Origin of the sequence: Paraburkholderia sp. GAS348 (assembly GCF_050434205.1) — a bacterium.
GTDB lineage: Bacteria > Pseudomonadota > Gammaproteobacteria > Burkholderiales > Burkholderiaceae > Paraburkholderia.
Genome location: NZ_JBNPVT010000016.1, coordinates 57,672 through 141,091 on the forward strand (window position 1 = coordinate 57,672; position 83,420 = coordinate 141,091).

General features: G+C 62.8%; 71 protein-coding genes, 2 pseudogenes and 1 riboswitch. Of the genes and pseudogenes, 26 read left to right on the plus strand and 47 right to left on the minus strand.

What is annotated here, in order from left to right:
• Positions 1-127 precede the first annotated feature (127 nt).
• Complete coding sequence (locus P3T22_RS23495) at positions 128-448, plus strand: thioredoxin family protein (RefSeq protein WP_429326276.1); 321 nt, start codon at positions 128-130, stop codon at positions 446-448.
• 171 nt (positions 449-619) lie between these two features.
• Here the strand turns inward: P3T22_RS23495 and P3T22_RS23500 are convergent, their stop codons facing one another.
• The 4 genes from P3T22_RS23500 to tkt form a co-directional block, all read right to left on the minus strand.
• Positions 620-2,773: a hybrid sensor histidine kinase/response regulator gene (locus P3T22_RS23500; RefSeq protein WP_181448472.1), complete on the minus strand. Its 2,154-nt coding sequence runs from the start codon at positions 2,771-2,773 to the stop codon at positions 620-622.
• Positions 2,774-3,005: 232 nt separating this feature from the next.
• Positions 3,006-5,216, minus strand: coding sequence for a glycogen debranching protein GlgX (gene glgX / locus P3T22_RS23505; RefSeq protein ID WP_429326277.1), 2,211 nt, complete (start codon positions 5,214-5,216; stop codon positions 3,006-3,008).
• 163 nt (positions 5,217-5,379) lie between these two features.
• Positions 5,380-5,838, minus strand: a complete 459-nt coding sequence (locus P3T22_RS23510) for a response regulator (RefSeq protein ID WP_420488521.1) — start codon at positions 5,836-5,838, stop codon at positions 5,380-5,382.
• 571 nt (positions 5,839-6,409) lie between these two features.
• Positions 6,410-8,482: a transketolase gene (gene tkt / locus P3T22_RS23515; protein WP_429326278.1), complete on the minus strand. Its 2,073-nt coding sequence runs from the start codon at positions 8,480-8,482 to the stop codon at positions 6,410-6,412.
• 562 nt (positions 8,483-9,044) lie between these two features.
• Here tkt and P3T22_RS23520 point away from each other — a divergent pair.
• Positions 9,045-10,142 (plus strand): porin, encoded by a 1,098-nt coding sequence (locus P3T22_RS23520; RefSeq protein WP_429326279.1) that lies wholly within the window; start codon positions 9,045-9,047, stop codon positions 10,140-10,142.
• Positions 10,143-10,312: 170 nt separating this feature from the next.
• On the opposite strand, the gene P3T22_RS23525 is transcribed toward P3T22_RS23520, so the two are convergent.
• Entirely contained in the window at positions 10,313-11,398 is a 1,086-nt protein-coding gene (locus tag P3T22_RS23525) for a porin (RefSeq protein ID WP_063499206.1), read from the minus strand.
• Between the two features lie 236 nt (positions 11,399-11,634).
• On the opposite strand from P3T22_RS23525, the gene P3T22_RS23530 reads away from it, so the two are divergent.
• Together P3T22_RS23530 and P3T22_RS23535 are read left to right on the plus strand one after the other, a co-directional pair.
• Positions 11,635-12,861, plus strand: coding sequence for an AAA family ATPase (locus P3T22_RS23530; RefSeq protein WP_429326280.1), 1,227 nt, complete (start codon positions 11,635-11,637; stop codon positions 12,859-12,861).
• 80 nt (positions 12,862-12,941) lie between these two features.
• Positions 12,942-14,693, plus strand: a complete 1,752-nt coding sequence (locus P3T22_RS23535; protein ID WP_429326281.1) for a cobaltochelatase CobT-related protein — start codon at positions 12,942-12,944, stop codon at positions 14,691-14,693.
• A gap of 66 nt (positions 14,694-14,759) precedes the next feature.
• Here P3T22_RS23535 and P3T22_RS23540 read toward each other — a convergent pair.
• Together P3T22_RS23540 and P3T22_RS23545 are read right to left on the minus strand one after the other, a co-directional pair.
• A pseudogene (locus P3T22_RS23540) lies at positions 14,760-14,870 on the minus strand (class II glutamine amidotransferase); the annotation flags it as partial.
• Between the two features lie 30 nt (positions 14,871-14,900).
• Positions 14,901-15,578, minus strand: coding sequence for a MarC family protein (locus tag P3T22_RS23545; RefSeq protein ID WP_063500731.1), 678 nt, complete (start codon positions 15,576-15,578; stop codon positions 14,901-14,903).
• A 348-nt stretch (positions 15,579-15,926) separates the two neighbouring features.
• On the opposite strand from P3T22_RS23545, the gene P3T22_RS23550 reads away from it, so the two are divergent.
• Entirely contained in the window at positions 15,927-16,142 is a 216-nt protein-coding gene (locus P3T22_RS23550) for a DUF3311 domain-containing protein (protein WP_063499209.1), read from the plus strand.
• On the plus strand, positions 16,139-17,611 hold the full coding sequence (locus P3T22_RS23555) for a sodium:solute symporter family protein (protein WP_063499210.1): 1,473 nt from the start codon (positions 16,139-16,141) through the stop codon (positions 17,609-17,611). Before P3T22_RS23550 ends, P3T22_RS23555 begins: the two co-directional genes overlap by 4 nt.
• 98 nt (positions 17,612-17,709) lie before the next feature.
• Here P3T22_RS23555 and P3T22_RS23560 read toward each other — a convergent pair whose 3' ends face one another.
• The 5 genes from P3T22_RS23560 to P3T22_RS23580 form a co-directional block, all read right to left on the minus strand.
• On the minus strand, positions 17,710-18,549 hold the full coding sequence (locus P3T22_RS23560; RefSeq protein WP_429326282.1) for a phytochelatin synthase family protein: 840 nt from the start codon (positions 18,547-18,549) through the stop codon (positions 17,710-17,712).
• Positions 18,550-18,761: 212 nt separating this feature from the next.
• Positions 18,762-19,922: a diguanylate cyclase gene (locus P3T22_RS23565; RefSeq protein ID WP_429326283.1), complete on the minus strand. Its 1,161-nt coding sequence runs from the start codon at positions 19,920-19,922 to the stop codon at positions 18,762-18,764.
• A complete protein-coding gene (locus P3T22_RS23570; RefSeq protein ID WP_429326284.1) occupies positions 19,882-20,739 on the minus strand; it encodes a hypothetical protein in 858 nt (285 codons plus the stop codon). The genes P3T22_RS23565 and P3T22_RS23570 overlap by 41 nt, the downstream gene beginning before the upstream one ends.
• 390 nt (positions 20,740-21,129) lie before the next feature.
• Positions 21,130-21,474, minus strand: coding sequence for a cupredoxin domain-containing protein (locus P3T22_RS23575; protein ID WP_429326285.1), 345 nt, complete (start codon positions 21,472-21,474; stop codon positions 21,130-21,132).
• Between the two features lie 35 nt (positions 21,475-21,509).
• Complete coding sequence (locus P3T22_RS23580) at positions 21,510-22,478, minus strand: metallophosphoesterase family protein (RefSeq protein ID WP_429326286.1); 969 nt, start codon at positions 22,476-22,478, stop codon at positions 21,510-21,512.
• A 235-nt stretch (positions 22,479-22,713) separates the two neighbouring features.
• On the opposite strand from P3T22_RS23580, the gene P3T22_RS23585 reads away from it, so the two are divergent.
• On the plus strand, positions 22,714-22,869 hold the full coding sequence (locus P3T22_RS23585; protein ID WP_158515334.1) for a hypothetical protein: 156 nt from the start codon (positions 22,714-22,716) through the stop codon (positions 22,867-22,869).
• 52 nt (positions 22,870-22,921) lie between these two features.
• Here the strand turns inward: P3T22_RS23585 and P3T22_RS23590 are convergent, their stop codons facing one another.
• Both P3T22_RS23590 and P3T22_RS23595 read right to left on the minus strand, forming a co-directional pair.
• A complete protein-coding gene (locus P3T22_RS23590; RefSeq protein WP_063499215.1) occupies positions 22,922-23,344 on the minus strand; it encodes a c-type cytochrome in 423 nt (140 codons plus the stop codon).
• A 43-nt stretch (positions 23,345-23,387) separates the two neighbouring features.
• On the minus strand, positions 23,388-24,983 hold the full coding sequence (locus P3T22_RS23595; protein WP_063499216.1) for a flavin monoamine oxidase family protein: 1,596 nt from the start codon (positions 24,981-24,983) through the stop codon (positions 23,388-23,390).
• Between P3T22_RS23595 and P3T22_RS23600 the strand changes: the two genes are divergently transcribed.
• Entirely contained in the window at positions 24,958-25,320 is a 363-nt protein-coding gene (locus P3T22_RS23600) for a hypothetical protein (RefSeq protein WP_429326287.1), read from the plus strand. The two genes, P3T22_RS23595 and P3T22_RS23600, sit on opposite strands and share 26 nt — an antisense overlap.
• 40 nt (positions 25,321-25,360) lie before the next feature.
• Here the strand turns inward: P3T22_RS23600 and P3T22_RS23605 are convergent, their stop codons facing one another.
• Together P3T22_RS23605 and P3T22_RS23610 are read right to left on the minus strand one after the other, a co-directional pair.
• The gene (locus P3T22_RS23605) at positions 25,361-26,512 is read right to left on the minus strand and encodes a branched-chain amino acid ABC transporter substrate-binding protein (protein ID WP_063499217.1); all 1,152 of its coding nucleotides are present in this window, start codon (positions 26,510-26,512) and stop codon (positions 25,361-25,363) included.
• 131 nt (positions 26,513-26,643) lie between these two features.
• Positions 26,644-27,873 (minus strand): NAD(P)/FAD-dependent oxidoreductase, encoded by a 1,230-nt coding sequence (locus tag P3T22_RS23610; protein ID WP_429326288.1) that lies wholly within the window; start codon positions 27,871-27,873, stop codon positions 26,644-26,646.
• Between the two features lie 343 nt (positions 27,874-28,216).
• On the opposite strand from P3T22_RS23610, the gene P3T22_RS23615 reads away from it, so the two are divergent.
• Entirely contained in the window at positions 28,217-29,620 is a 1,404-nt protein-coding gene (locus tag P3T22_RS23615; RefSeq protein ID WP_063499219.1) for a PLP-dependent aminotransferase family protein, read from the plus strand.
• A 164-nt stretch (positions 29,621-29,784) separates the two neighbouring features.
• Here the strand turns inward: P3T22_RS23615 and P3T22_RS23620 are convergent, their stop codons facing one another.
• The 6 genes from P3T22_RS23620 to P3T22_RS23645 all read right to left on the minus strand — a co-directional run bounded on the left by P3T22_RS23620 (position 29,785) and on the right by P3T22_RS23645 (position 34,614).
• Complete coding sequence (locus P3T22_RS23620) at positions 29,785-30,900, minus strand: alkene reductase (RefSeq protein WP_429326289.1); 1,116 nt, start codon at positions 30,898-30,900, stop codon at positions 29,785-29,787.
• Positions 30,901-31,069: 169 nt separating this feature from the next.
• The gene (gene wrbA, locus P3T22_RS23625; protein ID WP_429326290.1) at positions 31,070-31,690 is read right to left on the minus strand and encodes an NAD(P)H:quinone oxidoreductase; all 621 of its coding nucleotides are present in this window, start codon (positions 31,688-31,690) and stop codon (positions 31,070-31,072) included.
• A gap of 283 nt (positions 31,691-31,973) precedes the next feature.
• Positions 31,974-32,609, minus strand: a complete 636-nt coding sequence (locus P3T22_RS23630; protein WP_063499221.1) for a carbonic anhydrase — start codon at positions 32,607-32,609, stop codon at positions 31,974-31,976.
• Positions 32,610-33,051: 442 nt separating this feature from the next.
• Positions 33,052-33,360: a DUF4148 domain-containing protein gene (locus tag P3T22_RS23635; RefSeq protein WP_063499222.1), complete on the minus strand. Its 309-nt coding sequence runs from the start codon at positions 33,358-33,360 to the stop codon at positions 33,052-33,054.
• 300 nt (positions 33,361-33,660) lie between these two features.
• Positions 33,661-34,164 carry a lipocalin-like domain-containing protein gene (locus P3T22_RS23640; protein ID WP_063499223.1) on the minus strand — a complete coding sequence of 168 codons (504 nt, stop codon included), beginning with the start codon at positions 34,162-34,164 and terminating at the stop codon, positions 33,661-33,663.
• A gap of 189 nt (positions 34,165-34,353) precedes the next feature.
• The gene (locus P3T22_RS23645) at positions 34,354-34,614 is read right to left on the minus strand and encodes a DUF1488 domain-containing protein (protein WP_063500734.1); all 261 of its coding nucleotides are present in this window, start codon (positions 34,612-34,614) and stop codon (positions 34,354-34,356) included.
• Between the two features lie 212 nt (positions 34,615-34,826).
• Between P3T22_RS23645 and P3T22_RS23650 the strand changes: the two genes are divergently transcribed.
• The gene (locus P3T22_RS23650) at positions 34,827-36,320 is read left to right on the plus strand and encodes an MDR family MFS transporter (RefSeq protein WP_429326291.1); all 1,494 of its coding nucleotides are present in this window, start codon (positions 34,827-34,829) and stop codon (positions 36,318-36,320) included.
• A 64-nt stretch (positions 36,321-36,384) separates the two neighbouring features.
• Here the strand turns inward: P3T22_RS23650 and cobM are convergent, their stop codons facing one another.
• Genes cobM through P3T22_RS23670 form a run of 4 tightly spaced genes read right to left on the minus strand, consistent with a single transcriptional unit; the run spans position 36,385 to position 40,300 of the window.
• Positions 36,385-37,113 (minus strand): precorrin-4 C(11)-methyltransferase, encoded by a 729-nt coding sequence (gene cobM / locus P3T22_RS23655; RefSeq protein WP_063499225.1) that lies wholly within the window; start codon positions 37,111-37,113, stop codon positions 36,385-36,387.
• A gap of 45 nt (positions 37,114-37,158) precedes the next feature.
• The gene (locus tag P3T22_RS23660; RefSeq protein ID WP_063499226.1) at positions 37,159-37,881 is read right to left on the minus strand and encodes a cobalt-precorrin-6A reductase; all 723 of its coding nucleotides are present in this window, start codon (positions 37,879-37,881) and stop codon (positions 37,159-37,161) included.
• Positions 37,878-38,966, minus strand: a complete 1,089-nt coding sequence (locus P3T22_RS23665) for a cobalt-precorrin-5B (C(1))-methyltransferase (protein ID WP_429326292.1) — start codon at positions 38,964-38,966, stop codon at positions 37,878-37,880. Before P3T22_RS23665 ends, P3T22_RS23660 begins: the two co-directional genes overlap by 4 nt.
• A complete protein-coding gene (locus P3T22_RS23670) occupies positions 38,966-40,300 on the minus strand; it encodes a bifunctional cobalt-precorrin-7 (C(5))-methyltransferase/cobalt-precorrin-6B (C(15))-methyltransferase (protein ID WP_063500735.1) in 1,335 nt (444 codons plus the stop codon). The genes P3T22_RS23665 and P3T22_RS23670 overlap by 1 nt, the downstream gene beginning before the upstream one ends.
• An 84-nt stretch (positions 40,301-40,384) precedes the next feature.
• Positions 40,385-40,563: riboswitch (cobalamin riboswitch) on the plus strand.
• 83 nt (positions 40,564-40,646) lie between these two features.
• Between P3T22_RS23670 and P3T22_RS23675 the strand changes: the two genes are divergently transcribed.
• The 4 genes from P3T22_RS23675 to cobJ are packed head-to-tail and all read left to right on the plus strand — an operon-like array spanning position 40,647 to position 45,299.
• The gene (locus P3T22_RS23675) at positions 40,647-42,158 is read left to right on the plus strand and encodes a precorrin-3B synthase (protein ID WP_429326309.1); all 1,512 of its coding nucleotides are present in this window, start codon (positions 40,647-40,649) and stop codon (positions 42,156-42,158) included.
• Positions 42,151-42,777, plus strand: a complete 627-nt coding sequence (locus P3T22_RS23680) for a precorrin-8X methylmutase (protein ID WP_429326293.1) — start codon at positions 42,151-42,153, stop codon at positions 42,775-42,777. The genes P3T22_RS23675 and P3T22_RS23680 overlap by 8 nt, the downstream gene beginning before the upstream one ends.
• Positions 42,778-43,509 carry a precorrin-2 C(20)-methyltransferase gene (locus P3T22_RS23685; protein WP_063499230.1) on the plus strand — a complete coding sequence of 244 codons (732 nt, stop codon included), beginning with the start codon at positions 42,778-42,780 and terminating at the stop codon, positions 43,507-43,509.
• On the plus strand, positions 43,497-45,299 hold the full coding sequence (gene cobJ, locus P3T22_RS23690) for a precorrin-3B C(17)-methyltransferase (RefSeq protein ID WP_429326294.1): 1,803 nt from the start codon (positions 43,497-43,499) through the stop codon (positions 45,297-45,299). Before P3T22_RS23685 ends, cobJ begins: the two co-directional genes overlap by 13 nt.
• A 123-nt stretch (positions 45,300-45,422) precedes the next feature.
• Here cobJ and P3T22_RS23695 read toward each other — a convergent pair whose 3' ends face one another.
• Together P3T22_RS23695 and P3T22_RS23700 are read right to left on the minus strand one after the other, a co-directional pair.
• On the minus strand, positions 45,423-48,047 hold the full coding sequence (locus P3T22_RS23695; RefSeq protein WP_429326295.1) for an AAA family ATPase: 2,625 nt from the start codon (positions 48,045-48,047) through the stop codon (positions 45,423-45,425).
• Positions 48,044-49,186, minus strand: coding sequence for a metallophosphoesterase family protein (locus P3T22_RS23700; RefSeq protein ID WP_429326296.1), 1,143 nt, complete (start codon positions 49,184-49,186; stop codon positions 48,044-48,046). Before P3T22_RS23700 ends, P3T22_RS23695 begins: the two co-directional genes overlap by 4 nt.
• 262 nt (positions 49,187-49,448) lie before the next feature.
• Here P3T22_RS23700 and P3T22_RS23705 point away from each other — a divergent pair, with 262 nt between their 5' ends.
• Both P3T22_RS23705 and P3T22_RS23710 read left to right on the plus strand, forming a co-directional pair.
• The gene (locus tag P3T22_RS23705; protein ID WP_429326297.1) at positions 49,449-50,729 is read left to right on the plus strand and encodes a DUF445 domain-containing protein; all 1,281 of its coding nucleotides are present in this window, start codon (positions 49,449-49,451) and stop codon (positions 50,727-50,729) included.
• Between the two features lie 134 nt (positions 50,730-50,863).
• Complete coding sequence (locus P3T22_RS23710) at positions 50,864-52,816, plus strand: AI-2E family transporter (protein WP_429326298.1); 1,953 nt, start codon at positions 50,864-50,866, stop codon at positions 52,814-52,816.
• A gap of 45 nt (positions 52,817-52,861) precedes the next feature.
• Here P3T22_RS23710 and P3T22_RS23715 read toward each other — a convergent pair whose 3' ends face one another.
• The 3 genes from P3T22_RS23715 to P3T22_RS23725 form a co-directional block, all read right to left on the minus strand.
• Positions 52,862-53,854, minus strand: coding sequence for a 2-dehydropantoate 2-reductase (locus P3T22_RS23715; protein ID WP_429326299.1), 993 nt, complete (start codon positions 53,852-53,854; stop codon positions 52,862-52,864).
• Positions 53,855-53,918: 64 nt separating this feature from the next.
• On the minus strand, positions 53,919-54,710 hold the full coding sequence (locus tag P3T22_RS23720) for a class II aldolase/adducin family protein (protein WP_063499237.1): 792 nt from the start codon (positions 54,708-54,710) through the stop codon (positions 53,919-53,921).
• An 86-nt stretch (positions 54,711-54,796) separates the two neighbouring features.
• Positions 54,797-55,996, minus strand: coding sequence for an amino acid aminotransferase (locus P3T22_RS23725; RefSeq protein WP_429326300.1), 1,200 nt, complete (start codon positions 55,994-55,996; stop codon positions 54,797-54,799).
• Between the two features lie 216 nt (positions 55,997-56,212).
• Here P3T22_RS23725 and P3T22_RS23730 point away from each other — a divergent pair, with 216 nt between their 5' ends.
• Together P3T22_RS23730 and P3T22_RS23735 are read left to right on the plus strand one after the other, a co-directional pair.
• Positions 56,213-56,332 carry a helix-turn-helix domain-containing protein gene (locus tag P3T22_RS23730; protein ID WP_162493831.1) on the plus strand — a complete coding sequence of 40 codons (120 nt, stop codon included), beginning with the start codon at positions 56,213-56,215 and terminating at the stop codon, positions 56,330-56,332.
• Positions 56,302-56,481 (plus strand): annotated as a pseudogene (locus P3T22_RS23735) (LysR family transcriptional regulator); the annotation flags it as partial. The gene P3T22_RS23730 and the pseudogene P3T22_RS23735, both read left to right, overlap by 31 nt.
• Positions 56,482-56,545: 64 nt before the next feature.
• Here P3T22_RS23735 and P3T22_RS23740 read toward each other — a convergent pair.
• From P3T22_RS23740 to P3T22_RS23755, 4 genes are all read right to left on the minus strand, one after another.
• A complete protein-coding gene (locus P3T22_RS23740) occupies positions 56,546-57,442 on the minus strand; it encodes a MipA/OmpV family protein (protein ID WP_063499240.1) in 897 nt (298 codons plus the stop codon).
• Between the two features lie 398 nt (positions 57,443-57,840).
• Complete coding sequence (msrA, locus tag P3T22_RS23745) at positions 57,841-58,584, minus strand: peptide-methionine (S)-S-oxide reductase MsrA (protein ID WP_429326301.1); 744 nt, start codon at positions 58,582-58,584, stop codon at positions 57,841-57,843.
• Positions 58,585-58,603: 19 nt separating this feature from the next.
• Positions 58,604-59,125 (minus strand): peptide-methionine (R)-S-oxide reductase MsrB, encoded by a 522-nt coding sequence (gene msrB / locus P3T22_RS23750; RefSeq protein ID WP_063499242.1) that lies wholly within the window; start codon positions 59,123-59,125, stop codon positions 58,604-58,606.
• Between the two features lie 220 nt (positions 59,126-59,345).
• Positions 59,346-60,224 (minus strand): LysR family transcriptional regulator, encoded by an 879-nt coding sequence (locus P3T22_RS23755; protein ID WP_429326302.1) that lies wholly within the window; start codon positions 60,222-60,224, stop codon positions 59,346-59,348.
• Between the two features lie 135 nt (positions 60,225-60,359).
• Here P3T22_RS23755 and P3T22_RS23760 point away from each other — a divergent pair, with 135 nt between their 5' ends.
• Both P3T22_RS23760 and P3T22_RS23765 read left to right on the plus strand, forming a co-directional pair.
• Positions 60,360-61,085 (plus strand): pirin family protein, encoded by a 726-nt coding sequence (locus P3T22_RS23760; protein WP_063499247.1) that lies wholly within the window; start codon positions 60,360-60,362, stop codon positions 61,083-61,085.
• A gap of 97 nt (positions 61,086-61,182) precedes the next feature.
• Entirely contained in the window at positions 61,183-61,596 is a 414-nt protein-coding gene (locus P3T22_RS23765) for a DoxX family protein (RefSeq protein WP_063499248.1), read from the plus strand.
• Positions 61,597-61,684: 88 nt separating this feature from the next.
• Here P3T22_RS23765 and P3T22_RS23770 read toward each other — a convergent pair whose 3' ends face one another.
• From P3T22_RS23770 to prpR, 4 genes are all read right to left on the minus strand, one after another.
• Complete coding sequence (locus tag P3T22_RS23770; RefSeq protein WP_429326303.1) at positions 61,685-62,839, minus strand: alkane 1-monooxygenase; 1,155 nt, start codon at positions 62,837-62,839, stop codon at positions 61,685-61,687.
• 362 nt (positions 62,840-63,201) lie between these two features.
• Positions 63,202-64,794: an alkyl hydroperoxide reductase subunit F gene (gene ahpF / locus P3T22_RS23775; protein WP_429326304.1), complete on the minus strand. Its 1,593-nt coding sequence runs from the start codon at positions 64,792-64,794 to the stop codon at positions 63,202-63,204.
• 152 nt (positions 64,795-64,946) lie between these two features.
• Entirely contained in the window at positions 64,947-65,510 is a 564-nt protein-coding gene (ahpC, locus tag P3T22_RS23780; protein ID WP_063499251.1) for an alkyl hydroperoxide reductase subunit C, read from the minus strand.
• A gap of 148 nt (positions 65,511-65,658) precedes the next feature.
• Positions 65,659-67,656 carry a propionate catabolism operon regulatory protein PrpR gene (prpR, locus tag P3T22_RS23785; RefSeq protein ID WP_429326305.1) on the minus strand — a complete coding sequence of 666 codons (1,998 nt, stop codon included), beginning with the start codon at positions 67,654-67,656 and terminating at the stop codon, positions 65,659-65,661.
• A 171-nt stretch (positions 67,657-67,827) separates the two neighbouring features.
• Here prpR and P3T22_RS23790 point away from each other — a divergent pair, with 171 nt between their 5' ends.
• The 3 genes from P3T22_RS23790 (at position 67,828) to P3T22_RS23800 (ending at position 71,092) form a co-directional block, all read left to right on the plus strand.
• Complete coding sequence (locus P3T22_RS23790; RefSeq protein WP_063499252.1) at positions 67,828-68,709, plus strand: isocitrate lyase/PEP mutase family protein; 882 nt, start codon at positions 67,828-67,830, stop codon at positions 68,707-68,709.
• A gap of 390 nt (positions 68,710-69,099) precedes the next feature.
• Positions 69,100-70,539, plus strand: a complete 1,440-nt coding sequence (locus P3T22_RS23795) for an MFS transporter (RefSeq protein ID WP_429326306.1) — start codon at positions 69,100-69,102, stop codon at positions 70,537-70,539.
• Positions 70,540-70,657: 118 nt separating this feature from the next.
• Positions 70,658-71,092 carry a GNAT family N-acetyltransferase gene (locus P3T22_RS23800; RefSeq protein ID WP_063499255.1) on the plus strand — a complete coding sequence of 145 codons (435 nt, stop codon included), beginning with the start codon at positions 70,658-70,660 and terminating at the stop codon, positions 71,090-71,092.
• Positions 71,093-71,111: 19 nt separating this feature from the next.
• Here P3T22_RS23800 and P3T22_RS23805 read toward each other — a convergent pair whose 3' ends face one another.
• Positions 71,112-71,993 carry a 2OG-Fe(II) oxygenase gene (locus tag P3T22_RS23805; RefSeq protein WP_429326307.1) on the minus strand — a complete coding sequence of 294 codons (882 nt, stop codon included), beginning with the start codon at positions 71,991-71,993 and terminating at the stop codon, positions 71,112-71,114.
• A gap of 308 nt (positions 71,994-72,301) precedes the next feature.
• Complete coding sequence (locus P3T22_RS23810) at positions 72,302-73,180, minus strand: 2OG-Fe(II) oxygenase (RefSeq protein ID WP_063499258.1); 879 nt, start codon at positions 73,178-73,180, stop codon at positions 72,302-72,304.
• Between the two features lie 541 nt (positions 73,181-73,721).
• Here P3T22_RS23810 and P3T22_RS23815 point away from each other — a divergent pair.
• A complete protein-coding gene (locus P3T22_RS23815) occupies positions 73,722-75,071 on the plus strand; it encodes a DUF2325 domain-containing protein (RefSeq protein ID WP_063499259.1) in 1,350 nt (449 codons plus the stop codon).
• 75 nt (positions 75,072-75,146) lie between these two features.
• On the opposite strand, the gene P3T22_RS23820 is transcribed toward P3T22_RS23815, so the two are convergent.
• Positions 75,147-75,470 (minus strand): winged helix-turn-helix domain-containing protein, encoded by a 324-nt coding sequence (locus P3T22_RS23820; protein WP_429326310.1) that lies wholly within the window; start codon positions 75,468-75,470, stop codon positions 75,147-75,149.
• 127 nt (positions 75,471-75,597) lie between these two features.
• Entirely contained in the window at positions 75,598-76,230 is a 633-nt protein-coding gene (locus P3T22_RS23825) for a nitrogen fixation protein NifQ (RefSeq protein ID WP_063499260.1), read from the minus strand.
• A gap of 197 nt (positions 76,231-76,427) precedes the next feature.
• On the opposite strand from P3T22_RS23825, the gene P3T22_RS23830 reads away from it, so the two are divergent.
• The gene (locus tag P3T22_RS23830; protein ID WP_063499261.1) at positions 76,428-77,303 is read left to right on the plus strand and encodes an extracellular solute-binding protein; all 876 of its coding nucleotides are present in this window, start codon (positions 76,428-76,430) and stop codon (positions 77,301-77,303) included.
• Positions 77,304-77,319: 16 nt separating this feature from the next.
• Positions 77,320-79,158 (plus strand): ATP-binding cassette domain-containing protein, encoded by a 1,839-nt coding sequence (locus P3T22_RS23835; RefSeq protein WP_063500738.1) that lies wholly within the window; start codon positions 77,320-77,322, stop codon positions 79,156-79,158.
• 69 nt (positions 79,159-79,227) lie between these two features.
• Here the strand turns inward: P3T22_RS23835 and P3T22_RS23840 are convergent, their stop codons facing one another.
• The 4 genes from P3T22_RS23840 to P3T22_RS23855 all read right to left on the minus strand — a co-directional run bounded on the left by P3T22_RS23840 (position 79,228) and on the right by P3T22_RS23855 (position 83,235).
• A complete protein-coding gene (locus P3T22_RS23840) occupies positions 79,228-80,670 on the minus strand; it encodes a nicotinate phosphoribosyltransferase (protein ID WP_063499262.1) in 1,443 nt (480 codons plus the stop codon).
• Between the two features lie 114 nt (positions 80,671-80,784).
• Positions 80,785-81,396: a methyltransferase family protein gene (locus P3T22_RS23845; protein WP_082855503.1), complete on the minus strand. Its 612-nt coding sequence runs from the start codon at positions 81,394-81,396 to the stop codon at positions 80,785-80,787.
• A 286-nt stretch (positions 81,397-81,682) separates the two neighbouring features.
• The gene (locus tag P3T22_RS23850; RefSeq protein WP_063499263.1) at positions 81,683-82,885 is read right to left on the minus strand and encodes an AAA family ATPase; all 1,203 of its coding nucleotides are present in this window, start codon (positions 82,883-82,885) and stop codon (positions 81,683-81,685) included.
• A gap of 62 nt (positions 82,886-82,947) precedes the next feature.
• The gene (locus tag P3T22_RS23855; protein WP_063500740.1) at positions 82,948-83,235 is read right to left on the minus strand and encodes a hypothetical protein; all 288 of its coding nucleotides are present in this window, start codon (positions 83,233-83,235) and stop codon (positions 82,948-82,950) included.
• Between the last annotated feature and the right edge of the window lie 185 nt (positions 83,236-83,420).

Here is an 83,420-nt window from a genome sequence, read left to right on the forward strand (position 1 = left end):
CACGCCCTGCTCCCCTCACGGACGATTCCGCCCATTGCTGCTACTCTTTATCCAATCCACGCCCAGCAGGCGCTCCCGCGCAAGCGGACACCGCTGTCCGCGAAGGTAAAAAAGCACCGGAACACCCATGACGACCCAGACACCCTATTCCTCCCACGCCCCCTCCCGAGCCGAAGTCGACACCCTGCCGGGCGCCACGGTCATAGAATTCGGCACCAACTGGTGCGGCTACTGCCAGGGCGCGCAAGCCTCGATTGCTAAAGCCCTCGAACCCCATGCCGGCATCCGGCATCTCAAGGTCGAAGACGGCCCAGGCCGCCCGCTCGGGCGCTCCTTCAAGGTCAAACTCTGGCCCACGCTGGTCCTCATGCGCGACGGCGCCGAAGTCGCACGCATCGTGCGTCCGACCGATGCCACGGACATAGTCAAGGCTTTTGCTTCGCTCTAGCGAGACTTCGTCCGCAAACCGGACCAACGGGAGCACACCTCATGGACACCCGTAGCGAGCGGCAACGACGGCCTCGCCAGGCGTTTCGTCCAACTACGGTGCAGCGCGGGAAAAAGGTCTAGTCCCCAGGGTGAGCAGCGCCTGCGGCGAATCCGGCTTGCCGAGGTGGCTTTACGGTTCGCATGCCACCAGGGCGTGCAGCTCGTCGATATTGAAGGGTTTGGCGAGTATCGCTACGCCGAGCCGGCGCGCCCGTTCGAGTTCGTCGGCGTAGCCGGTCATCAGCGCGATCTTCTGCGCAGGCCACGCGCTGCGTACTTTCTCCGCGAAGTCGATGCCGTTGAGCTTGCCCGGCATCTGAATGTCGGACAGCACGAGTTCGAACTTCGCGCCGCCGGCCAACACGTCGAACGCCTGGTCGGCGGTTGGCTCGTGCCGCACTTCGCAGCCGAAGGTTTCCAGCACGGCGGCAACGCCCGCCGCCACGTCTTCGTTGTCTTCCACCAGCAGAACGTTGCCCTTTGAAGCCGGCGCCGGCTGTTGCGCCGTGTCCACGTCCGGCGTCAACGCTTTCTGCCGCTCCCGATAACGCGGCAAATAAAGTCTGACCGTCGTGCCGCGGCCGAGCACGCTGTCGATTTTGGCCGTGCCGCCAGCCTGTTCGCACATGGCGAGGACCTGGGCGAGGCCGAGGCCGGTGCCCGAGCCGCGCAGCTTGGTGGTAAACAGCGGCTCGAACGCGCGACGGGTGACGGCTTCGGGCATGCCCTCGCCGTCGTCGGAGCAGGCAATCAGCACATATTCGCCGTCGGGCAGCAAGGTGTCGCTGCCCACCAGACGGTTATTCTGGCAACGGATCACGAAGCGGCCGCCGTGCGGCATCGCGTCGCGCGCGTTGACCGCCAGATTCATGATCGCGAATTCAAGGTCGGTCGGGTCGGCCAGCACCTGCCAGACGTTGTCGACCATGTTGAAGGCCATTTCGATGTTGTCGCCGAGCGCCGCGTCGATCAGCGGCGCCGCGCTCGGCAGCCAGGTGGCGAGGTTGAGCCGTTCCTGCTTGAGCGGCTGCTTCTTCGCCACGCTCAGGAGCTGCCGCGTCAGCGATTCCGCTGAGGCGGTGGCGCGCTCAATGGCTTGCACCTCTTTTTCCAGCTTGTTATAGCGCTTCAAACGCGCCAGTTCGGTGTTAGCCGACACCACCATCAGCAGATTGTTGAAGTCGTGCGCGACATTGGCGACGAGATTGCCGAGCGCGCCCATGCGCTGCAATTGCCGGCTCGACGCCTCCGCGGAAAGACGCATGGCCACTTCGCCTTGCCAGCGCTCCCACGCGCGGCGCTCGCCGGCGAGCCGGCGCAACGAGAAAAACACCAGCAGCCAGATCGCCACACAAGGCACCGCGGCGATCGCCGCGATCGCCATGAAGTGCTGGCGCCACGCGCCGCCGATCGAAGCAGTCTCATACGCGCTCACGACATAGAGCGGATAATCGCCGACCCGGCGAAACGCCAGTAGCCGTTCAACGCCGTCGACCGTGGAAGTCAGACGGATGTGACCGAATAGCTGCTGGTCGCGCAATGCCGCGACGAACGCGCTATGCCGGGTGGGCCTGGCGCCGGCCGGCCACGTCGGATAACGCACCAGCAGACTGCCGTCCTGGCGGTACAGCCCTAACGAAAGCGACGTATCGCCATTCGTCAGCTCACGGTAGAAGCGCAAAAAGTACTCGGTGCGCAGCGCCACGGACACCACGCCGAGAAACTGCCCGTTCTCGCCTGAGCGGCCGGTCGCGGTGTTGAACACATTGGTCTGCGACAGCGACCCGAACATGGGCTGGGAGAAATACGGCTGCGGCCGCATCGCTTTCGCGGCAATGAAGTCTTCGCGTTGACGCGTCGACATGACGGGCGCCGGATAAGTGCGGCTCGACGCCAGCAAATCGCCGTTCACGCCAAGCAGGTAGATCGACGCGACCTGCGGAAAGTCGCCGCCGATTTGCCGCAAACGGTCGTGCAATCCGGCTTCCTGCGCGCGGATCTGCGCGTCGTCGTCATTACCGAGCAGGTCGACAATGCGCGAGGCCATCTGCTGGTTGAGGTCCAGCACCTTGACAGCCTGTTCTTCGGTCACGCGCGCGAGCCGGTCGATCATGTCGTTCGCATCGGCAATCCGGCGCTGGTAATCAAAGTATCCATAACCCGCGAGGCAGGCCAGAGGAAACACAATCGAAACGGCGAGCACGATCAGAAGCACGCGTCGCGTTGCCGCGAAATTACGCGACGGCATGGGGAAATCGACTGCGACACGCTCCGCACGTTGCACGGTCACGATCTCCATGAAAGATGAGGACAGGTCGGGGCGGCGATGCACAACGCGCCCCACTTTGTTCGTGCGCTATTTCCTTTCCCGGAATTTACCGCACTTCTGCCGTTCTCCCTAGCGCGCCGGCGCATTGTCACTTCTTCGGTGCTTCGGCCACCGGCCTGCTTTCTATCGGCGGCGCTTCCTTCTCGATCTCATCGCGTGCCTGCTCCCAATACTCGTCAGGTCACGTTCACGCTGGGCGTTCGCTTTCATCAGTGGTCAGTTGTTCTTCCAGGCGATCAAACACGCGCCGCGTCGCATGGCTCGGCGCGTCAAGTGCGAACAGCAGCAATGAACGGCCGGTTACCTGATACGCGTCGCCGGCGCTGAATTGAGGCAGCCCGGCGCGCACCGGCATGTTCGTATCCAGCAGACAAGTCCACTGGTCGCCCTCGGGAATGTCGGGCAGCGTGAAATTGACCACGTCGTGATGGGCATTCAGCACCAGCAGCAACGTCGCATCGGAGGCGGGGCGTCGAATGCCGCTCGCCTGAGCGCGCCCGTCAATCACAAACCCGAAGCAGCGCATCGACGGATCGTCCCACTGTTCCTGCGAAAGATCGGTGCCGTCTGGCGAAAGCCAGCGCGCGTCGGTCACGTCGAGCGCCTCGTTGTATTCGCCAGTCAGAAAGCGTCCGCGGCGCAGTACCGGCAGACGATGGCGCAACGTGGTCAGATTCTTGACGAACTCGGTCAGCGCGCGTCCATCGTCGTCGATGCCGTCCCAATCGACCCAGCTGATCTCGTTGTCCTGGCAATATGCATTGTTATTGCCCTTCTGCGTGCGGCCGAATTCGTCGCCCGCGAGCATCATCGGCGTGCCTTGCGAGAGCAGCAGCGTGGCCAGCAGATTGCGTTTCTGGCGCTCGCGTTGCTCACGGATATCCGCATCGTCGCTTGGGCCTTCGACGCCCATGTTCCATGATTTGTTGTCCGAATGACCGTCCTTGTTGTCTTCGCCGTTGGCCTCGTTATGCTTGTCGTTGTACGACACCAGATCGTTGAGCGTGAAGCCGTCATGCGCGCAGATGAAATTGACGCTCGCCCACGGACGCCGCCCACGACGATTGAACCTGTCGCCCGAACCGGTCAAACGTGTCGCGAGATCGGCGACCTTGCCTTCGTCGCCCTTCCAGTATTCGCGCACCGTGTCGCGGAAGCGGTCGTTCCATTCCGCCCAGCCTGGCGGAAAGCCGCCCACCTGATAGCCGCCGGGTCCGCAGTCCCACGGCTCGGCAACCAGCCGCACGCTCGAAAGCACCGGATCCTGCCGGCAGCTGTCGAGGAACCCGCCGCCTTCGTCGAACCCGTGCGGCTCGCGGCCAAGAATCGTGGCGAGGTCGAAACGGAAACCGTCGACTTTCATTTCCGTTACCCAGTAGCGCAGGCTGTCGGTCACCATCTGCAGCACGCGTGGATGGGACAGATTGAGCGTGTTGCCGGTGCCGGTATCGTTGATGTAATAGCGTGGCTCATCGGGCATCAGCCGATAGTAGGATGCATTGTCGATGCCTTTGAAGGAAATCGTCGGACCGCGCTCGTTGCCTTCGGCGGTGTGGTTGTAGACCACGTCGAGAATGACTTCGAGGTTGGCGCTATGAAAGCGGTCCACCATGTCCTTGAATTCGCCAACCGGGTTGGTCGAAGACGCGAAGAAGCGCGGATCGGCCGCGAAGAACCCGATCGTGTTGTAGCCCCAGTAGTTGGTGAGACCTTTGTCGAGCAGATAGCTGTCGTTGACGAAGGTCTGAACCGGCAACAATTGGACTGATGTGACGCCGAGGCCTTTGATGTAGTCGACCACGACGGGCTGGCCGAGACCTGCGAAGGTGCCGCGCAAATTCTCCGGCACTTCAGGATGACGTTGGGTAAAACCGCGCACATGGGTCTCATAGAAGATCGCGCGCTCCCAGGGCAGCGCGTTGCGTTCCGGATGACGCCACGAAAAGTTGGCGTCGACCACCTCGCACTTCGGCACGAAGGGCGCGCTGTCGCGTTCGTCGAATGACAGGTCGCCGTCTTCCGAATCGAGCGTATACCCGAATATTTCCGGCGCCCACTTGAGCTCGCCGATATGCGCCTTGGCGTAGGGATCGAGCAGGAGTTTGTTCGGATTGAAGCGATGTCCTTGTTCCGGTTCATAGGGACCGTGAACCCGATAGCCGTACACCGCTCCCGGTTTCAGATTCGGCACGAACACGTGCCAGACCTCGTCGGTGTACTCCGGCAGTTCGATGCGTTCGATTTCCGTCGCGCCGGTGTCATCGAACAGACAGAGTTCGACCTTCGTTGCATGCGCTGAGAACAGCGCGAAATTGACACCGCTTCCGTTCCACGTCGCACCAAGCGGGAAAGGCGTGCCTTCCGCGATGCGCGTCGAGTAGCTGGACTGGGATGACATTGGGATTCCTGTGGAAGCCGAGGATGCCGGCACACGTGTTTGAAATGTGCAAGCTCGCCGGTTCAGCAAATTCCGGACCCAGGCGTTGCGCTCAGCACAAGGCCCCCTCAGGCAATCTCAACGCCTCAAGATTTTCAACCGATTTTCAACCGTTACGCCATTTTTACGGCGGTGCGATCGCATGCAGCGCGGCGGCCGACTCGAGCACGCGCAAGAGGCGCTCCGGCGTCAGGGGTTTGGCACAATGCGCGTCGAAACCCGCTGCCTTGGCACGCGCCCGGTCTTCGCGCGAAGCAAAAGCCGTACAGGCCACCAGCAGCATGTGCGAAGTCAATGGGTCGGCCCGCAGGCGACGAGCCAGTTCGAGGCCATCGAGGCCGGGCATCTTGATGTCGAGCAGAACGGCGAACGGCTGCCACTCGCAGGCCATGCCGCAAACGGCGAACGGGTCCAGCAACGCGCGGCACTCGAAACCGTCAGCATTCAGGAGCATCTGCAAAGCTTCGGCCGCTTCCTGGTAATCGTCGACCACGAGCACGCGCCGGTTTGATGCCATCGCATACTGAATAGGCCGCCAGACCACGACGTCGTCGTTCTCGTCCATTCTGTTGTCGAACGTCACCATTTTCTCCCTGGCTTCTTCCGGGTGCCGTTCTGGCGCACCGAGGCATCTGCGTGCAAGATTCGCTCCCACCGCGCGGCGAGCGCTTATCGCTCGCCAGGCATTCGCTTCGGTTTTCGCCACGCCGCGCACGATTCGCCGCCACACACGCGCTACCCCACCACCATAGCTCACTGAGCGTCGCGCCGCTTCCTGATTTATGCCGTCTTGACTCCTCCCGATACATCGTGTGCAAGCACGAGATATTGCGTCGAAATATGGATAAAACGCACTTCCACCGTGCATGCCGCCCCTGGCGCGTGCATTGCGCAGGACTTCGTGTTCACCCCGACATCATCAGCCGCTGTATACGGACGGATATAGTCACTGCGAGTTCGGGAAAACACGCAAACGTCAGTTGAATGCAAACGCGACATCTGTCGGAAAAAGGCGGCACCGCGTTAAGGATTCCTGCTTACGGGTTATCCCGCGAAATCGTTGATGAACTCGTTCAACATGGCCAGTCGATCCGCGAGAATTGCAGCGGGTATTGAGCCGGCAATCGCCGAAAACTTCAGGCCATGCTCGATGATCACGTGCCCTTCACCCGCGCAATCTGCTGCTTCGCCGCGTCATACACGTGCTCGACCGTGAAGCCGAACTTCTTCTTCAGGTCGGCGAAGGGCGCGGACGCGCCGAACGTATGCATCACCACCTGCGCGCCGAGCCGCCCGACATAGCGGTCCCAACCAAGCGACGCCGCCTGTTCGACCGCGACTCGCGCGTCCACTTCGGGTGGCAGCACGGCGTCCCGATATGCCTCGTCCTGGCGCTCGAAGATATCCCACGACGGCATCGACACCACCCGTGCCGCGATCCCTTCGCTCCTGAGCTTCTCGTAGGCCTCGACGCACAGCGACAGTTCGCTGCCCGTGGCGAGCAGGATCACCTCGGGCTTCTGCCCGTCAGGCGCATCGGCGAGCACATAAGCGCCCTTCTGCACGCCCTTGGCCGACGCATAGCGCGTGCGGTCCAGGGTCGGCAACGCCTGACGCGACACGACAATGCATGACGGCCGCCGCGCCTGCGACATCGCCACGCGCCAGGCCTCGGCGACTTCGTTGGCGTCGCCAGGACGCAGCACGGTCAGCCCCGGCACGCCGCGCAGCGAGGCCAGTTGCTCGATCGGCTGATGGGTCGGCCCATCCTCCCCGACGCCAATCGAATCGTGCGTGAACACGTAGATGGCCGGCACTTCCATGATCGCGGAAAGGCGAATCGGCGGCTTCATGTAGTCGCTGAAAATCAGGAAGGTCGAACCGAACGGCCGCAGATTCGACAACGCGAGGCCATTCACCGCCGCACCCATGCCGTGCTCGCGAATCCCGAAGTGAAGGTTGCAGCCGCCATAGTTGTCGTGTTCGAAGCTGCCCGCGCCTTCGAACTTCAGATTGGTCTTGGTGGACGGCGCGAGATCGGCCGCGCCGCCGATCATCCAGGGCACGCGCGCGGCAATCGCATTGAGCACCTTGCCCGACGAGTCGCGCGAGGCGATGCCCTTCGGGTCCGCATCGAACGTGGGGATGTCGCTGTCCCAGCCCGCGGGCAACGCATGCGCTTCCATCTGCGCGAATTCGCGCGACAGTTCCGGGTATTTCGCGATGTACGCGTCGTACTTCGCCTGCCATGCCTCGTGCGCCGTCTTGCCGCGCGCACCGATGCCCTGCGCGAAGCGTTCGTGCACGCCGTCCGGGACATAGAAGAACTTGTCCTCGGGCCAGCCATAGAACTTCTTGGTAAGCGCGACTTCCTCGACACCGAGCGCTTCGCCGTGCGCGGCAGAAGTATCCTGCTTGTGCGGCGCCCCCCAGCCGATAATGCTGTGGACCACGATCAGCGTCGGCCTGTCCGTGATGCTTTTCGCTTCGACCAACGCGGCTTCCAGCGCCGCGGCGTCGTTCGCGTCGCTCACATGCAAGGTGTGCCAGTTGTAACCGCGAAAGCGGCTTTCCACATCGTCGCTATACGCGAGATCGGTGTGCCCTTCAATCGTCACGCGGTTACTGTCGTAGATCCAGATCAGATTCGACAGCTTCAGATGCCCTGCGAGCGACGCCGCTTCGTGCGAGATGCCCTCCATCATGTCGCCGTCGCCGCATAGCGCGTAGACGCGGTAATCGAACAGCGGTGCGTCCGGCTTGTTGAAGTGGCTTTCGTACCAGCGCGACGCCATCGCCATGCCGACGCTATTGCCCAGCCCCTGGCCGAGCGGCCCGGTGGTCGTTTCCACGCCGGTGGTCAGACGGTATTCGGGGTGGCCCGGCGTGTTGCTGCCGAGCTGGCGGAAATGTTCGATATCGTCGAGCGAGACGGCGGGCGAACCGGTCGGCTTACCGTCGTCGTCCACGGCCTTTACATTCGCCAGATGCAGCAGCGAGTACAGCAGCATCGACGCATGCCCCACCGAGAGCACGAAGCGGTCGCGGTTCGACCACAGCGGCTCGTCCGGATCATAGCGAAGATGGTTTTGCCACAGATGATAGGCGACCGGCGCCAGTGCCATCGGCGTGCCGGGGTGACCGGAATTGGCCTTTTGCACAGCGTCCATCGATAGCGTGCGAATCGTGTTGATGCATAGCTGATCGAGGGCAGGATCGTTTTGCATGGGACACTCCTTGTTCGGCGGTTGGGAACTTCGCCGCGACGCGCTGTATCGGCGTGGCCGGCGAACCGTGTTCGCGTGGAAGAACGTGGAAAGAACGCATGAGGACCGCAAGGCTCATCGATAATGCGCCGATGCGCGCAAAACTGCACGGCGCTTTACGTCCGGCGCCATGGTGTTCCGTGGATCGGAGACCGCCCTTTCAAGCGGCTTGCAGTCTCGATGGCGATTCCGCGCCATTTGCCATGCATCGGTTTAACTGCTTCAGCGCATGGGCTCCCCCATCGGGGCAAGCACGCCAGACCGGTCCGCTCCAATCAGGGGAAATACCAAACGGCCATCGATTTCTGTTCGAAGCCTATGTGGTGTGACCCCAGCAGGTTCGCCCGCCGATACCGGCGCGCACCGAATGTTGCAAACCGGCGACAGACAAATTAAATCAATACATGAATTATTTTTGCGGAAATATCATCGCCCCCCGCAAGGACATAGCTCATGACCCGTGGCCACGGCCAACACGGGCGGCTTGCCTATCAAATATCAAATATACAAGGGGAAAACCTCGATGAAGAAAACCATCAGCGCCATCGGCGGAGCATTGATTGCTCTCGCGGCTCAATCCGCTTTCGCGCAAAACTCGGTCACGCTGTACGGCATTGTCGACACGAGCGTGCGCTACCTCACCAACGCGAACGCGAACAACGACAGTCAGGTGTCGATGGGCGTCGGCCCGATCACCGGCAGTCGCTGGGGCCTGAAAGGGAGCGAGGACCTGGGCGGCGGCCTGTCCGCGGTGTTCCGGCTTGAAAACGGCTTCAACCTCTGGAACGGCCAGCTCGCGAGCTCGGGCACCCTGTTCAATCGGATGGCCTATGTTGGGCTGTCGAGCAACCAGTACGGCACCGTCACCATGGGCCGCCAGAATACGCCGCTGTTCGACCAGCTCGGTAACGTCTACGACCCGCTGACCGTCGGCAACTACGATCAGGATGGCTGGCTGCCCGGCGCACTCGGCTACGGCTTGCGCCAGAATAACTCCGTCAAGTACAACGGCCAGTTCGGCGGCCTGAACGTCGAGGGCATGTACAGCTTTGGCGGCGTGGCCGGCAGCACCGGCGCGAACAATATGTACGGCTTGACCGCGTCCTATACGTACGGTGGCCTGTCGTTCGATGCCGGCTACCAGCAGAACAGCGATGCGCATAACAACAAGTTCAAGGTCGTCAACGTCGGCGCTGTCTATGCGTTCAGCACGATCAAGGCCTATGCAGGCTGGCTGCATGCGCAGGACAACACCGGTATCGTCGACCTCTACATGGCGGCCGCGAACTCGCCGGCGGCCAATTTTGCGGCGCCTGTTACGAATACCAACCGCATTGACGATGGCTTCTACGTCGGTACCACCTGGCAGGTGACGGCTCCGCTGTTGCTGACCGCAGCGGGCTACTACGATCATGCCCGCAATGCGCTGGACGCCAACGACACCACGCTCGGCCGCGGCGTCCGCTACTCGGCCGTGCTGCTCGCCGAGTACTCGCTGTCCAAGCGCACCGAAGTGTATGGCACGGTCGATTTCATCCGCGGAACCGGCGCGGCGACTGCGGACTTCCCTGGCCGCAACAACCAGACCGGCGTTGCAGTCGGCCTGCGCAACATCTTCTGATGCGTGCTGCCCGGTTTGCCGCCGGGCTTCGCACTGACCTGACGACGGTGCGCACTGCAAGGTGCGCACCGTTTTTTCGTGGCGCGCCCAGCATGGGCGCATTCGTGAACAGCCTGCTGTCTTGCCGAAGTTGCCGCCGGACGTGCCGTTAAAGCTGCGTTAAAGCTGCGTTAAAACTGATGCAGCATCCCGACATACGCGCCGGTTTGCGACTCGCCCGCGAGCGGACTCGTGTTATTGGCAGCATCGCGTGGCGACGCTTCAAGCGAGAAATTCGAGTTGCTGCCGTTGCGCACGTAGCCCACCGTGCTGTACACGAAGGTGCGCTTCGAGAGGTTATAGGTGGTGCCGAGCACGTACATCATCGCGTGGCCGGACGGGTCGTGCGCGGCATCGCCGCCGCCGTCGCCGACCTTGATGTAGAAGCCGCCCGCCGTCACGGCCCAGCGTGGCTGGACGTTGTACGTGGCGCCGAGCCAGTAGTGATCGGCACTGTCGGCCACGCCCGCCGGCGAATCCGGCGCCGCGTAATGCGTATACGCGCCCTGGATCTTCACCGCGTCGAAATGCACATTCGCACCGACGAAATATTCGCGCGAGCTCTGGAAGACATTGCTCAGGCGGCCGTTGCTGTCGCGCAGTTCATCGTAGATGCCACGCACGTCGAAGAGCGGCGAGTGGTACGTCAGCATGATGCCGTCGGAGCGGCCGAACTCGCCCGGCGCGCCGCTGTTGAACGCGCCTGCCTGATTGCCGAAGGCGTATTGCGCCTGCACGTCGAAGCCCCACAACACCGGGCTGTGATACTCGACGTTGTTGCTGGTCTGTTGCCAGTTGCGTCCGCGCACGAGCGATGCCGACGAAAATGCCTCCTGCACGAACGGGTCGAACTCCCACACCCCGTCGCTATCGATGAACAGATTGCGCCCGGCTTGCAGCGTGCCCCACTGGCCGCTCTTCAAACCGACGAACGCACGCCGTGACCACAACCGTCCGCCACCGGTGGTGCCGTTCATGACTTGCAGACCGGTTTCCAGATTGAAGATCGCATTCAGCCCGCCGCCCAGATCTTCATTGCCTTTCAGGCCCAGCATGCTGGTGCCCCAATCGCCGCCTTCAGCACTCCAACGGCTTGAACTGCCGCCTGCGCCATTGTCGATGTGATTCAGATATTCCACGCCGCCGTCGAGACGGCCATATAACGTCACGCTGGTTTGACCATATGCCAGAGGACTTGCCACCGCGAGAGCAGCCATTAATTTTGTATGTAGTCTCATTGTTTTTGCCGTCAGTTTCTTCTGTCGAGATAATGGGCAAAGCCGACTGCCTAAGACTCAAAACTACTCGCCGCGTCACACCGCGCCCCAAAAGAAACCCCTGTCGGGAAGATCGAAAGCTACTCACGATAAGATAGTCGGTCATTTGGCCTTAGCCAAATCGAAGCGCATTGTTCGTTATTTGACCATTCACGATTCACCATTTGCCACTTGCCATGAAAGCGCCTGAACTGAGCGAAGACGAAAACCTTGGCCTTTACCAGCGCGCGACCGAAACCGGCGCGGAATGGTGGCGCGTCAGTGTGGCGGACCGGCCGGAAAACTATCGGCTCGAGCATGGGGTCGATGAAGGCAACGGCACCGGATCGGTCGATATCGATCTGGTGGTCGACGCAGAAAACCTGCGTGCGAAGCTCAAGAAGTGGCGCCGCGAGGGCTTTGCGATCGATACGCCCGATGTCCCGGACGGAGCGGGCACCGTAGAACGGGTGGCCTTCATGCCGGAGTTGCAGCGCGTTGCGGCGCGGGCCTCGGCGGCGAAGCGCCATCCGCAGGTAGAGGGCTCGGGCGAAACCGTGCGCATCGGTCATGTCGACGTGCCTTGCGGCGTCGACAATCCGCTCGTGCCGCGCGTCAATCCGGCCTATGTGTTCTCCGAGCGCTTTAACGACATTGTCGAAGATATCGTGGAGAACCGGCGCGTCATGCTGATCGGTCACACCGGCGCGGGCAAGACCAGCCTGATCGAACAGGTCGCCGCGCGCTCGCATCACGGGGTGTTGCGCTCGAACATGAATGGGCAAACCACCGTCGGCGATTTTGTCGGCTTCTGGACGGTCAAGAGCGGCGAGACGATCTGGGTGGACGGCGTGCTGCCCACGGCGATGCGCGAAGGCTTCTGGCTGATCGTCGACGAAATCGATTTCGCCGAACCGTCAATCCTGGCCGCCCTCACTGCCGTGCTCGAACCGCACGGCCGCCTCGTGCTGAAAGAAAAAGGCAATGAGATCGTCGCGCCGCATCCCGCGTTCCGGCTGTTCGCTACCGCGAATGCGGTCGGTGCGATGAGCCAGTTCCGTCATCTGTATCAGGGCGCGAATCTGATGAACGAGGCGTTTCTCGATCGCTGGCGGGTCTACATGCTGGACTATCTGACGCCCGCCGAAGAAGCCGACGTGCTGATGCGCACCCTCGCCCCGCATATGACACGCGCGCTCGCCATCACGCTCGCCGCGATTGCCGCCGACTGCCGCGCGGCGTTCGCCCGCGAAGACCTGTCGAGCGCATTCTCCACGCGGCGCCTGCTCGACTGGGCCGAACTGATGCTGCGCACCGGCGACCCCGAACGCGCCGCCGGTCCTGCGATTTACGCGAAGGTCAGTCCGGAAGATGCGGCGTTGATTCGCGGCATCGTTCGCCATCACATTGCGCCGGCCGCCTGACGGTAAGTGAGCACAATGAGTGAGCGCAATGAGTGAGCGCAATGAGTGAGCACAATGAGTGAGCACATTAAACCAGCACCATGAGCGCCATGCACCCAACGCGCGACACGCGAGGCTTCGCGTTCGAATCGACGCTCGGCAAAGTGGCGCGCGTGCTGACCGGGCAGTACGGCGTGACGGTCGCCTTCAGTCCGGATGGGCCGCGCGTCGAACCCGGCCGCATCGTGATTCCCGACTATGAGTTGAGCGGCGGCGTCGAGCGCGACGTGCTGATCGGCTATCTGGATCTGCTGGTGGCGCGCGCCAAGCACTCGTCGCTCGCGCAAATGGACGCGCTGCCTGCCGGCGTGGCGGCGAATCTCGCGCAGGTGATCGAGGACCGCCGCGTCTGCGCACAACTACTCGACGAGTATCCGGGCGCGCGCTGGTTCATCGGCAAACTGCGTGTGCATGCCGCCGAACACGCGCGGCAGCGCTGGCCGAAGCTGCATTGGCGCGACCGGCTGGTCTGGCTGGCGGAGCGCGCGTTGTGGGACGAACAGCCGACCCGGACCGAAGCGAGCCATTCGCTGCTGGCCGCGTTGCACGCCGCGCAGGATCTGTTGGACGAAGCGCGGCGCAGCCGTTCGACCGCGCATAGCATTGCGGCAGCACAGGCCCTGGTGGCGCGCGTGCGGGCTTTGTCGGCGGGCGAAGTCAACAGCATGGTGTTCACCGCGGATCCGGTTGAAGACCTCGACACGGAAACCGCCGCGGCTTCGTCCGCGCCGTTCAATGATGACGACACGGCACGCCCCGACCAGGACAACGCGGCCTCACCGCCGTCCGACAAAAGCGCCGGCGCGCAAGCGGAGAATGCGGTGGGCATGGGGCAATCGCTAGCCGATGCGCAGGCGCCATCGGCACGTTCCGAAGGTGACGCCAATACGGCGTCAGACTCGACTCGCGCACGACTATCGATTCCGCTCGCCACCGAATTCGACGAAATCGCCGACCTCACCGGTCAGGGCGACAGCGCGACATGGCGCGAGCTTCGCGCGCAGGCCCGCGCGGATACCGCGCCGCTCAAGGAAAAACTCGAACGCGCGCTGAGCGCCGACGAACGCACCCGTTGGCGCCGCGAGCAGGAGCGCGGCGAAATCGACCGCACCGCGCTGGCGAAGCTCGCCACTTCGCCCGGTTACCGTACGCCGTTTCGCACGCAGCGGGCGGCCAAAGGGCGCGACGTCGCCGTAACCTTGCTGATCGATCGCAGCGGTTCGATGGCCGGACGCAAGATCGAACTCGCGCGCCTATGCGCGACCGCGCTGTGCGATGCGCTGACGCAGTTGTCGTTCGACTGCGAAGTGCTCGGCTATTGCTCACTCGAATCCGCGCCGATGAAGCAACTGTATGAACGGCAACTGGCGGCCGGGACGGATTTGCGGCGCTATAACCGCTTCATGGAGCGGCTCGATCTGAAAGTCTACAAACGCTTTGGTGCGACGGATCTGAGCGGCATCGCCAGGATCGATTGCGGTCACGAGAATCCGGACGGCGAGGCGTTGGCCTGGGCCGCGACGCGGCTCGCGGATCATCAGGCCGAACGGCGCATCCTGATCGTGTTCTCAGACGGCTATCCGTCAACCGGCGACGGCGACCCGCAGGTGCTGCGCCACGATCTGCGCGAACGCGTCGCGGCGATCCAGAAACGTGGCATCGAACTGGTAGGGATCGGCGTGCTGACCGATGCGGTGGAGGATTTCTATCCGCACAATGTGGTGGTGAGCCGTCTTGCGGAATTGCCGTCGACGGTGTTTTCGGTGTTGAGTTCGATGCTGCTGACGCGCTAGCACATCAACACGCATTCAACGGAATCATCAGATAGCGCACGCCATTCGCCTCGCTCTACACCAATTTGGGTTCGAACGGATACTGGTCACGTGCGCGACAAACAGCGGCGCGCGGATGGCGCGCGCGGCCTCGCGCAGATTGCGGTCGCTCCATGCGGGCTGGACGCTGCGGTAGCGACCTCGAATAGACCAGCGCGCCGCCGTTCGCTATTTGACCACGGGTTGCATCTGTGCGATCGGAATCAGGAACTCCGAAAAACCGGTCAGGATAATCTGCACGCCGATGCACAGCAGCAGGAACGACGAGACCCGCATCGCGACCTTGGTGCCGTCCACGCCGAGATACTTGGCGAAAACCACGGCCCGGCTGTAGATCAGATACACGGTGGCCGCCACCAGGATCGAGATCACTACCGACGCGATGCTCGACAGCACGAATGCCGAGAGCTTATGCGTGCGGTTCGCGGTCAACGCGATCGCAGTGGCGATCGAACCCGGCCCGGTGGTGAGTGGCATGGTGAGGGGGAAGAACGCCTTCGACATGGCGTTATCCGAATCCACACGCTTGACTGCCGGCTGCTCGGCCGGTTGCGTGTCGGGCGCATTGAGCATCTGCCAGCCGCCGACGGCGACCGCGAGGCCCCCGCCGATCCGCAACGCCTCGATGGAAATGCCGAAGAAATGAAGGATCGGGGTGCCGACAAAGAATGCGACGAGCATCACGCACATGACGTTGAAGGCGATTTTCTTGGCAAGCGCCGTACGGTCTTCCGTGGTGAGCGATGCAGTCCGGTCGAGAAAGACGAACGCCATGCCGATTGGGTTGATGATGCTGATCAGCCCGGTGAAGCCAAACAGGATATCCGAGATCAGACTTTCGACCATATGCGATCCGTTTCGGGCAGCGGCTCGGGCGGGCTGATTGACTGACTGGCCGCCGGAGCGCCGCGCTGAGTTGATGTGCTGGACGCCTTCGCCGCTGCCCAGATTGATGCTCGCGTTGCGTGGGTCAGATGATATCGCGGCGCGGCACGCAAATCGGTAAAAAAAGGGGGCGATGCAAGCCCGTCGCGGCGTTGCACCGCAGCAGAGGAGCGCCGAAAGATGCGCGCGCAACTTTCGGAAAGCCTACATTTTTTTGACTTCCTTTACGTACTCAAAGCATCGGGCATACAGTCTTCAGCGAAGCCGCACTTTCAACGAGACGTACTTACCGGTTCGAGGAGTTGCCCCATGTTGCTTCGTGTACTCGCCGCGCTGCCGTTCGTCGGCATTCTGCTCGGTGTCCCGTTAGTGAATCGTGTCGAGCCGCTGGTGCTCGGCATGCCGTTCGTGCTGGCCTGGATCGTCATGTGGGTGGTGCTGAGTTCGATCATCATGGCGATCGTCTATCGTCTGGACCCGAGCAACCGTCAGCTCGCCGTGGAAGGCGAGGAGGTCCGATCATGAGCGCACTCGTCATCATTGCGGCCATTACGCTGTTTGCGCTGTACCTGGGCGTGCGCGCGCGGCGCGGCCACGACATGAGTCTTGAACAGTGGACCGTGGGCGGCCGCAGTTTCGGCACCGCGTTCGTGTTTCTGCTCATGGCGGGCGAGATCTACACGACCTTCACCTTCCTCGGCGGCAGCGGCTTTGCGTACGGCAAGGGCGCGCCGGTCTACTACATTCTTGCCTACGGCACGCTCGCGTACATCCTCTCATACTGGATGCTGCCGCCCATCTGGCGTTATGCGAAAAATCACCACCTCGTCTCGCAGCCGCACTTCTTCGCACGCAAATACGACAGCCCGGCGCTCGGCACGCTCGTCGCGCTGGTCGGCGTGGCCGCGCTGATTCCGTACCTCGTGCTGCAGCTCAAGGGCCTTGGCATCATTGTGGCGACTGCCTCGTATGGCGTGATTTCCTCGACGGCCGCCATCTGGATCGGCGCCGCGGTGGTGACGTCTTACGTGACCATCTCCGGCGTGCGCGGCTCCGCGTGGAATTCGGTGGTGAAAGATACGCTGATTCTGGCGATCGTGCTGTTCCTCGGCATCTATTTGCCGTTGCACTACTACGGTGGCCTGGGCGCGATGTTCCACGCCATCGATGCCGCGCGCCCGGGTTTCCTGACCTTCCCGGCCAAGGGTTCGAGCGTGACCTGGTTCCAGTCGACTGTGCTCCTGACCGCGCTGGGCTTCTTCATGTGGCCGCACACATTCGGTTCGATTTTCACGGCGAAGGACGAGCGCATTTTCCGGCGTAACGCGATGGTGCTGCCGCTGTATCAGCTCATTCTGCTGTTCGTGTTCTTCGTGGGCTTTGCGGCGACGCTAAAGGTGCCGGGCCTGAAGGGTGGCGACATCGACCTGTCGCTGTTCCGCCTGTCGTTGCAGACTTTCGACCCGTGGTTCGTCGGCGTGATCGGCGCGGCGGGGATTCTGACGGCGCTGGTGCCGGGATCGATGATCCTGACGTCGGCGTCGACGCTGCTTGCCAACGACGTGTATCGCGGCATGGTGAGCCGCAAGGCGTCGGATGCGACGGTGGCCAACCTCGCGCGCTTCCTGGTGCCGGTGGTGGCGCTGGTGGCCGTCGGTTTTACGCTGCACGGCGGCGAGACGATCGTGGCGTTGCTGTTGATGGGCTACAGCTTTGTGACCCAGCTGTTTCCTGCGGTGATCTGCAGTTTGCTGCCGCATAGCCGGGCGACCAAGTACGGCGCGTTCTGCGGGATTCTGACCGGCGTTGCCGTGGTGACCCTGACGACCACCCTGCATCTGAGTGTTGGGCAGTTGATGCCGTTTTTGCCCGACGCGCTAAAGGACGTCAATATCGGCTTCCTGGCATTGGCCGTGAACATCATTGTTTTTGCTGCGGTGAGCGCTGCGACGCAGCCGCGGCCGGTCGAGCAGACGCACGCACCGGTGCATTGAGGTTTTCTTCGTATCGTTGTCACCGGCGTGGCGGAGCGTGGTTTGCAAATCACGCTCCGCCAGGTCATGCGCTGCGGCGCGCACATCAGGAAAGGCCATTAGTTCGCTCGCGTGCCGACGATCAACATGCCGCGTGAAAGTCCACTCACGTTATCGACCGCCAGGGCGCCTGCGTACAGTTGCGTGACCGGCACCCACACCGCTGGATACTTGTAGCGCGCCACATCGAGAAGCAGCGCGCTATCGCTTTCGGCGTCGTATGCGGCAAGTGGCGACCAATGGCCGCCACCTGCTTCGCCTATCTCCATCCGCCTGAAGTTCAATAGCGCAAAGCGGTCGCTGTGACCCGTCGTGTCACGAACCAGATCGCGAAACTGATCGAGCGTCAGATCGCTGGCATGGAATGTCCTCACCTCGACAGGAAATGCGCGCAGGGCCGCGCTGAGCTGGGCGAGCGTCATGCCTTCTTTGGACACCTGCGCGGCATTGGCCACTTGCGGATCGACGCTGCGAAAGAAATCCTCTTGCGAGAAATAGGGAAAGTCCGGGTACAGGGTCGACTCGGGACGGCGGATGCCCAGTGCATTGAGCGCCATTACCGAAGTCGCGACTGAACAGTAGGCCTGGTTGCGCTGCGTTTCGAAGTACTGCGAGAGCGGCCAGTACGACTGCTTACGAGTGGTGGCCATCAAGCGCTGCTGGCCTGCCGGTTGCGTCAATGCAATGAGGTTTGGAGGAACGGGCAGCGGCCCATCGGCTGGGCGCGCTGTGCCCAAAGCAGGAGCCTGCTGCGAACCCTGACGCGAGGTTTGATCCGCGGCTTGATTGGCAGCCGGTGCCAGCGGCGCACAGGCTGCCAGCGTCGCCATCAGTGCAGCAAGGATCCACTCAGGCCGGCTTACGCGCCCCACGGCGCGCATCAACGAATATCTGGTCATAAACCCTTCCGCTGCGGATGAATTCGGAACGACTTCGGTTGTGCCGACGTATCCCACTCCCAATCGGCAAACCTCGATTTTTTAACACGAAACACGTCGGCGCGTGAACGTGGCGGCCGGCCGCAGGCATCGCACCGCAAGGCGAAGGTGAAATCACAGACGCAAGAGAGCCAGGGGGCTAGGAGAGCCAGGAGAGCCAGGACAGCCAAACTTCATAAAGGCATCGGTCGGTTCGCCTCGTCGGCGAATGCGTAACTGTTCTTGCCGCTGCGCTTTACCCGGTACATCGCCTCGTCGGCCGCGGCCACGAGGCGCTGGTAATCGTCGACGGGGTCAGGAAAACTGGCGATGCCGATGCTGGCACGAACCTGTCCGACCCCCATCACCTTGTCCGTTTGAACCACGCAGGCGATGAGCCGCCGGGCGATTTCACCCAGCTCCGCATTCGTCGAAAATTCACTGACCAGGACGGCGAATTCGTCGCCGCCAATCCGGGCGACGACGTCGACTTTGCGCACCGACTCCCGAAAGCGTTTCGAAACCGCGATCAGAAATTCATCACCGACGCGGTGGCCGAGCGAGTCATTGACCTGCTTGAATCCATCCAGATCGACATACAGCACCGCAATTTTGCAAGGCGCCGCGAGCGCGGGCGATTTCGTCGCCGCTTCTTCGAGCGTGGCAAACAGCTTGCGCCGGTTCGGCAAGCCGGTCATCGCGTCGTGCAGCGCCGCCCATTCGAATTCATGCGACTGGCCTGCCAGCAGGCGATTCCGTTTGGCATACATTCCCAGCGCGGTGATCAGCATGCAGAACAGCAGCGCCGCCGACGCGATCAGCGTGCGCGCGACATGGGTAATCCGCACGCGCACATCGGCGCTGTCGGCATCGCGCTGCGCTCGCCACCAGGCCGACACGTTACTGAGCACGGCATCCGTGTCGCGCAGATCGGCGTCGGGCGTGAGCGAGGATGGCGGCAAACGCGGCGCTGCCGACGGACTCGCATTCACCAGCGCCGCAAGTGACGCAAGGCGATGGGCGAGTTCGGTTCGCGCCTGCCGATACCCGGCGGCTCGGGCTTGCGTGGTGTCGGGCAGCTGCTGCCAGATGCCGACCAGACTCCGGGCGCTTTCCACCCGTTCGACCGCTTCGAGAACGAGCCCCGCATATTCCTGCTTCAACTGATCGGAAAAGATCGTCCGGATCTGGAGTGCAAGATACAGAAGGCCAATCAGAAGACAAACCAGCGCGGCGGCAGCGATCGCTGCCGGGCCAAGCCCGAAGCGGATCGCGAGGGCGCGCGCACGAGCGTCGCGCTGGTTACGAGTCCGCTCAGGAATGGGAATAGATGTCTTGCTGGCTTCCGGTGCCATGCTGACGATAGCTTACGCGACGAAAGAACGAACTCATCCGGGCGAACAGACTGCCCTTGTGCCCGGCATTTGCCGCCGAAGAAGATCGACGGTCCTGCTGCGCGAGACGCGCATCTCTGCCGGAGCGGCCCGACGCCCGCTGCTGCGCAGCAGGATTGGACGGGGGCGCCGCGCGGTGAGCAGGAGGATCGGAAGACGCGGCCACGCCGGGGCTTGCGTCGGCCACGGTATTCTGGCTAGCCACAGACGCCGGGAGTCGCGTGACCGGGCCAGCCCAGGAGGTCAGTTTTCCGCCTTTTTCTTCTTCGCCCGATGCTGCCGCTGCGGCCTGCGTTTGTGCTGTTGCCGGTGTACCCGCTGTTGCCTGCGTTCCCGCTACCGCCGGTGTAACTGCGGCTGCTTGCACACCGCCCGCGGTTCGCTCCGCCGCTGCCGCTGTCGCTGTCGTCGCCGATCGTGGCGCTGCCGCTGTCGCTGCCGCTGCCGTCTCCGATCGTGGCGCTGCCACCAAAGTTGCGGGCCGTGGCGGTGCAATCGGATTCGCCAACGCCTCTCCTACCGCCGCTGACGCAGCCGTGCCAAGCGCCTGCCGCGCGCCCGCCATGGCCTCGGCATACGCTTGCTGGTCGTGGTTGAACCAGATGCCGTACACGACCGTACCCACCACGCCAAAAGCCAGCGCGCTTGCCGTCGCGACACAGAGTACAAGACGTCCAAATCGCACGGGCGGTGCCGCAGCCGACGGCTCAGCGTCAGCGTCGAACTCAGTATCCGGACTATCTTCAGAAGATTTTGGCAAGTCGGCATTGTTGAACATCGCAATACTCTCCGGAATCCTAACGTCTGACATGTCGACAGACTTTGTTCGTACAATTCAGCGGCGATCGATCTGGAGTCGTTGGAAGAATTTATCCCGCTCGCCGGGTAACGACAATACGGCAATGCTGCGCTTTAAACGCCAACTTTGCGAGTCCGCCGAGCATCTATAAAACAGGTAAAAGATTCAACGCCGCGCATCTTCCCGGGCTGCGCCGCGAACGCTGGCAGGCCGCTTCCACGCTGGATTGGAAGCGGCGATGTGGGCATGTGCCGCGGCTCTCTGTCACGCAAAAAACACGCCAATAGGGAACGTGCCAACTGGTGAGCACCGCTCAAAACGTCATGCATGCCCGGTGGGGCGCATCGCGCCCCACACCGGAACCGGCACCTATTGCACGGTGATCGTTTCTTTCATATTCGGATGGATGCCGCAAAACACCTTGTACACGCCCGGCTTGTCGAACTTGAACTGGTACGTGTCGTTCTGATCGAGCGCGGCGGAGCGAAACATGCCCGCGTCGTTCACGACTGTGTGCGGCTCGCCATCGAGATTTTTCCACGTCACTGTCGAACCGGCTTTGACTGTGAGCGCCATCGGAGAAAACATGAAGTTCTTGATGACCACGGCGTTGGGTGTCTCTGCTCGCGCAACGGAAAGTCCACCTGATGCCGCGATGAGCGCCGAACTCCCGAGCAGCACAAAGAACGCGCGGCAAAAAGAATTACTTTGCATAACTGATCTCCTGCAAACGAAAAATAGGCCTTAAATCAAACGAGTGTCGTATCGGCAAGTGTTGCCTTGAGCGGATGCCGCACGATCTTGATGCTGGTCACGCCGAGCATCTTCGGGAGCTGATCGCTCGCTACCGTGAGTGGGCCCGGGCCGGGACCATTGCCGGCGGTCGGTTGCGGATAGGCTGTGGAGCGGGCGGTATGGAACGTGATATTGCCTTCGACCTTCGACACGATCTGGTGAATATGGCCATTCAGCACGGTCACCGAGCCAAAGCGCTTCAGATAACTCATGGCCTGGCCGGCATCGCCCGTGCCCCACCCCCATGGCTCGTAGATCGTCCACATCGGCATGTGGGCAAAGACGACGATCGGCGTGCTGGACGAGCGGCCCTTCAGGTCATTCTCGAGCCAGGCGAGTTGATCGTCGCCGAGACCGCCCAGGCCGTTAGGCTTGAAATGCATCACGTTGACGAGCGCGACGAAGTGCACGCCGTTGTGGTCGAAGCTGTAATAGCCTTTATTGTCCGAAGCTTTGCCGAAGCGGCTGAAGTACTCGGTTCCCGGGCCGTCCGTCACGTCGTGCTCGCCCGGCACGGTGTGGAGCTCAGTGATATTCAGACCCGACATCAACTGCGCCGCGAGATCGAACTCCGCCGGCTTGGAAAGATGCGTGATATCGCCCGTGTGGATGGTCAGCGCGGGCTTGACCGGCATGGCATTGACGTAGTCGATCGTCTGCTTGAGCGTGCCCGCGACGTCCGGGTTGGCTTCTTTATTGAAGCCGATATGGGAATCGCTGATCTGCAGGAAAAGCGGCACGCCCGTGGACGTCGCGGATGATTTCGCGTCGGCCGCGAGGGCCAGTTCCACCGGCGTGAGAATGCCGCCGGCAAGAACGAACACCGTGCCTACGCCGCCGAAAGCGAGACATTTCAGCGCGCCGCGGCGTGACGGGCTAAATGTGGGGTTGAATGCTGGATCGGATGAATGATGTGACGACATGTTGACCTCACGATAAGGATTCGCAGGCAAACCGCGGGATCATCCGGCGGGCCACACGAGTCGGTTCATCGGGAAGACTGCCGCGCCGCCGGTTTTATTCCAGGAAAAAAGAAATTAGCGCTGGTCAGCGAGTTCAGCCGCTCGGGCTTATATGTTTCGCACCTGGGCAAATGCGGGAATAGCCGCACCACGGCGGCAGTCACGCAGGTGAGAGAACCTGAAAGGAGTGGCCAACATGGACATCATCGACATGGCCCGTGCCTCGGGCATGGCGGTCATCCTCGACGGCAGGATTGGCCGCGAGGAATACCAGCGCGTGTGCGGCACGCGGTTGCGACGCGCCTCGCGGCGTCGCTGTATGGGTTCGAGCCGAACTGCGAGCGGATCGTGATTTCGCTGATCGTCGGGCGCAGTGACTGCGTCGTATGACGCTGGGCCGTCACTCAGTCGAGCGTGAAATACTGATAATTGGGCTGCCGCAGTGCTTTCACGTCACCGGCAGTGACTTTCCCATCGTAATTATTTCCGAAGTGCGTCTGAACGTAATTGACCACCGCGGCGACCTGCGCATCGTCCAGAAAGCCACCAAATCCGGGCATGCCTTTTTGCCCATAAAGCACCATGGAAATCGGGTAAGGCGCGCTGGCCAGTCGTGGATTGTTTGCCAGCGGTGGGTAAGTGCCGGCACCCGTTGCGCCCTTCGCGTTCGACATGTGACAGCCCTGGCAGATCGACGTGTAGAGCTGCTGGCCATCGCGCTGAGGAAACGAATTGGCGCCGACCACGCCAGCCGAGTCAGCGAGTGCGGCATCGCTGGCGAGTAGCGTCAGCAGTACGGCCGCGAACGTTTGGTGGATTCGTCTCATGGCTCAAATCCCTCCTCAGATCATGAACGGGCGAATGTTCATCTCAGCGGCCGGCGACCACGCGTTGGTGCAGCCGTTCTATCGCGCTCAGCGACGACAGGATCGCGCCCTCCTGCCAGGCATTCACGTACGAACAGTGTTCGCCCGCCAGGACCGTGTGGCCGTCGATCGCACAAAGATCCTTGTAGTACTGCTGGCGCGTATCCTCTTTCCACATCCCATAGCAGCCAAGCGTCCATGGAACGCGGTGCCAGGCCACCGAAATGCCATTGTCGAATTCCCTGCTCATTTGCGGGTGCAACTGCGCGCCATATTCGAGCACGCGCTGCAGCCGCTCGGACGGTGAAAGCGAGGTGAACTCGACAGCACTGACGCCGAACATGTACGCGCCGAGTATCACGCCCTTGCCTGGCTTCTGATAGTCGGTACTCGGATATGAGATCTGGCCGATCGGCAAATCCGTGAAGCTGATACCTCCGTAGATTGCATCGTCTTCCTCCCAGAAGCGACGCTTGAACTGCAACCCTGCCTTGATTGCCGGCGCATACGGAACCGCGTTGATTGCAGCTTGCAGGGTGCTCGAAAAGTTGTTCCTGATCTGGCTCAGAATTGACAGCGGAACCGTACATACGCACCAGTCGGCTTTGGCCCGACGGGCCTCGCCGCCATGCCGTGCATCCACGTACGTGACAGTGACGCCCGAATCGCTCTGCGCAATTTCCGTGACCTTGGCATTGAACTGGATCAGTGACGCTACCTCGCGAGCGAAGCCTTGCGCAATCATGTCCATGCCCCCGACTGGCTGGAAGAGCGTCTGCGCATATTCGTAGGTCAACGGAAAGCTCAGGTGATGCCAGAGCCCGGAATTCAGGATGTCGGCCCGCGAGATGGGTGTGGACGGGGTCGGCGCGCCACCGGGGCCGCCGCCGGGGTCCTTGTCGTAGCCGCGCATCGCACTGGCGGTCGCGGGCGTATAGGCGTATTTGTCATCAAGCGCTCCCCAACTCCTCAACGCCTCAAGCAGGATATCCCGCTCGTCCTTTGCCACAGCCTGGTCGAGCTTGTTCTGGTCGGTCGCCTTCGCGAGCAGCTCGGAAACATAGCCATTGAAATCGGACATGACGTGGCGGAATCGCTGCGGCTTGCCGCCGAAGGCCTTGCTGTTGTGGAGATACGCGTTGGCATTCATTTCGACGAAAGCTTCAAGCTTGACGCCAAGCAGCTTGCAATAGTGAAGCAGCCCGCGGTGATGGTACGGAATTCGCCATGGCCCCGGGTTGATGTACAAGCCTTTTTCAAAGTCGCAATGCTGCGTAAAGCCACCAAGCTCCGTGTAGGTATCGCCGCCCCGCAACGACCACGAACGGCCACCGGCACGCTCCCGGTATTCGAGCACCTGGACCTTGTAACCGGCTTTGCGTAACTCAAGGGCCGCTGTCATGCCTGCCAGGCCCGCGCCAAGAATAAGGACCGAGGTACCCTTTGGCGCGCCTTCAAGGCTGACCGGGCCCTGGAAGTCGGACTCGGCGGCATAACCGAGACTGCTCATCGCCTGATACATGACAGCAGCACTGGTTGTCCTGCCGATCATCGCCAGTAGCTCGCGGCGACTGATGGAACTGGAACGGATGTCATCCATATTTGATTCCTCGCGGCTTACCGGCGTTTCAAGCGTGCGCCACCCCGCACATCAGTTGTGCCATCTTTTCGGACTTCTCCTTCCCTTCTTTGATTGCGCCGTGGAACCTGTCGTGAACGGGCGTAGTGCTATACAACATAGAACAATTTTTCCCCGTTGGGAAATATCTGGCGAGAAGACAGATGATGGCGTCGGTTTCCCAGATCCTGTTCTCGCCATCGGCAAGACACGGCGCGTTGCCATTCGGATTGATCGCCAGATAGTCCGGCTTATACCGTTCGCCTTTTTTCAGATCAACGAAGGCATATTGCGATCTGCAAGCCTAAATTTCCGCTGAAATCAATCCGTTCGTCCCACTGGCGCCTTCTCGCGCACGGTTAGACGCCGCTGCCGCCCACGGTCTTGATGCTCTTCCATTGTCCTTGCTGGACCTGAAACAGCGTGTACGGCGGCTTGATCAAATCGCCATACGGGTCAAAGGTGATATTGCCGGTCACGCCAGTGACCTTCACTTTCGACAACGCGTCGACAATTTTCGCGCGATCGAGCGAGTCGGCGCCGTGAATCGCCTTGATCATCGCGAGCGCGGCGTCGTATGCAAACGGCGCGTACAGCTCGACATCCTGATTGAAGCGCGCCTTATAGCGCTTGCCGAACGCCTGCGCGGCAGGCAGCTTGTCGAGCGCCGGACCGGGTTCGAGATCCTGGGTACCGTCACCCGCGGTGCCGGCGATCTGCAGGAAAGCATTGCTCTTCAGCGCGCCCGCGCCGAAAAGTTGCGCTTGCATGCCGAGCGAGCGCATCTGTTTGACCAGCATTGCGCCCTGTTCGTCCAGACCGCCGAAGAAAATCAGGTCGACGTTCTTGCTCTTGAGCGTCGTCAGGATGGCGCGAAAATCCACCGCTTTGTCATTCGTGAACTCGCGATCGACTATGTTGCCGTTTGCTTCCTTTGCGCCTTTTTCGAACGCGTCCGCAAGCCCTTGCCCGAATGCGGTACGGTCGTCGATGATGCCGATGCGCTTCGCCTTCATCTGCTCCACGACGAAATGCCCGGCTACGACACCGCCAATGCCGTCATGCCCCATGGTGCGGAACACGTTCTTGTAGCCTTGCTTGGTGAGTTGCGGATTGGTCGAGCCCGGCGTAATCATCGCAACGTTCGCCTGGTGATAGACCGTCGACGCCGGAATGCTGCACCCCGAGTTGTAGTGACCGATCACGCCGACTACGCCGTCGTCGACCAGTTTCTGCGCGACCTGAATCGCCACGCGGGGGTCCGCCTGATCGTCCTGCACGTCGAGCTCGAACTTGACCGGCTTTCCGCCGATCACCGGATGCCTCGCATTCTCTTCATCGAGCGCTAATTGCGCGCCGTACTGCAGGTCCTTGCCGACTCGGGCAACCGGGCCCGTCAACGGCCCGACAAAACCGATCTTGACGACTTCAGGATCGGCCGCCCACGAAGACGGTATATACGTGACGAGTGCGCAAACTGTGGCACTCAACAGCCAATAGCGGCGATTCATGATGCGCTCCTTGCGAGATGTAACGTCGCGCGATGTGTAGGTTGGCCGATCCGATGCGCGACGCGTCGAATCCGTCCTGCGGTACGTGTTGTGAAGCGAGCAAACCTGTGCGGTCAAAACCTCGACGAAAGTCAAAAGCGCGTTGCCGAGTAAGGCGCGAGATCGAGCGGCGGCGCACGCTGCGCGATCAGATCGGCAACGATGCGTCCGCTCACCCCGGCTAGCGTCAAGCCAAGATGCTGGTGGCCGAATGCGTAGATCACCCGCTCGCTCGCGCGCGAGCGTCCGAGTACCGGCACGCCGTCCGGCAACGTCGGACGAAACCCGAGCCAGCTGCTATCCGGCGTCTCGAGCGCGGGCAAGGCGCGTTTCGAAGAAAACGTCAGCAGATCGATCAGCGAGCGGTTGCGCGTGGCGCCGAAACCCGCCAGTTCGACCGTGCCCGCGACGCGCAGTCCATCGCTCATCGGCGTCATGTAGAAGCCGCGCTCGGCCCAGCCGACCGGCCGCGAAACCAGTTGCTGCGCGCCCGGGAAGCGGACGTGATAACCCCGCTCCGTATCGAGCGGGACCGGGTCGCCGCATTGTTTGGCGAACTGGGCGGAGTGCGCGCCGGTCGCGATCACCGCGTGACCGAAGCGGCGCGTCGCGCCGTCGACGCTCAAGGTCGCGCCATCCGCGGCCGGCTGCAGAGCGTCGACAGTCGAGCGCTCCAGTTGCAATCCTTGTGCGGCAAGCTGCTGATAAAGCGTCTGCAGAAGGCCTTGCGGATCGCTGAAGTGCCAGCTGTTGCTGAACAGCACGCCCCGCTCGAATATCGGCGCCAGCGACGGTTCGAGCGCACGGATATCGCCGCCGTTAAGCACATTGAAGGCGACGCCGAGCTTTTGACGCAGATCGAGTGCAGGACGCGCGGCATCGAACGAAGCAGTATTCGAATAGAGATAAAGACATTCACGCGGCCGGACGAAACGCGCCAACTCCGCATCTGCAAGCAGCGGCGCATAACCGTCACGCGCGCAATCGAGCAACGCGGCGAGTGCGCCGGCGCTCGCTTCGTAGCGCCGCGGCAGCGAGCTCATCATGAAACGCCCAAGCCATGGCGCGAGGTGCGGCAGGTACCCCCAACGCAACCTGAAAGGACTGTCGTTCGATAACAGAAAGCGCGGCAAATCGCGGAACACGGAGGGGTTGTTGACCGGAATGCAAGCATAGTGCGCAAAGGTCCCCGCGTTGCCGAAGGACGCGCCCTGCCCCACACCGGCCGGATCGAACAGCGTGACTCGATGGCCGTCGCGCATCAGCGCCGCAGCGCTCGCGAGGCCGATGAATCCCGCACCGATAATGGCAATCTCCGACATCACTTACGTCCTTCTATCGCGCCGCCGATGCCGTAGAACACGCTCATCGCGACATGCCGCTCTTTGGCGTGCGTGCCAGGCTTCGGCACGCACGCCACCAGACAAACCAACACAATCAGAATCACACAATATTTTTTTGTGTGCAATTAAAACTCTCATTGTGTGGCCCTGGCATTTTCCCTGGATGGTCTGTGGCGCAATCCTTGCGGACATTGGCACACCGGAAGCCGGCCGTTCTGGCGCATCGCTTTTAAGCGTCGCGCAGATGCTTGTCTGGTATAGAATCGGCAAAACTCCGCACAATCGCGGACAAAGTCGATTTTGTATGGAGACATCTGTTCTTATGGCTTCTGGCAAAGACACAGCGCGTGGGGCCAACGGGGCGCCGGCGCAGACGAAGCGCTCCACGTATGCCGAGGTGTCCAGCTCGATCGAGAACGAGATTCGCAGCGGCGTCTATCCGCCGGGCAGCCGCCTGCCACCGCAGCGGCAACTGGCCACGGAACTGGGCATCAATGTGTCGACGGTGTCCCGCGCATACAAGGAATTGCAGTTGCGCGGGCTGGTGATCGGCAGCAAACGGCGCGGGTCGCTCGTCACCGGCGGCGCCATGCCGAGCGTCGAACCGGCCCAGGCGGCCAGCAACGCGGCGATCGACCTGACCGTCAACCGGCCGGCCACCGGCGAATTCCTGAACTGCCTCGCACGCACGCTGGCGGAATTGCCGCGCGATCCGCGCTACCCGCAATTGCAGGAATACCAGCCGCCGCAAGGTCCCGCCTGGGCGCGCGCTGCCGGCGCCCGCTGGATGGCAGCGCCGGGCTTCACGCCGACGCCCGATCACGTGGTTGTCACAAGCGGTGCGCAGCACGGCTTGTATGCGGTGCTGAACAGTCTGATCGGCACGGACGGCGTGATCCTCGCCGATCAACTCACCTACTACGGACTGAAAGCACTGGCTCCGGTATTCCAGTTCGAGATCGTCGGCATTCCGAGCGATCGCGACGGCCTGCTGACCGACGAGGTGGAGCGTGCCTGCCGGCGCATGCCGGTGAAGGCCATCTTCACGGTACCGAATCTGCAGAACCCGACCGTGACGACGATGAGTCTCGAGCGCCGCATGGCGCTCGTCGACATTGCACGCCGGCATGGCGTGGCGATCATCGAAGACGACGTGTATGGGCCGCTCGTTTCGCAGCGGCTGCCGACCATTGCGAGCCTGTGCCCGGAACTGACGTTCCACCTCGCGGCGACCTCGAAGATTCTTGCGCCCGGCCTGCGGCTCGGCTACCTGCTGAGTCCGCCGGACAGTTCCGCGCTTTGTGCGGAGGCGGTGCGCACTACCGCATGGATGCCCGCGCCGATGTCGATGCTGATCGCTTCGATCTGGATCGAGGACGGCACCGCGCGCCACATCATGGACGCGCAGCTTGCCGAAATTCGCGCGCGACAGGACTTGGCTCGCGAGTTGTTGCCGCAGGAATTGCTGCAGACCGATCCGGCATGCATGTTCGTGTGGCTCAAGCTGCCGCCGCCGTGGCGTGCCGACGACTTTGCGGCAAATGCGAAAGCGCGTGGCGTGGTGGTGATGCCGTCGTCGGCATTTGCGGTAGATAGGTCGGAGATCGAGCATGGCGTGCGCATCAACCTAGCGTGCGCGACGAGCCGCGATCAACTCGTGAGTGCGTTACGGCTGTTGACGGGCACGCTGAAGGATCGTCCTCGGGCACTGTTCGGCACGATCTGATGGGCAACGCGGTCTTGCACCGCGGGACCTGCTCCGAGACGCATTGCGTTCAGAAACGGCTCGATCTGCATGTCAGTTCATCCGGCGCAATCGGAGGGTTCGCGTCAAATCAATCGATGCCGCCACAGCGACCGCGAGCGCTGGATGCCGAAGCCTGGCTCCACTCAGCGCTTCGCTTCGTCATCCATCGTTGGGTAATCGGTGTAGCCCTCCGCGCCGCCGCCATACATCGTGTTCTGATCCGGTTCGTTCAGCGGCGCGCCGACCCTGAGTCGCTCGACCAGATCGGGATTGGAAATGAACGGCCGGCCGAATGCGATCAGATCCGCCCGTTTCGCCTTGAGCGTCCTCTGCGCGAGTGCCATGTCGTAGCCATTGTTCGCCATGAACAATCCATCGAATGCCTGGCGCAACACCTGCAGATCGAAGCCGCCCGCGACTTCACGCGTGCCGCCCGTGTCGCCTTCGATCACGTGCAGGTAGACCAGCCTGAAGGCATTGAGCTGCTTCACCACATAGGTGAAAAGGGGTTCGGGATTGCTGTCGTCGATATCGCCGAAGCTGCTGAGCGGTGAAATACGCACGCCGACGCGCTCGCCGCCCCAGACGTTCGTCACGGCATCGGCCACTTCCAGCAACAGGCGCGCGCGATTTTCTATCGAGCCGCCATATTGATCGGTTCGTTGATTGGTCTTGTCGCGCAGGAACTGGTCGAGCAGGTAGCCGTTTGCCGCGTGGATTTCCACACCATCGAAACCGGCGGCCTTTGCGTTTTGCGCGGCCACACGATATTGCTCGACAATGCCCGCTATTTCCGAGGTTTCAAGTGCGCGCGGCGTGACGAGCGGCACGAAGCCGTCGTCGGTATAAGCCTGGCCTTCGGGTTTGATCGCCGAAGGCGCCACGGGCAACGCATTGCCCGGCTGCAACGACGGATGAGAAATGCGGCCCACATGCCACAACTGCAGGTAGATATGGCTGCCCTTCGCATGCACGGCATCGGTAATGCGTTTCCACGCCTCTACTTGAGCCGCGTCGTAAATACCGGGCGTGAACACATAGCCCTTGCCTTGCGGCGAAATCTGCGTCGCCTCGGCAATGATGAGACCGGCCGTCGCACGTTGCGCGTAATACTCGACGGCCAGTTCGCCCGGCACATCGGCCTCCTTCGCGCGACTGCGCGTGAGCGGCGCCATCACGATGCGATTGGGCAACTGCAGCGGCCCGAGCTTGACCGGCTCGAACAGGTAACTATCGACGTGCGCGGATTCGGTAGACATGGGGGTTCCCTCGAAAAAGATCCAACCCATTGAAAAGCGGCTGGATGCTCCTTAGCGCTGGCAGCAAGTGGCGCGAGCATTGAGCGGCCAAACCCGCGAATGGGACAAGGCGGCAAAGAAGCCGTTCCGGTCGGCCGCCGACCGGAACGGCGAGCTATGGCAAGCCGGATTATTTTGCCGCGAGTTTCGCGGCAATCTGAGCGACGTGCCGCCCCTGGAAACGTGCAATGGCCAGTTCGTTCTCGCTTGGCAGACGCGAGCCGTCGGCCTTGGTAAGGGTGGTCGCGCCATACGGCGTGCCGCCCGAGATTTCGTCCATGTTGAGCAAACGCGCCTCGGAATACGGCACACCGACGATCACCATGCCCTGATGCAGCAGCGTGGTATGAAAGCTCGTGATCGTGGTCTCCTGCCCGCCATGCTGGCTTGCGGTGCTGGAGAATACGCTGCCGACCTTGCCGATCAGGCCGCCGCTCATCCACAAACCGCCGGTCTGATCGAGGAAGTTACGCATCTGCGCGCACATGTTGCCAAAGCGTGTGGGTGTGCCGAAGATAATGGCGTCCGCGTTGACCAATTGCTCGACCGTTGCTACCGGCACGTGCGCGAACGTCGCACGCGGCGCTTTGGCGCCGCTCTTCTCCAGTACCTCGTCGGGCACCAGTTCCGCCACCTGATACACCGAGACGTCCGTATCGCCCACCTCGCGCGCGCCCTCCGCGACAGCCTCGGCCATTCGATAAATGTGACCGTACATGCTGTAGAACACCACCTGAATCCTGGTTGTCATTGCGGCTCTCCTGGTTCGTCACGTCACGCCCATGTCAGGCTCATCTCATCGCACCTTCACGCTCCATATTCATTTCACTGGTCTCTCAAGTCACGCCGAGTTTCGCGAGCAGCGCTCTGGCAGTATAGGCGGCTATCCGGAACGCAGAAGATGTTTTCCAGTCGTGCTACGCGCCTTTTGCGGCATGCAGCCAGGCTCCACTGCAACGCGTCGCTCGACTGGCAACGATGCGCGACCGGCACGACTCGACGAACGGCCGCGCCCGTCACATCAAAACGCCGCGTCAGACAACATAAATTTCGGGGTTGTCCACCAGGGGCAAAAATTGCTCCGTGCGCCCATCGAGTGCGAGCATCGCGCCACTTTCGATGTTGAAAATCCAGCCATGCAGTCGCAGCGTTTTGTTCGCCAGCCCCACGGCCACCGACGGATGAGTGCGAATATTCGCGAGTTGAGCCATCACGTTATCTTTGACGAGGGCGTCGAGACGCTCCGCATCCGATGCGTAAGTTCGTGACGCGTTGATCGCTTTTGCCGCGTCGGCGTGACGAAGCCAACTCGCCACTGCCGGCAGATGGTCGAGGTTCTTGCACGAGCAGATCGCCGTCATCGCTCCGCAATTGGAGTGGCCGCAAATCACGATATCGCGCACACCCAGTACGGCCACCGCGTATTCGACGGTGGCCGATACTCCGCCCGGCTCCGGGCCGTAAGACGGCACGATGTTGCCCGCATTGCGAATCACGAACAGCGAGCCGGGTTCCACCTGTGTCAGTAACTCGGGAACAACACGGCTGTCCGAGCAGGTCACGAACAGCGTGCTCGGGCTTTGCGCAATCGATAAACGCTTGAACAATGCGCTCTGCTGCGGGAAGACTTCGCGTTGAAAGCGGATGAATCCTTTTATGATTTCTTGCACGGCGTTCTCCGGATAGTCGAAGCCTCAGCCTGCCGAGCCTGTGGCAGAGGTCCAAGGCGTGTCTGCGATCGGTTCGCGCGACTATACCGCAGTCGCAGCGCCGTCTCATCCCTCGTCGGGCTCGAGGGTCCCCAAAGTCGATCCTGAAGCACAAACTGTACGCCGGCACGTACCCGCTCTGAATAAAAAAACCCCGGCTGTTACCAGCCGGGGCCAACTCTCTCGCTCGCACACCGGAAACCGTGCGTGCATCAATACTGTACCTGCTCAAACGAAGCGGATATACATGCGACTCTGGAAGAGTCCCTTCCACCTCTCGCCGGCTCCGCGGCTCACACCTGAACGCGTTGCGCTAATGCACGCCGTCACACCACTGCACGCACAAGCGCAACACGACCGGGTCGATCACCCCTCGCCGCGTCGTCGGCGAAGCTAACGTATATTAACGGCTATACATTGCGTTCCAGTCGGCTGAGGAGACCGCGGGACGGCCGCTTTGCGACGCCCCCGCAGCGCTGCCGCCGTAGCCGCTCGCGTTGCTGTTTTGTGTGGCGATGCGTGCTTCCGCTGCCTGAATCGCGTCAGGATAATGCGCCTCGTCGCCGTCACCGACGTGATAACCCGTTTGCTGGAGCTGAACCAGTTCGGCACGCACCTGCTCACGCGTGATACGGGAATTCGATTGCGCAAAAACGGTGGCAGAAGCAGCCAGCGAAGCAACGATAACGACGGCCTTGATCATGGACTTCATGGTAAAAACAACCTCCGATAATTGATGGTATGCGGTCCGTCGAATCCTGCTCTCCGTGACCGCAGGACCTAATATAGACGCCGATTCCGCTGAGAATAACGGGCGCTCATCGAAGGGATTGTTGTTGAATCTGGAGAAATTGCCCGGCCGCGCACTGCCACAGATCGACAGCGCGCGGCCAGACGAATGTCGCACAAGCTGCGCTTGCTGCGCGAATGGCTACATGGAATGGCTACATGAATTGCGACATCGCGATCAGAAACGCGCGCGAACAACAAACCGGCTGGCCGGCGAGGCGCGCTATTTCATGCGTTGCCACACGACTTTCGACGATCCATAGCCGAACGCGCCCGGCGTGATGTACGTCAGCCGGTCGCCGTCGAGCGTAAATGGGCGGCGCTGAACCTCTGCGTCCCAGTTTGGAAAAGTGCTCTTCTGAATGTGGAAAACGATAACCTGGGCCACCGGGTCCACGGCATACGTGCCGAAATGCGCGACGTTGCCGCGGGCGATCTTCGCGTTCTCTTCCGCCGTGCCTTGCTGCCGGTCCCCCGACGTGAATTTCGGCAGGTCCGAACTCAGCACGAGCAGCACGTAGCGGCCGTCATTGCCGAAGATGAGCTGCCCTTCAGGATGCGGACCGAGCAAATCGATTTCGCTGCCGCTCTTCGCCACCGTCAGCGAGACCAGCGACCACGATCCCACCACGCTGGTTGCTGCCTGAGCAAAAGCGCTTCGCACCGGCGCGCACAATGCTGCGAACGCGATCACGATGGCGGCAAGGACCTGGCGGTTTGGTTTCATGACGTTCTCCACGCGCGCGAGGACGTCAAATCAGACGAATCCGTCGCGCTTCGCTAACACTTGCGTAAAGATCGCGTGTGTTCGGGTGTTTTGAAGCGTAGGCGGTTTGCTGGCGAAAAGCTATCGGAGCGGGCCCGGCGCCCGTATGCCGGACCGCCCTCATAGGTCACGATTTGAGCCGCTCCGGCCTCAGTTGAAATCCCCGCTTTCGAGCTCGACGGACTTTCCCCCATTTTTTTCGAGGACCCGCCGCGTCGCATTTTCAATCCGCGCGCGATTTGCCTCGAAGGTCCCGACCAGATTGTGCGCCGATGGACCCTCGTTGCCGAAATGGTCGTTCAGCGCGTCCAGCGACACGCTGCACCAGACGTCAGCCCCATCGACATTGGCTTCGAAGGCGACGCGCGCCGCTGCCACCACTTCACGGCGTCCGGTGAATTCGATCCTCATAATGACCCTCCATTTGGCGAAAGCGACGCTGAACGCGCAAAGCTTGTGCCAAGCCGCTTCAGGCCGGCCATGGCTGCCCGCGTTCAGCGCACATTCTCCGCAAGGTGCATACTCGACGTCGGCCGCCCTGGAGCGGCCGCGCTTTTGCGTCGCGGCGCGCGTGTCATCTGCCACGCCGTCAGACGCTTCCAACATCCTAATACTACTGCCCCATGTCCCGCAGCCCGCAATCGTCGCGTCCTTTAGTCATTGCCGCAGTCATGGCTTCTATGGCGATGGTCGCCATAGAAGCCACCATCGTTTCCACCGCCATGCCGCAGATCGTCGCGCAACTCGGCGATCTGCATCTGTATAGCTGGGTCTTTTCGTCGTTCCTGCTGACGCAAACCGCGATGACCGTGGTGTTCGGCAAGCTCGCCGACCTCTATGGGCGCAAGCCGGTCGTACTCGCCGGCATCGCGGTCTTTCTGCTCGGCTCGGTGCTGGCCGGCTTCGCCTGGTCGATGCCCGCCATGATCGTGTTCCGCCTGATTCAGGGTGTCGGCGCGGGCGCGATCCAGCCGGTCACGCTGACCATCGTCGCCGATCTCTATCCGGCGCGCGAACGCGGCAAGGTGCAGGGTTATCTGGCCAGCGTGTGGGCCATTTCAGCGGTGGTCGGGCCGATGGTGGGTGGCTTCATCATTCACAACCTGTCGTGGGCGTGGATCTTCTGGATGAACGTGCCGATCGGCCTTGCCTCGGCCGCGGGCTTCATGGCGTTCCTGCGCGAATCGGAGCGACATGCGCGTCCGTCGATCGACTTCGCAGGCGCGGCCCTGTTCATGGCGGCGATCGCGGCACTGATGATGGCGCTGACCTATGCGGGCGACGACGAGATCGCCAAGGCATCGCTTGCGGGTGGCGCGTTCATGCTGTGCCTGCTGTTTTTCGTGTTCCAGGAGCGCCGCGCGGCTGAGCCGATGATCTCGTTCGCGCTCTGGAGCCGCCGGCCGATTGCCGCGTGCAATGCCGCAACCGTGCTGTCCGGCATGATCCTGATGGGCGCCACCACCTTCCTGCCGATGTATGTTCAGGGCGTGCTGCACCGCTCGCCGGTGGTCGCCGGTCTTGCACTCACGATGATGATGGTGGGCTGGCCGGCGGGCGCGACGCTCGCGGCAAAATCATTTCACCGCCTCGGCTTGCGGCGCATTCTGATCGGCGGCAGCGCGTTCATCCCGCTTGGCGCGGTGCTGCTGCTGTTCCTGCAGCCAGGCGGCTCGCCGCTCATCGCGGCGTTTGGCTCGCTCATCATCGGCTTCGGCATGGGCACGTCGAGCGTCAGTTCGCTGGTGCTGATCCAGGAGATCGTCAAGATGGACGAGCGCGGCAGCGCCACCGCATCGAATCTCTTTTCGCGCAATCTCGGCAGCACGCTCGGTGCGACGCTGTTCGGCGCGGTACTCAACTTCGGGCTCAGTCATTCGAAGGACGTCGCCGTGGTCACCTCGGACCAGCTAAAGGCGCTGTTGCAGAATCAGGTGGCGAGTCTCGCCGACAGCGACATGATCCGCGTGGTGTTGCATCAGTCGCTGCACCTGACCTTCATCTCGATCTTCGTGATTGCGATTTTTGTGGTCGCGCTGCTGAGCTTCGTGCCGGCGATCAACATCGGGATGGCGAAGAAGGCGCAGCTTGAAGCGTTGTCGCCGCTTGAGGATTGAACTTCGCTACTAGCGACCACCGCCTCTTCAAGCAAAGGCTCGCAGATCACTTCGGGTGTGCGGGTCAGCCGCCTTTCGCGTACAACGTCGACTCCGCAAAGCCAACGGCCGCGAGCACCTGTCCCACCAGGATCAGCGCAGTCCGCTCAATATGGGTGGACTGCACTTTGCCGACGATATCGTCGAGCGTCCCGGTGATTTTTTCTTCGTCCGGCCAGCTCGCGCGATAGATCACCGCGACGGGACAAGCGCCGCCGTAATGCGGCCGCAATTCATCGACGATGCGCGCGAGATGGCGTACGCCGAGGTGAATCGCCATCGTCGCGCGATGTCTCGCGAGGTCGGCGAGTTGTTCGCCTTCCGGCATGGTCGTTTTGCTGGCAAAGCGCGTGAGGATCAGCGTCTGCGAAATATTGGGCAGCGTGAGTTCGCAGCCGAGCGTCGCCGCGCATGCCGCGGTCGCCGTCACGCCGGGCACGATTTCGTAGGGAATGTCGAGTTCGCGCAGTCTGCGGATCTGCTCGCCGATCGCGCCATACAGGGACGGGTCGCCGGAATGCACGCGCGCCACATCCTGGCCTTTGTCGTGTGCGGCCTTGAGTAACGCGACGATCTGATCGAGGTCGAGCTCGGCGGTATTCACGACCTGCTCCGCGCTATGCCCCTCTAACACAGCGGCCGGCACCAGCGAGCCGGCATACAGGATCACCGGACAGCCGCGCACGAGCCGCTGCCCTTTCACTGTGATCAGTTCCGGATCGCCGGGACCCGCGCCGATAAAAAACACCGTCATTCAACACTCCATGATTCGTTCGGCCGCATGTCATACATACGACATTTAACCTAAGACTTGCAATGCTTCCAGCAAATCGGCCACGTTTGCAAACTCGCGATCGACCGCGGGCAATTCAGGGCGCCGCAGCATCACGACCGGCACGCCGCGTTCGCGCGCGACTTCAAGTTTCGCTTCAGTGGCGCTACCGCCGCTGTTTTTGCTGACGACGACATCGAATGCTTCCGCGCTGAACAGCGCTCGTTCGCCCTCGAGCGTAAACGGGCCGCGTGCCGCCAGAATCCGCGCACGTGGATTGGCTTCGTGTGCGTCGAGGCAGCGTATCGTCCAGAACTGCTGCGGCGGGATTTCGTCGAGATGCGCGAGCGGTTCGCGTCCAAGCGTGAACAGCGGCCGCCTGAACGAAGCGAGCGCGGCCGCGAGTTCGGCCCAATCGCCGATCATGCGCCAGTCGTCGCCGGCTTGCGGCTGCCAGCCCTCGCGGCGCAGCGCCCAGCACGGTACGCGCGCGGCGCTGCTCGCTTTCGCGGCATTGGCGCTGATCTGCGCGGCGTACGGATGCGTTGCGTCGATCACGAGGCCAATGCGTTCGTCTTCGATATAGCGCGCCATGCCTTCGCTGCCGCCAAAGCCGCCTACGCGTACCCCACACGAGAGATCGCCCGGCACCTTGCCGAGGCCCGCGAGACTGTACATGTGCTCCGGGCCAAGTTGCCTTGCGATCCGCAAAGCGTCGCCGGTGCCGCCGAGCAGCAGGACTCGCATCATTGCGCGGTTCCGATCAGATTGCCCTGGCGGTCGATCGCGAACATTTCGACCGCGACCTGCGGCGGCACGATATCGCGCGCGACAGCAAGGGCGTGACGGCAGACGATATCGCCAAGCGGCACGTGCTGCGCGTGCGCCAACGCGACGGCCTGCTGACTCGTATTGGCTGCGAGGATCGCCGCCTGCAACGCGTCGTCCGCGCCATGTTCGGCGGCCCAGCTTGCGAGCCGTTCCAGATCGATGCTCGAATTGCGGCTATGCAAATCGAGATGCCCTGCTGCCAGCTTGCTAAGTTTGCCGAAGCCGCCGCACACGCTCAGGCGCTCGACCGGGGCGCGCTTCATATGCTTGAGCACCGCGCCGACGAAGTCGCCCATTTCGATCAGCGCGATATCCGGCAGACCGTAGTGCGCGCGCATTGCGTCTTCGCTTGCGTTGCCGGTGCAGGCTGCGAGATGCATGTAACCGTTGGCACGCGCGACGTCGATGCCCTGATGAATCGAGGCGATGTAGGCCGAGCACGAGAACGGCCGCACGATGCCGGTGGTGCCGAGAATCGACAAGCCACCGAGAATGCCGAGGCGCGGGTTCATCGTTTTCAGCGCGAGTGCTTCGCCGCCTTCGACGCCGATCGTCACTTCGAAGCCGCCGGTGTATCCATGTTCGGCCGCGAGCTCGATCAGATGCTCGGTCATCATCTTGCGCGGTACCGGATTGATCGCCGGTTCGCCGACCGCCAGCGTGAGGCCGGCGCGCGTCACGGTGCCAACGCCGGGTCCCGCGCGGAATATCACCCCCGGTTCGGCACGCAGGCGCACGCGGGCGAATACGATCGCGCCGTGCGTCACGTCGGGGTCGTCGCCTGCGTCTTTCACCGTGCCCGCTTCGGCGCCGTCGGCGCACAGGCGGCAGAACACCAGCGGCAGCGGCACGTGCTGGCCCTTCGGCAATACGATCTCCGCGACCTCGCTGACGATACCCGCGAGCAGCAGACGCGCGGCCGCGAGCGACGTCGCGGTGGCGCAGCTGCCGGTCGTGTAGCCGCTACGCAGCGGCGCGGGTTGTTCGGGCGTTTCTTCGCGCATTAGGGTTGCGGTGAGGCGGCTGAGGTGCCATTAGCGGCATTGATGTCACTGGCGCCATTCGTGCCATTCGTGCTGCTTGTGGCGTGCGCGCCGTTCGTGTTGCTCGCACTGGACGTGCCGCTGGCGCCGTCAGCCGGCTTGGTGACATCCAGCAGTGTAATCGGCAGCGCCTGGCGCCAGGTATCGAAGCCGCCAAGCGGCTGGGCCTCGGCAAGCGCGATCCGGGTCAGCGTGCCGCCATGCTGCTCCCGCCACGCCGCGAGCGTCGCCTCGCCTTGCAAAGTGACCGCATTGGCGACCAGCCTCCCGCCGTCACGCAGACGCGCCCAGCAGGCATCGAGCACGCCCGGCGCCGTCACGCCGCCGCCGATGAACACCGCATCCGGCACAGCCAATCCTGCCAGCGCATCGGGCGCGCGGCCAGCCACCAACTGCAGACCCGGCACGCCCAATGCATCGCGATTGTGTTCGATGAAGCGCTGCCGCTCCGCGTGCCCTTCGATCGCGATCGCGCGGCAAGTCGGGTGCGCGCGCATCCATTCGATGCCGATCGATCCGCTGCCCGCGCCCACATCCCAGAGCAATTCGCCGGGCGTCGGCGCGAGCCGCGCCAGCGTGATCGCGCGGACGTCGCGTTTGGTCAACTGACCGTCGTGGCGAAAGGCGTCGTCGGGCAAGCCGGCGGTCAACGGCAAACGCGGGGCGCCCTCCGTTGCCCGGCATTCGAGCGCAATCAGGTTCAGCGCCGCCACGTCACCCGCGGACCACTGATCCGCGCGGCCATCCATACACCGCTCCCGAGCGCCGCCCAAGTGCTCCAGCACGGTCATCCGGGTCGCGCCGAAACCGCGCGCATGCAGCAGTTCGGCCAGCGCGGCGGGCGTGCGCCCGTCGGCGCTCAGCACGAAGACGCGCGCGCCGTCGTGCAGATGAGCGTTCAGCGTCGGCAACGGCCTTCCCACCAGCGAAACCGTGGCGACATCCTGCAGCGGCCAGCCAAGCCGCGCGGCCGCCAGCGACAACGACGACGGCGCAGGCAGCACCCGCAACTCACCTGCCGGCAACTGCCGCGCCAGCGTCGCGCCGACGCCGAACAGCATCGGGTCCCCGCTCGCCAGCACACACACGGACCCGGTACGCTCCGCCAGCAAAGGCGCGAGATCGAACGGCCTCGGCCATGCCGCCCGGCGCGCGGCGAGGCGCGCGGGCAGCATCGCCAGATGACGTTCGCCGCCATAAACCACCGACGCCTCCAGCAAAGCACGCCGCGCGGGCCTCCCCAAGCCGGCGAAGCCGTCATCGCCTATGCCCACCACGGTCAGCCACGCCGGCATGCATCCATCCTCGTTCTGTATCTTCAAATAATGCGCTGTGCCACGCCGATCAAAGCGTCCAGCCTCGTTGTGCTGTTCGAAAAAAGGCATAATACAGCCGCCGGTGCCCTTCGGGGCCGAAGAGGGAACACAGTGTCGCTGTGGCTGCCCCCGCAACTGTATGCAGCGAGTCCGCCTGCGCTCCGTGCCACTGGTTAGACCGGGAAGGCCGCGGCGGACCATGACCTGCCAGCCAGGAGACCTGCCGGCCAGACTGTTCGTGCCAGCCTACATCGGGCGGGGTGTACCGATGCCGCAGCAATGCCCGACCGGGCGGCGCTCGGGCCGTCGCGCGACGCTAAACCCGGTGTCCGTCTTGAATCAAGCTCCGCCCTCCTCCACTGCTTTGCCCGACGCGGCCCTCGCGCTGCGGCCCTCGGCGTGTCCAGGGCTGCTGCGCATCGTCGCCGCGCGCGATGGTGGAATCTGCCGGATCAAATTGCCCGGCGGGGAGCTGAGCGCCGGGCAGGCCTTGGCGATTGCCGAGGCGAGCACGCAGCATGCGGCCGGTGTCGTCGAGCTGACCAATCGCGCGAATCTGCAGGTGCGCGGCGTGCGCAGCGGTCATGAAGCGGCGTTGAGCGCGGCGCTGGTCGACGCGGGGCTAGGGCCGATTCGGGCGGCCGCTGCGGACGATGTGCGCAATGTGATGCTGAGCCCGACTGCTGGCCGCGATCCATTTGCGCTGTTCGATACGAGGCCGCTCTGCGTCGAACTGCTTGCATTGCTGCAAACCGAAGCGCGTTTCGCGGCGCTATCACCCAAATTCGCGCTTCTGCTCGATGGTGGCGAGCGCCTTGCGAGGCTCGATCATCCGCATGATATCTGGCTGGCAGCGACGCAAGTTGAAGACGGGGTGCGATTCGTGTTTGGTTTGACGGGTTGTCCGCCTGCTGTGGCGAACGCGGATGTTGACGCTGAAGCTGACGCTGAAGCTGACGCTGACGCTGATGCGGGTACCGATGCGTTCCAGCATGCCGAATACGCCGACTCGCGTGACGCCACAGAGCGCCCTCGCACGGATAGCGCGGGCGCCCTCGGCGCCGTGCTGCCCGCGCAAGTCGCGGGTCTTGTCCGCGCGCTGCTGAATACGTTCCTCGATCTGGCCACCACCGACGCCACGCGCATGCGTCATCTGCTTGCCGCGCATTCCGTCGACGCCGTATTGCAGCACGCTCAAAAGTACGTCGATTTCCCACTGTCACGCGACACGTCGCTCGCAAACTGGCGACGCGCCACGCCTGCCGATGCCGCGCTGCGGCTCGGTGCGCACGCTCAGCGAGTCGTGGGAATGCTGCACGTAGGCGGCCAACCGCCGCTCGGACGCCTCGACGCCGCCACCTTGCGCGGCCTTGCCACGCTCTCACAACAGCGCGGCAACGGCACGCTGCGCATGACGCCCTGGCAAAGCGTGTTACTGCCCGATATCGCTGCCAATGCCGCGCCCGCCGTGCTCGCTGAAATGAACGCGCTGGGCCTCGCCTGCGACCCCGCGCAGCCTATTGCGCACTTGATCGCCTGCGCCGGTTCCACAGGTTGCGCAAAAAGCCTCGCCGATACCAAAGCCGACGCGCTGCTTTTAGCGGATCGCTTGCCCAAAGGTGTCGACGTCCATCTGAGCGGCTGTCCGCGCTCATGCGCCGCCGCGCATCGCGCGCCGTACACACTGCTGGCCGCGGCGCCCGGCATCTACGACCTTTATCGACGCGACGGCCAGCCGGGTTTCGGCTCGTGCGTCGCGCACCAACTCACGATCGAACAGGCCGCCGACATGCTCGACCCATTGGCACACGCGGCCCGGAGCCCTATAGATGCTTGATTACATTCGCGACGGTCAGGAGATCTATCGCCAATCCTTCGCGACGATACGTGCGGAGGCCGATCTCTCGCGCGTTCCTGCCGACCTCGAGAAACTCGCAGTGCGCGTGATCCACGCCTGCGGCATGGTCGACGTCATTGACGATCTTCAGTTTTCCGAAGGCGCAGGTGCGGCGGGCCGTGTGGCGCTCGCGCAGGGCGCGCCGATTTTGTGCGACGCCGGCATGGTGGCGCAAGGCATCACGCGCGCACGGCTGCCAGCGAACAACGAAGTGATCTGCACGCTCGCGCATCAAAACGTGCCCGCGCTCGCGCGCGAACTCGACAATACGCGCTCGGCCGCCGCGCTCGAATTGTGGCGGCCGCATCTGGCCGGCAGCGTCGTCGTGATCGGCAACGCACCGACCGCCCTCTTTCATCTGCTCGACATGCTCGATGCCGGTGCGCCGAGGCCCGCGCTGATTCTCGGTTTTCCGGTCGGTTTCGTCGGCGCGGCCGAATCGAAAGCCATGCTTGCCGAAAACAGCCGCGGCGTGCCCTACGTCGTGGTTCACGGTCGACGCGGCGGCAGCGCGATGGCTGCCGCCGCTGTGAATGCGCTGGCGACGGAGGTGGAGTAAATGACCGCGCAAGGACGTTTATTCGGACTCGGCGTCGGCCCCGGCGACCCGGAACTCATCACGCTGAAAGCGCTGCGTTTGCTGAGAGCGGCACCGGTGGTCGCGTATTTCGTCGCAAAGGGGAAAAAGGGCAATGCCTTCAGCATCATCGAGGCGCATCTGCACGACGCTCAACAGCATCTGCCGCTCGTTTATCCCGTGACCACCGAAGCACTCGAACCGCCGCTTTCGTATGAAGCGATCATCGCCGACTTCTACGACACCGCTGCGGAAATCGTCGCCGACCATCTCGACGCGGGCCGCGACGTCGCGGTGATTTGTGAAGGCGATCCGTTTTTCTACGGCTCGTATATGTATTTGCACGACCGCCTCGCGGCGCGTTTCGAGGCCGAAGTCGTGCCCGGTGTGTGCTCGATGCTCGGCGGCACGGCGGTACTCGGTTCGCCGCTGGTGTATCGCAATCAGAGCTTGTCGGTGCTCTCCGGCGTCTTGCCCGAAGACGAATTGCGCCGGCGTCTCGCCGATGCGGACGCCGCAGTCATCATGAAACTCGGCCGCAATTTCGATAAGGTGCGGCGCGTGCTCGGCGAACTGGGGCTCGCGCATCGTGCGCTTTATGTCGAACGCGCGACCATGGGCAATCAGCGCATCGTGCCGCTTGACGAAGTCGATCCGATGGCCTCGCCGTATTTTTCGCTGCTCGTGGTGCCGGGGGAAAAATGGCAAGGTTGACGCCACCCGCGATTGTGATTCTCGGCGTGGGCGCGCTGGCGACGGCGCGGCGGATTCAGATGCTGTATGCAGGTTGCCAGGTGCATGCCTTGCAGGGGCGAGTCGAGGCTGATGTCTCGTACACGGAACTCGGCGCGCATCTTTGCGAGCTGTATGCACGCGGCACGCCGATCATTGCACTGTGTGCGGCCGGGATCGTGATTCGCTGCGTTGCGCCGTTGTTGTCGAACAAAGGCGTCGAGCCGCCGGTGCTGGCCGTTGCAGAAGATGGCAGTGCGGTCGTGCCGTTGCTCGGCGGTCTTGCCGGCGTCAACGTCATGGCACGCGAGATTGCTACTGAGTTGGCCGTGTCGCCTGCGATTACGACGAGTGGCGAACTGCGTTTCGGCACGTGTGTGCTCAATCCGCCTGAGGGCTATGCGCTCGCGGATATAGCGCAAGGCAAGCGCTTCGTGTCGGATCTGCTGGCGGGTGAAAGCACTCGCATCGAGGGTGAAGCGCCGTGGCTCGATGATGCGCAACTGCCGCGCGCAGAATCGGCACGTCTCGCGATTCGCGTGACGCCGCGTGTGTGGGATGGACGGGATGATGAGTTGGTGATTCATCCGCGGAGTGTGGTGGCGGCGGTGACGGGTACGGGTGCTGGCGCCGGTGCTGGTGCACGCTCTGTTACGAACGCCGACCTCGGCGCAAACTCCCGTTCAGATGCGTGGACGGATTCAGGCGCGCGAATCGCCGCGCTGGTGCGCGAGGCGTTGGACGCGCATGGTCTTGCGGCGCTCTCGCTCTCGGCCTTGCTGGCCTCTTCCGAACACATGGCGGACCCGGCGCTCGCCGATGCCGCGGCGAGCCTGAACGTGCCGCTGCGTTTTGCCCAGCCGCGCCCGGAAGACGGCGAGCCGCCGGGCAATTTGCTGCATGCCGCGCTGCGCGTCCCTTATCAAACGTTGCATGACGACGCAGACGCAGGGGTTGCGCTCGCGTTGGCAGCGTTGGCAATCGACCCGGACACGATTGGCCGCTCACGTGGCCGTTTGACGGTGATCGGCCTCGGCCCCGGCAGCGCCGATCTGATGGTGCCTGCCGCGCGAACAGCGCTGAACGAAGCCACCGATATTCTCGGCTACGACACCTACGTGAAAATGGCCGGCCCCTTGCGCGCCGATCAACGCGTACACGGCACGGACAATCGCGAGGAGATGCAGCGGGCGCGTCATGCGTTCGAACTCGCTAGCACAGGGCGGTCTGTGGTGATGGTGTCGTCAGGCGATCCTGGTGTGTTTGCAATGGCGGCTGCGGTGCTTGAGGCGCTCGAAGAAGGAGGCTCGACGACTGCCGACTGGCGCGCGGTCCAACTCGCCATCGTGCCGGGGGTGTCCGCTGCCATGGCGACCGCAGCGCAAGCCGGCGCGCCGTTAGGTCATGACTTCTGCATGCTGTCGTTATCCGACAATCTGAAACCGTGGACCATCATCGAGAAGCGCCTCAGGCATGCGGCCGAAGCGGATCTGGTGATGGCTTTCTACAACCCGATCTCTCGCGCACGGCCGTGGCAGTTAGATAAAGCGCTGGACATCGTGCGGGAATATCGCGCGGCGGCGACCAAAGTCGTGCTTGGCCGCGATATCGGCAGACCGGGCAGTACATTGCGCACGATCACGCTCGGCGAACTGCGCTCTTCCGATGTCGATATGCGCACGATGGTGATCGTGGGGTCGTCGACGACGCGGGCGTTCGCTAACGGCGTCGACGGTGGCGAGTGGGTTTATACGCCGCGGTGGTATGAGTGAACACAGTGCGTTAGTTTCGCCCCATCCCCCTCGCCACCGCCTCCATTTGCACCCCAGCGGCCCGCGCAAGATCCTCAAGAATCGTAAAGTGATTGCACCCGGCATCAAAGCGTCGCCAGCCACTTAAGCCGCGACCTTCAAATCCTCAATCGCCCGCTGCCTGACACCCAGATCGTCCCAAAGCTCCGGATGGCACGTGAACACCAGAATCTGGTGCCGCGTAGCCGCATCGATCAGCGCGCGCTTGATCGCATCGCGCCGCGCCGCGTCGGTATGCACCGCGGCGTCGTCGAGCATCAGCAAGGTCGGACGCCCCGATGCCTTCAAAAGATCCGCATACGCCAGCCGCGTCAGGATACCAAGTTGCTCCCGCGTGCCGAAGCTCAACGCATCGAGCGTATCCGCGCGACCATAACGATCCAGCGTTGCGGGACTCAGGTCGTCGCCGAGTGCAATCGTCGACTGCGGGAAAATCCGCTTGAGGTAGTGCCCGAGCCGTTCGGTCAACGGCGCACGCAGCTGCGCCACCGCCGCATCGCGTTCATCGACGAGCACCTCGTCGAGCAGACTCAACGCGCTCGCCCGCAAGCCGAGTTCGTCCTTGCGGCGCGTGGCTTGCTCCACTGAGGCATTCACTGCGGCGAGGCGCTCCCCGAGCCCAGACGCGCCCACCGTCTCCAGTTGACTGCGCAATTGCGCAATCCGCAGTTGCCGCTCGTGCTGCTCGTTGCGCGCAAGCTCCGCCGACGCACGATAGCGTTTCGCTTCAGCCGCCGGATCGTCGAGACGCGCCGCTTCCAGTTCGCGCTCCCTTCCTTCCAGCTGTTTTTTGAGCGCCTCAACCCGCACACGCTGTTCGACGATTTTCGTCTGCCATTGCGCACGGTTGCGGCAAAACGCTTCGTCGCTCAGTTGGGCTTCTTTTCGCTGCAACTGACCGGCGAGCGATTCAGTCGTAGCCGTCGCGGTGGATTTGCTTTCCGCCGCCTGCGCCAGCACTTTTCTGGCGGCTTCCAACGCATCACGCGCGATGTCGGCATTGCGGCGTGCTTCGTCGAGCGGTGGCGCAGCAGACACGTCGGGCAATAGAGCCAGCCGCTCATTCGAAGTCTGCAGCCGGGCGGCAGCCGAAGCCAACGCGGCACGCAGCGCGTCGATACCCTGCGGCGCATGCACCTCGAGAATCTTCGCCTGGCTTTTCTGCTGCGCGACCAGCGCCTTCCACTGCTCGTGCCTGGCCTCGGCCTCGGCCAGCGACGCCACGCCCAACGCCTGCAGCAACTGTGCATGTCGGGCTTCTAGCGACGCCAGTTCAGACAACTGCGCCGACAGATCGGAGACGCCCGGAATCACGCGCAGTTCGCCGAGCTCGCCGAGACCGATCAGCTTCTCCTCGTCGAGCCGCAGCACACCCTCGCCGCTTACCTTCGCATCGCCGACGGTGATCGTGCCATTCAACCGGTATTCGATGCGCGTCATCGCCGCTTCAGTACGCGCGCGCAACACGGTCAACTCCGCGTCGAGCGATTGGAGCCGTTTCAGTTGCGCCCCGTCGATTTCGTGCGCCGCCGCCGCACGCGTCGCCTCCAGCACGGCTTCGTTTGCGTCGCCAGCGGCCGCGATCGCCGCTTCCAGCCGCTCGCTCTCGGTGCGGTGCAGCGCTATCTGACTGCGCAAATCGCCCGCGGTCACTGCGGCGTTGGCCAGCTCGTGAGCGCGGCTGGCATCGGCGTGTGCCTGTTCGAATCGCGCCACGCTGGCCTGAGCCTGCGCGTGTTCGTTCTGAACCGCCGACACGTTGGAGCGCGCGGCATCAAGTTGCTGCCGCTCGCGTGCCACGGCCGCTTCCAGTTCCGTCGCAGCCTGTTCCTGTTGCAAGGAAAGCGCCAGTTCCGCCTCGCCCAATTGCAGCGACTGCGAGAGCGCCTGAAGACTGCGTTCGAGTTCCGCCGCGGCATCGGCGCGCTGTTGCGCCTGCACGGCTTTCTGCTCATGAAGCTCCCAGGGGCGCTTGCGTTGCGCATCGTCGAAGGCTTCCTGCTGCGCGGCAAGCCGCACGATGTTCTCGTCGAATTGCTGGCGCTGCTGCTCCAGCTCGTCGCGCTCGACAATCAGCGCCGCCAATACCTGTTCGGCCTCGGCCAGCGGCCCGGTGGACTTCTGCGTACGCGCCGTGAGCAGTTGCCGAAGCTCGCGCTGCACGGCGGCGATCAGCGCGTCCTCGCCTGCGGATTCGCTGCTGCCCGAGAGTTGCGAAAGCGCATCGCGCAGATATTGCGCCGCATGCCCCGTGGAATCCCGCACCTCCTGCGTGCCGCCTTGTTGCACCCACAACAAACCGGGAACGCCGGCGTTTTCCGCCTTGAGCGGCCCACGCGCGGCACGCGAAAAACCCAGCAACGCGGCGAGCTTGTCTTCGGCTTCATCTTCGCCGTACACCGCCTGGCCGATCTTCAGCTCGCAGCGCTGCCGGGTGACGAACTGCTTCGACAGCCTGCACGCCGTGCCGTCCATCGCAAAGGTCACTTCAACCGACGGCTGCCCGCTCGCCTTGCCCCACGGCAGCAGATCTTTCAGATGCGAAGCCTTATAGCGTTCGAGGAACACCGCTCGCACGGCTTCGGCGATGGTGCTCTTGCCGGCCTCGTTCGGGCCGGTGAACAGATTGAGACCGGGCTGCAGATCGTCGATAACGAGCCGGCCGGTGAACTGCTTGAACTCCTGAATCGCGATGCTTTCCAGCTTCATGCGGACCTCGCTTCGCGCGGCAGTTCACGCTGAAAACGCGCCAGAAGCAGTAACGCGTCCGCCGCTCGCTTGACCTGTTGCGGGTCGGACTGCGGATCCTCCTGCAAGCTTCGCAGACGCGCCACCACTTTCGCGAGGTAGCCGCTTTGCGCGCCGAGTTCGGCGAGGTCGTCGGCGGTGGGCAGCACCTGCAGGCCACTCAGATCGACGCGTAGCGCACGGACCCGCGCGCGGGTCTCTTCCACCGCGACGTGAATCGCTTCGGCCTCGGCCAGTGCGGTCGTGCCACCTACGGTCACCCGCAGCACGTCGTGACTGCCCAACGCACTCAGGCGCGTCTTGAGCGAATCCACATCGGTCGGCACCGAGATCGTCTCTTCCCAGCGATGCCATTGATATTTACCCACCCGCACCGCTTCAACTGCCGGCTCGGCGCCAGGCTCGGTCAGCGTGACGTCGAGCATGAAGCCCGGATCGTTGGCGCGGAACCGGTCCTGCTCGTGCGTGCCGGCATACCAGGTGCGCTCGTCGACGCGCAAATGGCCGTGCCAGTCGCCGAGCGCCAGATAGTCCAGACGCGCGCTCGCGGCACGCGTGGGGGCGATCGGGTTCGACGAATCGATACCCTCCTGCAGAATCCCGCTCACGCTGCCATGCGCGAGCCCGATGCGGTGATAGCCGTGCGGCGTTTCCGTTGTGTCGAAGAAGCCAGTCGTGTCGTCGTAGGTGATACGTTGCGTGAGCGGTGCGCAGAGCAACGCGCACTGGCAGGCGTCGAGCGTCATCACGCCGGGTTCGAGCACTACCCGCACGTTCGACGCAATACAGTTCAGGCGCTGCGCACGGGTCCACACGCTCTCGACCAGCGCGGCATCGTGATTGCCTGGCAGCATGATCCACGGCCCGGAAAACGCCTGCAGCGCGCCGAACAAACGGCGGATCACCGTGTCCGATACGGTCTGCAGATCGAATACATCGCCTGCGACCAGCACGGCGTCGACCTTGCGCGCCGCCGCTTCTTCGGCGATCCGGCGCACGGTTTCGAAGCGCGCTTCCGCGAGGTGCGCGGCTTCGTCCGGCTCGAACTGGCCGAATTGCGTGCCTATCTGCCAGTCCGCGGTGTGCAGAAACCTGATCACTGTGCCTCCATTCCGTTCAATTGCATCGTCACTCAACACTCATTCGGCGCTCAAATCGGCGCTCATTCAGCAGGCGCTCACGCCACTCGCCCAAGCATCGCCTCGCAGTCTAACCGCAGATGTTACCGCGCCGGCGGGTCAAAGAATGTCCCAAACCGGTGCCACACTGCCTGAACAGCGGCGCTACACTCGCGTTTCTGGACGATCGCGTCAACCGCAACGCAACATTTCAATCGAATTGAACCCCGCTGCCCCGCTGCCGATGAACAAAGAGACCGAATTGAAGAAGGCCAAGCGCACGCCGCTGCTATTGCTCGCGGCCGCCGCCTGCGTTTTCCTCGTGACCGCTTTCATGCCGCGCGGCCTCTGGGTGGACGGCATCAAGTCAGTGGCCGAAGCGGCCATGGTCGGCGCGCTCGCCGACTGGTTCGCCGTGGTCGCGCTGTTTCGCCGGGTACCGATCCCGATCGTCTCCGCGCACACCGCGATCATTCCGAAGAACAAGCACAAGATTGCCGACAACCTCGCGGTGTTCGTGCAGGACAAGTTCCTGGACGTGCCGTCGCTGGTCGGGCTGATCCAGAAACACGACCCGGCGCAAAGCATCACCGGCTGGCTGACGAAGCCGGCCAATACCGCGCGTCTGGGCGACTACGTGGTCAAACTGACGGGCGGCATTCTCGAACTGACCGACGACGTGCGCATCCAGGTCTTCATCAAGGACGCGTTGCGCGACGTGCTCGCCAAAGTCGATCTGTCGCAATCCATGGGTGCGATACTCGACACGCTCACCAAAGACGGCCGTCACCAGGAACTACTCGACGCCGGCATCGAACAGGTCGTGGCGCTACTGCGCGAACCGCAGGCGCGCGAGTTTATCGCTGAACGCATCGTCGAGTGGGTGAAGAGCGAATATCCGAAGATGGAGATGATCCTGCCGTCGGCATGGCTCGGTGAAAGGGGCGCCGAAGCGATCGCCAATGCGGTGAACCGGATGCTCGAGCAGATCAGCGAGAACCCCACCCATCAGTTGCGCCAGAAATTCGACGACGCCGCGCAGAAGCTGATCGTCAAACTCAAGAGCGACCCGGCGTTCCTGCAGAAGGGCGAAGAACTGAAGCGTTATCTGGTGGAAGGCGAAGCGCTGAGCACGTATGTGAAGAACATGTGGGGCGAGTTGCGCGCATGGCTCAAGCGCGATCTGCAAAGCAGCGATTCGGCCCTGCACGCGAGAGTGATGGCGATGGGCCAATGGGTAGGCCACGAACTGGCGCACGACCCCGCGTTGCGTCAGTCGCTGAACGACCACCTGGAAGAAGCGGCGCGCGCCATGGCGCCGGATTTCGCCCAGTTCCTCACGCGCCACATCAGCGATACAGTGAAGAACTGGGACGCGCGAGACATGTCACGGCAAATCGAGCTGAACATTGGCAAAGATTTGCAGTACATCCGCATCAATGGAACGATTGTTGGCGGCTTTATCGGCTTGCTGCTCTATGCGAGTTCGCAGCTGTTCGAGCTGTTGCGTTTGCACATGGGCTAAGGGATACGGCCGCAGCACACCAAAGCGCCTACAATCCAGGCATATGAATTGCTCAAGCGCTTGCTTGACCGCCGCCGCTCCATCCGTGTGCCCTCCATACAAGCGACAGCGCCACAACATCGAGAAGTTTGTTCATGAAAATATCGTTTCCGCCGCCTGGGCGGCCGAACCGCGTATACCCACCGGGCACACCCAGTCTGCATGGTCTGGCCTCGGTCATCACCGGTGTGGTGGTGGTGTGCGCGCTGTATTTCGGCCGCGAGGTGTTGATCCCGATCACGCTCTCCGTGCTGCTCAGCTTTCTGCTCGCGCCGCTGGTGCAGGCGTTGCGGCGCTTGCACATGGGCCAGCTGCCGTCGATCTTTATCGCCGTGCTGTTCGCCCTCGCGACCTTGCTGGCCGTCGGCGGCCTGATCGGAGCGCAACTGGTGCAACTGGCGGGTGATCTGCCGCAGTATCAGGCGGCGATCGAGCAAAAGATCGAGACGGTGCAGGAGAAAACCGTCGGTCGGGCCGATTCGCTGATGAGCCGCGCCGCCGCCACGCTGCAACGCGTCGCGCCGAGCAAGCCGAGCCCGCCGCGGCTCACCGGACGCGCGGCGCGCAATGCGCCCCCGGTGCCGACACCGGTCGAAGTGCACGAGCCGTCGCCCACGCCGATGCAACTCGCTCAACGCGCGCTGTCACCGGCGATCGCGCCGATCGAGACGACCTTCATCGTGCTGGTCGTGACGATCTTCATCCTGTTGCAACGCGAAGACCTGCGCGACCGTTTGATCAGTCTGTTCGGGTCGCGCGATCTGCACCGCACTACCACCGCAATCAACGACGCCGCCGGCCGGCTGAGCCGCTATTTCGTCGCGCAACTGGGCGTGAACCTCAGCGCGGGCGCGATCATCGCCATTGGCCTCGCGATTATCGGCGTGCCGGGGGCGCTGCTGTTCGGCGTGATTGCTGCGTTGCTGCGCTTCGTGCCGTACATCGGCATCTGGATCGCCGCGATTCTTGCCGTGTTTCTCGCCGCCGCCATTCAGCCTCAATGGACCATGGCGGTCTACACGCTGATCCTGTTTATCGTGGTCGACGTGGCCGCCGGGCAAATCGCCGAGCCGCTGCTGTACGGTCATCGCTCCGGGTTGTCGCCGCTGGCGGTGGTAGTGGCGGCGATTTTCTGGAGCTGGCTATGGGGGCCGATCGGCCTCGTGCTGTCCACGCCGCTCACGCTGTGCGTCGTTACGCTGGGCCGCTACGCCGATCGTCTGAACTTCCTCACGGTGCTGCTGGGCGACCAGCCCGCGCTGACGCCGGCGCAGAACTTCTATCAGCGGATTCTGGCGGACGATCCGCATGAAGCCATCGTGCAGGCCGAGCGCCTACTGCGCGAGATGTCGCTGATCGATTACTACGACAATGTCGCGCTCGAGGGCCTCAAGCTCGCGCGCAACGATGCGATGCGCGGGGTGTTGATGCCTGAGCAACTGGCGCGAATCAATGACGCGCTGGTCGATATTGTCGAAAACCTGGAAATCGCCGACGGACTGCCGGATCGCCTGTCGCGCACGGAACCAGCCGACGCCGCCGAGGCGATATCGGCTTCGGCGACGGCTGATCTTTCGGAGCGGCCCGACGGCCACATTTCGGCACGCCCGCAGCTGCGCCATGAAAGCGAAAGGACGTCGGTGCTGTGCGTGCCTGGACGCGGCGCATTCGACGAGGTCACCGTCGCGATCGCCGTGCAATTGCTCGGGCGTCACGGGCTCGCGCCGATGATGGCCACGCATTCGGGTTATCGCAGCGCGCGAGCCGACGAACCGAGCTTCAAGGACGCGCCGATCATCTGCATCATCTCGCTCGACGCGCCGGAATCGCCGCCGTATCTGCGCAACATGCTGCGGCGCACGCGGGAATGGCGGCCAAGGGCGGCGCTGGTAGTTGGCGTTGGGGGCGCGCCCGAAGGCGGCCCGGAGATGGGCGCGACCGGCGCTTCACATGCGGCGCCGACGTTCCGCGCGATGATCGAGGAATGCCAGGTGGTGGCGAGCGTGCAGCACGCGCGGCAGACTTCGCATGCGGCTGGGGCGGACTAGCAAGGTCCACCGACACGCGTTCCGAGCCCCCAATTCCCAACCGATTCAGAGCGCACACTGCCGCGGATACAACCCCAACGTGCTCGCATGCAAGCGCGCAAGCCCAAGCAACGCGTCCGTGTACGGCGTCGGCACATCGGTAAGCTGCCCCAGTTCACGCACCGCGGCCACCAGCGCATCGAGTTCGACCGCCTTGCCCGCCTGCACGTCCTGCAGCATCGAGGTTTTCATCGCGCCGAGTTTGAGCGTGACCTCGTGGCGATCCGCCGGCGCCTGCTCGATCGGAATACCGAAGCGCGCGCCGATCTCCTTTGCTTCCAGCATGATGCTCGTGACGAAGTTGCGCACCAGTTCGTCGCTGAGAATCCGGTCGGTGGTCGCGCCGGTGATGGCGCTGACCGGATTCATCGTCATGTTGCCCCACAGCTTGTACCAGACGTCGCGCTGAATCTGCTTCGACATCGACGCATTGAAGCCTGCTGCGGCCAGCATGGCGGTGAGCGTTTTGACGCGTGCGCTCGGTTGCCCCGACGCCTCGCCGACGATCAGCCCGTTGCCCTGATGATGCCTGATGACGCCAGGCGATTCGATCAGACAGCTGGCATGCACCACGCAGCCCACCGTCTGTACGGTCGGAATCGCAGCGGCGATCGCGCCGTAAGGATCGATCGACTTCAGCCGCTTGCCGGCGAAATCGCGGCCGAGTCCGTCGCAGAACCACCATGGCACGCCGTTCATCGCTGTCAGCACGGTCGTCTGCGGGTTCAGCAGCGGCGCGATGTGCGCGGCCACCGACGCCATTGCCGGACCTTTGACCGCCACCACGACGAGATCCTGAACGCCGAGATCCGCCGGCTGTTCGCTCGCTTTCACCTTCAAGGTGTGCGTCACGCCGCCTTCGATCAGACGCAAGCCATGCTGCTGCAAGGCACTGAGCGTTGCGCCGCGCGCCACCACGCTCACGTCGTGGCCGGCCTGCGCGAGTTTCACCCCCATCCAGCCGCCGATCGCGCCTGCACCGTAGATTGCTACTTTCATCGCTTCAATCCTTGCTTTAATCCTGGGATCAATCCGCACCTCATATTTCGCGCTAGTCCTCGCATTAATCCTTATAGCTCGCGTCGATGCGATCCACGCGCCGCACCAACGCGTCGAACACATCCTGCCCCCCACCGTGACGCGGATCGAACTGCAACGAGTCGCGCGAGCAGCGGATCGCCACGTCTTCCGGCACCGGCCGCGCGCGGCCCATCGAGAACGTGGCCATCTGGATTTCGCATGCGCGGTTGAGCGTCCACAGAATAGCGAAAGTCTGCGGCAACGTGCGGCCCCATGCGAGCAGGCCATGGTTGCGCAAGATCACCGCCTGTTTGTCGCCGATATGTTCGAGCAGACGCGGCCCTTCTTCCGCATGCACCGTGATGCCTTCGAAGTCGTGATACGCGATGCGGTCATGCAACTGTGCGCTATAGAAGTTGGTTTGCTCCAAGCCGTTTTCGAGGCATGCCACCGCGACGCCGGCCGTGGTGTGCGTGTGCATCACGCAGTGCGCATCGGGCAAGCCTTCGTGAATTGCCGCATGCACGACGAAACCCGCGGGATTCACCGGATACGGCGAGTTGTCGAGCACGCGTCCTTGTGTGTCGATCTTCACGAGATTGCTCGCCGTCACTTCGCTGTAGTGCAGGCCAAATGGATTGATCAGGAAGTGGCGCTCGCCGCCGCTCACGCTCGCCGGCACGCGCAACGTGATGTGGTTGTAGATCATCTCGGTCCAGCCGAGCATATCGAAGATGCGATAGCACGCGGCCAGTTGCACGCGCGCGCGCCATTCGTCCGGATGCATCGCGGCGGCCTTCGGCGGGCTCGCCGGCTGCATTTCAAGAGTCGTCATCAAGGTCTCCGTTGTTATCGCTCGCGAACGTTCGCTGTCGTTGGCTACGTTCGGCCGTTGCGAGTAACAGCCGCTATGCGAAGCCGTTATGCGCCCGCCACCACCGCCGCGATCGACGACGCCACATAGCCGGCATTGCGCGCATTCAAGCCTGCGACACACATGCGTCCCGAACGCAGCACATACACCGCGTATTCGCTGCGCAAACGCTCGACCTGAGCTTCACTCAAGCCCGTGTACGTGAACATGCCGCGCTGCGCGACGTAACGCGCGCGCATCACTTCATCGACGCGGCCGGCAAGGCCTTCGTGAATCGTGCCGCGCATGGCGAGAATCCGTTCGCGCATGGTGGCAAGCTCGGCTTCCCACGAAGCACGTAAGGAAGCGTCCGACAGCACATTGGCGACGAGACGCGCGCCATGCGTCGGCGGATTGCTGTAATTGGCGCGCACCGTCGACATCAATTGACCGAGCACGCGCGCCGCCTCTTCCTTGCTCTTGCACACCACGCTCAACGCGCCGCAGCGCTCGCCGTACAGCGAGAAGTTCTTCGAGAACGAATTGGCGGCGATCAGCGGCACACCCGCATCGGCGAGCAGGCGCACGCAGGCGGCGTCCTCCTCGAGGCCCGCGCCGAAACCTTGATACGCCATGTCGACAAACGCAATCAGCTTGCGGCGCTGCAATACCGGCACCAGTTCCGCCCATTGCGCCGGGCTCAGGTCGACGCCGGTCGGATTGTGGCAGCACGCGTGCAGCAGCACGATGCTCCGTTCCGGCAAACGGCCGATCGTCTCGATCATGTCGGCGAAACGCAGGCCACCGGTCTTTTCGTCGTAATAGGGATAGGTGTTGACCGTGAGGCCCGCGCCTTCGAACACCACGCGATGGTTTTCCCAACTCGGATCGCTGATCCATATCTGCGAGGCTGGGAAATAGCGCTTCAGAAAATCCGCGCCGACTTTCAGTGCGCCTGAGCCGCCGATGGTCTGCAAGGTCGCGATGCGGCCCGCTGCACGCGTTTCGCTGTCGGCACCGAACACCAGCGCCTGTGCTGCGTCGCGGTAGAGCGGCAGACCGGCCATCGGCAGGTAGGAGCGCGGGCCGATCGCGCCGAGCAGCGCGGTTTCGGCACGCCGCACGGCGTCCATCACCGGCAGCTTGCCGGCGTCGTCGAAATAGATGCCGATGCTCAGGTTGACCTTGTTGGGCCGCGGATCGAGTTGAAAATCCTCGTTCAGGCTCAGGATCGGGTCGCCCGGATAGGCGGGAATGTGGTCGAACATGGCAATTCCTTGAGTGGGGCCCCGCGTGTGGCTGGACTGCGGCCTGCGTATACCCTGGATGTGGGCCGTTGCAGCCTGATCGTAGCCGCGTGGGCGAGACGGAAGTCTAAGCGCGTTACCCGCTTCGCGTCGACCAGGACAAGTGTCGACCAATGGCTAGCTGCCTGCAATCAATCGTTTTTTCACGATTAGTAAGTTTTTCTTTAGAATCGCCTGATGCCACTCACGCGCGTCACCATCCGTCAGTTCGAAGCGTTTCTCGCCATCGTCGATTTGCACAGTATCGGCGCGGCGGCGGAGCGGCTTCGCCGCTCGCGCGAACCTTCGGGCTGGTGATGAAACGCATCGTCGATCCCGAGACGATCCGCGAGGTTTGCGTGTATCGCTCGACCGAACGTGCGCTGTCACCGCCTGCGGACGGTTTTGCGGAATTCATCATGCCGTGGCTGAAGCGCTGGGATCGTGAGACGCAGGCCGATGCGCGGGCGCACCTGCGTCCCAACGTCACCGCAGCACGTTCTCCCCAGACTCAAACACAGAAACGCCGCATCAGAAGCGATAGTTGATTGAGATATCGGCCACACCGGTGGCCCTGCTGTGCGTAATCGGACTATTGCCCGCGCTGCCGACCAGTTCTTCAAATGCGCCGTCGGCGGTGGCAAACCAGTGCTTATCGAACAGCCACACCGCACTAATGCCGAAGCCCACCGACTTGAATCCGGCGCTCGCGTGATACTCCGAGTATTGCGAGTGCGCCGCCTGATTCTGATTCACACCGTACCAGCTGTTCATGTACTTAGAGTCCGCGAGTGTCACGTTCGGCCCCGCGAACCAGAAGAATTTTTTCGTGCTGCCCGGCATCGGCAGATAAGCGCCGAGATCGCCGATCCAGCCGTTCGAGCCGCCGAAATAGCGCCGGACGTCGGCGCGCAGCACGAGCGGGAAATCTTTCGACACGACATATTCCCCAGAGAGTTTGACGCCTGGCGCCTGATTGATGTTGCCGAGACCGTTCAGCTCCTCCGGATCGTCATGGCCGCGACGCCCGAGATCGTAGACGGCCCCGAGACTCGCGCGCCAGTTCTGCCCTTGCGCGAAGTTGACCCCAAGGCCTTCGCCGCTGGAAAAGTAGAACAGGTCCTTATAGCGCACGTCGATGCTCGGACCGGCCATCACGTGATACCGGTCGGAGCCCTCATAACGCGGCTGGAACGACGCCGCCGCGCCGATGCGCACCTGCCATTCCGGAATCTCCGGCTGCCACATCTTCTGCAGCGGAATGCCCACGGAGTACTGCCATTCGCCCAGCGGCGAAGGGGTTTGGGCCAGGGCCGAAGCCGGCAAGACGCCGATACCGCCGAGGGTCACGGCGACCAGAGATGTTGCCGCGATGCTTGTTTGTTTATGGCGAATCTTGCCGATCCGCTTTCTACGGCTGATCAACACCAGAAGCCTCCGTTCTCGCGTATCGCGAAGGGGGTTGGGTTCTCACCCGAGGTCCGCAATGGTTTGCAAACCTCCGGGCGACCGGCGCAATGCTACGCGCGGCATGTAATTCTTTCAGCAGACGACACGCATTGCCCGACAAAATGCATTATCCGAACCCGATGCCGCCCCATAAATTGGGCATTGGTACGAACAGAGACGTGCGAAAGATTTGCCGACGCACGCTCCTTTGCAAAATGCGGGCCAGGTCGCCGGAGAGCCGGCTCGGATCGGAACAACGCAAGGACAGACCGACGGACGCAGGCAAGCGCGCCGTGGCGGTGGTGACAGGCAGAATACAGCCACAAAAAAACGTCCGGCGCCGCGCGATGCGACGCCGAAACAGGGAGATTGCCGCTTTATTGCCCCGCTTCGACCAGCACAGGCTTGTCGCGATAGAGATTCGGAAACAGGCGCTTCAGGTTGGCGACCTTCGGCATGTCGTTGATTGCGATATACGCGGAGTTCGGATGCAACGTCAGGTAGTTCTGATGGTAGGACTCGGCAGGATAGAAACCCTTGAACGGCTCGGTTTTCGTGACGATCGCCGCCGGGAAGGCGTGTGCCTTATCGAGTTGCGCGATGTAACTTTGCGCGATATGCCGCTGCGTGTCGTTCAGCGGGAACACTGCCGAACGGTATTGCGTGCCGCTGTCCGGCCCCTGCCGGTTCAACTCGGTCGGATCCTGAATCACCGAGAAGTAGATCTGCAACAACTGCCCGTAGGTGACCTTGGTGGGGTCGAACGTGACCTGCACGGATTCCGCATGGCCGGTGTCGCCGCCACTAACGGTTTCGTACTGCGCGGTGTCGCGCTGGCCGCCTGAATAACCCGACACCGCCTTTGTGACGCCTCGCACGTGCTGGAACACGCCCTGCACGCCCCAGAAGCAGCCGCCCGCGAACACGGCGGTTTCTTCGTGCGCGGTCGTGGCGGAGATCGGCTCGTCGAGTGCGGGGGGCGCAATCATAACCCCGGCTTCCGACGAGAATGCCACGCGCTGCGCCAGCAGCAGCGCCAGCGCGCCGAGCCCGACCGACAGTGCGATGGCCGCTCCGCGTGAGCGGGACGGTTTGCCAATGATGCGTTTCTCGATGTTCATGATGTTCGTCCTGATTCGATCAGCTCGTGCCGCGCGAGGCGGGCGTGAATGTTAAAGCGAGGCCGTTCATGCAATAGCGCAGGCCGGTCGGTTTGGGGCCGTCGTCGAATACGTGACCCAGATGGCTGCCGCAGCGCCGGCACAGCACTTCGTCGCGCGTCATGCCGAACGACTTGTCGGTATGCGTGATGACCGCGTGATCCAGCGGCTGCCAGAAACTCGGCCAGCCGGTGCCGCTATCGAATTTCGTCGTTGACGAAAACAGCGGCAGTGCGCAACCGGCGCACGCGAATGTGCCGGCGCGGTGCTCGTCGTTCAGCGGGCTGCTGAATGGCCGCTCCGTGCCCGCTTCGCGCAGCACGCGGTACTGCGCGTCCGTCAGGAGCTTGTGCCATTCGGCGTCGCTGTGCACGACCTCGTAGGCCGCCGCGGCGCCTGCGGCACTCATACCCGCCGCGCGTGCAGTGCGCCATGCCGCGGTGCTGCCGGCGAGCGACGCCGCGCCGATTAACCTGAAGAAACTCCGTCTGCTGCAAGCCATGATGATCGTCCCGGAAAGTCCGTACCGTTCACCCGTTCAGGCGCTGATGGCGCCGCCCGCGAGTGGTCCTGACACTTAGTCGGCCAGCAAGGGGATTTATGACAGCATGCGCGTCTTTTTACGTCATGGCTTAAGTTTCCAGCGCCGCCGCTATAAAGAAAGGTACGAGAAGTTTCGCGCCTTTCTTATTGTTGCAGCGTTACCGGCCCTAGTGCTGCGATCAAACCCTCAACCTCTCACTTAAAAACGCCACAAAAGCCCGAATCGTGACCGAGCTCTGCCGATGCTGCGGATAGACAGCATAGACAGTAGCCGCCGTAGGCAGAAACTCTTCCAACACCATCACGAGCAGGCCGCTGCCAATCGCATCATCAACAATAAACTCAGGAAGCCGAACAATCCCCAGCCCAGCGACCGCCGCATCGCGAATCAGCTCCCCATTATTAGCCCGCAGCGGCCCATGCACTTCAACCCCCTTCGAAACTCCATCAACCACAAAATCCCAACTCACCACCCCGCCATGCCCATACAACAGGCAAGAATGCCGCGCCAGATCGGCGGGATGAAGCGGCGCCCCACGCCGCCGCACATACCCCGGACTACAACACACCACCATCCTGACATCGACAAGCTTCTGCGCGATCAGCGTGGAATCCGGCAACGTGCCGATCCGGATCGCCATATCGAAGCCCTCGCCCACCACGTCGACGGTGCGATCGCTCAGCTCCATATCGAAGCGCACATCGCCATGCTCGCGCAGGAAGCTCGCCACCAATGGCGACAGATGCATCATCCCGAACGACATCGGCGCGCTGACCCGCAACAACCCACGCGGCCCGGCGCGGCGCAGCGACATGGCCTGTTCGGCGTCTTCGACCTCGCCGAGAATGCGCCGCGCACGCTCATAGAACTCCTGGCCCAGCTCGGTCACCGCCAGCTTGCGGGTATTGCGGATCAGCAGTTGCACGCCGAGCGCCTCTTCCAGCGCCATTACGCGCCGGCTGACGAACTGCTTCGACAGCGCTAGCCGCTTTGCCGCCGCGGTGAAGTTATGGGCGTCGACCGTGGCGACGAAGATCCGCATGTCATCAAGTTGCATTATATTGTCCACCCAAACGAGACAGTGTTTCTTGTTCTCATCCGATTATAGCCACCCTGATTGACCTACACTGTCGTTCATGGATCGCGGACAAACTTCTGGCCGGATCGCAAAACAGAACCAAGGAGAAATACGATGCTCGATATCAGACACGCCAATCAACGCGGCCGTGCGGAGCACGGCTGGCTCAGTTCGCGTCATACGTTTTCTTTCGCGAGCTATCACGATCAGAAGCAGAACGGTTTTTCCGACCTGCTCGTGATCAACGACGACCGTGTCGCACCAGCCCAAGGTTTCGGCAAGCACCCGCACCGCGACATGGAGATCTTTTCGTACGTGCTGGAAGGCGCCCTGGAGCATAAGGACACGATGGGGACCGGCTCGGTGATCGTGCCTGGCGACATTCAGCTGATGAGCGCTGGCACCGGCGTCGCGCATAGCGAATACAACCATTCGAAGAGCGAGCCCGTGCACTTCATGCAAATCTGGATTGCACCGGCGCGGAACGGCACCGCGCCGCGCTATCAGCAACGTCACTTTGGTGTGGACGAGAAGCGCGGCGTGTTGCGCCTCGTGTTGTCACCGGACGGTGCGGACGGCTCGCTGGAGCTGCAACAGGATGCGCGGGTTTATGCCGGTCTCTTCGATGGCGACGAAACTGCACGTCTCGAACTGGCCAGCGATCGCTATGCTTATATTCAGGTGGCGCGCGGCAGCGTCACGGTGAACGGCGTCGAGCTTGGCGAAGGCGACGGCGCCCGGGTCCGCGGCGAAGAAGCCCTGACCTTCACGCAAGGTCACGACGCGGAGGTGTTGGTGTTCGATCTGCGTAACATCGAAGTGTCGGAGTTGTGGGCTTAAGCGGCTCCATCCTGCCGATAGATCTGGCCGGCTTTAAGCGTGGCTCGCGGCATGGTTTGCAGCGAGCCGCACCCTTCCTTACCTTTTGAGAAAAATCATGCGCTATACGCTATTTGAAAACCAGAAAGACGCAGGCATTCTCGTCGCCCGCATCCTGTTGATGGTGCTGTTCGTGATGTTCGGCTGGTCGAAGCTGACCGGTTTTTCCGGCACCGTCGCTTATATGACGTCGAGCGGCGCGCCAATTCCGGAGTTGTCGGCGATCATCGCCGTGGTGATGGAGTTCGTGGTGGGCATTGCGCTGGTGGTGGGCTTCTATACGCGGCCGCTTGCGCTGCTGCTTGGAATCTATACGCTGGCCACTGCGATCATCGGCCACCACTACTGGAACATGACGGGTGCGATGCAGTACGAAAACATGATCAACTTCTACAAGAACCTCAGCATCATGGGTGGCTTGTTCCTGTTGTGCGTGACCGGGCCCGGCAAGTATTCGCTCGACCGGCGTTAAGCGCTGCACCGCGGGTATTCGATAAGTTCCACAAAAAATCCGCCCGGTATTGTCCAGGCGGATTTTTCTTTGCATGAAGCAATGCACGCTAGCCGGCAAACTGCGCCAACACGCGCTCACGAATCGCCGGCCGGATATTCGACTGCGCCATATTGCCTTGATAATGCGCGACCACACGCGGGTTCATCACGCGAAACCACAGTGGCGGCACATACGCGAGCATGATCATCGTCGCGTAACCGGACGGCAATTGCGGCGCGCCGTCGAAATGACGCAGCGCCTGATAAGAACGCGTCGGATTCGCATGATGATCGGCGTGACGCTGCAACTGGTACAGAAACAGATTCGTCACGATGCGATTGCTATTCCACGAGTGCTGCGGCTGGCAACGCTCATAACGGCCGCTCGCGAGTTGCTGACGGCCGAGCCCGTAGTGCTCCAGATAATTGACCACTTCGAGCAGCGAAGCGCCGTACGCCGCCTGAATCAGCAGAAACGGAATCGCCGTTTTGCCGAACAGCACGATCATCGCGCCCCACAGCACCGCCGTCATGGCCCACGCGTGCAGGACTTCATTGCGCCATGTCCAGGGCGACTTGCCGAGGCGTTCGAGCCGATGTTTCTCGAGGCGCCACGCCGACGCGATGCTGCCGAACACCGTGCGTGGCAGAAAACGCCAGAACGACTCGCCGTAGCGCGCGCTCGCCGGATCGGGCGGCGTAGCCACGCGCACATGGTGTCCACGATTGTGTTCGACGAAGAAATGACCGTAGGCGACCGGCGCCAGCGTGATCTTGGCGAGCCATCGCTCGAAGCCATCGGTCTTGTGGCCGAGCTCGTGCGCGGTGTTGATCGACACGCCGGTCGCCGCGCCCAGCGATAGCGCAAAGCCGAGATAGTCGTACCACGTCAGGGTGTGCGTGCCGACGATCCACAGCGCGCCGAAGAACGACACGTACTCGATGAAGGTGGCGAGATAGACCACCCGGCGGTAATAGCGCTCCCGTTCGAGCTTGGGGACGACTTCCTCGGGTGGATTGCTCGGATCGTCACCGATCAGATAATCGAGCACTGGAATAATGCCGAACACGAAAATCGGCCCGAACCACCAGAAAATATGCCAGCCGGTCTGCAACGCCAGATTGGCGGCGTGCAGCGGCAAGGTGATAGTCAGCGCACCGAGCAGCCACAGATAGCGCTTGCCGTCGACCCACCGAGCGGGGGCCGCTTGCGATGTTGCCATTGTCTCCCTCCTTGTTTTATGTCGCCTGGTATCGGCAAGCTGGTGCTTGCTGGCCAGTACGCATGCCGGCGGGACCTTGCCCGGCTCCCAGATTTATATGGCCAGACGGGCGAGATAGCCAAGGAATTGGCCCAGGTGGGAGGCTCCAAACAAAGGGGCCGTGGGTGCGGCAGCGGGGGTGGGCGTCGAGCGGGTGAATGAAACGGGTGTTTGCCAATTTGCTGCAGTGCACTTCGGGGCATGGGCTCCGCGTTCAGCGGAAATCACCGAATGATCAAGCCCGCATTGACGCGGGTCCGGTCCCGCCATAAACAAAAACGGCGGCCCGAAGGCCGCCGTCCATTACTCACATAAGCAGCACATCAAACTGTCGCTTCGGCTTCCGCTTCGCTCACCACTTCCTCTGCATCACTGCGGCGAATCAGATGATCGAAGGCGGAGAGCGATGCCTTCGCGCCCTCGCCCACTGCAATCACGATCTGCTTGAACGGAACCGTGGTCACGTCGCCGGCGGCGAACACACCCGGCACCGAAGTCGCGCCGCGTGCATCGACGACGATCTCGCCGTGCTTCGACAATTCGACCGTGCCCTTCAGCCATTCGGTGTTCGGCACGAGACCGATCTGCACGAACACGCCTTCGAGTTCGATGTTCTTCGTTTCGCCCGAACGCAAGTCCTTGTAGACCAGACCGTTGACCTTCTTGCCGTCGCCGGTGATTTCCGTGGTCTGCGCCTGCGTGACGATCGTCACATTGGCGAGGCTGCGCAGCTTGCGTTGCAGCACTTCGTCGGCACGCAGTTGTGCGCCGAATTCGAACAGCGTGACTTCACGCACGATACCCGCGAGATCGATCGCCGCTTCGACGCCCGAGTTGCCGCCGCCGATCACCGCAACGCGCTTGCCCTTGAACAGCGGACCATCGCAATGCGGGCAGTACGCCACGCCGTGGTTACGGTACTCGCGCTCGCCCGGCACATTGATTTCGCGCCAGCGGGCACCGGTCGCCAGAATGATGGTCTTCGCCTTCAGCACCGCGCCGTTCGCCAGACGCACCTCGTTGATGCGGCCCGGGATCAGCGCTTCAGCGCGCTGCACGTCCATGATGTCGACTTCGTAGCACTTCACGTGCTGTTCAAGCGCCGTGGCGAACTTCGGCCCCTCCGTTTCCGTCACGGAGACGAAGTTCTCGATCGCCAGCGTATCGAGCACCTGGCCGCCGAAGCGCTCCGCCACGACACCCGTCGCGATACCCTTACGCGCCGAGTAAATCGCAGCCGCCGCGCCCGCAGGACCGCCGCCGACGATCAGCGTATCGAACACCGGCTTCTTTTCCAGTTCCCTGGCCGCTCGCGCACCGGCATTGGTGTCGAGCTTCGCGAGGATTTCCTTCACACCGCTGCGGCCCTGGCCGAACACTTCGCCGTTCATGAACATGGTCGGTACCGCCATGATCTGGCGCGCTTCGACTTCGTTCTGGAACAGCGCGCCGTCGATCGCCACGTGGCGGATGCGCGGGTTGATCAGCGCCATCACGTTCAGTGCCTGCACGACTTCCGGGCAGTTCTGACACGACAGCGAAAAATACGTTTCGAATTGATAGTCGCCGTCGAGGCTGCGGATCTGTTCGATCACCGCATCGTCGAGCTTGACCGGATGGCCGCCGACCTGCAAAAGCGCGAGGACGAGCGACGTGAATTCATGCCCCATCGGAATGCCGGCGAAACGGATGCCCGTTTCCTTACCCGGCTCGCCGATCGAAAACGACGGTTTGCGCTCGCTGTCGCCGCGACGTTCGATCACGGCGACGCGTTCCGACAATGTCCCGATATCGTTCAGCAATGCCAGCAGCTCTTGCGATTTCGCGCTGTCGTCGAGCGAGGCGACGATCTCGATAGGCCTGCTAACCTTTTCGAGGTAGGATTTCAACTGAGTCTTGAGATTGGCGTCCAGCATGGCTATTCGATTCCGTGACGTGGGGTGTTGGATCCCGGGTGCCGCGCGCATCCGGATAGAAGGCGCGCAGCCCGGGGACGCGCGAACCGCTGTAAGAAGCGGTTCGCACGGCGGTGCGCCGTGAGGCGCTTATTGCGAGAGGCTTTTAGACCTTAGATCTTGCCGATCAGGTCGAGCGACGGGGTCAGCGTTTCAGCGCCCGGCGTCCACTTGGCGGGGCAAACTTCACCCGGGTGAGCCGCGATGTATTGCGCAGCTTGAACCTTGCGCAGCAGTTCGCCAGCGTCACGGCCAATGCCGTTGTCGTGAATTTCGGCCAGCTTGATCTCGCCTTCCGGGTTGATCACGAACGTGCCGCGCAGTGCCAGACCTTCTTCTTCGATCAGCACGTCGAAGTTGCGCGAGATTGCCAGCGTCGGGTCAGCGAGCATCGGGTACTTGATCTTCTGGATCGTGTCCGACGTGTCGTGCCATGCCTTGTGCGTGAAGTGCGTATCGGTCGACACGCTGTAGATTTCGACGCCGAGCTTCTTGAATTCGGCGTAACGATCGGCCAGGTCACCCAGTTCGGTCGGGCAGACAAACGTGAAGTCAGCCGGGTAGAAAACGAAAACCGACCACTTGCCCTTCAGGCTCTCTTCAGTGACGGTCTGGAAATCGCCATTGTGATAAGCCTGTGCCTTGAACGGTTTGACTTGACTGTTGATGATCGGCATTTACTGAGTCCTCTTTCGGAGTGGTTGGAAAGTGGAGTCAGTATGTCAGACGTTACTTAATAGGTAAAGTGGTGTGTTTTAATTATGACAATAGTTTGTCGCTATTATAACGGCTACCGATGGCTATTGCACCGCACCAATCCTCGGGTCAGTCCCTCATGAGCCGCCAAAGGGTTGTGCGGCCGATTCCCAACGCCCGGCTTGCCGCAGCGCGATTGCCGCCGGCCTGTTCGAGAGCGCGTATGACATCCTCGCGGGTGGGTGAGCGACGGCCTGAGGCGTCGCCGGCGGCGTGGGCGTGAGCCATGGCGTCATGCACGTCCGTGGCCGTCTGCCGCATCCGCCCGAATTCCGGAAACACCGTCTGTAGGTCCTGCCAGCCCTCGGCGGCCGAATCGCTCAGATAAATCGCGGCGCGCGCCAGCAGATTTTCCAGCTCCCGCACATTGCCTGGCCACGCATAGTGCTCGAACAAAGGCGTGAGGAACGCCAGCACCCGCTCGAGCGCGGCACCCGACAGCCCGTATTGGAGCGCGCTGCGGTTCAACAAATGCCGCGCCAGTTGCGCGATGTCGCCGCGTCTTTCGCGCAGCGGCGGCAATTCTATCTGGAGCAGATTCAGCCGAAAATACAGATCCGCGCGAAACACGCCCTGCTCGACCAGCGCGTGCAGATCGCGATGCGTGGCGGCAATCACCCGCACGTCGACGGGGGTCGCGCGCCCGGAGCCGAGCTTCATGACCTCACGCTCCTGCAACACCCGCAGCAGCCGGCTTTGCAGCGCTGCCGGCATCTCGCCGATTTCGTCGAGAAAAATCGTGCCGGTGTGCGCGATTTCGAAGAGGCCCGGCTTGCCGCCCCGGCGCGCGCCGGTGAACGCGCCTTCCTCATGACCGAACAGTTCGCTTTCGATCAGCCCTTCAGGGAGCGCCGCGCAATTGAAGGCGACAAACGGATTGCCGCGCCGCCGGCTGGCATTGTGGATGCCCTGCGCGACCAGTTCCTTGCCGGTGCCGCTTTCCCCGCTCAACAGCACGGTGGCATCGTGAGCCGCGCCCGCGCGCGCAAGCCGCCGCACCCGCTCGAGTGCCGCCGAGCTGCCGACCAGGTCGTCCAGATGGTGCCGCGCGACCAGATGCTTCGGCCGCTGGCTGGTACGCAGCGAGCGGTCGATCCGCTGCGCGACCAGCGCGTCCTGCACCGTGACCACCGAGCCGGAACGCAAGCCCTGCTCGACGATCGGCACACAGTTGACGATCAGCGCGCGGCCGCCGATCTGCTCGATACGCTCCTCAACCGGCATGTCGTGCCCGAGCGTCTCGCGCAGCAACGGGCCAATGGCGCGCGTCAATTGGGCCGGGACGTCCTGTTCGCGGTCGAGTCCGAGCAGATCGAGCATCGCCGGATTGACTGCTTCGAGCCGACCGGCGTCGTCGAAGGCGGCCACGCCGTCGCGCAAATGGGCGACGATCGTATTCAGGCGTACCCGCTTCGATTCCTTCTGGCGGCTCACGCGCGCCAGCTCGACCGAGCGTTCGAACGCTTCTTCGACCGCGCCCAGCGAGTACAGGAAGACGCTCTCCAGACCGGCTTGCTGGGCAAAATCGCAGGCCATGCCGGGACCGATGATGACGCTGCAGCCCTCTGCTGCGAGGCCGGCGACCGCGAGCCGCACTTCGTCGACCGAGCGGTAGGCGCGCTGTTTCAGGCCGACGTTCAGCCACGCGCTCAGGTCCGCGAGTTCGTGCGAGATGGTTTCGTGCAGGACAAGACCGATCTGCGCGCCAGGCCAGGTCGTCGTGGCGCGGGTGATTGCGCTCAGCACGTCGAAGCCGTTCACCTTGACCATCACCACCGGCACGCTCAGGTTGTCGCGCAGGTAGGCGCCGTTCGATCCGGCTGCCAGCACGACATCGACCGAACCCGCGTCCACATAGGCCTGCAGGGCCGTGACGGCGGCACCGTAACCTTCCCGGACCGAAAAGAACCGGGCTCGCCCGGTGTAACGCGGCGCGACTGTCTCGCAAAGCGATTGCAAGCGGCTGATACTGACCAAGGCAACGCCTGGGCGGCCGGGATGGGGATTGGCAAGGGACGACGTGAAAGTGGGCACCGCAACGCTCCGCTCGTGACTGGAACGTTTCATGAAACGTTTCATGGAACGTTCCAGTATTCTGCCATGAACCGCGTCACCGTTCTCTTTTCGCCTAACCTGCTGATTGCTCGGCACAAATCCTGAGAGCCCGCGAATGGCATGCTTCCTGCAAATTCGAGTCAGCGTTCTATTACTCGCTTCCCTATCTGGAGATATACAGTCATGACCACTTCCGCTACCCGCCGCGCCAACTTCCGCGCCAAAGTCAACCAACGCCAGGGCCTGCTCGTGCCGGGCGCCTTCAACGCAATGAGTGCGCGCGTGATCGAAGACGCCGGCTTCGAAGCGATCTACATCACGGGCGCGGGCGTCACCAACATGTCGCTCGGCCTGCCCGATCTCGGCTTCATCGGCCTTGCCGAAGTCGCCGAGCATTGCGCGCGGATTCGCGACGCGGTCGCGCTGCCGCTGATCGTCGACGCCGACACCGGCTTCGGCAACGCGCTGAACGTGCGCCAGACCGTGCGCGTGCTCGAGCGCAGCGGTGCCGACGTGATCCAGTTCGAAGACCAGATCATGCCTAAGAAATGCGGCCACTTCGCCGGCAAGGAAGTGGTCAGCACAAGCGAGATGGTCGGCAAGATCCGCGCGGCAGTCGATGCGCGCGAAGACGGCAATCTGCAGATCATGGCGCGCACCGATTCGGCCGCGGTCCACGGCATCGAAGACGCGATCGAACGCGGCCATCGCTTCATCGAGGCCGGCGCGGACATTCTGTTTATCGAAGCGACCGAATCGCTTGCCGACATCGAGCGTTTGCCGTCGCTGTTCGACAAGCCGCAACTGATCAACATCGTGATCGGCGGCAAGACGCCGGTGCAATCGCGCGAAGCGCTCGCCAAACTTGGCTACGGGATCGTCCTGTATGCGAACGCGGCACTGCAAGGCGCGGTGCTCGGCATGCAGCGCGCGCTCGGTACGTTGAAGAGCAATGGCCGCCTCGATGAAGACGCGACGCTAGTCGCGCCGTTCAGCGAACGCCAGCGCCTTGTGAACAAACCGCTGTATGACAAACTCGATCGGGAATACGCGGCGAAGGACTGAGCCACATGGACAGCGCGAGACGGTGCGCAAGTCCATCACGACCTGAAAGCGGGAGACCAGAGGCCTTTTGCAACCGAAACGAGCCGCGAACACGGCGTTGATACCGTCAACACCGCCGTGTCGTCGGCTTGCCTTACGCACTGACCATTGCGATCCTCGGCGGTACAAGCGGGTTTGTTGCGTTACGATTCAAGGCTAGCGGCCATGATCCCTATTGTTCCAGGTACGTCAGCGTATGGGCCGCGATCTCATTGGTCGTCTATACACGCATGCCGGAAACACGTTTCCGAAAGGTAGTCGCAAGAACATGAAGTCAGAACCATCTCGCGGTACGCGCCGGCACGGTGGCGGCGTCATCGAATCCGCGCGCGGTGCGATGAGGAAGGCGCAATGACCGGCGGCGGCGCACGCAACTCGCACATCGGCTGGCTGCCGTATATCGTCGCGGCCACGTTCTTCATGGAGTACCTCGACACCACGGTGATCGCGACCGCGCTGCCACAGATGGCGCACTCGTTCGGCGTCGGGCCGAACAGCCTGAGCCTCGGCATGACGGCCTATATGCTGGCGCTGGCGATTTTCATCCCGGCGAGCGGCTGGGTAGCCGACCGCTGCGGCTCGCGCACGGTGTTCTTCAGCGCGATCGGCGTGTTCACGGTGGCTTCGGTGTTGTGCGGCCTGTCGCAGAACGTGACTGAATTTACGGCCGCGCGGCTGCTGCAAGGCATGGGCGGCGCGATGATGGTGCCGGTGGGCCGGTTGATCGTGGTCCGCAACACGGAGAAGAGCCGCATGATGCAGGCGATCTCGACCATCACATGGCCGGCCATTGCTGCGCCGGTGGTCGGACCGCCGGTGGGCGGCTTCATCACCACTTATGCGTCGTGGCGCTGGATCTTTCTGCTGAACGTGCCCTTCGGTCTGGCAGCAATGGCCGTTGCGCTCGCGCTGGTGCCGAACCTGCGCGGCACCGAACGCAAACCGCTCGACGTCGTTGGCCTCCTGCTGAGCGCCACGACGCTGACGGCGATTCTCTATGGTGCGGAACTGGCTAGCCAACCCGGCGAGAATCCCTGGGTGGCTGGTGCGATCATCGCCGGCGGATTGCTGATGGGCGTGGTGGCGTTCCAGCATGCGAAGCGTCATCCGCATCCGCTGATCGATGTATCCACGCTGAAAATCCCGACTTTTTCCGTGACAGTGGTGACCGGTTCGTTCACCCGCATCGGTATCGGCGCGGTTCCGTATCTGATGCCGCTGCTGTTCCAGGTCGGTTTTGGGTTGTCGGCGTTCAAATCGGGCCTGTTGTTGCTCGCGAGCGCGCTCGGCAACCTCGGCATGAAGGCACTCACCACACGCATCTTGCAACGCTACGGTTTCCGGATGGTGTCGATTGTCGATGTGACGGTGGCCGGTGTTTTCATCATTGCCTGCGGGATGTTGACACCGAACGTGCCGCTCATGCTGGTGTTGTTCGTCGTGTTCATTTACGGCGTAGCGCGCTCGATGCAATTCTCGACGCTCGCCACCCTCGCCTACGCCGACGTCGCCCAACCGCAGATGAGCGCAGCGAGCACGCTATGGAGCGCCGCGGCCCAGATGACGATCGGTTTGGGCATTGCCTTCGGTGCCGTCTCGCTGCGTGCGGCAGCGCTCTTCAACGGCGAGACGACCGGCCATGTATTCACCCTGGACGATTTCCGCCTGGCGTTTCTGTTCGCCGGGGTGCTGACGCTGGTGTCCGTGACCGGCTACCTGGCGCTCGCACGCGATGCCGGACAGAGTATCGGCGGCGGTTCGCGCAGCGTCGAGGACCCGGCGAAGAGCTGAGCGCAACGCGGGCCGGGTGGCAGGGTTTGAAGCGGGAATTGAAGCGGGAATTGAAGCAGCAGCGCCCAACCGGCGCCGCATCCTTTGATTGCTTAACCAGCACAGGCGGAGACACGCGGTGCAAGAAAACGAGCTGACGATTTCGGGCAACAAGGCCGACCTCGACATCGAGATGATCTACGCGTTCCTCTCGCAGGAGACGGCATGGGCGAAGGGCATGCCACGCGAGACGTTCGACCGGGCGATAGAGGGGTCGCTATGTTTCGGCGCGTATATCGAAGGCAGGCAGATCGCTTTTGCTCGCCTGGTAACCGACCAGGCGACATTCGCCTACCTGTGCGATGTCTTCGTGCTGCCGGCGCACCGTGGCAAAGGATACGCGTCAGCGTTGATGAAGCACGTATTCGCCAGCCCCTCGCTGACCGGCTTGCGCAGAATCGTGCTGGTGACGACAGACGCTCACCACGTCTACAAACCGCACGGTTTCAAGGAACTGACGGCGCCGGAGCGCTATATGGAACTGCACAATCCGGACGTCTACAAGACGGCTTGAGCGAAACGCGCCGGGGGCACTAAGCAAAAACCCCTTCCCTGACCCACTTGGTCATGATCCACTTCTCGCCTGCCAGAACCGGTGCGCCCCCATGCAAGCTCAAAGGATCGAGCTGCCGCGCCCCGTTCATGTAGCGAAAATAGACAGCGCCACCCCGCCTCGGGGCAATCGACACGCCAGCATCGGGGAAAAAAGTCTCCCCTCCCGCAGCCACGTCGTTGAGGTACAAAACCAGCGTCGCAACCCGCTGCCCGCCGCGCGCCATATGCACGGCACTGCCCGTCTGCGCAGGCGGAAAATAATCGAAATGTGACCGATACTCGGCGCCGACCCCATACCTCAGCACCTGCAACCCTTCACCATTCTCGACCGGCCAGTTCATCAAGCTGGCAAAGCGCTGTTCGAGCCGTTCGAGGAATGGGTCCGCACCTCGGTGATACCAGGCGCCTTCGCTGGTGCGATTCGGAATCACGTCATTCGAGCCGCTCTCAGGATTGACGGTAGTGGACCGCTTGAGCAAGGGGCGCGACCGTTCGATCATCTCGTCGCATTCTTCGTCCGACATCACATCGGCGAACGCGACGATCTGCGGCCGCTCGCAGCGCATCAGCACCTTGACGTCGCGATCGTAGGCACGAATCAGATTGCCCGCCGCGACCGGCGCCGGATCGTAGCGGTATTCGCCTGTGGCCGCCTCGACACCGCATCGCGCGGCGGCGGCAACAGCAACAGGAGCCACGCGAGCCGCTCCGGCAGCCTCGAACGAAGCGTTCACCGTGGCTCGCGCAAGTTCCGACTCGAAGCCGGCGCCCACCATGGCATCCACCAACACCGCAGGGCTAAAGCCGCGCTCGACATGACTGTTCAACCAGGTTTTCACGGCATCGTTTACGACAGGCATACGTCTCATCCCACATTCAGAGTTCGCTCGTTCAGCGCGCGCAGACCGGACGCGCGGCCAATCGGGCGATGCTGAGGAAAGCAAAGGATGATAGGTGGCCATCCCGTCGTATTTCACGCGACGATTCGGAAATGGGTCTTGGCTGAAACGCATTCAGCGTCGGATTCGACGCGGCGCGACCTACGAAATTTACTACTCGGCCGTCCCTGGGCGGACGAGATGTGCCTGATCGCCGGCAGCCGTTGCGGCACGGTTAACGGCCCGGCGGGCAAAGCCGCCGCACGTCGTGCGGCCGAATAGCGCGCGCCTCAGCCGTAGGCCCGCTCGCGCATCCACTTCGTCATGATCCATTTGTCGCCGCCGAGCACCGGTGCGCCGCCGTGCAAGGTCAGCGGATCGAGTTGCCGCTGGCCGTTCATATAGCGGAAATAGACCGCGCCACCCTTTACTGCCGCGACTGAGATGCCCGCTTCCGGGAAAATCGTTTCGCCGCCGTCGGGCACGTCGTTCAGATAGATCACCAGGGTCGCCACGCGCTGGCCGCCTTGGGCGGTATGCACCGCGCTGCCGCCCTGATCGGGCGGGAAATAATCGAAGTGCGGGCGATATTCGCCGCTCGTGCCGTAATGCAGAATCTGCAGCCCTTCGCCGTTTTCAACCGGCCAGTTCATCAGACTCGATATGCGGCGGTCCATCTGTTCGATGAACGCGTCTTCCCCGCGCTGGTACCAGATGCCTTCGCTGGTGCGGTTGAGGATTACGTCTTCCTTGCCGGTGTCGGGATTGACCGTGGTCGAGCGCTTCAGCCGATGACGCGAGCGTTCGATCATCGCGTCGCATTCGTCAGGTGACAGCACATCCGCGAACACAATCACTTGCGGCCGCTCGCAGCGCATCAACACGCGGACGTCGCGATCGTGCGCACGGATCACATTGCCGCGCGCAACAGGCGACGCATCGTACTGGTAGGTTTGCGGCCCGGCTTTTACCAGCGCGGCCTCAGCCGCTGCCGGTGGCGAGCCCCCTGCGTCCGCCGGATTCTTGCCGAACGCCTTGTGCACTTCCGCGCGCGCGGCTTCCGTGGCGAAACCGGCTTGCACCATCGCGTCGATCATCGAGTCGATGCTGCAACCACGCGCTGCATTGCTGCTCAGCCATGCTTCCCACGATGCATCCACTACTGGCATAGAACTCCCCCGCTTGTCCACGTCACGAAATACTGCATCAACTGGCCGGTTCATAGCAAGGCTGGGTAGAGTGCGCCGGGCTGGACGACTAGCCCGCTATCGGGGGGGGGGACGCCTGGGCGGACGACTAAGCAGCTATCGAGGGGCGACACCTGGGCGGACGACTAAGCAGCTATCGGGGGGCGACACCTGGGCGGACGGCAAAATATCGTCGCCATTGCCTATCGAAAGTTCGAACGGGCGCTGGCCGTGCAGGCGTTTCTCGAGTTCGCGCAAGCCAGGTAAAACCGCTTTCGCTACCCTCACGCCGCCTTTTCGTTATATCCTGTCGAATATCACGATATGCTTCGTGGCGCGCGATGGCTCGCCCGTCACCCGCGCACGACGAAGCGAAACAAGCAAGCAGGAGCCAGCAGCGGTGCGGTTTTCGTTTGTCCATCGTTATATACGTGCAGCTATATCGCCAGCGGCGCCCGCATGGCGCGCGCGTCCGGCACGCACGTTCAGGCCGCCTGACGCCAGAACCGGATTCGAGGTCCTCATGCACACGCCCCCGTTTCGTCTTGCCAAGCCCCCGCGTCTCAAGCTGTCCAGCGACGAACTCGCCGGCGCCGGCTTGGGCCCGGCCGATCCGTGCTGCACGCCCGCCAAGGTATCGCTCCCGACCGCCAGACGGCGCGCGCGCCTCGCCGAGCTCGATGGCCAACTGCATTGTTCGATCATCGGCACCTGTCTCAGCACGCACGAACTGCGCAAACTGGTGCCTAAATTCACCGGCCTCAATAGCCGGGACGCGAGCGATCTGGAGATTCATCACTCGGCCGTCGAACTCGCGATCGATGGCGGCGCGGGCGCCAAAGCTCTGCACAAGCTGCTTGACGAGCACTATGCGGCGGCAATCCGCCGCTTCGACAAAGCCGCCGACGACGTCGAACTGCTGAAGCTCTGGGACGAAGCGCTGAAGAGCGGTGACATCCCGCCTGCTTACTGGGCTTTGATGACGCATCCGTATGCGACCTTGTACGTGCGCCGGAGAGCGTTCGGCGAATTGCACATGCTGTCGCATCTGGTTGGCGCGGCGAATCGCGCGGATATCCGCAGGCTGGTTGCGCTCGAAACGGAAAACGCCGAGTTGAAGGAGAAAGCCGAGCGGCAGCAAAGCCGCTTGCAGCAACTCAGCATGCAGCGCGACGCATCGATCGCCGCGCTCAACCAGCAGATCGCGCAACTCACCGCCTTGGCCACGCGCCAGCCGCCGACGGATCCCGCCGATCTCGAAGCCGAGATATCAAGGCTGCGCGACAAGCTGGCCGACACCAACCAGCGGATGGCGCTGCATACGAGCCGCCGTGAGGCCGCTGAACAGCGTGCGCTGCAGGAACAAGACGCGGCGCTCGCGTTACGCAAAAGCCGCGATCAGGCGTTGGCGCTTCTCGAACTGGTGCAAAGCGAATGCGATGCGCTGGAACGCGCGACGGTGGATGCTGCCCACAGCCATGGCGCGGGGACGCAGCAAGCCAGCCTCGACAGCGTGCGCGGCAAACGGATTGTGTATGTGGGCGGCCGTCCCGGCTCGAATGCCGCGCTCAAGCGGCTGGTGGGCGCCGCCGGCGGTGATTTCGTGGTGCACGACGGCGGCGTGGAAGATCGCAAAGGTCTGCTCGCCGCTGCGTTGCCGGGTGCGGATATCGTCGTGTTTCCGGTCGACTGCGTCGCTCACGATTCGATGAATACGCTCAAAAAGGTGTGTGAGCGCCATCAGATCGACTACTACCCGCTGCGCACAGCCAGCGTGGCGAGCTTTGTCGAATTGGTGGAGCGCCTGCGCGCCGGGCAACTGGCGCAGTTGGGCAATCCGCCGCCCTCGGCATTTTGCTTGCGCCACGGCTGAGCGGCAGGGTGTCGGCCCCGAACCGCGAGGCGTGAACGCCGAACGCTGAACCGAGGCGCCGTCGGCCCCAGCCGCTCAGTAACGAATCAGCCTGGTCAACTCGGCGATCTGTTTCGCGCAGCTTCGTTGCGCCTCGACTTCGACATCGCGGTAAAGACGAATGATGTTTTCGCCCACCGGCGTCAGCGTACAGCCACCGCCGCTTTGACCGCCTTGCTCCGAGTGGGTGGCGGGCGCTTTGAGCGAGCGGTTCAGTTCGTCGATCAGCAGCCATGCACGACGGTACGACATGCCGAGGCTGCGCGCCGCGGCCGAGATCGAGCCGTATTCGCGCACGGCTTCGAGCAGTTCGACTTTGCCAGGCCCGAGCGCGACGGCGTCGCCGCTGCGGATACGCATTCTGAAGCGCACTTCGGGGCGCGATTTCAAGGACTTTGTCGCGCGTCTTGGTTTGGTTTTCGCGGTATCAGGCATGCGCAAAAGCATACACGAACCGTCTCGCGCTGCCACCCTGGCCGAATGGCCTTCAGTGGTGGCCGGGGAAGCAATGCCCGTAGTCTTCGCAGCCCGGACAACCGGGAGCCGGGCCGGGCTGAAGCCCTAACGAAAGCGCGCGCTGCTGGGCGAGGAATTTCTTCCAGCGCAGATTGTCGACATTCAGCCCGACGAGCGTGGGGAAATAACGCGTCAGCATCCATGTGACTTCTTCACGGCCCGCAAGGCCGAGGTCGCGCCAGAGGTGATCTGGCCGCAAGCACGCGTGGGCGATGATCGAGGCGAGGCACAGCGCGTCGTTCGCGTCGACGGCGGTGCTGGAATGCGTGAGCAGCAGTGCCCGTAGCGTGTCGACGAATGCCGCGTGTTCACTGGTGTCAACAGGCGGCAATGCAGTCGAAGGCGCAGGCACGGGCTCAAGCGCGGCCGCGTGCACAAAGTGCCGCGCCAGCAGTGCGCGCCACGCCTGCTGCGGCAATCCAGGCAGCGCAAGTTCGTCGCGCACGTCGCGCGCGGCAATCAGTCTCGCGAACAGTTGAGTATCGGGCGACGCAGCGCTCGTGGCCGCGGCCAGCCACTTTGCCGTGCGCTCGGCAACCTGCGCGTCGAGCGACGCACGCAGCGGTTCGGTGCCGGGCGCGGCAATCGCATTCGCATTATCCATACGCGGTTATCTCCAGCATCGACGCCTGAGCGGCTTGTTCACTCGTTATGTCGGCGTGTATATTACGCGGCGATGGCCGCGCCGGCGCAAAAACGCATCGATACGCAATATATCGCCAAGCATATCGGCCACTTTTCACAACGCCATGCGCTGACGTCGTAATATAGCGCTCTAAATAACGCATCGGGTTTAATCGCATGATTCGCAAGCTGCTTGCATCTTTCGTGGTTGTCGCCGGCGCGGTGACGGCCGTGCCCGCCTTCGCGCAGGACGATACGGTCAACGTGCTGTACGCCGGTTCGCTCGTCAATCTGATGGAGCGCAGCGTGGGACCTGCTTTCGAAAAGGCCACCGGCCAGCATTTCCGCGGCTATGCGGCGGGCTCGAACAAGATCGCTAACGAGATCAAGGGCAAGCTGCGCCGCGGCGACGTGTTCATCAGCGCGAGTCCGAAGGTGAATGCCAGCCTGATGGGCGAGGCTAACGGCGACCACGTCGCGTGGTACGTGAACTTCGCCGAATCGCCGTTGATGATCGGCTATAACCCGCAAAGCAAGTTCGCCGCGGACTTCAGGAGCAAGCGCTGGGATCAGGTGTTGCAGGAACCCGGCATCCGCATCGGCCGGACCGACCCGAAGCTCGATCCCAAAGGGGCATTCACCGTCGAAATGATGACGAAGGCCGCGGAGCTCTACCATCAGCCGGACCTCGTCGAAAAGACGCTGGGCGCAGCTGAAAATCCCGCACAGGTTTTGCCTGAGGAAACGCTGGTGGGCCGCCTGCAATCCGGCCAGCTCGATGCCGGCTTCTTCTACTCGACCGAAACATCCGACCTGAAAATTCCGGCGATCCGTCCGGCGCCCGAATTGCAGGCCAAAGCAAGCTACACGCTGACGATTCTCAGCGACGCACCGAACCATGCGGGCGCGAGCAGCTTCGTCGACTTCCTGCTGAGCGCGCAAGGGCGCGCGCTGCTCGAGCAACACGGCGTCGATGTGATCAAACCCGCCGTGACCGGCAACGTGCAAGCGATGCCGCCGTCGGTGCAAGCCGTGATCGACGCCGCGCAATAAGGTGGTGAAACAGGCGGTGAACCGATCCGCCGCGCGACCGCTGCTGTGGCTGGCGGGGCTGCTTGCCATCTATCTGTGCGCCCCGTTTATCGCGAGTGTGCCGCAACTCGGCGCGGCCGATTGGCCGAATGTCGACTGGGCCGCAGTGTGGTCAGCGGTCGGCGTATCGGCGGCGAGCGCCAGTGTCGCCTCGTTCGTGATTCTGCTTGGCGGCGTGCCGCTCGGCTATTTTCTGGCGCGCTCGAACTCGCGCAAGATGGCGCTGCTCGGCTTCGTCGTGCAGTTGCCGCTTGCCTTGCCACCGCTCACGAGCGGCGTGCTGCTCCTGTTTCTGCTCGGCCCGTATAGCTGGGTCGGCCGCTTCACCAATGGGGCGCTGACGGATTCGTTTGCCGGCATCGTGCTCGCGGAAATCTTCGTGGCTGCGCCCTTCCTGATCATCGCCGCAAAATCGGCGTTCGCCGCCGTGGACCCCGTGCTCGACGACGTGGCCGCGACGCTCGGCCATCATGCGAGCGGCCGTTTTTTCCGCGTCATGTTGCCGGTCGCGTGGCCGGCGATTCGCGCGGGGCTCGCGCTCGCGTGGTTGCGAGCCTTCGGTGAATTTGGCGCGACGGTGATGGTGGCCTATCACCCGTACTCGCTGCCGGTTTACACGTACGTCGTATTCGGCGGCCAGGGCCTGCCGGCGATGATGCCCCTGCTTCTGCCGACGCTTGCGATTGCGATTGCCTGCGCGGCGCTATCGATTTATAGCCTTCGGCAGAAAGCCGCGCTCGAACAAACCGAAAACGGCGACGACGCGCTGGAACCCGGCACGGATCTAACGGCGAGCCGGGGCGAGACGTCCGATCGCCGTCTCGCCTTTCATTTGCAGCGCCGCTTGGGCGCGTTCGAGCTCGACATTGCGTGGGCGCCTGCGACGCGACGGCTTGCGATCATCGGGCCGTCGGGTTCCGGCAAATCCCTGGCATTGCGTCTGATTGCAGGGCTCGAATCCAACGCATCCTGTTTCGTTCGGCTCGGTGCAGCCGACTTGAGCCCATTGCCGCCCGAGCGTCGCCAGATCGGCTACATGCCGCAAGACTACGGTTTGTTTCCGCATATGACGGTCGCGCAGCAACTCGCATTTCCCGTCGACGCCGACGCAGCCAGCGCGCGTTACTGGCTCGATCATCTCGGCCTCGCGCAACTGGTCGCACGCTTGCCGCATCAATTGTCGTTCGGTCAGCGGCAACGTGTGGCGCTGGCGCGGGCGCTCACGCGTCATAGCGAATTGTTGCTGTTCGACGAGCCGTTCGCCGCGCTCGATACGCCGCGGCGGCGCCGTCTGCAGCAGTCGCTGCGGGCGTTGCAGCGCGAAATTGCGGCGGTGACGATCATCGTCACGCACGATCCCGACGAAGCGGCGCTGCTTGCCGACGAGGTGCTGGTCGTCGAACAAGGGCGCATGCTGCAGGCGGGTTCCATCGACGTGGTGTTCGAACGGCCGGCTTCAATGCGGGTCGCCGAGCTGCTCGGCTTGCACAACGTCGGCGAAGGTTTGATGAGGGCACCTGGGCGCGTTGAAATTGGCAATGGCTTGGTGATAACGACAGGCGACAGCGGTTCTGCGATTTCCGCCGGGCAACGGGTGATGTGGCGCATCTCTTCGCACGCCGTGGTTGTTTCGCCCGATGGCGCTTATGCCGGCGTGGTCGACGCGGTCGAGTTACGGCGCGGTGAGCGATATGTCCGACTGAATATCGCGGGGGTGCGGTTCGAGATCGCGAACGAAGATACCCGGCTGCGGGAAGGAAGCCCTTGCCGGATGGATATTGATGGTTCGGGCGTGTCGGTCTGGAATGCGAACTGACACATTCGGTCTGGCTCTGGCAGCGGCATGACGGTATAGCCGCCAACGCGGCCAGAGCCCAACACCGGGCTAACCCTCGCTCGCGTGCGCCCGCTTCCTGACTTCAGAAAACGCCACATCCACGAGCAATTTTCCAGAATCGAAAACGGTCACGAGTACTTCTTCCCAATCCCCTTCAACGGTACGGCTGTCCCCCACCACCGGCAGCGTCGCCGTCCGATACTCGCCCGTGTGACGGTTCACCAGCAACGTAAGCCGCCCTTTCATCGACCGCTTGCCGGTGTCGGTGACCGGATCCTTGTATACGTCGTGCCATTCATCCCCAAGCCGGATCGCCGAACACTTCATGGCGAACCGCTGCGTATCGCGGTTGATCTGCTGCAGCAACGCGCCGCCCATGCCGAAGACGATGTTGTCCGCTGCAAAGCCGGCTTCGTCCATGCCCGCAAGAATCGCCTCGATAGAATCCGGATTCACGCCGTCGCCCTGAATCACGCGGACGTTATTGAGCACGCGCCGCCCCTTGCCGTTCACCGTTGAACCGAACGACGCCTCGAGCGCCCGCATGGTCTGCAGGACAATCGTCAACGGATCGCCAGAATCGGGCCGGATCACCAGCGTGCCGCCAGAATCGAGCACCGCCTGCTTCAACTCCGTGCCCCATACCTCGAGCGCGGCGAACAGGTCGTAGGAATCGGACACCACCGAAACGATCGCTCCCGGCTTGCCGAACTTCGCGATCATGTTGCGGAACGCGTCGGTTTCACGCTCGCGCCCCCATGACGTGATCGTGCTGTGCTCCGCAGCCGGTACCGAAAACGCCGCCATCGGTTCGTTGTAGTAGTGGTTCGCGGCAACTACGCCAAGCACCGTATCCGAGCCCATGAAATTGACGAGATGCGCCGAGCCGCCGATCGCCGCCGACTCCGCACTCGACACGCCGCGCGCACCGAAATCGTGCAGCTTGAACGGCAATTGCGTGAGGTCGTCGCTACTCTTCTCCAGATAGGCGCGGATCGTTTTGCGCAGATGCCAGCTTTGCGTCGCGACCGTAATCGGGTACCACACGCGCATTAGCATCGTTTCCAGATACGAGGCCAGCCAGAATACCTGTGGATCGTCGCATTCGACCGTGACCAGAACGTTGTGCGTGGGCACGACCGAGCCTTCCGGCACCGCGCGAATCCGCACCGGCAGATAGCCGTTATAGTGTTCGACGATGTAACGCCAGCCGGCTTCGTTGAACGGCTCGCCATGCGCCGTGAAAAACGCCTTCGCCTGACCGATCATCTCGGCGGTAATCGGGCGGCACAGATACTCCTTGATCAGCATCTGCAGACCGAAGAACAGCGTGCGGTCATAGCGTCCGCCGCGCGACTCGATGTATGAAAACATCGCCGACGCTTCGGGCGGATATTGCAGATAGTGCGACGCCTTGTACGAATCCGTGTTGAGGATCGGATTGGACCGGATCGACGCCATGTCGTTGAACGGGTTTATATCGTTTTGCATGGATGCTGCTGCGCTCGTCAGGCTCTCTCAAGGGTAATCGGGCCGGCTGGCGGTCGTGCTGCATGTTGCGGCTGATTGCCGCTTACGCCATAGCCAAACCTACACCATACACTCTCAAAACACGCCCGGAATCACCCGGAACCGCACCTTGGCCCTGTAAGCCCGATACAGCTCGTCATCGGACAGGAGCCGCTCCTCCCGCGCAATGCGCCCAACCTGCAACGCAAACTGGCATCCGTAGACAATCACGTTCTGAATCCCGAAGTTCGCCAGCAAAAAGCCGATGTCCGCCAGGAAATACCCCAAGTACATAGGGTGGCGCACGAACCGGTAAGCCCCGCGAGAAACGACCCCGCGATTGGCGGGCAAAATACCAAAGGACCTGCGCAGCGACACCTTCGCGAACAGTTGCCAGACAATCCCCAGCAGTTGCAACGATGCGCCGGCCAGCTCCGGAATGAGCTGGACCCCGGGCGAAAGCCGCACGGCGAGAAAATAGAAGGTCCCACCCACCGAGCAGATGAAAGCAAAAGCCGTCCAGTCACGTTTGATGGGCACCCGCGCAAAGAGCGACAGGCCCAAGGTCACGAACGCGCTTACCACGAGCAGCAACAAGGTGACGCGTGTTGGCGCGGCGAGCCATTGCTTGACGGCCGCATAAGTAAAGATGCTCAACATGAGCGCCGCGGCGACGCGTGCGAGGATTTCGATCGACGCCTCGCGCATGCCGCCAGCCGGCAACAGGCCATCGCCACCATCGACGCCAGGCGCCGCGCCCGCCAGTTCGCCGATCGCGGCATCCGGGAGGCAGTCTTCACTATCGAATTCCCGCGAGGGTGTGGTCTTTGTCATGGCATACTCATTTCGATATGCGAATTATTTTTCAAGCCCGCTGCATGAAGACTTCTGGTCCGTCAGTGTCGCAGCGTAGCAGCCACACCAGCCGGATGTCCATATCATGCCACGCGCGCCCGGATTCAATTCTGGCGCGAGTCTCGGCGGTCGGATTGGATCAGTGCCCCGGCTTCAGTTGCGGCGGCACGTTCGGCTGCGTAGCAAACAGGCGGCCGAGCATCCCTTTGCGGGGCTCGGCGACGGCCGGCCACAACATATCGGCGAGCAGGCAGATGCCTCGCGCCAGCGCGCTGTCGTGTGCGGAAGTGATGAGCGGCACGCCGCGGTTGAGCGCCTCGTTGACCCGCGTTTCGTCACGCGGCAGCTGGTGCGCGACCTTCGCACCGAGGGTCTGTTCGAGCGTCGGCAGGTTGATGCACGCGTTCTTGTCGTATTGATTCACCACGACCCGCACCTTGCTGGGCGGATAACCCAGTTCCTTGAAAATATCGAGCATCCGGCGGCCGCCGTGAAGGTAAAGCAGGTTTTGCCGCACCACCATGCAGATTGCATCGCTGTGATCGAGTGCGTGGATCGTCAGCGGATTGAGGCTCTGGCCGATGTCGATCAGCACCGCGTCGTACCGCTCGCGCACCAGCGTGAGAATTTGCTTCAGTTGCTCGGGCCGCAGTTCGGCTGCCTTGAGCGGGTCGCCGGCCCCCGCCAGCACGTCGAGGTTCGCGTGGACGTGCATCACGCAGGCGTCCAGCAACGCGGCGTCGAGGTCGTCGATCCGCGAGCACAGATCGGCGAGCGTCGCCGGCGGCGGCTTGTGGACCATGAGCAGGCTGGCGTCGGCGAATTGCTGGCTGAGATCGATCAGCAGCACGCGCCTGTCGCGCAGCACGGCCAGCGACCAGGCGAGATTCACGGCGATCAGCGTCGTGCCGCTGCCGCCCTTGCACGATGCCAGCGAGACGACCCGCCCGGCATGTCGCCCGCCCGCGCCTTTTTTTGCGGCGATATGCGCGAGCGCGGTGGCGATCTCGCACGCATCCAGCGGCCATGAAAGCACATGCCGCACGCCGACGCGCATCGCCGCGGTCAGTAAGGCGGCGGATGGCGCCGGCGTGACCAGCATGCAATGCAAGGCAGGCGAGCAGGCCAGCGCCTCCTCGACGCCGCCCAGTTCGCGCGCACTCAGATCGACGTCGTCGACGATCAGCAGATCGGCGCTCCTGATTGCGCGGGCGTGCAGGTGCAGTTGCCGCGCCGTGCCGTAAGCAGTGCGCAGGCGAAACACCACGCCGCTTTCTTCGAGGCGCGCGACGATATGCGGCGCGCGCTTGGCACTGGACGAAATCAGGAAGATGTCAATCATGTCGGGTCTCCGCCGGACTGAAGCCTTCCCGTAGGTAAGGCCGCGTCAATCACAGTCGACATTCAGACGTAGTGGTCGGGATCGGACGGGTAAATGTCCGCAGCCCGATCGTGGCCTCGTTCGCGCAAAACCGGGATCTCATAGATCGCCTCGCGCAGCACGTCGCGCTGAATCTCGGCCTGAGCCTTACGTTTCATCGCCTCGGCAATCACCAGGTTGAGCAGATCGGCCGACGGCGCAGCGAATAATGGTCGCTGCGGCGCAAAGAGACGCCGATATGAGGGACCGGCGCCGAGCGCCATGGTGTGGTGGTCCAGCCGCAATGCGGCCGGCTTGCTGATCGCTTTCATGACAACCCCCGAATGATGTGCCATTTCAAGGCCGTATCCATTTCAACGCCGTATCCAGGTCAGCCGTGGCCCCCCGAAATCGCGGGGCCCGCGCCCCGGGCCCCCCCGAGCACCCGCCCCCCGGGGGGGGCGCAGGCCCGTTGTACCCGCGGCGTGGGGCCGGCCCGTCCGTACCGGGACCGGCC

Excerpts from the sequence above, each read along its gene's own strand:
- P3T22_RS23810 (WP_063499258.1), bottom strand. The coding sequence starts at position 73,180 with ATGCCAGTAGTGGATGCATCGTGGGAAGCATGGCTGAGCAGCAATGCA.
- P3T22_RS23815 (WP_063499259.1), top strand. The coding sequence starts at position 73,722 with ATGCACACGCCCCCGTTTCGTCTTGCCAAGCCCCCGCGTCTCAAGCTG.
- ahpC (WP_063499251.1), bottom strand. The coding sequence starts at position 65,510 with ATGCCGATCATCAACAGTCAAGTCAAACCGTTCAAGGCACAGGCTTAT.
- P3T22_RS23560 (WP_429326282.1), bottom strand. The coding sequence starts at position 18,549 with ATGACCAGATATTCGTTGATGCGCGCCGTGGGGCGCGTAAGCCGGCCT.
- P3T22_RS23555 (WP_063499210.1), top strand. The coding sequence starts at position 16,139 with ATGAGCGCACTCGTCATCATTGCGGCCATTACGCTGTTTGCGCTGTAC.
- P3T22_RS23530 (WP_429326280.1), top strand. The coding sequence starts at position 11,635 with ATGAAAGCGCCTGAACTGAGCGAAGACGAAAACCTTGGCCTTTACCAG.
- msrB (WP_063499242.1), bottom strand. The coding sequence starts at position 59,125 with ATGGCTTGCAGCAGACGGAGTTTCTTCAGGTTAATCGGCGCGGCGTCG.
- P3T22_RS23840 (WP_063499262.1), bottom strand. The coding sequence starts at position 80,670 with ATGCAAAACGATATAAACCCGTTCAACGACATGGCGTCGATCCGGTCC.
- ahpF (WP_429326304.1), bottom strand. The coding sequence starts at position 64,794 with ATGCTGGACGCCAATCTCAAGACTCAGTTGAAATCCTACCTCGAAAAG.
- P3T22_RS23565 (WP_429326283.1), bottom strand. The coding sequence starts at position 19,922 with ATGGCACCGGAAGCCAGCAAGACATCTATTCCCATTCCTGAGCGGACT.
- P3T22_RS23820 (WP_429326310.1), bottom strand. The coding sequence starts at position 75,470 with ATGCGTATCCGCAGCGGCGACGCCGTCGCGCTCGGGCCTGGCAAAGTC.
- P3T22_RS23495 (WP_429326276.1), top strand. The coding sequence starts at position 128 with ATGACGACCCAGACACCCTATTCCTCCCACGCCCCCTCCCGAGCCGAA.
- P3T22_RS23665 (WP_429326292.1), bottom strand. The coding sequence starts at position 38,966 with ATGCGCGAAGAAACGCCCGAACAACCCGCGCCGCTGCGTAGCGGCTAC.
- P3T22_RS23825 (WP_063499260.1), bottom strand. The coding sequence starts at position 76,230 with ATGGATAATGCGAATGCGATTGCCGCGCCCGGCACCGAACCGCTGCGT.
- glgX (WP_429326277.1), bottom strand. The coding sequence starts at position 5,216 with ATGTCATCCCAGTCCAGCTACTCGACGCGCATCGCGGAAGGCACGCCT.
- wrbA (WP_429326290.1), bottom strand. The coding sequence starts at position 31,690 with ATGACAACCAGGATTCAGGTGGTGTTCTACAGCATGTACGGTCACATT.
- P3T22_RS23525 (WP_063499206.1), bottom strand. The coding sequence starts at position 11,398 with ATGGCTGCTCTCGCGGTGGCAAGTCCTCTGGCATATGGTCAAACCAGC.
- P3T22_RS23545 (WP_063500731.1), bottom strand. The coding sequence starts at position 15,578 with ATGGTCGAAAGTCTGATCTCGGATATCCTGTTTGGCTTCACCGGGCTG.
- P3T22_RS23855 (WP_063500740.1), bottom strand. The coding sequence starts at position 83,235 with ATGAAAGCGATCAGCAAGCCGGCCGCATTGCGGCTGGACCACCACACC.
- msrA (WP_429326301.1), bottom strand. The coding sequence starts at position 58,584 with ATGAACATCGAGAAACGCATCATTGGCAAACCGTCCCGCTCACGCGGA.
- tkt (WP_429326278.1), bottom strand. The coding sequence starts at position 8,482 with ATGCAAAACGATCCTGCCCTCGATCAGCTATGCATCAACACGATTCGC.
- P3T22_RS23670 (WP_063500735.1), bottom strand. The coding sequence starts at position 40,300 with ATGCCGGCGTGGCTGACCGTGGTGGGCATAGGCGATGACGGCTTCGCC.
- P3T22_RS23710 (WP_429326298.1), top strand. The coding sequence starts at position 50,864 with ATGAAAATATCGTTTCCGCCGCCTGGGCGGCCGAACCGCGTATACCCA.
- prpR (WP_429326305.1), bottom strand. The coding sequence starts at position 67,656 with ATGAAACGTTCCAGTCACGAGCGGAGCGTTGCGGTGCCCACTTTCACG.
- P3T22_RS23620 (WP_429326289.1), bottom strand. The coding sequence starts at position 30,900 with ATGTCTACCGAATCCGCGCACGTCGATAGTTACCTGTTCGAGCCGGTC.
- P3T22_RS23575 (WP_429326285.1), bottom strand. The coding sequence starts at position 21,474 with ATGCAAAGTAATTCTTTTTGCCGCGCGTTCTTTGTGCTGCTCGGGAGT.
- P3T22_RS23705 (WP_429326297.1), top strand. The coding sequence starts at position 49,449 with ATGAACAAAGAGACCGAATTGAAGAAGGCCAAGCGCACGCCGCTGCTA.
- P3T22_RS23685 (WP_063499230.1), top strand. The coding sequence starts at position 42,778 with ATGACCGCGCAAGGACGTTTATTCGGACTCGGCGTCGGCCCCGGCGAC.
- cobM (WP_063499225.1), bottom strand. The coding sequence starts at position 37,113 with ATGACGGTGTTTTTTATCGGCGCGGGTCCCGGCGATCCGGAACTGATC.
- P3T22_RS23650 (WP_429326291.1), top strand. The coding sequence starts at position 34,827 with ATGTCCCGCAGCCCGCAATCGTCGCGTCCTTTAGTCATTGCCGCAGTC.
- P3T22_RS23755 (WP_429326302.1), bottom strand. The coding sequence starts at position 60,224 with ATGCAACTTGATGACATGCGGATCTTCGTCGCCACGGTCGACGCCCAT.
- P3T22_RS23790 (WP_063499252.1), top strand. The coding sequence starts at position 67,828 with ATGACCACTTCCGCTACCCGCCGCGCCAACTTCCGCGCCAAAGTCAAC.
- P3T22_RS23600 (WP_429326287.1), top strand. The coding sequence starts at position 24,958 with ATGGAACTGGAACGGATGTCATCCATATTTGATTCCTCGCGGCTTACC.
- P3T22_RS23570 (WP_429326284.1), bottom strand. The coding sequence starts at position 20,739 with ATGTTCAACAATGCCGACTTGCCAAAATCTTCTGAAGATAGTCCGGAT.
- P3T22_RS23720 (WP_063499237.1), bottom strand. The coding sequence starts at position 54,710 with ATGACGACTCTTGAAATGCAGCCGGCGAGCCCGCCGAAGGCCGCCGCG.
- P3T22_RS23535 (WP_429326281.1), top strand. The coding sequence starts at position 12,942 with ATGAGCGCCATGCACCCAACGCGCGACACGCGAGGCTTCGCGTTCGAA.
- P3T22_RS23660 (WP_063499226.1), bottom strand. The coding sequence starts at position 37,881 with ATGATGCGAGTCCTGCTGCTCGGCGGCACCGGCGACGCTTTGCGGATC.
- P3T22_RS23850 (WP_063499263.1), bottom strand. The coding sequence starts at position 82,885 with ATGATTGACATCTTCCTGATTTCGTCCAGTGCCAAGCGCGCGCCGCAT.
- P3T22_RS23695 (WP_429326295.1), bottom strand. The coding sequence starts at position 48,047 with ATGAAGCTGGAAAGCATCGCGATTCAGGAGTTCAAGCAGTTCACCGGC.
- P3T22_RS23585 (WP_158515334.1), top strand. The coding sequence starts at position 22,714 with ATGGACATCATCGACATGGCCCGTGCCTCGGGCATGGCGGTCATCCTC.
- P3T22_RS23520 (WP_429326279.1), top strand. The coding sequence starts at position 9,045 with ATGAAGAAAACCATCAGCGCCATCGGCGGAGCATTGATTGCTCTCGCG.
- P3T22_RS23680 (WP_429326293.1), top strand. The coding sequence starts at position 42,151 with ATGCTTGATTACATTCGCGACGGTCAGGAGATCTATCGCCAATCCTTC.
- P3T22_RS23605 (WP_063499217.1), bottom strand. The coding sequence starts at position 26,512 with ATGAATCGCCGCTATTGGCTGTTGAGTGCCACAGTTTGCGCACTCGTC.
- P3T22_RS23795 (WP_429326306.1), top strand. The coding sequence starts at position 69,100 with ATGACCGGCGGCGGCGCACGCAACTCGCACATCGGCTGGCTGCCGTAT.
- P3T22_RS23550 (WP_063499209.1), top strand. The coding sequence starts at position 15,927 with ATGTTGCTTCGTGTACTCGCCGCGCTGCCGTTCGTCGGCATTCTGCTC.
- P3T22_RS23805 (WP_429326307.1), bottom strand. The coding sequence starts at position 71,993 with ATGCCTGTCGTAAACGATGCCGTGAAAACCTGGTTGAACAGTCATGTC.
- P3T22_RS23595 (WP_063499216.1), bottom strand. The coding sequence starts at position 24,983 with ATGGATGACATCCGTTCCAGTTCCATCAGTCGCCGCGAGCTACTGGCG.
- P3T22_RS23730 (WP_162493831.1), top strand. The coding sequence starts at position 56,213 with ATGCCACTCACGCGCGTCACCATCCGTCAGTTCGAAGCGTTTCTCGCC.
- P3T22_RS23715 (WP_429326299.1), bottom strand. The coding sequence starts at position 53,854 with ATGAAAGTAGCAATCTACGGTGCAGGCGCGATCGGCGGCTGGATGGGG.
- P3T22_RS23725 (WP_429326300.1), bottom strand. The coding sequence starts at position 55,996 with ATGTTCGACCACATTCCCGCCTATCCGGGCGACCCGATCCTGAGCCTG.
- P3T22_RS23590 (WP_063499215.1), bottom strand. The coding sequence starts at position 23,344 with ATGAGACGAATCCACCAAACGTTCGCGGCCGTACTGCTGACGCTACTC.
- P3T22_RS23760 (WP_063499247.1), top strand. The coding sequence starts at position 60,360 with ATGCTCGATATCAGACACGCCAATCAACGCGGCCGTGCGGAGCACGGC.
- P3T22_RS23845 (WP_082855503.1), bottom strand. The coding sequence starts at position 81,396 with ATGCGCGAGGCGTCGATCGAAATCCTCGCACGCGTCGCCGCGGCGCTC.
- P3T22_RS23640 (WP_063499223.1), bottom strand. The coding sequence starts at position 34,164 with ATGAAACCAAACCGCCAGGTCCTTGCCGCCATCGTGATCGCGTTCGCA.
- P3T22_RS23635 (WP_063499222.1), bottom strand. The coding sequence starts at position 33,360 with ATGAAGTCCATGATCAAGGCCGTCGTTATCGTTGCTTCGCTGGCTGCT.
- P3T22_RS23580 (WP_429326286.1), bottom strand. The coding sequence starts at position 22,478 with ATGTCGTCACATCATTCATCCGATCCAGCATTCAACCCCACATTTAGC.
- P3T22_RS23615 (WP_063499219.1), top strand. The coding sequence starts at position 28,217 with ATGGCTTCTGGCAAAGACACAGCGCGTGGGGCCAACGGGGCGCCGGCG.
- P3T22_RS23770 (WP_429326303.1), bottom strand. The coding sequence starts at position 62,839 with ATGGCAACATCGCAAGCGGCCCCCGCTCGGTGGGTCGACGGCAAGCGC.
- P3T22_RS23645 (WP_063500734.1), bottom strand. The coding sequence starts at position 34,614 with ATGAGGATCGAATTCACCGGACGCCGTGAAGTGGTGGCAGCGGCGCGC.
- P3T22_RS23830 (WP_063499261.1), top strand. The coding sequence starts at position 76,428 with ATGATTCGCAAGCTGCTTGCATCTTTCGTGGTTGTCGCCGGCGCGGTG.
- P3T22_RS23610 (WP_429326288.1), bottom strand. The coding sequence starts at position 27,873 with ATGTCGGAGATTGCCATTATCGGTGCGGGATTCATCGGCCTCGCGAGC.
- P3T22_RS23765 (WP_063499248.1), top strand. The coding sequence starts at position 61,183 with ATGCGCTATACGCTATTTGAAAACCAGAAAGACGCAGGCATTCTCGTC.
- cobJ (WP_429326294.1), top strand. The coding sequence starts at position 43,497 with ATGGCAAGGTTGACGCCACCCGCGATTGTGATTCTCGGCGTGGGCGCG.